Genomic DNA, 115,343 nt, shown 5'->3' with positions numbered 1-115,343 from the left:
AGATATCGACGTAGTCCATGCCCAGACGCGTGAGCGAACCGTCGATGCCGTCCATGATGTGCTTGCGCGAGTGGCCGCCTGCGTTCTGGTACGTGCCCATGTCGTAGCCGACCTTGGTCGTCACGACGATTTCTTCGCGGCGCGCGAGGCGCTTCAGGATGCGGCCGACCACTTCTTCGCCGACGCCCGTCGAATAGAAGTCGGCGAGGTCGATGAAGTTGACGCCGGCTTCGAGCGCGTGACGCACGATCGGCTCGCTTTGCGCTTCATCGAAAATCCACGGCTTCCATTGCGGCGTGCCCATGTTCATCGTGCCGAGGCACAGACGCGAAACTTTCAGGCCCGACTGGCCGAGGCGGATGTATTCCATGATGTGTTTCCCCAGATGCTTTCGGGCTGGTTAGCGCTGCTTCGGCGTATAGAACGGGTTCGACACTTCGCGTGCCGCGGCGAACACTTCTTCCTTGTGCGGCAGGCCCTTCATTGCCGCGAGAATCGCGTTCTTGCACGCGCGGTAGTTGTTCTCGAAGACGGCGTCGAGATCGTCGGTCTTCGGGTTGACCCAGTTCGCCGACACGACGACCCAGTCGTTTTCCGCTTCGGGCGGCAACGTGCCGTTTTCCAGCGACTCGGCCACCGCCTTCGCGATGCCCGCCTGCGATGCGCCCCACGTCGCGTTGCCGTGGAAGTCGCCTTCGATCTGCGCCTTGTTCACATACAGCGTCAGCGGCTTGGTCGGCACGCCCGGACGCGCGATCACGACGAACGGCGCGTGACCGGCGGAAGGCGTCGACAGCGCGGTCGCGAATGCCTGGCCGGCGGGACCGTTGCGCGGACCGACCAGCACGTTGATGTGCGCGAGGTTGACGCCCGGGCCTTCGAATCCTTCGCCGATATACAGTTGCTTTTCAGTGGTGCTCATCTTGTTCAGTTCCATCAGGTTGAGTGGGATGCGCTGATTGTGCTGGCCGAAAAGCAGGACGATGAAGCGATGTTTTTTGATCCGGGGTATGAGGCGCACTCAACTCCGGGTTTCCACTGAGTCATGACTCCGGGCGAGTCAAGCGTTGAGGTGAGGGTTTTCGGGATTCAGTGAGAAAGCCGCGAACGGCCGCTTATGGAGGCACGCAACGTTCGCAAGGCACGGTTAGCCCATGCGGCGACGAGAACGCGTGAAACCGCGGCGCGGCGCTGCACGCTGGTCCGCAAACCCTTGCTGGACAAGGCTTTCACGCAGAACGATGGAAGCAGTAACAGACACACGATGCCGAGCCGTCACGTCACGTACCGGCGAACAGAGACGCCCCCGGTGCACCGCATGGACCGGTCAACGTGCTAAAAAACGTGGAAAGGTGAGCGTTTTCGGGACTCTCGCAACGGTGCGCTTATCCGATGCTTCCGTACTCACTGTACGGTTCACAGCCGGCGGCCGGCACCACTGCGGGACGAAAAGGACTTATGAAGAAAGCGCAAACGCACCCATCGTTGCGATGAGCGCGTGCCGCAAATTTCATTCGGCAATCAGAAACTTGTCGCGATTCTTACCCGCTAGCCAGCCAGGCGCACGACCGCGGCCGCTCCAGGTTTCGCCTGTCTTCGGGTTGCGGTACTTGGCCGGCAGCGCAGCTTTGCGTGCCACGCGCACCTTGCTCGAGAACCCCAGCTCCTCGGCAGTGATGCCGTAGTCAGCGATCTTCTGTTTGATGTCATCGATCGCCTGCGTCACTTCCTGTTCCCGTGCCTGTTCCATCTCCTTCTGAAGCTTTTCGAGCTGGGCGGTCAACTGTCTGTATGTGGCCATCTGGCGAAGTCTCCTTGTAAAGCTGTACGGCAACTGAGACCGTATCAGACCTAAAAAGTGCCGGGTAGCAGTGTAGTGCTGTCGAAGCACCGCGAACACTGCGAAGCGTCAAAAAGCGTGAAGGTCAAGCGTCGATTGCGTCGTAAAGACGCCGCTCGAAGTCCAGCACCATGTCGAACGGTTCGACCGAACGCCGCTGGATCAGCATCTGTCCGATCAGATTTTCGACGGGATCGGCGAACCAGCTCGTGCCGAAGGCGCCTGGCCATCCGAACGATCCTACCGATCGGTAACCGAGCGGCAACTGCTGCGCGGGATCGTCGACGATCGACAGGCCGAGGCCGAAGCCCTGTCCCGACCACTGCACGTGTCCGATGGAAGGCATGCGCCGCTGGTCGCCCGCGAGGAAGTTGGTGCGCATCAGATCGACGGAACGATGCGAGAGCAGACGCACGTCATCGACGCGGCCGCGCTCAAGCAGCAAGCGCGCGAACTGCAGGTAATCTTGCGCCGTCGATACGAGACCGCCACCGCCGCTCTGAAAGCGCTGCGGATTGGCCCAGCGGCTAGCGGGAGGACGGTCTTCGACGACGCGCCGCCGTGAGTCGGGATCGATCGCATACGCGGTGGCGAGGCGCGGGAGTTGCGCGTCCGGCACCACGAAGGCCGTGTCGCGCATGCCGAGCGGCTCGAAGATGCGCGTGCGAAAGAACTCGCCGAGCGTGAGCCCGCTGATACGCCCGATCAGCACGCCGAGGACATCGGTGGCGATGCCGTAGTGCCAGCGCGAACCAGGATGGAACATCAGCGGCAATGTAGCGATGCGCGCAAGCCAGGCGTCAGGCTTGTGGGCCGATTCCAGGCCGTTGAACACCGACGCATAGGCATCGGCAAGCTGCCCCGTCGACGTGAAGTGATAGGCGAAGCCGGCGCGATGCGTCAGCAGATCGAGCACCGTGACCGGCGTGCGCGCGGGTTCCGTGTGATCGAGCGGGCCGGTGGGATCGCAAAGCACACGCGGCGCGGCAAGCTCGGGCAGCCACTGCGCGACGGGCGCGTCGAGTGCGAGGCGGTCTTCTTCGATCAGCATCATGACCGCGGCGCTCGTCACCGGCTTGGTCATCGACGCGATCCGGAACAGCGTGTCGCGCTGCATCGGCAGTTGCCCGGCTTCGTCGCGCCAGCCGCGCGCATCGAACAGTGCGGTCTCGCCGTTGCGCCACGCGTGCGTGACGACGCCCGACACTTCGCCGCGATCGACGTAGCCCTGCATTGCATCCGTCAAGCGCGCGAGACGCGCGGCCGAGAATCCTGCTCTGAGCATAGACAGTCCCCGTGGACAAGGCCGGGCGCGCGCAACGCAGCGGCGCTCAACGCTTGTAACGAACTTCGAGTGCGTGCAGCGTATCGCTGAGCTTCTGGACGCGCCTGATCTGCGACGGCACGAGCGCGGCAAGCGACACCGAATTGATGCGGCTGCGCCAGTATGACAGCGGAATCCCGTCGGCAGCAGAGATGCGCGAGATGACGTGTTCCAGGTGCTCGATGTCCTTTTCGATCTGTTCGTGATTCATTGCCTTCCCCGTCGTCCCTCGCCAAGGCGAAATCGGTTAGCACGAAGTGTGCCGCGGGAAATCGACTGCCGCTCTCTCAATGTCGTGGTTTGACTGCTGCCTGCACACGCTTCCCGGAATCGGATGGACGGCGTTTGTTCATCGCCTGGCCGTCGCATTCGCTATTGGAAAATCTATACGATGAGATCGACGTTTTCCGTTGGGCGCCGCACGGAAGCGCCGTGCGCGATGCGCCAGCGCAACGTTCGGGCGACCTGCAAAGCGTCGCTGGCGAGCCGTTATTCAACTCGGGCGAGAAATCGGCGCATGCATGCACCGATCTGCGCGGAGGCTGCAATGAAGCCGAGGCCGTTCAGGTCGATGCGCGTGCATCGACCACGATATGCCGGGCGCGATATATCGGAGCGAATTGCCTGAGGTGGGAAACCGGGCGTGTGGTTTGCCCGGCCAGCGGAGACGACGGGCCGCTTACTTTCCGCGGCACGCGTAAAGCAGACTGCGCGTGCCGTTGTCGGTGGTCGAGCGCATCGTGTCGAACGCGCCGCCGCACATCGCTTGCGCCTGCTGCTCGCAGTTGTCCGAGCCGGCGGGGCATTGAACCTGCGTGGTGGGCCGGCCGTCCGACGAGAAGAGCGGAGGCGCGCTGCTGCACGCGGCGAGCGCACCCGACATCGCGAGCACGGCGGGAAGCGCCGCGCTGCGAACCCAATGCATGACGCGCGCCGTGGATGTTTGACTGCGTTTCATGGAATACCCCGTTGGCCACTTGTTTTTCGACGAACGCGATTGTGCCATGGCCGCCTTGCGTTGCGTTTATCGCGTCATTGCGGCGATCTGTCGGGTTCCGCAAGCGTCTTGTAGGGCATCGGTCCATGCGAGTTCGCGCCGAGGCGCATGAACACCTGCTCGACGTCGGGAATCGCTTCCAGTTGCTGCTGCAATGCGTGTCGATCGAACGATGCGGGCGCGCAGCCTTCCGCGTAAACGAAGCGGCGCTGCACCGTGATCCATACGCTCGTACCGTCGAATGCCTGCGGATTCGTGAAGCGCGCGTGGATCGCACTGGCGATGTCGGCGTCGTACATGTACGAGTTCGGCTTCGTGCACTTGTGCGCGAGCCAGCAGGTCGTGCCGCGCTCCACGCGATAGTGCGCGTCGTCCTCCATCTGCGCGTGCGTCATCATCGGACCGAGCGGCATGGGGCAATCGGCGATCGCATGCGAGAGCGTGAAGAACGGATCGTTGTACCAGTTGCGCCGCTCACCCGGCGCAGCCGCCGACGCTGCCTGCTGCGCGTGCAGCACATTGAACGGCACACTCGCGATGAACAACACGATCCAGGCGATCCAGCGTGTCATGGCTGTGTCTCCTCCGGGTTGCGTGGTGGCTGGCGTCATCACGATCGTACTGCGCGCCGGCGGTTGCGACCAGGCTCACACCTCGATGCCGTACGCAGCGATCTTCTTGTACAGCGTCGCGCGCCCCATGCCGATACGCGCCGCCGCTTCCGTGACGCGTCCATCGCACGCGCGCAGCGCTTCATCGATAAAACGCTTTTCGAATGCGGCCATCGCGTCGGCCCACTGTTGCGGCTGCGCTTCGTCCGAGAGGTTGGCGGTTGCAGGTTGAGCCGGTATTGATGCATCGAACGCGATCTGTCCGCGCACCGGACCGATGAACGGCGCAAGCGCGCGCGCGTCGATGCGTTCGCTGTCCGACAGCATCACCGCGCGCTCCAGCGTGTTGCGCAGCTCGCGCACGTTGCCCGGCCAGTTGTACGCACACAGCAGCCGCAATGCGTCGTCCTGCAATTCGAAGTGGCCGCCGCGCACCTGCGTCGACAGGTCTTCGAGAATCGTATAGGCCAGCGCTTCGATATCCGTTTGGCGTTCGCGCAGCGGCGGTGCGTGGATGGTCAGCACGTTCAGGCGATAGAACAGGTCCGGGCGGAAGCGTCCTGCGGCGACGAGCGCGGGGAGATCGGCCGAGGTCGCCGCGATGATCCGCACGTCGGCGCGCACGATACGGTTCGAGCCGAGCGGCTCGAACTCGCGATCCTGCAGCACGCGCAACAGCTTGCCTTGCAGCGGCAAAGGCATATCGCCGATCTCGTCGAGAAACAGCGTGCCGCCATCGGCCAGCTCGAATTTGCCGACGCGGCCTTTGCGGTCCGCGCCCGTATAAGCGCCCGCCGCGGCGCCGAAGAACTCGACTTCGAGCAGCGCATCGGGAATCGCGGCGACGTTGACGGTAACGAGCGGTTTGGTCGAGCGCGACGACGCGCCATGGATCGCGTGCGCGAGCAGTTCCTTGCCCGTACCTGTTTCGCCGAGCAGCAGCACGGGCGAGTCGACCTGCGCTGCGCGGCGCGCCTGGCGCTTCACCTCGAGGCTCGCGGCGCCCGTGCCGACGAAGCTCGCGAACGTGTACTTCGCCCGGCGCGCCTGTGCAAGCGACTGGCGCGTCGCGATCAGTTCCTGTTGCACACGCGAGTAGTGCGAGAAGAGCGGCGTGAGCGCCTTCATCTCGTCGAACAGCGCGAAGCCGACGGCGCCGACCGTCTTGCCCGCGTCGTCCTTCAGCGGCAGACGCGTGACGACGAGCGGCTCGCGGTCGGTTTCGAGAATGTCGAGCAGGATCGGCTTGCCCGTCATCACGACTTCGCGCATCAGGCTGTTCGGGATCACGGCTTCGCAGTCGCGGCCGATCGCCTGCTGCGGATCGGCAAAACCGAAACGTGCCGCGTAGCGTTTGTTGATCCATACGACGCGCGCATCCGCGTCGACGATGAACGTGCCTTCGCTGAAGTTTTCGAATGTGCGGAAGAGCGAGTCCATTGCCCTGCGCAGGACGTCGCTGTAGGTCGCGGGCAGGCCCGACCAGTCGTTCATCATGTTGTCGCTGTCTCCTGTCGATCATGGTTAGCGCTTCAGCGCTTACCAGGATCCCATGCAAAGCAATAGTCTGCTTATGCTTTTTGTCTCTATTCGTGGACGGAGTATCTCACGTACGAGACCTGCAACAACCCCGTTAAATCGGTTATGCTTCGCCGAATCGAATTCGACAGACAGCAATTCGTCTCCATTTGGAGACAATTCTGTACAATCGTTCGAATCGCCGGACGGCCAGATCGCCGTCTGCGCCGGAAAAAGCCCGCCTGACGGGCATGGCACGGAACCTGCTCAAAAGGGCACCGGCCGCCGCGCCTCGCTGCGCGTGTCCACGTAGAACAACCAAGCATTGGAGACTCAATTGGCATTTGTCATCGTCCTCGCCGCCCTGGCGTTCCTGATGTTCGCCGCCTATCGCGGCTACAGCGTGATTCTCGTCGCGCCGATCGCCGCGCTCGGCGCGGTGCTGCTGGTCGATCCCGCCGCCGTCGCGCCCGTGTTCTCGGGCATCTTCATGGAGAAGATGGTCGTCTTCGTGAAGCTGTACTTCCCTGTGTTCCTGCTCGGTGCCGTGTTCGGGAAGGTGATCGAACTGTCGGGTTTCGCCGCCTCGATCGTGCATTCGGCGATCCGCTATATCGGCCGTTCGCGGGCGAATGCGGTGATCGTCGCGGTGTGCGCGCTGCTGACGTATGGCGGCGTGTCGCTGTTCGTGGTCGTGTTCGCGGTGTATCCGTTTGCCGCCGAGCTGTATCGCCAGAGCAATATTCCGAAGCGCCTGATGCCGGGCGCAATCGCGCTGGGCGCATTCTCGTTCACGATGGATTCGCTGCCGGGCACGCCGCAGATCCAGAACATCATCCCGACGACGTTCTTCAAGACCACCGCCTGGGCTGCGCCTGGCCTTGGTATCGCCGGTTCGCTGTTCATCATCGTGGTGGGTCTGTCGTTCCTCGAATGGCGCCGCCGCGCGGCGATGGCGAAGGGCGAAGGCTACGGCACGTCGCTGCTGAACGAGCCGGAACAGGTCGCAACCGACTCGCTGCCGCATCCGCTGCTGGCGATTGCGCCGCTGATCCTCGTCGGCGTTGCGAACTTCGTGCTCACGCGCATGATTCCCGACTGGTACGGCGCGAGCTACACGGTTTCGCCCGATGTGCTGCCGGGCAACCACGGCGGGCCCGTGACGACGGCTGTCAAGTCGGTGGTCGCGATCTGGTCGGTGGAAGGTGCGTTGCTGCTGGGCATTCTGCTCGTCGTGATCACGGCGTTTAGCCGCGTGAAGGAACGCTTTGCTTCGGGCACGAAGGCGGCTGTCGGTGGCGCGTTGCTGGCTTCGCTCAATACCGCTTCCGAGTATGGTTTCGGTGGCGTGATCGCTGCGCTGCCGGGCTTCATCGTGGTGAGCGATGCACTGAAGAGCATTCCGAATCCGCTCGTGAACGCGGCCGTGTCGGTCAGTTCGCTGGCGGGTATCACGGGTTCCGCGTCGGGCGGCATGAGCATCGCGCTCGCGGCGATGTCGGATCTGTTCATCAAGGGCGCAGAAGCCGCGCATATTCCGATGGAAGTGCTGCATCGCGTGGTCGCGATGGCAAGCGGCGGCATGGACACGCTGCCGCACAACGGCGCGGTGATCACGCTGCTGGCCGTGACGGGTCTCACGCACCGCGAGTCGTATCGCGACATCTTCGCCGTGACGATCATCAAGACGCTGGCGGTGTTCTTCGTGATCGGACTTTACTACGCTACCGGGCTGGTTTAAGCCTCGGGCGGGTTGAAAAAAAGGGGCGCACTGCGCCCCTTTTTTATTGCATTCCGCTCACGCATCGCCCGTCGATTCGACACACGTGAGCGGGGTCATTCACACTTAGCTGGACACGTACGCGACATACGGTCCCGAGCCGGCCGAAGAAGCCGGCTGCCCCGAAATGCCGTAGTACATGTGTCGGCCATAAAAGAACGGCATGCCGATATCGATCGAGTTGAACAGCGCGACACCCAGGTTGTTGAACGCGTAGTTGCCGGAATTCAGCAGCGTGACGCCATTGCTGACGTTGAACTTCACAGTGGCCGTTGCAGCATTCGCGGCCGTGAAAACAGCCGTCATGCCCGTCGGCGCCGCCGGCGTGTACAGCCCGTTCGTTGCCTTGCTCAGCGTCGTGCTCTGGAAGTACACGCCGCTCGAACCGGAATCGAAGAACGCCGTCTTGCTGTAGGTGCGTCCTTCGAACAGCGCGTCGACGTCTCCCCAGATATTGGTCTGCAGGATGGTCGCGTTGGTGCCGCTCAACGTATTGTTCGATTGCGTGTCGATGCCGAAGACAAGCGTTCCTGTCGCCGTTGCGGCACCCGTATCGGACACTTGCGCCATCTCGACGATCACGCCGTTGTTGTCGGTCGTGAACTTCGTGACGGGGTTGGCCACCTGGTTGGCGACGGGTTCGAGCGTCGGCACACAGGACGAGCCACCCGTACAGAGATAATAGGCACCGACGATCGGCGTGCTACCCGCGCAAGCCGAGCCGCAATCGTTCGGCGACGTGCCGATACCGAGAATGCCGTTTGCGCCGAGCGACGTGGGCGTCGTCATGTTGGTGCCCGCCAGACAGCCGTTCAGACCCGTGGGAATGGTCGCGCTCAGCGACGGATCAGCGATCACCTGGATCGGCAGGTTCTGCGCGACTTCGCTCGACAAGGCCACGTCCGCGGTGCGCACCGTGCCCCACGTGTTGCCCGAGCCGAACGACGCGCATTCAGCGACGGGCTGACCGGTTTGCGTCTGCTGGGACAACAGGCTCAACGTCGTTGACGGAATAACGGACGCGAACAGGCGCAAGCCGAACGATTCCGTATCGACGAGCACGTTGTCGATCGTCGAGCAGGTGACGCCGGTACCGCCGCTGCCCGGTGCGCAAACCTTCACGCTCACCATTGGGAAGTTCCGCACGTTGCTGAACGACGAGACGAGAATCGGCACCGTATTCGGCGAACCCGACGAAACGGGCGTCGCCGTCGGATCCGCAAACGCGGTACTCACCGAGACGGGCGTATTGGTCACGGGCGTCGATGTGGTCGACGCGCTGCTCGCCGTGCCCGACGAGCCACCGCCTCCGCCGCATCCAGCAAGAGCCACACACATGCCGCTAACGGCAAGAATCCATTTCATTGCACGCATTTACAGTCCCCTCGCCTTATTGGATATCGTCGCTGCTCACACCGGCGGGAAGACCCGACGGCAACCACGCACGGCCGACGTACGAGCCCATATGGCCACCCGTCTGGACGACGACATCCGAACGCTGCACCGTTGCGGGACCGAACGCGCTGCCCTGCTGCGCGTGCTGTTGATTGACGGTGTCGAGATAGCCCGCGAAGTAGCTGCCCAGCAGCGAGCTGAGATCCGGCATGTGCGCGCCACGCCATGACACGGCGAACACCGTTCCCGATTGACCGACGTATTCGCGAACCAGCGTGCCGTCGGCGAGCGTTGCTTCATTGACGGTATAAGGCACCGCCGTCGCGCTCATGCGCATGACTGCCTGAGTCGAGCTTGCGGTCGTTGTTGCGGTGTAGGTGGGAGACGAGCCAAGCGCCGCGTGGGCGGAAAGGCAGTTGGCAAATGCGGCTGCTGCCAACAGGCATTGCAAACGTAACTTCATTAAAGTCCTCGGTTTATTTTTTTGATTGAAGCCAATCCCCGTTCGCTCTCGAAATAGCAAGCGATGTGTTGTTGTGCTTCTTTCGTATCTTTAAAGACACTGCTACCGCCTTGATCTTCATTCGTGTTTTTGTTATGTCCGGCATTAACAAAAATACGGCGACGATCAAACTTCGTTTACGGTACGAGCGTGCTGAACTGAAGGAGAGAACCGCGAAAAGACTGGCTGTGCGCGCAATTTATGCGGTACAGATCAAATAGTGCTTTAATCTGACAGCAAAATGAAATGATAAGAAAGATTAATTTAATCTTTAGACGAGGGATTATCGGCATGCGCGCCGCTTCTTTTAAAGGCACTTTAAGCGCTGGATGAGCGCAATGTAATAAAGGCGCACAAACAACAACGGCGCGCTGCCCAAAGGCAAGCGCGCCGTTTCTTTTATTCGTTATTGTTAGAGAGCCTGAACCGACGGACCATCATGTGTCGTTGATTCGACGACGATGTTTCCCCGATCATGTTCGACCATCGCATTGCGATTCAGGTCGGCGCCAGCATCGCGCGCGCCTGAAGATGCCGATACAGATTCCGTCATGGTGTCCAGGGAAGGCGTGAGATAAATAACGACAGATCGCACAGAAACTCCGTTAGGCACCAAGCTTTTATTTTAACGCATGCGAGACGGCTACCCGCGCTGCGATCGGCAGAAAAGCAAAAAGGCGACACTGCAAACAGTGCCGCCTTGATGCATAAACAGAAATGCGCTAGCTAGTGGCGCATCGACTCCGGCAACGACAGCAGCAACGCGGTCACGTCCATGTCCTCGTCGAGTTCCGGCCAGATCAGCTGCTGCTTGTCGATCGAAATGGCGAAGTGCTCGCGCTCTGCGTCGGTCGCCGCGGCGAGCGTGGGAAACCAGTTAAGTGGAAATTCGACGGCGCGGCCGTCGGACAGATCGAGAAACAGGTGTGCACTATCGAAATGCACATCGACGGCATCGGCTCGCATGATCGTCTCCGGCGGGGGTCCACTCAAACGATAGTCGTGCCAGCGCGACGCTTCAAGCGCATTGCACGGGGCCAAAACAGAAAATTCGCGGGGACAAATCGCCTACAGTTCGGGCCGTGCGAGGTCGTGTTCGACGATATGCTCGCCGTACACCTGCGCGGCAGCGAGCGCTTCTTCTTTGGTTGGATACGGCCCGAGATCGGGCGCGCCGTCGAACGGAAAGAGCAGGCGCCCGTCCGTCTTGCGCACCACGCGCAACACGCCGAAAAAGCGCCTGTAGCCCGCGAGCTTCGAGCCCGCGCTGACTTCGAAATCGCCCTCGCTCTTGCCGGGCACACTGGGAATGAAACGGCTCATGATGAACTTCTTGAATGCATAAACTGGCGCACGAAAAACGCTATTTTCGCACGCCCTGTGTGAGCGGTTCATGTCAGAGCCGCACGCGCGTTCAACGTTGTGTCGATGCGTCGCCGGGCCGCTCGTTGATGTAGGGCGCGACGTCGCGCTGCTCGAGCGCATCGCCGAGTTTCATGCGCAGGAAACTGCTCGTCGTGTAACGCGTCACGCTCGAATAGAACTGGTTGACGACCTTCGTGATGGTCGCCGAATAGCTTTCGATCAACTCCGGGTTGATCGAAAAATTATCGTAATTGACGATTGCCTGCGGCTTGAATCGCACGCCCTTTAGCAACGATTCGACATGCTGCCAGATTGCGTCGATCTGATCCTGCGTCGTCACCTGCAAGCCCTCGAAGTTCACGAAGAACATGTTCTTCTCGGCGTCGTAATTGAAGCGCTCATCGAGCGGCAGACACAGCAGCAGCGTACGCAAGCCCATCGGCGCGGGGCGAAAAATGCGTTCGTCCATCATGCGCGGCGGACGCTCGATGATCGGCCTAAAACCCATGCGCGCGACGATATCGTTCTGTACGTCGACACCCGGCGCCACTTCCGTCAGTTCGAGTCCGCGCGGCGTCAGCGTGAACACGCAACGCTCGGTGATGTACAGCACGTGCTGTCCGCGCTTTGCCGCATATTCGCCGCTGAACGTACGGTGCTCGACTTCATCGATGAACTTCTGGTTAACGCCTTCGCGCCTGATCTTCAGCCGCGCATCTTCGATCTCGACTTCGAGATTGCCCGCGTTGAACGTGCCGACGAACACCACACGCTTCGCGCTCTGGCTGATGTTGATGAAGCCACCCGCGCCCGCGAGCTTCGGCCCGAACTTGCTGACGTTGAGATTGCCCTGGCGATCCGCCTGCGCAAGTCCGAGAAACGCGACATCTAGACCGCCGCCATCGTAGAAGTCGAACTGATACGGCTGATCGATGATGGCCTGCGTATTGGTCGCCGCGCCGAAGTTCAGCCCACCGGCCGGAATGCCGCCTATCACGCCCGGCTCCGTCGTCATCGTGAACAGATCGATCACGCCTTCTTCATTCGCGACGCTCGCGATGCCCTCCGGCATGCCGATACCGAGATTCACGACGCTATTGGCCATCAGTTCCATCGCCGCGCGGCGCGCGATCACCTTGCGCTCGGTCAGCTCCATCGCCGCCACGGAACTGGCCGGCACGCGCAATTCGCCTGCAAATGCGGCCGAATAGGGCTCTGCGAAAGTCTGCCAATGATGCTCGGGCCGCGCGACCACCACGCAATCGACCATGATGCCGGGGATCTTCACATCGCGCGGATTGAGCGTATTCGTATCGGCGAGGCGCTCGACCTGCACGATCACGACGCCGCCCGAATTGCGCGCCGCCATCGCGATCGCCAGCGCCTCGAGCGTGAGCGCCTCGCGTTCCATCGTGATGTTGCCGCTCGCATCGGCCGTGGTGCCGCGAATGATCGCGACGTCGATTGGAAAGGTCTTGTAGAACAGATACTCGCTGCCGTCGATCTCCATCAGCTTGACGAGATCGTCCGACGTGCGGCTGTTCAGCTTGCCGCCGCCGTGGCGCGGATCGACGAAGGTGCCGAGGCCGATCGTCGACAGATGGCCGGGCTTGCCGGCGGCGATGTCGCGAAACAGATGGGAAATCACGCCTTGCGGCAGGTTATAGGCCTCGATGCGGCCGTCGATGGCAAGCTGCTGCAACTTCGGCACCAGCCCCCAATGCCCGCCGATCACACGCCGCACCAGCCCTTCGTGCGCGAGATGATTCAGCCCTTTCGACTTGCCGTCGCCCTGCCCGGCCGCGTACACGAGCGTCAGGTCGAGATGCGCACTCGATGCGTCGGGCGTGCCCAGCGCGCCCGGTCCGCCCGAGGTCGCCGCGTTGGCATCGAAGAAGCGCTCCTCGAGCGCGATCGCGACCTCTTCGGCGAAACCCACGCCGACGAAACCGCCTGTCGCGAGCGTATCGCCCGGGCGAATCAGCTCGACTGCAGCGCGCGCGCTGACGACCTTGTTGCGCCCGACCTTGCGCTCGGTGACGGGAAACGGGTACTGGAATACGGCGCGCATAGGGTCTCCATTTCGTTGACCGGATGCCGGCGCACGAGGGTTGCTACGGGTTCGTACGACGATTTCGCGGGTTGCGACCCGCGTGGTGCAACCGCCCGGCCAAGGCAGCTTTTTGCAGTGCCTGACCATGCAATTTAGCAAGCCTCAACGGGATCGTCAGCATTTATCGGCGGCAGTGGTCACGTGCTGGATACGTCGAATCCGGCGGATGTTTAAAAGCAACGTGCGCGTTTTTCACCGCGTTTTCTGACGGAACAGGAAAGCTTAGGTAAGCAAAGCTTTTCGATCGCACTGCGTTTTTCTTGTTAAAACCATGCGTCGTGCATTCGTATAAATCAGCCAGCATATTCGTTGTGGCACGGCCAACGACACATGGTTTGACCCTTTGAAAACATGCACAATTGTTCACGCTAAACAAAACCACCGGCGCGCCGTAAACGTAAGTAGCAGCGCCGTCCGCAAGCGCAGCAACAATTACCGCCAAAGCGGCTGGCCACCATGAAAGGCAATACATTTCCCCATCCGACCAACGCACGATGCGCAGCGCGCGTGAATCCGTTCACGCCGGCCGCGCACGCCGGGGTCATCGCGAAGCGCGCGCATTGAGGCGAGTCCAGACATGACGACGAGCCTCCCCTTGAAACGGCGCCGCGCGTTGCGCCGGCACGCCACGAACCGGTCGCGCCAGGACCAGCACTTCCTTTCGCTGCTGCTCGACGCGTGGTCGAGCCGTCGCCCGATCGGCGCAGTCGGCTTCACGGTGAGCGTCGCCGCTGGAATCGGTGTGGGCACGGCAACCATCGCCCTGCAAATGGCGTTACGCGGCACGGCGAGCGCGCCGTTCAGCGTGCAGGTCGCCATCGGCGCGACGGCCGGCGCCATCGCGATGATCGCAACGCGCCAGCGTTTCGCCGCGCAAAAAACGCGGCAGGCAGCGGCCATGGCGCTCGCCAGTTCATTCCTCGATGCAAGCCGCGATTGCGTCAAGCTGCTCGATCTGCAAGGGCACATGCTGCGCATCAACGACTACGGCGCGACGCTGATGGAAGCGACATCGCCCGTGCAGCTCGCGGGCGCGGACTGGCTCGGCTTCTGGCAAGGCGACGACCACGACGCCGCGATGGCCGCCTTCAGAAGCGCGCTGAACGGCACGCCCGCGACGTTTCGCGGCAGTTGCGCGACGACGACCGGCCAGCCGAAATGGTGGGACTCGCAGCTGATCCCCGTGAAGGATCATGCGGGCAACGTGCTTGCCGTGGTCTGCGCATCGCTCGACATCACGAACCAGACGCAGTTGCTCCAGCAACTGCGCGCTAAAAGCGAACTGATGTCGGAGATGGAAGCGCACGTGAAGCTCGTGTTCTTCTCGTACAGCGCGAACTTCGAGTATTTCCACTACATCACGGCGGGTTCATCGAACGTGTTCGGCATCGAGCCGGAGGAGTTCATGCGCAACCCGAACAGCTGGCGCGAACTGGTCGTGCCGGAAGATCGCGCCGCCTTGCAGTCGGAGATGGCGCGCATCATGGCCGAATCGACGGAAGGACGCGCGCAGTACCGGATCAGGAAAGCCGACGGCTCGCTGCGCTGGCTGCGCAGCACGGGCTATCCGGTGTTCGACGATAAAGGCAATGTGCTGCGCATCGTCGGCATCACGGAAGACGTGACGGTCGAACAGGAACGCATCGCCGAGCTGGACCGGCTCGCGTATACCGATTCGCTCACGGGTCTCGCGAATCGCGCGGCGCTGCTGCGCGAAATCGAAAGCCGCTGCGCGACGGGCAAACCGTTCGGCCTGATGTTCGTCGATCTCGACCGCTTCAAGGTGCTCAACGACACGCTCGGCCATCTCGCCGCCGATCACCTTCTGCGCAACGTGGCCGACATCATTCGCCGCTCGCTTTCCGACGACGCGTACGTCGCGCGTCTGGGCGGCGACGAGTTCGCGGTGCTGATCGGCAGCGTGGTCGACAAGGTCGGGCTCGAGACGCAGGCGAAGTCGCTGCTGCGCGGGTTGTCGGAGAACCGGTTGCAGGACAGCGCGGGCGCGTTCATCACCGCGTCGATCGGCATTTCGATCTTTCCGGAGCACGGCAGCGGCCACGATGCGCTGCTGTCGAGCGCCGACGTCGCGATGTACGCGGCGAAGAAAACCGGCCGCAACGGCTATCAGTTCGCGGGCGAAGAAGCGACGCGCACCATTGGCGATTTCGAACTGGAACGCGACGTGCCCGTCGCGCTCGCGACCAACCAGTTCTTCCTGCACTTCCAGACCATTCACGAGCCGCACACGCTCGCAATACATGGCGCGGAAGCGCTGATCCGCTGGCAGCACCCGGTGCGCGGCCGGATTCCACCGTGCGACTTCATCCCGCTGCTCGAAGAAACGGGTTTTGTCGAAGACGTCGGCGTGTGGGTGCTCGATAACGCGCTGCGTCAGCTTGCCGTGTGGCGAGCAGCAGGCGCGACGAATCTCGGTGTGTCCGTGAACGTGTCGGCACGGCAACTGGGCAGCGAACAGATCGTGCGCGAAGTGGACCGCGCGCTCAAGCAGTACGGAATTCCGCCCGGCAAGCTCGAAATCGAGCTGACGGAAACCGCGCTGATGAAGAACCCGAAGCAGGCGCAAAAGTCGATCGTCGAGCTGAAGCGGCTTGGCGTGCGCATCGCCATCGACGATTTCGGCACCGGCTATTCGAGTCTCATGTATCTCGCCGATTTCGAGCCGCACACGCTGAAGATCGACCGGCATTTCACGTCGAAGATCGATCACGATCCGACGACGCAAACTATCGTCGAGGGTGTGATCGGACTTGCGCGCAAGCTCGGGATCAAGGTGATCGCGGAAGGCGTCGAGGAAGCGGCGCAACTGGAAATTCTGCGCCAGGTGAACTGCGACTACGTGCAGGGCTATCTGCTCAGCAAGCCGCAGGCGCCCGAAGGACTGATCACATCCGCGTGACGCGTTGCGTGCGTCAGAACCGGTGGCGCAGGCCCGCGCCGATCAGCACCTGATTGTGGCCCGACGACGGATCTGTCGTATTGATGACGGCCGGCGCGCCCGACGACGAGCGCTGATAGATCGCTTCCAGATAGGTGTCGGTGCGCTTCGAGAACTGGTAGTCGGCCTGCACGCCGCCGTTGTGCCAGTGCGTGCCCGATCCCTGCGTGTACGTGTATGAGCCCGCCAGCGCGACGGTCGGCGTCAGCTGGTAGACGCCGTTGACCTCGTAGTTGGAAAAGCCGACCGATGGCGCCACGCCGCCCGTGTCGAGGACGGTGACGCCCGTAAACGTGGAGCGCGACCACGCGGCCGCCATCGTGAAGTCACCGATCGCGTAGCTGATGCCGACGCCGTACGTGTTCTGCGTCTGCACGGAAGCTTCGAAGACATCGGTGGCGCTCGGCAGCACGACGGCGTCATATGCACCCGTCGACGAATTGCCGCGCCCGTTCGCGTGCAGATACGCGGCGCCCGCATTCAGCGCGCCCGCCTGATAGCTCATGCCGAAGCTGTACGCACGGTTGTTCGCAAACTGCCCGGCCGCATTCGAAAACGCGTACATGCCGCCGAAGGTCAAGCCGCCGAACGACGGACTCGCATACTTGACGGAATTCGCCGCGAGATAGGTGTTGTTCGCGTTGTCGTTGTCGAACGGATGGGCGAATGCCGTGCCGCCCGTTCCGCCTGTCAGCGTGAACGGCGCGAGGTAATCGTGCACCAGATCGTATTGATGGCCGAGCGTCAGCGTGCCCGCCTGCTCGTTGCCGAGGCCGACGTAGTACGGGTGATCGTTGAACATTTCGCCCGACGTGACCGAAAAGCCGCGTTCGAGCCTGAAGATCGCGCGATACCCGCCGCCCAGATCCTCGATGCCCTGCAAGCCCCAATAGCTGCCGTCGACGAGACCCGACGTGGCCTTCCATTGCGAATGCCCGCCGGCGTTGCTGATATACGCGAGGCCCGTATCGAGCTCGCCGTACATCGTGACGCTGCTCTGCGCGTGCGCGCCCGTGCCGAGTGAGAGAAGTGCGGCACATGACGCGGCCGCGGCGGCTGTCTTATTGATCTTGTTCGCGGACATGCTCGGCTTCCCTGAGTTGAGTCGGTTCGGCTTCGAAAGGCGACTTTTTATAGGAACAACAGCCACACGCACAAGTAGAGCGCGCCAAATACCCTGCGCGAGCGCTCCGTAAGCTAGATTACAAACTGCAAACGAATCCCATTATTGGATTCGCGCGAAACAGAAGTAAAGCGAAAACAATGGGTTGCGCCGACGGTCCGCGAACAGAACACACCCGATGCCCGGCAGGACGACGTCTGCTCAAAAGCGTACGCCCAATATCCCGCGCCCGGCGTTGTTTTCATGCGACGTCGGGCGCGCGTCTGGACGGATCCGAGGCGTGCCGAACTCTGTGTTATCGGCGCGGGCGCGCTTTACCTGAGTCAAATACCAGGAAACCCTCAAGCATCTGGGGTCTCTGCCGTTAAGCCTTACAGATCCATTCGGATGCGCAGGCATCCGGCAGTCGAAGGAACGTGATGCGCAACAACCAGCCTGTTACCCAGAACGAGTACGACTATCCGTCCTCGCAGATGCTCGTGTCGGCAACCGACCTCAAGGGCAATATCCAGTACTGCAACCCGGCCTTCATCGCCGTCTCCGGCTACTCGCGCGACGAGCTGATCGGCCAGCCGCACAACCTGATCCGCCATCCCGACATGCCGGCGGAAGCCTTCGCCGACATGTGGACGACGATCCGCGCCGGCCGCCCGTGGTCGGCGTACGTCAAGAACCGCCGCAAGAACGGCGACCACTACTGGGTGCGTGCGAGCGTGACGCCCGTTGTCGAGAACGGCACGCCTGTCGGCTATCTGAGCGTGCGCGTGAAGCCGTCGCGCGAAGAGGTGCGCCAGGCAGAAGCGCTCTACGCGAAGATGCGCGCGGGCGCACTGCGCGGCGTGCGGCTGCATCAGGGCGTGGTGGTGCGCACGGGCGTCGTCGGCAGGCTGCACGCGATGATGCGTCTGCCCGTCGCGATGCGCGCGACGATTGGCTATCTCGTGGCGCCTGTCGCACTGCTCGCAGCCGGCCTCGCTGCGTGGGGCGGCACGCCGCCGATGCCGTTCTGGATCGCGTTCGGCGTGACGGCCGCGACGAGCGTCGCCGCCGCGCAACTGCTGTCGCGCCATCTCGGGCAGCCGGTCGATGCGATGGCGTCGTTTGCCACGCGCATGGCAGCGGGCGACCTGACGGCGGATCTCGCCATCGCCCGCCATGACGATCTCGGCGACGTGCTGCAGGCGCTCAACCAGTTGAAGGCGAATCTCGCGGCGATCGTGTTCGACGTGCGCGCGCAGATCGGCGGAATGCTCGATGCCGCGCATGAGATTTCGACGGGCAATCTGGATCTCGCGCGCCGCACGGAAATGCAGGCGGCATCGCTGGAAGAGACGGCGGCGACGATGGAGCAACTGACGACCACGGTGCAGGCGAACGCCGACGCCACCGTGCGCGCGCTCGATCTCGCCAAGGATGCGCAAGCCGCGGCGGCCACAGGCGGCAAGATCGCGCAACAGGTCGAGCAGACGATGGCGGGCATCACCGAGGCGTCGAAACGGATCGCCGATATCACGGGTGTGATCGACGGCATTGCGTTCCAGACCAACATCCTCGCGCTCAATGCCGCCGTCGAAGCGGCACGCGCGGGTGAGGCGGGCCGCTCGTTCGCCGTGGTCGCGGGCGAAGTGCGCATGCTGGCGCAGCGCTGCGCGGCGTCGGCGAAGGAAATCAAGCAGGTGGTCGATGCAACGGTGAACGAGGTGTCGCAAGGGACCGAACTGGTCGCGCGCACGACGGCCCAGATGGCGACGATCGATCAGGCGGTGGCACGCGTGTCGTCGCTGATCGTCGATGTGGCGAACGCGAGCAGCGAACAGGCCGACGGCATCAGCCAGGTGAATCAGGCGGTGTCGCATCTGGACAGCGCGACGCAGCAGAACGCCGCGATGGTCGAGCAGGCTGCGGCGACGGCGCAACGTCTTGCCGAACAGGCTGACGTGCTGGACGAAGCCGTGCGGCTGTTCACGGTTTCTGGCAGCGAGGCTGCTGCCCGGCCGCTGAAGGCGCTGCGCAATCCTGCGGCGCCCGCTCACGCCGCTCGCGTAGCCGTCGATGAAGATGCATTGGTCTGATGGATCATCGTTACTACCATCTCGACAACGCGCAATTGGCACATAAATATACGAGCGTCAGCGCCCAGGATTGTGTGCGGGCCGGCTGACCCGAGTAACAACGGCGTTTATGTGGCCCGTTCGTTTTGGACGGGCTATTTTTTTGGTGCTGCGCAGGTGTGGGTCTTGCGACGCTGGTTTGGTTTTTCTGGCTTCGCGCTGGCATCCGCGTTTGGTTATCGGTGCCTCAGGCGTTGCCCCTGTGCGGGGCGGCACTTACTTTCTTTGCCGCCGCAAAGAAAGTAAGCAAAGAAAGCGGGCTAACACCGCCAGCCCTTGTTCTTGCCTGAGGGCCCCCAACGGTTCCTCTCCTTCACATGGCAACTTCTCAGTCACCGCCCGTTGCCAACGCTCTAATCGAGCGCCTCACCCACTTCAATCACCCGTAGCGCAGCAACCGGCAGCGACTGGTTACGGCCGCCCAGGTGGCAAACTCTGTGTAGGTCGTAGTGCTTCACACCTCAGCGCCCCTACGACACCGATCGTGTTTTTCAGTCCGGAGTGAAGCGCGTACGGCGCGAAAGCCGACACACAGTTTGCCGCTATAGAACGGGAGCGATTTGATCGCGTATGTGGTGACGCGGGAGTGTGAAGCGGGTGAGGCGCTCAATAAGAGCGTTGGCAACGGGCAGTGAAAAGCAGGTTGTCGTTTGAAGCGGAGGACCCGTTGGGGGCCCTCAGGCGGTGGTCAAGAAGTAGCGGTGTTCAGCGGCTTTCTTTTGCCTACTTTTCTTTGCCGCGGCAAAGAAAAGTAGGTGCCGCCCCGCACAGGGGCGACGCGTGAAGCGGGCAAGTCATATCGCGGATGCCAGCGAAAACCGAAACCAAACCAACCAACACATTTATCCAAACGCCAGCAAATCCATCTGATAAGGCATCTTGGAAGCAGGCCGCTCAAGCGCCAGCAGAGCCTCCTTCCGATGCAACCCACCGGCATAGCCGGTCAAATCTCCAGCACTGGAAATCACCCGATGACACGGCACGACAATCGAAACGGGATTCCGCCCGTTGGCCGCGCCAACCGCCCGCGACGCCGACAGCGGCAACCCGAGCCGCTGCGCAATGCCGCCATAGCTCGCCGTCTCGCCATAGGGAATCCGCACAAGCTGATCCCACACATCGCGCTGAAACGCGCTACCCATCATGCGCAACCGCAGCGTGAACTCATGCCGCTCGCCCGCGAAATATTCATCGAGCTGCTCGCGCGCCTGATTCAGCACGCGTGACACGCTCTCGCCCGCCAGCGCGCCGTCGGCAGCCGGAAAATATTTCTGCCCGACAAAGTACACGCCCGTGATCGCGTCGTCTTCGGCGCGCACCAGAATGTCGCCGAGCGGACTCGGCATCGACATGCATTGCTTCATCAGATCCTCCTGCATGGTCGCGAAAGCCGCTGCCAATCTCGTGCCCGGCCTTCTGAATGCGCCCACTTTATCGTACGGACACGCCGCACCGCCTCCCGGATCTTGCTCTGAACAATCCGAGCACAGGCAAACGTCACCGCCGTGACAACAAACAAATGCATGCGCCGGACATGCCTGGAATGCCCATCCGGTGCATCAGCAGCGCACATTGCATGCGCTCCGGTCGCCTCGGACACCACCGCCTCACCCCACTGAAAGCCGCGCCAGCGTTAAGTCTCAACGCAATTTCGCGTCCCTTCGATGCAGCGCGCACGGCTCGCCCGCATAATCGGCAGAGTGTGAGCGCCACGCGACAGACGGCGCGCGGTACTGCCCTTACAATGCCTGTTCGGCAACGTTGTTCAATCACGCAAGAGGGAATTTTCGATGCGCACCACCGGGTCTTCCGGGGCAATGGCCCTGCTCACCGAGCACGACGACGCAACGGGGCGCGAACTGCGCTCGCTGCGCCTCGAATCGACAGAAGACGGTAAAGGCATACTTCTGATCGAAGTCGATGAACGCAAGCCGGGCATCCACCGCGAAGTGCGTTATGAAATCACGCCTGCTGAACTGATCGCAGCCATCCGTGCGCATGGCGCCGAACTGCCGGGCGAGCAGCATAACCACCGTCAATAATTCACAGCAGTCATCAATCGCATCACGAAGAGCGCGCGGCACAGGTTCAATCCGACGCCGCGCCTCTTGTTTTTCCCGCAGTCGCCACCATCTCCAACGCCTCGTCGGGCGTCACATGACGTTCACGGATGCACCAGCCTTCCCGCCGAAGACCGAGGCGGCAGGCGCTTTTCCCGCATTTCGGCAATATCCGGACGCAAGACACACCTCTCTTGCACGCGTTGAAAATGCGTCCATAATCTTCTAGTCAATTCCAGTCGTCTTCGCGGCCGAAACGCTCGCGAAAGTAAGCCGATGCTACATGATCTCGTCGAGCAGTACGGGCCTGCCATCGTATTCGTCAATGTGCTCGCCGCATCCATCGGGCTGCCCGTGCCCGCGATGCCTTGCCTCGTGCTGTTCGGCGCGATGGCCGCGATGCATCCCGGTTCAGTCGGCGGGCAGGTGCTGCCCGTGCTCGTGCTCGCGGTGTTCGCCACGCTGATCGGCGACAGCGCGTGGTTCGCTGCCGGCCGCATCTACGGCGGCAACACGCTGAAAACACTGTGCAAGCTGTCGCTGTCGCGCGATACCTGCGTGAAGAAGACGGAACGCTTCTTCGGACGCTGGGGCGTGCGCGTGCTGGCCGTGGCGAAGTTCGTGCCTGGCCTGTCGATCGTCTCCATCCCGATGGCGGGCGCGATGGGCACGCCGTACCGCACCTTCCTCGCGTACGACAGCATCGGCGCGACGCTCTGGTCGGGCCTCGGGCTCGTGCTCGGCGTGGTGTTCTCGCAGCAGATCGACATGCTGTTCGCGGGCGCGAGCCGGCTCGGCAAGCTGACGGCCGTGATAGTCGTCGCGCTGCTGGCTGTCTATTGCGCGTACCGCTGGTATCGCCGGCGCCAGCTCATCAAGAAACTGGCCACGGCGCGCATGGATGTCGACGAGCTGTACGACCTGATGCTCGACAAGCGTTCGCCCGTGCTGTTCGACATCCGCTCCGAGGAAAAGCGCGCGCTCGATCCGTTCGTGATTCCCGGCTCGGTGTTCGCGGACGAGCGCCAGCTCGACGAAATCGTCGCGAAGTATCCGCATGACCAGAAGCTCGTGATCTATTGCTCGTGCCCGAACGAGGTGTCGGCGGCGTGGATGGCGAAGCAGTTGACGGAAGCCGGCTTCCGGGACGTGATTCCGCTGCGCGGCGGCCTCGATGCGTGGCGCGACGCGGGGCGCCAGCTCGAGCCGCTCGCCGAAGAGGCCGAGCCGCCGATGGATCTCGACATCACGCCAAAGCCAGTCTGAACCGACATTGGCCGCGTGCCGGAGCCGGCGCGTGGCAAAGCAAGGAGCAAATCTGATGGGTGTAACGCGAGAAGGAGAAGAGGCGCAACGCGCTGCCGTCAATGAGGCGCCGTTCTCGACGCTTTCGACGCGGCGTCACCAGATGTTTCCCATTCTTCAGCCTGAAGAGATCAAGCGGCTGTGCAGGTTCGGCGAACGGCGCGACTTCGAGGCGGGCGAGATGCTGTTCGTCACGGGCAGCACCGGGCCGGGCATGTTCGTGCTGCTGACGGGCTCGGTGAAGGTCTATCAGCGCGACGGACTCGGACGCGAACTGCTGGTCAACGAACACCATCAAGGCTCCTTTCTCGCCGAAGTCGGCCAGTTGTCGGGCAAGCCGGCACTCGTCGACGGAATGGCGCTGGAACATGTCGAAGCGCTGCTGATTTCGCCGGAACGGCTGCGCGCGCTGATCGTCGCGGAAGCCGAACTCGGCGAGCGCATCATGCGCGCGCTGATTTTGCGTCGCGTCGGGCTGATCGAGCGCGGCGCGGGTGGGCCGATTATCGTCGGCAAGAGCAATGACCGGCGGCTGGTGTCGCTGCAAGGCTTCCTCGCGCGCAACGGCCATCCGCATACGGTGCTCAACGAGAGCGATGAGGACGGACTGCGCGTCGTCGAGCAGTTCGCGGCGGGCCCGGAAGACATGCCGCTCGTGATCTGTCCGGACGGCTCGGTGCTGCGCCATCCGAGCGACCCCGAACTGGCGACCTGCCTCGGCCTGATTCCCGATCTCGACTCGGAACACGTGTACGACGTGGCGATCGTCGGCGCCGGTCCCGCCGGGCTGGCGACGGCTGTGTACGCGGCCTCGGAAGGGTTGTCGGTGATCGTGCTGGACAGCCGCGCGCCGGGCGGTCAGGCAGGCGCGAGTTCGCGCATCGAAAACTATCTCGGCTTTCCGACGGGCATTTCCGGTCAGGCGCTCGCGGGCCGCGCATTCGTGCAGGCGCAAAAGTTCGGCGCGCACGTCGCGATTCCCGTGAAGGTCAAGCATCTGCATTGCGAGGAACGTCCGTACCGGCTCGAACTGCAATGCCAGGGCAGCATCCGCGCGCAGACCATCGTGATCGCGAGCGGCGCGGTGTATCGGCGGCCGGAGATCGACGGGCTCGACCGTTTCGACGGCCGCGGCATCTACTACTGGGCGTCGCCCGTCGAGGCGAAGCTGTGCAAGCGCGAAGAAATCGTGCTGGTCGGCGGAGGGAATTCGGCGGGTCAGGGCATCGTGTATCTCGCGTCGCACGCGAAGCACATTCACGTGCTGATCCGCCGCAGCGGCTTCGAGGCGACCATGTCGCGCTATCTGATCGACCGGATCGCGTCGCTGCCGAACGTCACCCTGTATCCGGAAACGGAAATCGGTTGGCTCGAGGGCGATGAAGGCGGACTCACGCAGATCGGCCTGAAAAACCCCTGCGCGGACGGACGCGATTGTTTCGATTCACGGCATCTTTTCCTGTTCACGGGCGCCGATCCGAATACGGACTGGCTGCGCAGTTGCGGCGTCGAACTGGACAAGAAAGGCTTCGTGATTACGGGCACGAACTCGGCTTGTGATCTCACGACGTCCGTCGAAGGCGTCTACGCAATCGGCGACGCGCGCGCGGGATCGACGAAACGCGTGGCGGCCGCCGTCGGCGAAGGCGCACAGGTCGTTGCGCAAATCCATCAGATGCTCGCGCAGCTCGCGGGCGAAACGACCGTCGCGCTCGGCGCGTAATTCCACCTCTTGGCACCGGCCGCGCGCGAGCCATCGCGCGCGGCCGGTCGCGTCTGATTTCTCCCCATCATCAGCCTGCTTACCGGTTGTTACACAAGCGACCGTCTGCTTGCACCTGTGAATCTTTCCATTTCGTAAGATCAAGTCAGGATTCAGTTAGAAACTGACTTGGGAAGGCAGGAGAACAGCATGATCAAACGTGCGATGGCATTTGCGGCTGCCGGTTTTGCCGCTGCGGTTGTATCGACGGCTGCGTCCGCGCATGTCGGCGTCGGTGTCTATCTGGGCGCACCCGTCTACGTGGCGCCGCCGCCCGTCGTCTACGCACCGCCTCCGCCCGTGGTCTACGCGCCGCCGCCTCCCGTCTACTATGGTGGTTACGGTGGCTATGGTGGATACCGCCGCGGTTATTGGGGCGGCGGTCCGCGCTGGCACGATCACGGCCGCCATCGCGGCTGGGAAGGGCGTCACGGCCACGGCCGCTGGTAACAGGCAACGCACCGCGATGGCCAATGCCATCTGACGGTGCGTTTTCATCGATCACGCTACAGTAGCGAACATCCCGGCATGGCAGGACGCCATGCCGCCCGAATCGCTACAAGCCGATCGCGTGATCACACTGCCCCTTTCCGCCGCCCGCACCCTGCATCTGGCCGCTCAAGGCCTGCTCACGCCGCCGCGCCGCAAGGCGACCAAAGCCGATGTGCTCGATGCCATCCGGCAGATGGCGCAACTGCAGATCGACACGATTCATGTCGTCGCGCGCAGTCCCTATCTCGTTCTGTTCAGCCGGCTTGGCGGGTACCAGCCGCAATGGCTCGACGAACATCTCGCCGAAGGCAAGCTGTTCGAATACTGGTCGCACGAAGCCTGTTTTCTTCCCATCGAGGATTACGGCCTGATGCGTCACCGGATGCTCGACCCAAGCGACATGGGCTGGAAATATGCGGGCGAGTGGCACACGCGATATCGGAAGGAAATCGACGCGCTGCTTGCGCACATTCGCAAAACGGGCGCGGTGCGCTCGGCGGATTTCGCGCGGGAAACCGGCAAGGGCAACGGCTGGTGGGACTGGAAGCCGGAGAAGCGGCATCTGGAAGTGCTGTTCGCGATCGGCGAGCTGATGGTCGCGGAGCGGCGCAATTTTCAGCGCGTCTACGATGTGACCGCGCGCGTGTTGCCGCACTGGAACGACGCACGCGATCTGCAGCCCGTCGATGCCGTCGCGAAAGAACTGCTGCGGCGCAGTTGTCGCGCGCTGGGCGTCGTGCGCTCGGATTGGGTCGCCGATTACTACCGGATGCCGCGCCGCCCATACGCCGATGCACTCCATCAACTCGCGGACGAAGGCGAGCTGACGCCTGTGCATGTCGAAGGCTGGAAGCAGCCGACTTTCGTGCATCGCGACTTCGCGCCGATGATCGACGATGCGTCGAACGGCATCGTCACGTCGACAGTGACCACCGTGCTATCGCCATTCGATCCCGTCGTGTGGGACCGCAAGCGCGCCGCGGCGCTGTTCGACTTCGATTATGTGATCGAGTGCTATGTGCCCGCGCCGAAGCGCAAATACGGTTACTACGTGCTCCCCATTCTGAACCGCGGCAAGCTGATCGGGCGCGTCGATGCAAAGGCGCATCGCGCGACTGGCGTGTTCGAACTGAAGTCACTGCATCTGGAGCCGGGCGTGCGCGTGAGCGGCCGGCTGACATCGGATCTGCGTCGCGCGCTGCAGCGTTGTGCCGACTGGCACGGTACGCCGCAATTGCAGATCACCTCCGCGCCCGATGGTCTGGCAGACGCGCTCATCGGCGAGAGCGAATGAACGCTGCCGTCTAAACGCTCAATGCAACGCGGCCCACGCGAGCGACAACGAAAACATCCCGAGCACGATCGACGCCCCGCGCTGCATCTTCACCGGGTCGAGCCACTTGAGCTTGCCGCTGCCGAGCGTCGCGCCGAACGAGATCCACGCGAAGGCAATCGGCGCGAGCAGGCAAGCGAACAGCGACATCGCACATCCATAGGCCGAGAGGTTCTCGAATGCGATCGACGGAAAGATCGTGCCCGCGAACAGCAAGGCCTTTGGATTGAGCAGCGTCGCGACGAACAGCGCGCGCGGCCCGTTCGCGGGTTGCGCCGAGTCGGGCAATGCGACGGCTGCGCGCCACATATCGACGGCGAGATACGCGATGTAAAGCCCGCTCGCGATGCGCAGCACCGACGGCAACCACGGCAGCGTATGCGCGGCGTGCGCAAGAAAGCGGCCCCACGCGGAAATCGACACGAAATAGCCGGCCAGTTCCGCGCCGATCAGCGGCAGCGAGCGGCGCGTGCCCTGGCGCAAGCCCGCCGCAGCCAGCAGCGTGTTGGTCGGTCCAGGCGTGATCAGCACGACGATGATGCCGAGCGCGAGCAGCGCGGTATCGGAAGTGGAAAGCATCGGGAGAAAACGGGCGAATCAGAACGAGCGCCCTTTGTATCACAGTCGCGCGACAGTGCCGAATACTGTCAAGAAAACGCCCGCATGCGGCCCGCGTGAAACCGTCACCGCATGCGGATGCAGCGCGCGAAGCTCAGCGATCGAGCTTGACGCGCAGCTCGCGCGCCGTTTCGAGCAGACCTTCGTAGCCTGAACGCGCATGCTCCGGCAGGTCCGGATCGCCGACCAGCGTGCCGAGCGTTTCGATCAGGCTGTAGAGAATGCCGCGCGCCGCGCTCGCGGCAATGTTGCCCGACGACACCATCTCGTTCACATGCGAAACGGCTGCGTCGAGGTGTTCGAGGTCCGGCTGATCGCCAGGTTGCTGCTTGTCCTGATCGTCGCGGGTCATGATGAGTCGTCGCTCCTGTGATGGCTCGTCAACAAAGGGGTGTGTCGCTATATATATACCCATCGTGTGTGGCCGTCCATTCGCACAGACGGTACTCCACGTTCGACTGACGACGATCAACACGAGTTCACGCAGCGCTCAAGGCTTCCACCGATACATCAGGATTTTCGCGCGCGCATCGTCTTCGAGCAGCACGACGTATTCGCCGTTATTGCGCTGCACCGCGCTGATGCCGAGATACACGTCGACCCATCCGGTCGTGTTGCCGACTGTGGCGCCCGGCGTCATATAGCCGACCATTTGCCCCGAGCGTGCGTCGTACACATCGACCTTCGGCGTGTACAACTCCGCGACGAAGATATAGTTGCCCGCGACAGCCACGCCAACGGGCGTCACCTGCGGATTGCTGCTCGCATTCCACGGCAGCGCGATCGTATAGACGGGCGTCGGCGAGCCCGAGCTCCAGTTGTCGTAGCGCACGAGAATGCGGCCCGCCTCTTTCCAGTGCGTCGCATCCCACGGCAGGCTGCTGGTGTAGCCGGACACGTACATCGTGTCGGTTTCCGCGCTGTAGACGATGCGCGCGATCCGGTTGAACGGCGCGGGCATCGGGAACATCTTCGAACTCGCGTACGTGCAGATCGGATTGCCGACGCTGTCGAAACCCTGCAAAGGCATTTCGCGGATGCCGCTCGCGGGCGTCGCGAGCCATACGTTGCCCGGCGTATCGACCCACCAGAAGCCGTTGCCGACCGTGCTGCCCGTCGACGGATTGCCGGTGATTTCACTTGTGTCGACGTGGCCGTCGCCGTTCGTATCGCGCCACATCCATTCGCCGTAGGTCGGCTGACCGGCCGGCCAGGTGCCAGGCAGCGGATTCTGCGCGAAGAGGCCGGATGGAATCGCGACTTCGTCATGCGCGGCGTCGAAGCGATAGACGTTCAGGTAATGTGCGCCGGGGTCCAGCGTGTACAGATACGGCTTGCCGTTGATCCGCCGCACCATCGGCTCACCGCGTACGCCGCGCGGCTGGTGAAACGTCGGGTCGTCGGGGAAATCGAAACGGTTGAGCGTGAAGCCCGTGTACTTCCATTCGCTGCCGGGCTGCTGCGAGTAGTCCATCGTGAAGCGCTTCGAGCCGGTGTAGACGATGTTCGGCGTGGCGGGATCGAAGGCCGCGCTGTCGACGAAGGTCAGCCCTTGCAGCCGCCAGTTAAAGCCGCGCGTCGCGTATCGGTAGCTTTCCAGCACAGCGCCCTGCCCGACGCTCGCCGATGCAAGCGGGCGCGGACCTTCGCCGTTCTGCGCGACGTAGAGGTTGCCCGTCTGATCGAAGCCAATGCCCGTCACGCCGTTGAAGCGCCAGTTGCCGGGCGTGCCCTTCGGTTCGTGGAAAATGCCGTACAGCGTGCCGAGCGCGCCTGTCATGCGAGTCGCGCCGCTTGCCGTTTTATCGAAGACGAGAATCTGCTGCTTCGCGCCGTTATCGGCGATGAGAATCTGGCCTGATGACGAAATGGCGATATCGGTCGGCAAGGTGCCGGCTGGCAAGGCGAGCGTGCCAGCCAATGGCGCGCCCGTCGACGAATAGTGCAGCACGTTCATGCTGCCCGTGCCGAAGCCGCTCATCACCCAGATGGACGAATCGGTGTCGATGGCCATGCGTCCCGGCGCCGTGACACTCCACGAGCGCAGACGCCGCATCGTGTTCGCGTCGAACACGACGATCTGGTTGCCATAGGTATCGGACGCGTACAGCTCGGTGTCCGTTGCAGCGAGGCCGCGAATGCCCGCGTCGTTGCCTGTCGCCACGGCGTTCACGCGCAGGAAGCTGTTCTTCGTCGCGTTCGCGCTGTTGCCAATGCCGCTGTCGAACGGCGCGCCGACGGCGATGTTCGCGAGCGTGCGCCGCGTGATGCCGAACCACGTCTGCCCGCCTGGCGGATAATCCGCGCCGACCAGCCCGTTGTTCTCATTGCCGATCGACATCGCCGCGTACACGTACGTGTGATTCGACGCGATTGCGTCGCCGCCCGCCGCGCCCCAGCCGTGCGTGGCGCCGGCAACGGCTATTTTGTCGCCATTCTTATAGGCAGCTATTTCGCTTCCGCTTTCATCCCATGGCGAATTGGTGAATACCGTTCCATCCGGTGCAACGTTAATTGCCTGAATGTCCTGCTGCATCCATTTGCCATCGCCGAATCCGAAACTATTGCCTATCCACGACGTGGTATAGGTCAATTGCGATTGCGCAGCAGCGCCGAAAGAGATCACACTGCCGAGCGTGAACAGCGCGGCAGCGAGGCGGGTTGAGGGTTTCACGGTCGTGTCCTTGCGAGAAGCAAAACGTTAGCAAATGCCGATAAACACTTTTTGCATTGCGCTTATCGATCGGCATTTGCCATTCCTTGCGAATTTATATCCAATTCGCATGGAATAGATTTATTGTGCCTCTTATCTTCTCAAATCAGAACGCGACCGTTTCTCCTTAAATAATTCGATTAGCGATTTTTTATGCTTTTATTTGAATCGGATTAGCATTAGCTTGAAGCTTCAGGCCGCGCGCGCACGCCGCACGAACAGCCGCTGCGTGAGGCCGAACGCGACGAGATTGCCCGCCACCACCAACACGAGTCCGACGACGGCAAGCGCCGACCATCGATAGCCTTCGAACACCGTCGAAACCGCCAGCGCGACAAACGGGAACAGCACCGTGCAATACGCCGCGCGCTCAGGCCCGATCCGGCCAACGAGCATCAGATAAGCAGTAAAGCCGATCACCGAGCCGGGCACGGCGAGATAGACGAGCGCGCCGAGATAGCGCGCATCGGGCTCCAGCGTGAACGGCAACCCGGCGGCGAGGCTGCCGATTGTCAGCACGCTCGCGCCGATCAGCATCGCCCAGCTATTGGTGACGATGGGATGCAGACCCATCGATTGCATGCGGCTCGACAGCAGATTGCCTGCGGAAAAACACATCGTTCCCGCGAACGCGACGGCGAGGCCGAGCCACGCGGCGTGATCGCCGAGATGTCCGGCCATCTGCTGCAGCGAGAGACACAGAATGCCCGCCAGCCCGAGCACCGCGCCGACGATGGCTGTCGGCTGCAACGGACGGCCCATGAAAAGCCGCCCGTTGAGCGAATTCAGCAGCGGCGCAGTCGAGAACACGACGGCGACAAGACCGCTCGGCACCACGCCTTCCGCGTAGTAGAAGCACAGGAAGTTCACGCAAAAGAGCGCTAGCCCTTGCGCAGCGAGAAAACGCCATGCCGCGCGCGGCGGCCACACAGGACGGCGCATGATTTTTAGCAGCGCAAACAGCACGATGGCGGCGAGCCCGAAACGGCACGCAATCGAAACAGGCGCCGGCACGACGCCGAGCTGCCACTTGATCGCGATCCAGGTCGTACCCCAGATCAGCACGGTCACAACATAAAGGAACAGATTCATTGCTCTCAGGCCACACAATACAGGTCGGCCCGACTATGCCCTCGCGCACGTCCGTTCGATTGTCCAGAATTGCGCACTTTTGGCATGCCGCAGGAAGGCCGACACGCGCTCGCCGTATACTTGGAGCTAGCGCATCACCGATTCATTTCGCCGTATTCACCGTGAACACACCGTCCAACTCGAAAACCGATCTCGCTGAACCACCGTTCGGCATGCATTCGGTATGCAAAACGCTGAGCGACTCCAATGCGTCGCTCGACCGTTTCGCATGGTTGGGCGACCAGCTCGCCGTCGCGATCTGGACGCGCGAAACGAAGGAAGCCGAGACCGTCTATGACCAGCCCGGCCATCACACGCTGTCGTGCTATCTGGATGGCGGCTATCGCACGGAGCGTCAGAAACTGCCGGGGCGCTATGGCGCGCCAAGCCGCCTGTGCGCGCTGCCCGGCGATCACGAATCGCGCTGGTGGGTGCGCGGCCACATGCATTTCATGCATCTGTATTTCCTGCCCGAGCATTTCACGCAGCGCGCGATCCGCGAACTGGACCGCGAACCGCGCGAACTGACGCTCGCCGATCGCACGTATTTCGAGGACGAACGCATCGCGGCCCTCTGCCAGTCGCTCGCGAACGATCTATGGGACGACGCCGACGGCCGTCTGCGTGCGAACGAAACCTCGCATGAAATCCTCAGTCTGCTGCTGCGTTCGCAGGGCGTGAATCGTACGGACGCTGCGCTCAAAGGCGGACTTGCCGTCGCGACGCGCCGCCGGCTGCGCGACTACATCGACCAGAATCTGACGCAGCCGCTGACGCTCGGCGAACTGGCTGCCGTGGCGAATCTTTCCGAATTCCATCTCGCGCGGATGTTCCGCGCGTCGTTCGGCCTGCCGCCGCATGCGTGGATTGCGCAGCAAAGGCTCGAACGCGCCCGCACGCTGCTGCGCACGACCGCGCTGCCGCTCATCGATATCGCGACGCAATGCGGTTACGCGAACGCGAGCCACTTCAGCCACCGCTTCCGCCAAGGTGTCGGCGTGTCGCCGGCCGTCTATCGCAAGGCGCTGCACGGCGGCTGATTTCGCGCCCGCGCGATGCCCGGTTCGGGCGTACCCTGTTCCTCCGCTTTTCGTTTTCTGCATTTCGCGGGAGGCATCTTCGCGTGCGCGCGCGTTCGTGGTCGGCTCGCCGTTTGTTCGTTGACGGAAATGCACGTAGATCGAATTTGTCTATTTGAGACAAACAGTCTACACTCGACAGCAATCAACCTGCGCCGCAAATGTCTGATCAGACGCGCCCTTTGCCACTGCTTTCACCGAGGACAGAACTCATGCAAATCAGGGAATTCGGAGTCGAACGCTGGATGGATCTTTACGAGAACCGTTGCGAGTTGAATCTTGCGGAGACGTGCGTCGAATCGCTGACGGTTGGCGAACTGCTGAGGATTGCGGGCAAAGAACACGCGCTGCTCGACGAGATTCTGCCGATGAAACTGACGTATGGCGCGATCGACGGCACTGAGCGACTGCGCAGCAACGTTGCGTCGCTGTATGAGAAACAGGGCGTGCCGAATGTGTTGATCACGCATGGCGCGATCAGTGCAAACGCGCTGGTGTACGAGACGCTCGTCGAACCCGGCGATCATGTGATTTCGGTGCTGCCTACGTATCAGCAGCATTATTCGATTCCCGAGAGTTACGGCGCGAAAGTGGACATTCTGCGTTTGCGCGAGGAGAACGGCTTTCTGCCCGATCTGGATGAACTGAAGCGGATGGTCACGCCGACAACGCGCGTCATCGCGATCAACAATCCGAACAACCCGACTGGCTCGTTGATGGATCGCGCGTTTCTGGAGCAGATTGCTGAGATTGCGCGTTCGTGTGGCGCTTATGTGCTGAACGATGAGGTGTATCGCGGTACGGATCAGGAAGGTACTGGTTTTACGGCGTCGATTGCCGATCTGTATGAGAAGGGTATCAGCACTGGCAGTATGTCGAAGACGTGGTCGCTGGCAGGTTTGCGGGTGGGCTGGATTGTTGCGCCTGTTGAGTTGCTGGAGCGTGTGCGCACGCATCGGGACTACAACACGATCAGTGTTGGTATGTTGAACGATTTGCTGGCTTCTATCGCGCTGGAAAATCGCAAGGCGATTCTGGAGCGGAATCATGGGATTCTGCGGGGGAATCTTGCTGTGCTGGATGGCTGGATCGCCAAAGAGCCTTTGCTTTCTTATGTGAAGCCGAAGTCTGGGACTACTGCGCTCGTGCGGGTTAATGTCGATATGTCTTCTCGCGATTTTTGTATTGCCTTGATTGAGAAGACTGGTGTGATGTTTACGCCTGGTAGTGCGCTTGATGTCGAAGGTTATGTCCGGATCGGGTACACGAATAATCGTGATGTGCTCGTGGCTGGGCTTGATCGGGTGAATGGGTTTTTGCGGAATCTGGCGCGCTGAGCGTTTGTTTGCCCCTTTTGCGGGGCGGCATTTGCTTTTGGTTTTGTCTCGCGACGCTTGGGTGGTTTGCTTTTGTTTGCGCTGGCATCCGCGATTTGCTTTCGTGCTTCATGCGTCGCCCCTGTGCGGGGCGGCACCTACTTTTCTTTGCCGCGGCAAAGAAAAGTAGGCAAAAGAAAGCCGCTAACACCGCCAGCCCTCGTTCCCGCCTGAGGGCCCCCAACGGGTCCTCTCCTTCACGCGGCGTCGCTCTTCTCGACGCCCGCTGCCAACGCCTGGAATGGGCGCCTCACCCGCTTCACACTCCCGCATCGCCACATGCGCGATCAAATCGCCCACGTTCTATAGCGGCAAACTGTGTGTCGGCTGTCGCGGCGCATGCGCTCCACTCCGGACTGAAAACCAAGGTCGCGGCTCGAAAGCAGGATCGGTGTCGTAAGAGCGCCGACGTGTGAAGCGCTACAACCTACACACAGTTTGCCACCTGGGCGGCCGCAACCATTCGCTGCCGCTGGCTGTGCTACGGGTGATTGACGCGGGTGAGGCGCTCATTCAAGGCGCTGGCAACGGGCAGTGAATGGCAGAGCGCCGTGTGAAGTGGAGGAACTGTTGGGGGCCCTCAGGCGGAGGTCAAGAACGGGCGGTGTTAGCCCGCTTTCTTTGCTTACTTTCTTTGCGGCGGCAAAGAAAGTAAGTGCCGCCCCGCACAGGGGCAACGCTTGAAGTACCAGTAACAAAACGCGGATGCCAGCACAAAAGCTCAAAAAACCAAAAAACCCATCCACGCGCTACGCGCAAAAAAACCCTTACTTCAAAGCCCGCACCAACACCCTGGCCACATGCACCGCATCAACCCCAGCCCCATCATGAATCTGATGCCTGCAACTAGTCCCATCCGCGACCATCACAGTTTCGGCATCGATCCCCCGCGCCGCAGGCAACAACGAAAGCTCAGCCATTGCCATTGACGCTTCGTAATGCTCGGCCTCATACCCAAAGCTGCCGGCCATCCCGCAACAAGACGACTCGACCGTCGACACCTTCAACTCAGGAATCCACTTGAGCACCGTCTGCACAGGCGAAAACGCATCGAATGCTTTCTGATGACAATGCCCATGCACCAGAGCCTGTTTCGCATCGTCAAGCGGCTTCAAATCAAGCTTCAGGCGGCCAGCCTTATGCTCACGCACAAGAAACTCTTCGAACAGCATGGCGAGTTTCGACAAACGCTCAGCCTCTTCGCCAAACCCATACTGCAAAAACTCATCACGCAACGACAGCAAACACGAAGGCTCCAGCCCAACCACCGCTACACCACGCTCGACGAAAGGCCGGAACGCATCGAGCATCCGCCGCGCCTCACGCTTCGCCTCATCCACAAGGCCCGCTGCAAGAAAAGTTCTCCCGCAGCAAAGCGGACGCTCGCCCGCAAGCGTATTGAAGTGCACCTTATAACCCGCGGCTTCGAGAACCTGCTGCGCTGCACGCGCATTCTCCGGCTCGATACTGTTGTTGAACGTATCGACGAATAACAGCACTTCCTTCTGCGCATCCTTCACATCAACCGATGCAGCCTTCACGCCATTCAAAAACGGCTTCACAAAACGAGGCAATGACCGCTGCGGCGCAAACCCCAACGCGCGCTTGACCCACGGCATCTCCGCCGCGTATGCGAAAACACCTGGCATGCTCGCCGCCATCGCCGCATATCGCGGCATGAATGCAATCATCTTCTCGCGCAAACGCAAGCCATGCTTCTTTGCCCACGCGGACCGCGCTTCGATCTTGAACTTCGCCATGTCGATGCCCGTCGGGCAATCGCGCTTGCAGCCCTTGCACGACACGCACAAATCAAGCGTGTCCTTCACGTCCTGACTCGCAAGGCCTTCATCACCAATCTGCCCCGACAGCGCAAGCCGCAACGTATTCGCGCGTCCGCGCGTCACGTGCTGTTCGTCCTTCGTCACGCGATAACTCGGGCACATCGTGCCGGCGTCGAACTTGCGGCAATGGCCGTTGTTGTTGCACATCTCGACGGCTCTCGCGAGTCCGCCTGCCAGGTCGCTGCCCGTGCCCGGCGCAGTCTCGATACCCGTCATCGGATCGCGCTCGACATTCCACGTCGACCAGTCGAGCGCAGGCGTCAACGCTTGAACCTTGTAGCCCGGTGCGAAGCGGAAGTTGCCCGTGTCGTCCATCTTTGGCGGACGCACGATCTTGTCCGGATTCATCCGGTTGTTCGGATCGAACAGGGATTTGATCTCGCTGAACGCGCGGTTGATGCGCGGACCGTATTGCCACGCAACCCATTCGCCACGGCAAAGCCCGTCGCCATGCTCGCCCGAATACGCGCCCTTGTATTCGCGCACCAGCGCCGCCGCTTCTTCCGCGATGGCGCGCATCTTCTGCGCGCCGTCGCGGCGCATGTCGAGAATTGGCCGCACGTGCAGCGTGCCGACGCTCGCGTGCGCATACCACGTCCCTTCCGTGCCGTTGCGATGAAACACTTCGGTCAGCCGGCTCGTGTATTCAGCAAGATGTTCTAAAGGCACGGCGCAATCTTCGATGAACGACACGGGCTTGCCGTCGCCCTTCATGCTCATCATGATGTTCAGACCGGCCTTGCGCACTTCCCACAGCGCCTTTTGTTCTCCTGCATCCGGCATCTGCACAACCGAGTCCGGCAAGCCAAGATCGGCCATCAATTCCGTCAGTTGCTTCAGCGATGCGAGTTGTTCGTCGCGGTTCTCGCCCGCGAACTCGACCAGCAAAATCGCTTCGGGCCTGCCCACCAGTGCCTTTTCGATCACGGGCCTGAACGCGGGATTGCCCATCGCGAGATCGATCATCGTGCGATCGACGAGTTCGACCGCCACAGGCTTCAGCTTGACGATGTGCTGCGTGAGATCCATCGACTGCCAGAACGTCGGAAAATTCACGACGCCCAGCATCTTGTGCGCAGGCAACGGCACGAGCTTCAGCGTCAGTTGCCGGCTGAATGCGAGCGTGCCTTCAGAGCCGACCAGCAGATGCGCGAGATTCGCAAAACCATCGTCGGTATAGGCACGCGGGTTCTGGCATTCGAACAGATCGATGTTGTAGCCCGCGACGCGGCGCAATACTTTCGGCACTTGCGCGATGATCTCATCGCGCTCGCGCAACGCAATTGCCTTCACGTCTTCGACGATCTGTTGCAGACACGCGCCCTGCGGCGCCTCACGCAGCGAAGCGAAATGCGCTTGCGTACCGTCCGCAAGAATCGCGTCGATCGCTTCGACGTTGTGCACCATGTTGCCGTATTCGATCGAACGCGAGCCGCACGAATTGTTGCCCGCCATCCCGCCGATCGTGCATTGCGCGGCCGTCGATACATCGACTGGGAACCACAAGCCATGCGGCTTCAGCCACGCATTCAGATGATCGAGCACGATGCCCGGCTCGACCGTCACCGTGCGCTTGTCCTTGTCGAATGCGATGACCTGATTGAGCCATTTGCTCGTATCGATCACCAGTGCTTCGCCAACCGTCTGTCCGCACTGGCTCGAACCCGCACCGCGCGCGAGCAACGGCACGCGTTCGCTGCGCGCGACATCCAGCGCGACGAGCAGATCGTCCTGATCGCGCGGCACGACGACGCCGATCGGCATGATCTGATAGATCGATGCATCGGTCGAATAGCGTCCGCGGCTCGCAGCATCGAATAACACGTCGCCGCGCAACTCTTTGCGCAGACGGTTGGCCAACGGCGTACTCAGACGCGCCGACGACGGCACGAGATGAATCGGTTTGACCAGCAGGGAATCGGCGTTCGACATATGCTTCGGCCTATAAAATCGAGGCGTGGAATGCGAATCTACTCGAGCGTGACGCTGACGGGCGCGAGCCCTTCGATCAGCCCACGCGCAGTGCCCGCATGCTGCGGAAAGAACATGCCCGTATAAGAGCCCGTCGTCAGAATCATGTCGGGCGTGACCGCAATCCGATGATGCTGCGTGCAGTGATTGACGAGCCACGTCAGCAACCGGCGCGGATCGCCACACGGATTCGACGGCGTCGCTTTCACCACGTCCTGTCCTTCATACGTGAAGCCAAGCGCCGGCGCAACGAACGGAAAATCGCGCCGATACTTCGAGAACTCACCGACAATCAACGCGCCGTGATTCTGTAGATCCGCGAGTTGCGCGAGCTTGTCGACGTTGGGCCACTGCGCGTAGCGGCTCGCGACGATTTCGATAGTTGGTGCCATCGAATCGATTGCATCGAGTACTTCGACTTCGTGATACGCGTTGGTCGAAGGCTCGAATTGCCGCCCGAAACGAAATGCAATTTCCAGTTCGAGTCCAAGCGGCTTGTAGTGCGCGCGCGGTAGCCGCGCACCATCCGCATGCAAATCTGAAGAAGGCAACGGTGCGCCCTGAATCGCACCTTCGGCAGATTTAGCGCCTATTTTCCAGCCTCCAATACGCGCGCCACGCTTCGCCAGCAACTCGTGCTGGATCGCGTAGGCCGCGCTCATGTCTGCGGGAACGAGTTCGGGGGAAAGCGACGCGAGCGTCGTGAAGTCGGCGCGCGCGTCGGCGAGTTGTTGGCTGAGCATGGTCGGTCAAACGTTAGCGAGAGTCAGGCATTCAAATGTGTGGCAGGCTGTGCGGTCGGTTCACTGCCGACTGCGAAGCGGCTTTCGGGTTGCATGCGGAACGCGAGCACGACGCCGATTGCCATCAGCAGCATGCTGCCCGCGAACGGCAATTCCCAGCTGCCGAACGTGTCGATCAGATAACCCGACAGCACCGGCGAAATGATGGCGGCGAGTGCAGAACCCGTGTTCATCATGCCGCTTGCGGTACCCGAATATTCCGGTGCGATGTCCATCGGGATTGCCCACATCGGTCCGATCGTCATTTCGGCGAAGAAGAATCCCGCCGACAGACACACCATCGATACATACAGGTTGTGCGTGAGCAACAGCGGTACGAGCGACGCGAGCGTGAGCAGCATGCAGATCGACACCATCCAGCTGCGTGCGCGGCGAAGGTTGCCCGTGCGCTCGAAGACCTTGTCGGTGACGATGCCGCCCAGCGTATCGCCAATCACGCCTGCAAAGAACACAGCCGAAGCAAACACCGCCGACTTCTTCAGATCGAGGTGATAGCTATGCAGAAAGTACTGCGGAATCCAGCTAAGAAACAGCCACAACGTCCAGCCATAGCAGAAGTACACAATGGTCACGGGCGTCATGCGCTTGAAGAGCGCTTTCCACGGCAGATTCGCGGTCTTCGCTTTCGGCGGCGGCAAGATATCGAGTTCAGCCTGCGTGATGCGGCGATGCTCTTTCGGATACTCGGTGAACGTCATCGCCCACACGACGACCCACAGCAGACTGAACGCACCGCAGATATAGAACGATTCGCGCCAGCCCCAGGTCGTCATCACAAGCACGATCACGCCGGGCGCAACCGCATTGCCGATACGTGCCGCCGCGTGCGTGATGCCTTGCGCAAAGCCGCGCTTTTCTTTAGCGACCCAACGCGACATCGCCGCCGTCGCAGCCGGGAACGTCGCGCCTTCGCCAAAGCCGAGCAGCACGCGTGCGAAGAGCAGCGACACGAGGCCGCCGGCGAAACCCGTCAGCAACGTTGCCAGCGCCCAGATCGCGCCGCACGCAATCAGCGTGCGCTTCGCGCCGAAGCGATCGCTCACCCACCCGCCGATAATCTGAAACACGAGATACGGATACGCAAAGGCCGAGAAAACAAGGCCGATTTCCGTATGCGAAAGATGAAACTCCTTGCCGAAGCCCGCAGCCGCCGTGCTGACGTTGACGCGGTCAAGGTAGGTGATGAAGTACATGATGCATAGCATCAGTAGAACGATACTGGTCGCACTGGTCACACGAAACCGCTTCATCGTCTGTCTCCGTTTCTGGCGGATGGGCATTCACACGGCGTGTTCGGCCTTCATGCCGCGCGAGCCGCCATCCGCAGGGTCTGCCGTTGGCGTTGGTCGCGTTTGTGGTTCGCTTGCGTCTTTGTCTTTCTGTTCGCTGCTGTGTGTCGCGCTGGCCGGGCGCGTGGGTACTGCGTGCGTCTTGTGCGATGAAGGAAGCAACGTGTCGCCGTTTTGCGCTTCCTTCTTCGTCTGGATACCGTCTGGATACCCTCTGGTTATCGGCTGCTTATGCGGCGGCTTTGAGTTTCGGTGCGTTCGGCTGCGACATCAGGAATTCCATCGCAGCAGGCAGACCGCTTGCCGCCACGGGCACGCCCGCAATCTGCAAGCCCATTTCGACACCGGCAAGCGTGGCCATCAGCGTGAGGTCGTTGCAGTCGCCAAGATGACCGATGCGGAACATGCGCCCTTTCATCTTGCCGAGGCCCGTGCCGAGCGACATGTCGAAGCGCTCGTAGATAACTTTGCGCACGGCGTCGGCATCGATGCCTTCGGGCATCATCACGCCTGTCAGCACCGGGCTATACACGGACGGATCGGCGCACTGAATCTCGAGACCCCATGCGCGCACTGCGCGGCGGCATGCTTCGGCGAGACGGTCGTGACGCGCGAACACGTTGTCGAGCCCTTCGCCGAGAATCATCTCGAGCGCTTCATACAGCCCGTACAGCAGGTTCGTGTTCGGCGTGTACGGCCAATAGCCGCTCTTGTTCATTTCGATGATTTCGGTCCAGTCCCAGAACGCGCGCGGCAGCTTCGCCTGCTTGCCCGCTTCGATCGCTTTCTGCGACACCGCATTGAAGCTGATGCCCGGCGGCAGCATCAGACCCTTCTGCGATCCCGAAACCGTGACGTCCACACCCCATTCGTCATGACGATAATCGGCGCATGCAAGGCCCGAAATCGTATCGACGAGCAGCAGCGCCGGATGGCCCGCTGCATCGATGGCACGACGCACAGCGGCGATGTCCGACGTGACGCCCGTCGACGTTTCGTTATGTACGACGCACACGGCCTTGATCGAATGCTGCGTGTCTTCGCGCAGACGCGCTTCGATCATTTGCGGCTGCACGCCGCGCCGCCATCCTTCGATGCCCGGCAAACCCAGAAACTCCGGTTTCAGACCGAGGTTCTCGGCCATCTTCTTCCAGAGCGTCGCGAAGTGGCCCGTTTCGAACATCAGCACGTGGTCGCCGGGGCTCAGCGTGTTCGACAGCGCCGCTTCCCATGCGCCCGTCCCCGATGCCGGGTAGATGACGACGGGCTGCTGCGTCTTGAAGATCTTCTTGATGCCGTCCAGCACTTTCAGGCCCAGCGCGCCGAATTCCGGGCCGCGATGGTCGATGGTCGGATAGCTCATCGCCCGCAAGATGCGGTCGGGCACCGGGCTCGGACCCGGAATCTGCAAAAAGTGGCGGCCTGCGGGATGAAAGTCGAGCTTCAGCATCGGTCGATCTCCTCAATTGAATTTTGCATGCAAAAAACTATAACAGCCGATCCGTGACAATCCCAAGGCGGTGTTTACCCTCGCACCCACTTACTGGGCACCATGCCTTAAAATCGGTGTAAATCGTGCTTGAGGATTTTTGTATGCAAAATTCGGACATTGAAGCAGGCCTGACGCCGCCTCCGCTGATGCCGAAGGTCGAACGCCAGCGTTTGCACGACACGGTGGTCGAACATATCCGGCGCTTTATCGTGGAAGGCGTGCTGGAACCCGGTAAGAAACTGAACGAACGCGAACTGTGCGAAACGCTCGGCATTTCGCGCACGCCGCTGCGCGAGGCGCTGAAAGTGCTCGCGGCGGAAGGCTTGATCGATATCGAGCCGAATCGTGGTGCGTCGGTGTCCAAGATGGATGAAGCGGAATTGCGCGAGACCTTCGAACTGATGAGCGGGCTCGAAGCGTTTTCGGGCGAACTGGCGGCGGAACGGATGACGGCGGTCGAGCTGGCGGAGATCAAGGCGCTGCACTACGCGATGCTCGCGTGCCGCGCGCAGAACGATCTCGCCGGTTATTACAGCCGCAATCAGGCGATTCACGACAAGATCAATGAAGCTGCACGCAATTCGGCGCTGCGTCAGACGTATATCGCAGTGAACCGTCGTTTGCAGGCGCTGCGTTTCCGCTCGAACTTCCAGATTCCGAAGTGGGACAGCGCGATTCACGATCACGATGAGATGCTTCAGGCGCTGGAAGCGCGCGATGGCAAACGCCTGAGTGCGATCTTGCGGCAGCATTTGCTCGATAAGCGCGATGCGGTGTTGCAAGTGCAGTCGCGCGAGGATGCGGCGGCTGCGAAATTGAAGGCTTGAGAGGGTTTGAAAGAAGAACGCACGGCATCGAGCCGTGCGTTTTTTATTGACTCACCGAAGCATCACGCGCCAGCGCGCCCTGTGTGATCCTTCTGACGCAGCGATTGCGGCAGACCGTACAGAATGATCAGCGCGCAAACCAGGCTCAGTCCACCGATCACATAAAGCGCCGGCGTCGTGCTACCCGTCACGTCGCGCACGCGCCCCACCATCACCGGGCTGACGATACCGCCCAACTGACCCAGCGTATTGATCAGCGCGATACCACCCGCAGCGCCCGCACCCGACACGAGCTTCGGCGGCAATGCCCAGAACGCGGGAATCGACGCAATCACGCCAGCACCGAGCACGGCGAGCGCAACGACAAGCATCGTCGTCTGCTTGTCGAAGTAACCTGCGGCGAAGAACCCGACCGCAGCCATCACGAGCAGCGCGCTAACGAACTTGCGACGCTCACCCGATGCATCCGACAGACGCCCCACCACCACCATGCAGATCGCGCCGCAGATATAGGGCACTGCCGTGAGCAGACCAATAATCGTCGGGTTTTGCGTACCTGCGCTCCGAATCAGATGCGGCGCCCAGAAGTTCAGACCGTACGAAGCAATCTGAATCAGGAAGTAAATCAACCCGAGCGTCAGAAAACCAGGCGTGCGGATCGCGCCCAGCAGCGAATGACCATGCGTAGTCGGTTGCGCCTGTTGTGCGATCTGGCTCGACAGATATGTCTTCTCAGCAGGCGACAGCCAGCCCGCATCCTCGATACGATCCTTCAGCACTTTCAGCACGAGAATGCCGAGCACGATACAAGGCAGACCACCGAGCATGAAGAGCCAGTGCCAGCCGCGAATACCGAACACGCCATCCATCTGACCGAGCACCAGACCCGACAGCGGCGCGCCGACCAGACCCGAGAATGCCGACGCGAGAAACAGCAGCGACGTCACACGGCCGCGATAGCTCGCCGGAAACCAAAGCGTCAGATAGTAGAGCACGCCCGGCGCGAAGCCCGCTTCCATCGCGCCGATCACGAAGCGCAGACCGTAGAACTGCCATTCGTTCTGCACGAACACCATTGCGGCCGTCGCGAGACCCCATGAAATCATGATCCGCGCGATCCACTTACGTGCGCCGACCTTGTACAGCAGCATATTGCTGGGCACTTCGAACAGCACGTAGCCGATCACGAAGAGACTCGCGCCGAGGCCATACGCGGTGTCGGAAAAGCCGAGATCGCTTTGCAGCTGGAACTTCGCGAAGCTGATGTTGATACGGTCGAAGAACGCAAACAGATAGCAGATCATGATGAGCGGCATCAGCCGCCACGTGACCTTTTTGATGATATCGGCGGTTGCCGTTAGCTTGTCGTCGCGGCCGCCTGCCGCCACTGCGCCTGGTGTGCTCATGCTTGTCTCCTTGTTGGCCGGATTCGTCGTCCGGTCGTCAGTGTTGTTCGGTGAATGAAGTTCAGATAGCGCGCACGTAATCCGGTACGGGGTGCACATCGCAATTGCGGCCTGCTTTCATCAACTGGCCCGGCACGTCATGGCCGAGCAGAGCGGGCAACGTGCGCGACAGCGCAATCAGCGTTTGCAGATCGATGCCTGTCGGAATGCCGATCTCGTCGCACATGTTCACGAGGTCTTCGGTGCAGATGTTGCCCGATGCGCCTGGCGCGAACGGACATCCGCCGAGTCCGCCGAGCGCTGAATCGAAGCGGCGCGCACCCACTTCATACGCGGCCAGCACGTTCGCAAGACCAAGCCCGCGCGTGTTGTGGAAGTGCAGCGTGAGCGCTTCGGCAGGCACGCGTTGCAAAACGCGCTTCACGAGTCGCGCGACCTGGCGCGGATTCGCCATGCCCGTCGTGTCAGCGAGCGTGATGCCGTTGATGCCCATTTCACGGTACGTATCGACGATCGACACCACGCGGTCTTCGTCGATCTTGCCTTCGAACGGGCAGCCGAATGCGGTCGCCACCGTCGCATTCAATGAAACGGGGAAATGCTTCGCGAGCCGCACGATATCCGTGAACGCATCGAGCGACGCTTCACAGCTCATGCGCATATTCGCGCGGTTGTGCGTCTGGCTCGCGGACATCACGAGGTTCAACTCATCGGCGCGTGCGTTCAGCGCGCGTTCCGCGCCTTTCACGTTCGGCACCAGCGCGACGAAAATCACGCCTTCGCGGCGCTGGATCTGCGTGAACACCGCTTCGCCGTCGCGCAGCGCGGGAATCGCTTTCGGCGACACGAACGAACCGGCCTCGATGCGCGTAAAGCCCGCCGTCGACAGTTGATCGATCAGCGCGATCTTGTCCGCTGTTTCGACCCACGTCGGTTCGATTTGCAAGCCGTCGCGCGGGGCGACTTCCTGCACGATCAGCTTGTCGAAAGACTCATGTTCGAAGTTCATTGCACGGCTCCTTCGCGGCGCAGCCGCTCGATTTCGCTTTGGGCATAACCCAGGTCGGCCAGCACGCTCGACGTATGCTCGCCGAGCGCCGGACCTTGCCAGCGCACTTCGCCCGGCGTTTCCGACAGCTTCGGCACGATGCCCGGCATCTTCACCGACGCGCCGCCCGGCAAGTCGGCCTTCAGCAACATCTCGCGTGCCTGGTAATGCGGATCGGCGACGATATCGGCGACCGAATAGATGCGGCCCGACGGCACTTCGGCGCTTTCGAGCGCAGCCAGCACATCGTCGATCGAATGATGCGAGGTCCACGCGGTGATCGCGGCATCGAGCATCGCGTTCTGCGCGACGCGGCCATCGTTGCGGGCGAGCGCGGGATCATCCGCGAGATCGGGGCGGCCGATCACCTGCATCAGGCGCTTGAAGATCGGATCGCTATTTCCCGCAATCACCACAAAGCCGCCGTCTTCCGTGCGATACGTGTTCGATGGCGCGATGCCCGGCAGCGCACCGCCGCTGCGCTCGCGCACATGGCCGAGCAGATCGTATTCGGGCACGAGGCTTTCCATCAGGTTGAACACGCTTTCGACGAGCGACACGTCGACGATCTGTCCATCGCCCTGACAGGTCTTCACGCGCAACACCGACATCAACGCGCCGATCACGCCATGCAGCGAAGCAAGCGAATCGCCGAGACTCACGCCGACGCGCGCCGGCGCGCCTTCGACATCGCCCGTCGTATAGCGGATGCCGCCCATCGCTTCGCCGATCGCGCCAAAGCCCGGACGATCGCGATACGGGCCCGTCTGGCCGTAGCCGGAAATGCGGACCATCGTGAGCTTGGGGTTGATGGCGTGCAGCACGTCCCAGCCGAGACCGAGCTTTTCGAGCGCGCCAGGACGCAGGTTTTCGATGACGATGTCGGCATCGGCGGCGAGACGTTTGACGACGTCCGCGCCTTCCGGCGACTTGAGATTCACGCAGATGGACTTCTTGTTGCGTGATTGCAGATACCACCAGAGCGAGGTGCCTTCATGCAGCTTGCGCCATTTGCGCAGCGGATCGCCCGTTTCGGGCGCTTCGATCTTGATGACTTCGGCTCCGAACTCGGCGAGCAGGCGGGCGGCGAATGGCGCGGCGATCAGCGTGCCGATTTCGACGACGCGAATGCCCTGCAACGGACCACTCATGATGCTGTCTCCAATCTTGTTTCAGGTTGGAGACAAATGTAGAAGCGAGGCGGCGGGAGCGTCCAACCGCAATTCGCCAACGACCGTTCGCGGTTCGCGAACGCTCCGTGCTAAGCCTTGCCGGACAAGGCTTCCACGGTGCGCAGATGGTCGAACAGCAGCTTCGCGACGGGCGACAGACGCGCTGCATCGCGCGTGACGATGATCAGATTGCGCTCGGCCCATTCGTCTTCGAGCGCGACGGAAACGAGGCCGAGCGGCCGCCCCATGATCCGATAGACGTTGATCGGCAAAATGCCGACGCCCATGCCCGCCTGCACCATCCGGCACACGGCGTCGAAGCCCGGCACGTGGATGCGCAGCTTCAGCGCCTTGCCCGCCTGACGCGCCGCCATATGCGTGCGCGCGTTGATCGAACTGGCCGAATGCAGGCCGACGTGATCGCTGTCGAGCGTCTCGTCGAATGCGACGCTCTCGCGGCCCGCAAGCGGATGATCGTCGCGCATCACGACGCACAGCGTGTCGTGCCGGTAGTGCGTCACTTCGAGTCCACGCGCGTCCGCTTCGCCGGAACAGATGCCGAGGTCCGCGAGACTGTCCGCCACTGCTTCGACCACGCCGCCGCTCGGCCGCTCTTCGAGATCGATCTTCACCTGCTCGTTGACGCCGAGAAACGCGCGCAGGTCTTCAGGCAGGAACTCGACGATCGCCGAGAGGTTCGCCATCATCCGCACGTAGCCGCGTATGCCGCTCGCGTGGCCCGCCAGTTCGATGCCGATGTTCTCGATACCACGCATCACCCGGCGCGCGTGATGCAGCAGCGTTTCGCCCGCGGGCGTGAGCGTCATGCCGCGCGCGTTGCGCTGAAAGAGCGTCGCGCCGACGGCCTGCTCCAGTTCGAGCAGCCGCTTGCTCGCAGCGGATACGGCGATAGCCTCGCGTTCCGCCGCGCGCGTCAGCGTGCCTTCCTCATAGACGGCGATGAACAGTTGCAGGGTCGTGAGGTCGAGCCGGCGAAGCAGATTCTTCAGGACCATGGCGGACAATCGATGCATTGAATTGCGTCATATTGTGCCGCGAGCTTGCCGCAAATGCTCGCGCTCAGTCGAAACGCATCGGCGCGATCGGGTCGCTGGCGGGGAAAGTGTCCATCAACGCTTCGTCCATCAGGCGTTCGTTGTGGGCGTCGCGGACCTTGGCATCGGCCTGGTAGGCAAATTTGCTATCCTGTTCCATCCTGGGTTCCTCCGGTGCTTCGTGGTTGTCGATGGCTTCAGTATTGGTTTTGCGGCTGCTGCGTTCAACCTGTTCCCAACGGCGAAACCTGCCAACCACACGTCGTCTGCTGCCGTTTTCCACCACGCGTTGTCTACGAGGTCAATGAATGCCGCGCGTTGCCATCGCGATCTTTCCGGGCGTCCAGGCGCTGGATGTCGCCGGTCCTCTCGATGTATTCGCGGAGGCGAATCTGTTTATCGACGGCACGGACCGCTATGACGTGGCGCTGCTTGCCGCCGACAGCGAGCCGCTGCGCGCGTCGAACGGTATCCGTTTCGTCGCCGATGAAACCTTCGGCGAGCGGCACAGCAGGTTCGATCTTGCGCTGATGGCGGGCGGTCCCGCGTTGCCGGAAATCACGCCGGACCCGCGCCTCACGCACTGGCTCGCGAACGTCGCATCGCAATGCGAGCGCTACGGCTCGATCTGCACGGGCGCGTTCGCGTTGGGTCACGCGGGGCTGATCGACGATCGTCATGTCACGACGCACTGGCAGCACGCACAGCAACTCGCCACGCAGTTCCCGAAAGCGCGCGTCGACTTCGACCGGATCTATCTGCGCGACGAGCGGCTGGTGACGTCGGCGGGTGTGACGGCGGGCATCGATCTCGCGCTGGCGCTCGTCACCGAAGATCACGGCCCGCAGGTCGCGTTGAAAGTGGCGAAGCGGCTCGTGGTGTTCTCGCAGCGTCAGGGCGGCCAGTCGCAGTTCAGTCCGTACCTCACCGCACCCGCCGACGAAACCTCGCCCGTCGCCAGGGTCCAGACGCATGTGATGGCGAATATCCGCGAGAACTTCACGGTGCGGCAACTCTCCGATGTCGCGGGTATGAGCGCGCGAAACTTTGCGCGTATCTTCGTGCAGGAGACGGGCGTGACGCCGCATGAGTTCGTCGAGCGGGCGCGCATGGATGCTGCCCGCAAGCTGCTCGAAAGCAGCGGCGCGGCGCTGAAAACGATTGCTTACGATTGCGGCTTCGGCACGGCCGACCGTATGCGCATCGTGTTCACGAAGCGTATCGGCGCGACGCCGAAGCAGTATCGTGAGCGCTTTCGACACGAGTGATTCAGGCGTCTGCGCATGCTGGGCGTGCGTGAGAAAATGACCGGACGATTAACGGGTTATTGCACATCGATATGAACGCTACTACTTCCGTCCGCGCTATCGTCACGGGTCATACGAAAGGGCTCGGCGCCGCGCTTGCACAGCGGCTGCTTGCGCATGGCATCGCCGTGCTCGGCATTTCGCGTTCGCGCAATGAGGCGCTTGCGAATCAGGCGGGCTTCGAACAGATCGAGGTCGATCTGTCGGATGCCGGAAGCCTGACGCAATTCCTCGCGGGCGACACGCTGCGCAACTTTCTGAAGGGCGCGCAAACCGCATTGCTGTTCAACAATGCCGGCATGGTGCAGCCGATCGGTCCTGTCGAAGGGCAAGATGTTACGGCGATTGCGCAAGCGGTCACGCTGAATGTGTCGGCGCCGTTGATGCTGGCAAGCGCGTTCGCATCGGCGAGCCCTGACGCTGGCGACCGGCGCATCGTCCACATTTCCAGTGGCGCGGCGCGTCATCCTTATGCGGGCTGGAGTATCTACTGCGCGACGAAAGCTGCGCTCGATCATCACGCGCGCTCCGTCGCGCTGGATCAGAATCGCGCGCTGCGAATTTGCAGCGTAGCGCCGGGTGTCGTCGATACGAACATGCAGGCAGAGATTCGCTCGTCCGAACTCGACAAATTCCCGATGCGCGAGAAGTTCGAAGAGCTGAAGCGCGACGGGAAGCTGGCAACGCCGGAGGAATCGGCGGGCAAGCTGGTGGATTACGTGCTGAGCGAGACGTTTGGCGCCGTGGCGACGGCGGATGTGCGGGAGTTGCCGCAGGGGTGAGACCGAATCACGCGTCCCGAAAACGCTCACCTTTGAATCCGGGGAACGTCGTGCGAGGCTTCGGTTGCCGGCAAGATGCGACCCGTCAAATCACGAAATTAGCTTGAATTCAGGCGTTTTCGCGTGATCCTGGTTTCCGTGATACGGCTTAAGGTGCGCTCAAACCACACCCAATCCCTCACTCCCGAAAACCCTCACCTGAAAACAACCTGGGCCACGACACGCACACCGCGCACCGTGGCCCAACATTCAAAGCATCACGGAAAACTCAGGCTTCCAGCTGCTCCAGCACCTTCCCCTTGGTCTCGATCCCGAGAAACCTCACAACCAGCGCCGCGAGAAACGGCACCACGGCCAGCAGATAAAACGCCACATCGAGATTCCCGCCGATCATCGTCTTCGACACCAGCGTCGGCGCGAAGATCGCCGCGAGCTTCAGCCATGCGCCGCCGACACCGCAGCCGAACGCACGAATACTCGTCGGATACAGCTCCGGCGTATACACATACGCCGTGATAAACCCGCACGCCAGCCAGCCCAGCGCAAACGCACAGCACGTCGCGACCACATAAACAGAAGCGTTATGAAACACGCCCGCCAGCGCCAATGACAACGCACACAGCATGAACGACCAGTTGATGATCGGCTTGCGGCCCACCTTGTCGACCAGCATCGCGCACAGCAGCGAACCCAGAACGCCAAGCACGGAAGCCGCGACGGCCAGATTCAGCGCAAGTTGCAACGGCGCGTGATACACCGTGCGATAAATCGTCGGCAGCCACGTCGACAGACCGTACTGGATCACTCCGCACGTCATCCACAGCATCGCGACTGCCGCCGAGCGCTTCCAGTAAGCCTTGCCGAACAGATCGCTCATCTTGCGCTTCGGGTGACGCGCCGCCATCGCTTCGAAGCCGGCGGGGTCGGCCATCGGCGGCAGCGCGGTCTTTGCGGTGCGTTCAAAGGCTTGCACGGCATCGGCGGCTTCGTTCATGCGGCCGCGTTCAGCGAGCCAGCGCGGCGACTCCGGCACGAGCTTGCGCAACACGAAGAACAGAATCAACGGCATGCCGCCGATAAAGTACATCGCTTCCCAACCGAAGCGCGGCACGATCCACGCACCCAGCGCATTCGACGCCAGCAAACCAACCGGGAACACGATCTCGTACAGCAGCACGAAACGCCCACGTCCATGCGCACGGCAGATTTCGTTGATGTACGTCGCGGCCACCGGCAACTCGCCGCCCAGCCCGATGCCCTGCACGATGCGCAACGCGACGAACACTGCAAACGTCGGCGCAAAACCGCACGCAATACTCGTAATGCCGATCAGCCCCGAACTCAGCGCAATTGCCTTCACGCGACCCTGCCGTTCCGCGTACCACGGAAACAGAAACGCACCGACCAGCTGACCGACCGAACCCGCGCCGATCAGCAGGCCCACGTCCCACGGCGTCAGATGCCATTTGCCGATCAGGATCGGCAGCGTCGCGGCGATCGCGATCACGTCGAAGCCGTCGAAGAACGTCGCGAGGCCGATCAGAATGCGCGCGCGCACCAGCATCGCGTTCGCGGGCAATCGCTCGAGCCGCGCAATGATCGATCCGCGCGTCGCGGGTTGGGAGACACCGGCGCTGCTGTGTGCCTCAAACGTGTTGTCGATAGTGCTCATGCGTCGTTTCTCCGCCGCGTACTGGGGTTATGCGAGTGCCTTGTCGGCGTCGGCCAGAGCCGCGACATCGACCGTGCGTCCCTGGGTCATCCATTTGCGCGCGAGCTTCAGGTCGCGCGGCGTATTGATCGCGATCACGCCGCGCACGCCGCCGTCTGCGACATGAAACAGCGTCGCGCGCCGTGCGCCGACATCGCCGCGCACGACGAGTTGTGCATCGGCGGGAATGTCGCCGAGAATCTGCAGGTTCACGTCGTACTGATCCGACCAGAACCACGGAATCTCCGCATACGGCTCGAACTGGCCGAGCGCGGCCTTCGCGACGACGATCGCCTGGTTCTGCGCATTCGCCCATGACTCCAGCCGCACGCGGCGCTTCAGCCACGCGCTCGGATGATTGGCAACGTCGCCACATGCGAAGACGCACGGGTCGTTCGTCATGCCGTGCTCGTCGACGACGATGCCGTCGTTCACCGGCAAACCTGCCGCTTCGGCAAGCGACGTGTGCGGCGTGAGACCGATTCCCGCGACTGCGAAATCAGCGTCGATGACCGTGCCATCTCCGAGCGTTGCGCGAACCTTGCTGTCGTCTTCGGGATGCGTATCGAGCGAGGTCAACGCAGCGGACAAACGCACATCGACGCCATTCGATCGATGCAGATCCAGCAGGAAGTCCGACACCGAAGGCGGCAGCGAACGCGCGCACAAACGCGGCGCGCCTTCCACCACAGTTGCCGCAACGCCAAGCTTGCGCGCCGTCGCAGCCACTTCCAGACCGATCCATCCACCGCCGATCACGAGCACATGCTGGCTCTTGCGCAAACGCTCGCCGAGCGCGGACGCTTCATCCAGCGTGCGCAGATAGGCGATGTGATCCGTCTTCACGAGCGACGCCGGCAGCTTGCGCGCCGCGCCGCCCGTTGCGATCACGAGCCGGTCGTACTGCACTTCGCGACCCGTCTGCGTGCGCACAATGCGTTGCTCGCGATCGATCTGCGTCGCCACATCCGGCTGCCATGCTTCGACATTCAGCGAAGCGAAATCATCGGTTGCGAAGAGACGCACGGTGTTGATATCGGCATCACCGGACAGCACGGCTTTTGAAAGCGGCGGCCGTTCATACGGCAGATGAATTTCATCTGCGATCATCACCAGACGGCCTTCGAAGCCGGTCTTGCGCAATGTCTTCACGACCCAGCCCGCAGCCTGCCCGCCGCCGATCACGACGATGGTTTGCGGCGCGTCCGCATTGCTCGCGACATGTGTGTTGGCAGCGTCAGTCATGTTTGCGCTCCGTCATGAACTTGCCTTCCGGCGCCTTCGCATTCTTCTGACGGCGCGTATTGCCGTCGATACCGCCATCGATTGCCCATTCGGCAAACACGGTCGGGCCCGGTTCGAATTCGCGCGGCTGCCATTCGGGCGTCAACTGGTCTTCGTCCGCGTAGTACTCGATCAGACCGCCCGCCGGATTCTGGAAGTACCAGAAGTAAGCCGACGAAACGGGGTGACGTCCCGGACCAAGCTGCGTATCCCAACCGCAACGGCTGATATGCATGCCGCCACCGAACACTTCATGAATGTCGCGCACGGTGAACGCGACGTGATTCAGGCCGCGCTTGCCTGTCGGCAGTTGCAGCAGGAACAGATCGTGATGGCCGCCGTGCGGCGCGCAGCGCATGAATGCGCCACGGTCCGGATAACGGTCCGACGTCTCGAAGCCGAGCCGCTCGTGATAGAACTTCTCCTGCTCTGCGAGACAGTTCGTGAAGAACACGACGTGGCCCACTTCGACGGGTTCCGCGCGCTCATAGATCGTGCTGGGCGTATCGACGCGCAACGTCTGGCCCCACACGTTCGACAGCGAGCCATGCACGTCGACATCGCGCTTGCGCGTCACTTCAATGCGGATCGCCATGCCGTTCGGATCGATGCAACCGACCGCATCGTCGTTCGAGTAATAGCCCTGCGCGCCTTTGAGGCTCGCACGGTACTTGTCGAGATCAGCGGGCGTGGCCACGCCCCACGTCACTTCGCGCAGCGTCGGACCTTCTTCGAAAGCAGGAGGCAGCGAAGGATCGTCGGCCAGGACGGCGAGCACCGTGCAGCCGTTCAGCGTTTCGAAACGCGCGCGCGTTTCGTTATGCCCGGTTTCCTTCATGCCCCAATCGGCGAAAAAGCGCCGACAGGTCTCCAGATCCGTCACACCGTACGTAATCTGTTCAATGCCGAGAATGCTCATGTTGCGTGCCTCTTCAGTTCGCCCACGCGAGCGGGGCGTCGTTCAAGCCCCAGTAGAGGCTCTTTTGCTGCATGTACTCACGAATGCCCAGGCGGCCTTTCTCGCGGCCCATGCCGCTTTCTTTCCAGCCTGAGAACGGTGTCGAGATCGAAAACAGCTTGTATGTGTTGATCCAGATCGTGCCTGCTTCAAGGGCGCGCGCGACGCGCCATGCGCGCTTGTAGTCGCGCGTCCAGATGCCGGCGGCGAGACCGAATACGCTGTCGTTCGCTTCCTTGATCAACGACGCTTCGTCGTCGAAAGGCATGGCGACCAGCACCGGTCCGAAGATTTCTTCCTGGCAGATGCGTGCGCTGTTCGTCAGGCCTTCGAGAATTGTCGGCTGATAGAAGTAGCCCTGTTCGCGGTTGTTGCCCACAGGCCGCTCGCCGCCGCACAACAGACGTCCGCCTTCTTGGAGACCCAGCGCGACGTAACGCTCAACCGATTCGCGATGCTTCGCCGTAATCAGCGGACCCATCTGCGTGTTCTCGCTCGCTGGATCGCCGACGCGCAACTGACGCGCCTTTTCCGTGAGCCGCTTCATGAACTCCGGATAGATCGAGCGTTGCACGAACAGACGCGAACCCGCGATGCACGCCTCGCCCGACGAACTGAAAATGCCGTACAGCACGCCGTTCACCGCATGATCGAGATCGGCGTCTTCGAAGACCATCGTCGGCGACTTGCCGCCGAGTTCGAGCGACACGGGCATCAGCTTGTCGGCCGCGATGCGCGCGATACCGCGTCCCACTTCCGTGCCGCCCGTGAACGACACTTTTTTCACGAGCGGATGGCGCACCATCACATCGCCGATCACCGAGCCCTTGCCAGGCAATACGCTCAACACGCCCTTCGGCACGCCAGCTTCCTCGCAGATGCGCGCGAGCGCCAGCGATACGAGCGGCGTCACTTCGGCCGGCTTCAGCACGACGGCATTGCCTGCCGCCAGCGCGGGCGCGAGCTTTTGCGCATCGGACGCGATCGGCGAATTCCAAGGCGTAATCGCCGCGATCACGCCGATCGGCTCATGCACGCTCATCGTCAGATAGTCGCCGCGCGAAGGCGTGACTTCTTCGTCGAGCGTTTCGAGGCAGGCGGCGAAGTAGCGGAACGTGTTCGCCGCGCTCGCGACCAGCACGCGCGTCTCGCTGATCGGCTTGCCGTTGTCGCGGCGCTGCAGTTGTGCGAGCGCTTCGTGCTTCGCCATGATCAGGTCGGCGATGCGATACAGGATCAACGCGCGCTGATGCGGCTTCAGACCGGACCAGTTCGGCTTGCGCCAGGCGATGTCGGCGGCTTCGATCGCTTCGCGTGCATCGTCGGCGTCGGCCGTCGTGATCTCGGCATTCACCGAGCCGTCTGCCGGATAAACGCTCGCGTACAGCGCGCCGCGGCCGCGCTTCCACTCGCCGCCGATCAGAATATCGGCGCTGGGTACGAGGCTCGAAATGATGTCCGTGTGGGGCATGTCGTACTTCCTTTAGCTATCGGATCTATCGGATCTTCAGATCACGCAGCGAGCCGCGCGATTGCGCAGCGCACGGATCGCGCTATATGCAGTCAACGCAGAGGTCTTTGGGTTGTCGGGTAGCGGCTTGCCGCTCATTTCCAGCGACATCTCGCCGAACGCGCCGCGCGCGACGATACGGTGCACGTTGCGCGTCACGGATGGATCGGCGATCAGGCGCACTGTCGTCTGATCGAGGCCGAGGCCTGCCAGCGCAATAGTCGCGGCAACGTTGGCATTCTTCGGATACAGACGCGCCGCTTCACGCGCGCTGCCTTCGAAGATCACACGCGCTTCCGTCAGCGTGTGCAGATCGCAGACCTGTTCGGCGGGCGAGCCGAGCCAGCCCGTCGGCGGCTTGCGGCCGATGTACTGCACTTCGTCGAGGCCACCGAGCTTCGCAGCAGCGAGCGCGTCAATACCGCCAATTGCGCCCGACAACAGCGTCACCGTCGCGTGACCTTCATCGGCGGCGGCGTTCAACGCGTCGAGCAACGCGAGGTCCGACAGCGCACCGATCGATGCAACCGCGCAATCCGTGCCCGCTTTCAGCAGCGGCACGACGTGGTTGACCAGCGCGCCGTGCCCTGCGCATTCGAGCGCGAATTGCGGACGCGACTTCAACGCATCGACGGACCACACGACATCCACATCCGGCCCGACCTGCTCGCGCACGGCATCGGCCTGATGCTCGGGCACGATCACATGCGACACGTGCACTTGCGGATCGGCGGCAACCGCGTGATACACGGTCTGGCCGATTGCACCGAAACCGATCATCGCGATGTCGATAGGCATGTTGTTCATGGCGGCACCGTTGGCAGCGTTAGCAGCGTGAATGGCTTCAGGCATGTTCCGGCTCCTGCTTGCGCACAGGAGGACCTGCAAATGCCGTCGTGAACGAGCCGATCGACAGCATGTCGACTTCGACCATCACGGGACCTGCCTTCGCCATGCCTTCGCGAACGATCGCTTCGGCCTGATCGAGCGACGAGATCCGGTAGTGCGTGAGGCCGAAGCTCGCGCAGAACTGCGCGAAATCCGGTTGATGCAGTTGCACGTAGCAGCGGCGACCGCCGTAGTGCGCGTCCTGAATGTTGCGGATCACGCCGTAGCATTGATCGTTCATCAGCACGATCATCACGTTCGCGTTTTCCTGCACGGCCGTGACCAGTTCGCCGACGTTGACCATCAGGCCGCCGTCACCGACGAGGCACACCGTCTTCGATGCCGCATTCGCCAGCGCCGCGCCAATCGCCATCTGTATGCCCTGGCCGATACCGCCGCCGAGTGCGTGCACGCCCGCGCGCGGCTGGAAGATCTTCAGCATGCGGTTGCCCCACGTGCTGTTCGAGATCGTCACGTCGCGCACCCAGTTGTAGTCGCGGCCCACCGCGTGTTGCAGCACGTCGACGAGGCGCTTGTACGGCCCGAGCCCCTTGCCCGTTTCAGCGACAGCGACTTCACGCGTGGCAGCGAGATCGCCTGCGAACGCCGGGTCGATCTTCATGCGCCCTTCGAGCAGAGTGGCCAGTTGATCGAGCACTTCGGCCGCGTCGCCGTGCACGAACAGTTCGTTGCGATAGCCGCGGTTGTCAGCAAGCGCATCGGCGTCGACACGGAACAGCGGCTGCGGCAGCGCAAGCTTGTACTTCAGCGTTTCGTTGCCGCGCAGACGCGAGCCGACCACGAGCATGGCGTCGCATGTTCTGTAGAAATTCTCGACGGTCGGCTGCACGTTGAATGCGCCAAGCGTCGCGGGATGATCTTCCGGCAGCACGCCGCGGCCTTGAACGCTCGTCACCACACCAAAGCCGAGCTTCACGAGACGCTCGACCTGCGCACGCGCATGACGCGTGCCGCCGCCGAGCCACAGCAACGGGCGCTTCGCTTTCGCGAGTTCATCGGCGAGTTGCTCGACGCGCTTCGTGTCATGCGTCAGCGTGGTGATGTGCGGCGCAGTCATATCGGCGGGCCATTCGATTTCAGCTGCCTGGATGTCGATCGGAATCTCGACGCTGACGGGGCCGCTCGGCGCCGTATGCGCGACACGCACCGCTTCGCGCACGGTCGCCAGTGCCGTATCGACGGAGCGCACGCGGTACGCTGCTTTCGAAATCGACGAGAGCATCGTCAGTTGATCGGGCGCTTCGTGGATGTACGCGAGGTCCTGATCCAGATACGTCGTTTCGATCTGACCGGTGATGTGCACGAGTGCCGTGCCTGCCGTCAGCGCTTCGACCATCGCGCCCGCTGCGTTGCCCGCAGCCGTGCCCGTGCTCGTGAACGCGACGCCGAGGCCGCCCGATACACGCGCGAGGCCGTCGGCCATGTTCAGCGCGCCCGCTTCGCCGCGCGCGCCGACATAGCGGATGTTGCCGCGTGTGTTGATCGCGTCGAGGATCGGCATGTTGTGAATGGAGATCACGCCGAAAGCAGTCTTGACGCCGCACTGCTCGAGGAAAGCGGCGATCAGCTCGCCGACGGTGGTTTTGTTAGACATGACGTGCAACGCCTCCGGAAACATCGATATGGCTTCCCGTCGTGTACGACGACAGGGGTGTAGCGAGATAAAAGAGAGCTTGGGCGGCCTCTTCGGGAAGGCCTAAACGGCCGAGCGGAATGTTCTTCTTGCGCGCGAGTTCGCGGGTCCAGTCTTCCCAGCTTTGGCCCGGCTGCGCCTGCGTCTGGTAGCGGCGTCGCCACTGACCCGACTCGACCAGGCCGATCAGAATCGAATTCACGCGAATGCCTTGAGGCGCGAATTCGACGGCCAGCGACTTGATCAGGTTCTGCACACCTGCACGCGCCGAAGAAGTCGCGACCATGTGCGGCTCGGGCTGCAGTGCGAGCAGCGAATTCACGCAGACGATCGAACCGTTGCCTTGCTGCGCGGCTTGCGTGAGCATCGGCAGAAAGGCGCGCGTCGGACGGATCACGCTGAAGTACTTGAGGTCGAGTTCTTCGCGCCATGCTTCGTCGCTCGTATCGGCGAAGGTCGACACGCGGCCCTGGCCTGCGTTGTTCACGAGCATGTCGGTGCGGCCAAAGCGTTGCTGCACGTCATTTGCGAACTGCGTGACTTCGTCCGCATCGAGCACGTTGCAGCGCGCGGCGAGCAATTGCGCTTGCGGAAATTGCTTGCGCAGCGCAGCTTCGGCGCTCGCGAGACGATCGGTATCGCGTCCGCAGATCGCCACCGATGCGCCCGCGCGCAGAAAGAGTTCAGCCGTTGCGAGACCGATGCCGGACGAACCGCCCGTCACCACTGCAACCTGTCCTGTCAGATCGATTTGAATCATCACAGTCCCAATGCCTTCATGTATCGGCTTTCCGCTGTCGGCCGGTAGTTCAGCCGCAGCGACAGTTGTTCCGCTGCGGTGCGCACCTTGTCGATCAGTCCGCCGTCGAGCAGCGCCGCATCGATCTGCGGACGCGGAATCGTCGTCGTGATGACGGCGGCGATGCGACCCGTGTCGTTGCGTACCGGCGCGGAAATCACGGAAATGCCGTTTTCAAAGGACGATTCGCTGATCGCGAAGCCGCGCACGGCGTCGTCCTTCACGCGTTCATACAGTTCTTCAACGGTCGCCGGCGTGTGCTTTGTGAAGCGCTCGAGCGTCTTCTCCGGGTACAGCACGCGCAGTTCGGCGAGCGACAGATCGCCCATCAGCACATGGCCGTGCGTCGTTGCATGCGCGGGAAGACGGGTGCCGACGTTCACCTTCACCGAGCTGAACACGGGCGCGTGGCTTTGCGCCTTCGCGACGAACACCACGTCGCGGCCATCGCGGATCACGATGTGCGTCGTCAGACCCGTTGAGTCGCGCAGCCCTTCGATTAGCGGCAAACCGAGATCAGTGAGTTCGAGCGAGCTCAGATATTCGAAGCCGAGGCGCAGCACCGCGACGCCAAGGCGATAGTTGCGGTCGCGATCCGCGCGCTCCAGAAAGCCGAGCGATTCGAGCGTCTGCAACAGACGGAACACCGTCGTGCGCGGAATGCCGAGGCGCTTCGACAACTCGGGCGCGCCGAGCACCGGCTCGCGCGGCGAAAATTCAGTGAGAATGCGCAGGCCGCGTTCCAGACCGGGCACGCGATAGTTCGCGTCGCTGCGGTCTTCTTCTGCGTCGGGCGCATTGCCCGTCAATTCGGGGGTCATGCTTTACTCCATTGGCCGTCGCTCGCGCGGCAGAATGCGTCGATGAGCGCGGTGTATGCTTCGCTTGCTTCGATGTAGCCCGCGTGACCCGCGCGCGGGATGATCTGCAAGCGTGTGTGTGCCGCGAGTGCGATGCGCTCGCACGACGACGGCGGTGTGATCGCGTCTTCCGCGCCGACCGCGACGGCGATACGGCCCGTGTACTTCGCGACATCGCTGGCGAGGTCCGCGTTGGCGAGCAGATGCGTCGCCTGCGCGTAGCCGTGCGGCATGATGCGCGACATGTTCCAGCGCACCCAGTCGCGCGATGCAGGATCGGCGTGCGCCGACAGCATGTTGGCGCTGCGTGTGTCGGCGAGTCCTTGCGGGCCGAGTTCGGCGAGCATCGCGAGACGGCTGTCGCGCTTCGATGCACGCACTTCTTCGGACGCCGCGCCATAACCCGCTGCGGGTGAAATCAGCAGCAAGCCCGCCACGCGTTCCGCGTGCTGTGCCGCGTACGAACCCGCGATGATCGCGCCGAGCGAATGACCGACCAGCACGCATCGTTCGATGCCGAGCGCGTCGAGCCATTGTTCGAGTGCGTTGGCGTATTCACACGCTTGAGGCGAAGCGGATTCAACCGGCGTCGACTCGCCGTAACCCGGCGCGTCCCACGCGATCACGCGGCGCGCCGTGCCGAGTACTTCAAGCTGCTGCACCCACGAAGCCGCGCCCGAGCCAATCCCGTGCAGCAGCACGAGCGGCAACGCACCGGCATGCGCCGCGCCCGCTTCGCGATAGCCGATCGCGCGTTGCGGCGCAATCTCGATCCGCTGTGCCGGGAAGTGCGAGAGGCGCGTTTCCAGCGTGACGGTTCGATCAACGGTGACGGGCAGTGTTGCGGACATGGGCTTCGTTTCGTTTTCGCTTAGTGAGTGAGGTGCCTTGCTTTACTTCGCGAGGTCGCGCTTGATCTTCGCGAGCGGCGAATCGGGCGGATACGTCGGCGTGATCGGCTTCGACGAACCAAGCATCACGCACATCAGCGCGTCTTCTTCACCGATATTGATTTCCGTGCGATACACGCCCGGCGGCACCGAGATCAGATCGCGTTCGCCGAGCACGGCTTCCCACGTTTGCCCATCACGCTCGCAGATCACTTTCATCTTGCCGCGCAGCACGAAGAAGATTTCTTCGACATCGGTATGAATGTGGCTCGGGCCGATGTTGCCGGCGGGAATCACCATCGTCGAAAACGTGAAGCCGCCTGCGGGCACGGTGTTCACGTCTTTAGCGACACCCGTGCCGCCTGTGCCGACATAACGCATTTGCGCGCGGCGATACTTCGGGTCGTAGTCGGCCTGGAACTTCAGGGCGTCCCAGTCGTAGCGGCGCGTTTCGAAGCGCGCAACACGCGAATCCAGCCATTGTTCGAAACTCGCGTCGGCGGGTTGATCCCACGATTTGCGTTCGAGATCGGCGTCGGCCATTGTTTTCTCCATGTGGTTCGCTCGTTCGAGCAAGGTCAATTCATTACGAAGCCGCCGTTCACGGGCAGCAACTGGCCCGTCACGAAGCGCGCGGCATCCGTCAGCAGGAACAGCACGGGACCCGTGACGTCATCGGGCACCTGCGCGCGCGTCAATGCGCGGCCTTTCAGGTAGTACTCGTGGCGCTCGGCAGGGACGTATGCAGTGGCTTCGACTTCCGTCAGGCCCGGTGCAATCGCGTTCACCGTGATGCCGTGCGCGCCGAATTCGCGTGCGAGCGAGCGTGTCATCGAAATCACTGCGCCTTTACTGGCGACATAAGCGAGCAGCTTCGGCGCGCCCCACATCGCCGTATCGGATGCGATGTTGACGATCGCGCCGCGCTTCGAATCGCGCAGATGCGGCAGCGCCGCCGTGCACATCAGCCACGTGCCGCGCACGTTGACGTTCATCACCGCGTCCCACGTTTGCGTGCTCAGCTCTTCGGCGAAGCGGCCGCCCGAGTTGGTGATCGCAGCGTTGTTGATCAGCGCGTCGATGCCGCCCATCTTCTGCGCGGCCTGTGCGACGAATGCAGCGATGCTGTCGGGGTTCGCGAGATCGAGCGCGATGAAGTGCACGTTTGCGCCGAGTTTCTCCGCAAGCGCACGGCCTTCCGCTTCGAGCACGTCGCCGAATACGATTTGCGCGTCTGCTTTAGCAAGCGCTTCGATGAACGCCGCGCCGAGTCCGCGCGCACCGCCCGTTACGACGACACGCCGTCCGCTCATGCTGGGGAGCGTCATGTCAGGCATGTGCGTGCCCCGTCGACGCCTGTGCGCCCGCTTCCGCCTGCTTCGCCTTGAATGCGTCGAGATCGGCGAAATGCTGTTGCGCGCGTTGACGCAGCATGCGGCGCACGCGCGTCATGCCGACATCGTGCTGATAGAGGAATTCGTGCTCGCGCGCGTTCGGCGCGAGGCTTTCGAGCACATAGCGGTCTTGCTCCAGCACCGCCCAATGCAGACCTTCCAGGCGATTGCGATACAGGAAACGCCATGCGTCGCGCTGCCAGCCGCTCACCTTGCGCGTGCGCCAGAAATAGACCTGGCAGTTGTCGTTATCGACAGGCACGGCAAAACCGATAATGCCGAAGCTGCCGCCAGGGCCGAACTTCTTCTTGTACGGAATCGCGAGGCGCATCCACAGGCCGCCCGTTTCGCCGAGTTCCACCCAGTCGAAGTTCACGTCGCGCTGGCCGACCTTTTCGAACATGAGGCCAGTCTCGGTTTTGCGCACACGCATGTCGGCCTGCTTGTCGCCTTCGGCCATCGAGTGCGACGTCGCGTGCAGATACGCGCCGTGCATCGGGTCCATCACGTTGTCAATCGCGTACTGATAGTTGCACTTCCAGTTCGACACGCACAGGAACTGCGAGTACTCCGCGCCGACCAGTTCTTCAGGCAGCGACAGCGGCGTCGGCTCTTTGTGTGCATCGTCGCCGAACCACAGGAAGATCGCGCCCGCATGTTCTTCGACGGGATACGACTTCACACACTTCTGGCCTTCGAGCGGACACGCCGATACGGCAGGCACTGACTGAACCGTGCCGGAGCCATCCACTTCGATGCCGTGATACCAGCACGCAACGCGATTGCCGAGATTCCAGCCCAGCGACAGACGCGCGCCGCGGTGCGGGCAGCGGTCTTCGAGCGCATGGACTTTGCCTTCCTGATCGCGCCACAGCACGATCTGTTCGCTCAGGCGCGTGAGGCCGATCGGCGCGTTGCCGACTTGCCAGCTCGGCGCAACGGGATACCAGTAGTTCTTGATGCCGCGGTCGAGATACGCCTGAATCGGATCGGCTGCGGGGTTCGTTGTATTGAGGGACGTCATGGGGAAACTCCGTGTTCGCTTGGGGTGGACGTGAAGCGCTTATTCCGCGAGCAGCCGCAGTTCTGCGGCCAGACGCTCTTCGCTCCACTGCGCGCCTTCCGGCGTGCGGAACCCGACCCTGTTCAGGCCGGCCACCACTTCATGCAACTCCGTTGCACCTGCTTCGAACACCTGCTCCAGCGCGTCGCCGAAGTCGTTTTCGTACTGCGTCGGCTCCGCCTTGCGCGTCTGCCAGATCATGTTGCCGGTCTCGCCCGGCTTCTCGATCACGCCCTTGCCGGCGACGTTGTTCGGCTGCGGCGCGAGCCACGGCTTCAGGAAGGGATTGAAGTTCACGACGGCTTCTTTCATGTCATTCCACCTTGATCTGGATTTCTTCACCCGCGAGGCGCACGGCGTACGTCTTCAGGTCGCGGCCGCCCGGCTCTTTCAGACACTTGCCGGTCGGGATATGGAAAACAGCTTCGTGCAGCGGACATTCGACCGTGTCGCCGTCGATGAAGCCTTGCGTCAGCAGCGCATACGCATGCGGGCAGACGTTCTCGAGGGCGTAGAGCTCATCGCCCACCTTGTAGATGCCGATTTCCTTGCCGTCGCCGAGCTTGAACTCGACGGGCGCGTCTTCGGAAAGCGCGCCGGCGTGTCCGGCGCAAAGCCACTGTTCACTCATTTCTCACCTTCTCCGACCAACCGGTTCCGTCCGTTTGACGTTCCACCTAAGGAACATCAGTTTATGTATGGTCAATTATAGGATCGTGTTCGTACGGACAAAATAAAAATTCTGCGCTTCCAGGGAAAACACCGACAGCGGCTTTTTCGCAACGTAAGAACACCGTAAAGCGGGCCAAATCAAGGACTTGCTGCGCATAAAGTGCGCGCGCGTACGGCATCGAAGGTCATCTGATGAATGAGGGTTTTCACCGTCGCAAAAACTTTTTTGTTCGCTCAATTGACTCTCTATACTTTCCATAGGCGATACATATGCCCATAGGTGGAACAAAGAGCGGATAGCCGACAGAGCAGGTGACCAGAAGGCCATCCACAGAGATGACAGGCAAGGGAAGAGAAACCGGCACGGCCGGATATCGACCACACGATCAGGAGTACCAAGGGTGAAACGCATCATCGCTGCCGGCGTGGCAGGACTTGTGGTGACATCGACGGCGTGGGCGCAAAGCAGCGTCACGCTGTACGGCAGTCTCGATGCTGGCATTGCTTACGTGAGCAACGTCGGCGGCCATACGAAGTGGATGGAAGAACAGGGCAATATGCAGCCGGACCGTTGGGGCCTGCGCGGCGTCGAAGATCTGGGTGGCGGTCTGCACACGATCTTCCAGCTGGAAAACGGCTTCTATACGAACACCGGCAACTTTGCGAAGGCGGGCACGCTGTTCAACCGCCAGGCGTATGTCGGTATCAGCTCGGATCAGTACGGGCAGATCACGCTCGGCCACCAGACGCCATTCAACTTCGACATGCTCGGCCCGCTCAGCACCGGCTATCTCGCGGCGAGCTGGTATGCGTTCCACCCCGGCAACATCGACGAACTGGCGGACACGGGCGTCGTGCCGTTCGACAACTCGGTGAAGTTCAAGTCAGTCAGCTACGCGGGCTTCACGGTCGGTGCGATGATGGGCCTTGGCAACACGACGAACTTCTCGACGGGCAAGACGATGAGCTTCGGCGTGAACTACGTGAACGGCCCGTTCAAGGCCGCCGCGGTGTACTCGAACGAGCACAACCGCACGCCTTCGATCGTCACGACAGGCATCACCACGTTTCAAGGTGCAGCCGCCGCGAGCTATTCCGCCGACAAGGTCGAGAACATGGGCGCGGGCCTGTCGTATCAATTGGGCAAGCTGCTCGTGCACGCGCTCTATACGCGTGTGAAGCTGCAATCGAATGGATTCTCTGACACGTATCAGAGCTGGGACGCGGGTGCGAACTACCAGTTCACGCCCGCCAACACGCTCGCTGGCGGCGCTGCGACGACGACGCTGTCGGGCCGTCGCTGGACGCAATTCGAAATCGGCGATATCTATGCGCTGTCCAAGCGCACGCAGGTCTACGTGAACGTGCTGTACGAGCACGCGAACGAGAATGCGAACGCCGCGTTCTTCACGGCGGGCGTGTCGGGTGGCCGCAATCAGGCGATCGTGCTGACGGGTATTCACCACTCGTTCTGAACGATGACCTGATAAAGCGTTCTCAGGCATGAAATAAAACAGGCGGCTCGCGAGCCGCCTGTTTTTATTTCCGCACGCCTGTTATCGACGCGTTTGCACGAGCGTCGGATCGTCAGCCGGCGCGCGATAGTTCAGGCGCGCCGACAGATCGAGCGCTGCGCCGCACACCTTCGCGACGAGCGGCACACGTTCGTCGTCGCCGATATCCGAACGCGGCACGGTCACTGTCATGGCCGCGACGATCTTGCCCGTCTGGTCACGCACGGGCGCGCTGACCACGGAAATGCCGCGCTCGAACGATGCCTCGCTGAGCGCGTAGCCCTGCGCCGCCGTTTCGCGGATGCGTTCGTACAGTTCGTCGACGGTTGCGGGCGTGCGATCGGTAAAGCGTTCAAGCTGCTGTTCAGGGTAAAGCTGGCGCAACTGCATCAGCGAGAGATCGCCCATCAACACCTGGCCGTGCACGGTTGCATGCGCGGGCAGCCGCGTGCCGACATGCACCTTCACCGAACTGAACATCGGATCATGCGTTTGTGCCTTCGCGACGAACACCACGTCGCGTTCATCGCGAATCAGCAGATGCGTGCTCAAGCCCGTCTGATCGCGCAGGCGTTCGAGAATCGGGGTACCGAAGTCGGTCAGTTCCAGCGAACTCAGATATTCGAAGCCGAGGCGCAGCACCGCGACGCCGAGGCGGAAATGCCGGTCGCCCGTCGCGCGTTCGAGAAAACCGAGTGCTTCGAGTGTTTGCAGCAGACGGAATGTCGTCGTGCGCGGAATGCCAATGCGCTTCGACAGTTCAGGTGCGCCGAGCACGGGTTCACGCGCGGAGAACTCGGAAAGGATGCGCAAGCCGCGTTCGAGGCCAGGAACGAGATATGTCGAGCCGCCGCCGCTTTCCTCGTCGGCGGACTCTGCGCCTTCCGCGCTGCGCGCGGCGTCCTCGTCGGCCGATGCGTCGCGCGCCGCCTGCTGCCCGGCGCTCCTGCGTCCCACTCCTGTCGTGTTGTCTCTTGCCATATCCGGCTGATGTCGTTGAACCGTGGAAGACTGAGATGATAGCGCGAAGGGGTGGGCGCGGCGTCGTTCGAATCAGTAGCGGTCGATGTCCCGGTTCAACATCTTCAGCACGGTGCGGCCGTCCGGAGCGAAGTGCGTGCCGAAACGCACCAGGCCTTGCCTGCGTAGATGGCACGACATCGTGAAGCTCAACAGCATGTCGGGATCGGTCTCTTCGATACTGATATCGATGCTGGATAGGCGCGGTTCGTATTTGAGCAGCGTCACCTCGATCTCGCGCCGCAACTTGTGCGCCGATGCAGGCAAATGCCGGTAAATCTCGGACAGATCGTCAAGACCATAGTCCGGCAGATGCGCGAGACCGTTGCGGCGGCTATTCAGGATGCGATGGATATTGTCCTGAACGGACAGGAACGTTTGCGTTTGCGCGTCGAATTCGTCGACGGCCACGCCGTTAGCAAAGTGCCCGGTCACCATTTCGAACAGTCCGGGGGCGCCGCCGCTCATAGCGCGAACTCCGCGTGAGGCGAGACCTCTTCGAAATCGATGACCACGCATTCCGTTTTGTTCGACGACAACCGTATCGTCGCCGGCAGTTTTCCGTGCGCTGAACGCAGTAGTAGTTCGCGTGAGAGCACGGGCAGAATCTGCCGATCGAGCAGGCTATCGATATTCCGTGCGCCCGAGTCCGGTGTTCGGCAGGCCTCGACAATCTCATCGATCAGCGTGACGTCGCAGATCAGTTCCGCATCGAAGCGTTTCGCGATCCGCTGCGCGACCTTGTCGAGCTTCATGCGCACGATGCTCGCGAGTGCAGCAATAGAAAGCGGCCGATAGATCACCGTTTGAAAACGTGCGAGCAACGCGGGCTGAAAGTGTTGCAGCAACGTGGGACGGATGAGCTCTATCAACGTCGCGTCACTGACTGGCGCGTTGCCGGAAAGCGTCGTATCGTCAGCTTCATCTGGCGTGCGGCCCGTGAGATCGGCAGCCGAGACAATCTGCTCGCTGGCGAGATTCGACGTCATCAGAATGACTGTGTTGCGAAAGTCGATGATGCGGCCTTCGCCATCACGCATGAAGCCGCGATCGAATACCTGATAGAACAGATTCAGCACGTCACGGTGCGCTTTTTCGACCTCGTCCAGCAGGACCACGCTGTATGGCCGCTGGCGCACGGCTTCCGTCAGCACGCCGCCCTGGCCGTAGCCCACATAGCCCGGCGGCGATCCTTTGAGTTGGGAAACGGTATGCGCTTCCTGATATCAATTGCTGCTCGAGTACTTCACGTTTCCCGAGAAGTTCATGTTTGTCGATCTGCTCGGTCTCGACATTCAGGCCATCCCCGCTGCCGCCACGCACGTCGACGTCGAGATCGTCATGGCTCAGCCGTATCCCGACGACATGCGCTTCAACGCGCAAAACGTTCGCCTCTTCTGCACGCCCATCATCAATCTGTTTGCCCTCGAAGCTGCGCCCGTCACCGTCACGCAGTTCGAGACCGAATACCGCGTCAACGCGCGCGAGCAATATGGCGCGAGCGTCGAGGTCTATTCGGTCGATACCGTTCAGGGTTTCGATGCGGGCACAGGTCAGCGCTTCGAATATGTGCCGTTTGCGGCGTTTCGCCATCGCGGCGGCATGCTGCGCCATGAAATGCCCGAGCGTTATTTTCATACCCGCGTGCGTCGCGGGCCAGCGGGTCGGCTCGACACGTGGCTGGTGCTCGGCGGGCATGCATGGGAGCGTGCGGAGGCGCTGCCAAAGGAAACGCTATCGCTATCGGTGACGGGCACCAATGGCATGCTGCCGCGCAAGGCACTGCGCGAAGCAGGCATCACGCGCATGCGCGGCGGTTTTACGAACATTGGTGCCGTGCGTAACCTTTGCGCACCAACCTTGCCCGTCTACCCGCCGACTGGCGACCGCTTCCAGTGGCGCGTGCTATCGCATCTCGCGCCGAATTATCTGTCGCTGCTCAACGCCGAGATCCTGCGCGGCAGTCTCGCGCTATATGACTGGACGGACGGCGAACTGAACCGGCGGCGCATCGACGCGATCACCGATGTTCAACACCACCTGCTGCAGAAACTGGTGCGCGGCGGCCTGCAACGCGGCGTCGAAATCGTCGTGACCATCGATAGCAGCCGCTTCGCCGGCAATGGCGATCTCGAACTGTTCGGCGGCATGTTGAACCGCTTTCTCGGTCTCTATGCGTCGCTCAACCTCTACACCAGGCTCGTGATCGTGTCGCAACCGACCGGCCGGCGCATCGAATGGCCGGACACCAAGGGCGAAGGAGCACCGTTTTGAACGGCCGGCAAGCCACGCCGCCCCAAGCGGCCGATCGCCCACTGTTGTCCGCGCTGCTCGATCACGCGTCGCAGATGAATTTCTTCCGCTTCTGCCAGCTCATCGAACTGGCAGCGCCCAATCAGCCGCCGCTCGGCACGACGGATTCGCCGGCGGACGAGCCTGTTCGTTTCCGCTCGCACGGCCGCTTCGGATTCCCGCGCCGTGAAATCGACGCGACGGAAATCGACCCAGACGATCCGTCGAAACCACCTTCCGTCATCACCACGTTTCTCGGCCTCTATGGCGTCGATGCGCGCATGCCGTCGTACTTCGCCGACGAGATCGCGCAAAACCGCGAAGGCGCCGAGCCGCTCGCCGGCTTTCTCGATCTGTTCCATCACCGCGTCGTCACGCAGTACTACCGCGTGTGGCGCAAGTATCGCTATCCGGCCGGTTTCAGACCGGATGGCGTTGATGAAATTTCGCAGTATCTGCTCAGCTACGCGGGACTCGGCATTGGCACGCCTGACATCGCGCGCACGGTCGGCCCGCGCAAACTCCTGTCGATGCTCGGTCTCGCCGGTCAGAAGACACGCACGGCCGAAGGTCTGGCGGGCATTCTGCGTCACGCCGTAGCCGATGCGCATGTGGAAGTCGATGAGTTTCATCCCGTCTGGATCGCGGTGCGCGGTGATCAGCAGATGGCGCTCGGCGAAGCCTGTCTACTGGGCCGTGGCTTTCACGACAGAAGCAACAGCGTGCGCATCACGCTCACGCCGCAAACACGCGAGTCCGTGCTTGCACTGCTTCCCGGACATCACGCGCATCGCGAAGTGATGACGCTGTTGCGGTTCTACCTTGGTTACGAAGCGCAGGCGCATCTTGAGATGCAGGTCGCGCCCGGTCTGATGCCGGAACAGAAGCTCAATGCGAACGACGTGCGACTCGGCTTTACGACGCGTCTGGCGGGCACCGGCGCGCTGAACCGTAACAGCGGACACGTACGCGTGCAACTGGGCATCTGGACGGGCAACAGCAACGATGGCACGTCGATGCCGCGATCCGCAGAACACAACGAACAGAGCCGAAAAACATGAATAGCAAGATGAACGCGCTCGGCATGAGCGCACTGGCGTTGACTGCAATCACACTGGCCGGCTGCGGAATGACGCAGGCAGTGTCCGACAGCACCGTCGATGCCGCCAAATGGGTCTTCACGACACAGGTAAAAACGATGAGCGTCGATCTTGTCAGCCGTGCTTCGTTGAACGAAAACGCTGCGGGGCAATCGCTATCGACGGTCGTGCGGTTGTATCAGTTGAAGGATGCGCATAGCTTCCAGCAACTGGAGTACGCGCAACTGCAAACCGACGATCTCAACGCGCTGAAAGCCGATCTGCTCGCAACGCGTGACGTCGTATTGCGTCCCGAGGCGAGTGCGAGCATCAACGAGCCTATGAAGGAAGATGCGCAGTACGTAGGCGTCGTGGCGTTCTTCCGCAATCCCGACCGCGACTCGACGTGGAAGCTATTGGTGCCCAGGAAGCAGTGGAAAAAAACCGATCCCGTGAAGATCGTCGTGCGCGGCAACGTAATGGAACTGGTGGATGCCAAACCCCAGCCGGTCAGCCACGACGCGCCCCAGCAGAGTGGGCCCGCGACGACGCCGCCAAAAGCGAAAGCGGATTCGTCGGCGACGCCCGGCTAAAGGCTTCCCGCGACAAGCCACCGTTACACCAGCACGCTTACAGTCAATCGATACACCAACCGGCACCGCCTGCGAGCGATGGCCGCTTTCCATACGGTGATCGAGCTGCCCTCCTTTTGTCCCAGTGCTCCACACGCGGCACTGCGCGATCCCCAAATCTGATCTGAATCATCGCGCCGGCTCGGGGTCGGCGCTAAGAAGTCGCTGAGCCCCCTTCCCCCGTACAAACCCCCATCCGAACGAAAATTTATTTTCACAAGATAAATTTCATGTAAATTCACTTTCATTCGAGATCCAACCTGACGGAATCGCTCCGACAACCATGCCGCGCCCCAACCCGCCCGCTGCCGCCGAGCCCGCCATCGCCGCCCGCATCACGGCGGCCATGCCGATCCTCACGCCCGTTCACCGGCGCATGGGCGAGTTCGTGCTGGCCAACCAGTTTCGCGCCGCCACCATGCGCATCGACGAGCTGGCGACGGCGGTCGGCGCGTCGGTCGCCACGGCGAACCGCTTTGCCCGTGCGCTTGGCTTCGACGGTTTTCCGGCGTTTCGTGAAGCGCTCGTGCGCGGCTTCGAAGCGACACTCGCGCCCGTCGAGCGTCTGCGTTCAGCGCAGGAATCGCAGACCAACGGCGACGAACTGTTCAGCGCGTCGCTAGAACAGGCCGCCACCAACCTCGGCACGACCCGCGGCGCGATCGACAACACCGCAGCCGAGGCCGCTGTCGAAGCCATCATCGCGGCGCGTCGCGTATTCATCATCGGCTCGGGTGCGAGCGCGTTTCTCGCGAGCCTGATGGAGCACAACCTGCTGCCGTATCACGACAACGTGCAGTCGCTCGCGCTGATCGGCGGGCCGACGCATGCTGCGCGTCGGCTCTTCAATGCGGGCAAGGGCGATCTGGTGATCGCGATCGCCTTCCCGCGCTACGTCGACGACACGATTGAACTCGCGCGCCGCGCCGCCGGTCTCGGCGCGGAAGTGCTCGCGTTGACAGACGGCCCGACCTCGCCGCTCGCGACGCTCGCCACGCGCTCGCTTTTTATCCGCGCTGAACGGCGTCTTGCCGCGACATCGGAAGCGACCGTGCTCGCGGTGATCGAAGCGCTGTGCGATGCCGTTGCGTTCCGCAAGAAGCGCTCCGCGCAGGCCGCCGCCAACATGACCGAGTTCGTGTTGCCGTGGCTCACCGACACATCAACGCTGACGTCTCATTCGAAATCCGCCACGCGGCCCACTCTCAACAAGGCAAAGAAGAAGCAATGACTTCCAACGCGGTAATCGCGATTCACGGAGGCGCGGGCACGATCGTGCGCGCGTCGATGGCCCCCGATGCGGAAGCCCGCTATCACGCCGAACTGCGCGCCGTGCTGGTCGCCGCGCAGCGCGTGCTCGCCGACGGCGGCAGCGCGCTCGACGCCGTCACGCAAGCCGTGCGTCTGCTCGAAGACTGTCCGCTGTTCAACGCCGGGCATGGCGCGGTTTTCACGTCGGCGGGCACGCACGAACTCGATGCGTCGATCATGGACGGCCGCACGCTCGAAGCCGGTGCCGTGTCTTGCGTGAAGCGCGTACGCAATCCCATCGTCGCCGCGCGCCACGTGCTCGAATACAGCGAGCACGTGATGTTCACAGCCGAAGGTGCGGAAGCGTTCGCACAGACACAAGGCCTCGAATTCGTCGATCCGTCGTACTTCCATACGGATGCGCGTTATCGCCAGTGGCAGCTCGCGCGAGAGCAGGACCGGGCGATGCTCGACCACGACGGCGCGTCGCTTGCCGCCGAAGCCGGGCGCTCCGCGGAGAAAGACTCCTTGCCTCACGAACCGATCGATCCGAACAAGAAATTCGGCACGGTCGGCGCGGTCGCCGTCGATCTGTACGGCCACGTCGCGGCTGCGACATCGACGGGCGGCATCACCAACAAGCAGTTGGGCCGCGTCGGCGACGCACCGCTGATCGGCGCGGGCTGCTATGCCGACGACGCAACCTGCGCCGTCTCGACGACCGGTTCCGGTGAAATGTTCATGCGCATGGTCGCCGCCTACGACGTCGCCGCGCAGATGGCCTATCGCGGCGCGTCGCTCGAAGATGCGGCGAACGACGTCGTGATGAACCGCCTGCCCCGCATCGACGGTCGCGGCGGCCTGATCGCCGTCGATTCGCACGGCAACGTCGTGCTGCCCTTCAACACCGAGGGCATGTATCGCGGCTATGCGCGCGTCGGCGAAGCGCCCGTCACGGCGATCTACCGCTAGCCGCCGTCACGCTCACGCAATCCATCTGCTTCTGAAGCCCGGAGAAATCATCGTGCCGAACACGCCGAACCAGCCACGCGCGCTCGACAATCTGCCGTCACAACGCGTCGTCGATATCGACCGGCTCACGGTCGCTTTCCGTCGCGGCGAGACCACGTTCAATGCCGTGCGCGACCTGTCGCTGACCGTCGATCGCGGTGAGACGCTCGCGATCGTCGGCGAGTCGGGGTCGGGTAAATCGGTGACGTCGCTCGCACTGATGCGTCTCGTCGAACATGGCGGCGGGCGCATCGCAAACGGCTCGATTGCGTTTCGTCGGCGCAACGGCAGCGTGCTCGATATCGCACAAGCTTCGCAAGGCACGATGCGTTCGATCCGCGGCGCCGACATTGCGATGATTTTTCAGGAACCGATGACGTCGCTCAATCCGGTCTTCACGGTCGGCGACCAGATCGGCGAAGCGATCGCGCTGCATCAGAACAAGAGCCGCAGCGAAGCACATGCGGAAACGCTGCGTCTGCTCGATCTCGTGCGCATTCCGGAAGCACGCCGTGTGGCCGCGCGCTATCCGCATCAACTGTCGGGCGGCATGCGGCAGCGCGTGATGATCGCGATGGCGCTGTCATGCAAGCCGTCGTTGCTGATTGCCGACGAGCCGACCACCGCGCTCGACGTGACGATCCAGGCGCAGATCCTGCAACTGATACGCGGCTTGCAGGACGAAATGAACATGGGCGTGATCTTCATCACGCACGACATGGGCGTCGTCGCGGAAGTCGCGGACCGCGTGCTCGTGATGTATCGCGGCGACAAGGTGGAAGAAGGCGAGTCGGCGAAACTGTTCGCAGCGCCCGCGCATGCTTATACGAAAGCGTTGCTCGCGGCTGTGCCAAAGCTCGGTTCGATGCAGGGCACGGATACGCCTGCGAAGTTTTCATTGCTTTCGCTGGATGGCGAACACGCGCAGCAGGTACCTGTTGGAGGCAACTCGGCGCAGGACACATCTGACACGCAAGCACAACCGATTCTCCGCGTACGCGATCTCGTCACGCGTTTCCCCGTTCGCACCGGCCTGTTCGGCAAGCTCACCGGCCGCGTGCATGCCGTCGAGCGTGTCAGCTTCGATCTGCGCGCTGGTGAAACGCTCGCGCTGGTCGGCGAATCCGGTTGCGGCAAATCGACCACGGGGCGCTCGCTGCTGCGTCTCGTCGAAAGCCAGAGCGGCAGCATCGAGTTCAATGGCAAGGACATCAGCGCATTGAGCGGTCCCTCGCTGCAAGCCTTGCGACGCGATATCCAGTTCATCTTTCAGGATCCGTTCGCGTCGCTCAATCCGCGTCTGACGGTCGGTTTCTCGATCATGGAGCCGCTGCTCGTGCACAACGTCGCGAGCGGCAAGGCAGCGCAAGAACGTGTCGCGTGGCTGCTCGACAAGGTCGGACTGCCCGCCGATGCCGCGCGCCGCTATCCGCATGAGTTCTCCGGCGGCCAGCGTCAACGCATCGCGATTGCGCGCGCGCTGGCGCTCAATCCGAAGGTCGTGATCGCCGACGAATCCGTGTCGGCGCTCGATGTTTCCGTGCAGGCGCAGATCGTCAATCTGATGCTGGATTTGCAGCGCGAATTGGGCGTCGCGTATCTGTTCATCTCGCACGACATGGCCGTGGTCGAGCGCATCAGTCATCGCGTCGCGGTGATGTATCTCGGGCAGATCGTCGAGATCGGGCCGCGCCGCGCGGTGTTCGAATCGCCGCAGCATCCGTACACGAAAAAGCTGATGGGCGCCGTGCCTGTCGCCGATCCCGCGCGCCGCCACGCCAAACGCATGCTCGCCGTCGACGAATTACCGAGCCCGATCCGCTCGCTCGACAACGAGCCCGTCGTCGCGCCGCTCGTGGCCGTCGGGCCGGATCACTTCGTGGCCGCGCATCGTATCGGCGGCGCTTATTAGTCACAGGTTCATCGCAGCAATCCGGAAGCCGCGCAGACCAGCGGCATAACAACAGGCAGCACCCTCGCTCAGTGGAGTTTTGAAACGATGACAACGCTTCTCCTTTCCAAACCGTTGCGCCTGCGCTCGCTCGTGACGAGCGGCGCGCTGGTCTTTGCGATGCTCGCGTCGGGCGCCGCGCATGCGGCCACGACAGCCGTGATGGCCGTCGACTCGACCTTCACGACGCTAGATCCGTACGACGCCAACGACACGCTCTCGCAAGCCGTATCGAAGTCGTTCTATCAAGGTCTGTTCGGCTTCGACAAGGACATGAAGCTGGTCAACGTGCTCGCGACGAGCTACGAGGCGAGCCCCGATGCGCGCGTCTACACGTTCAAGCTGCGCCAGGGCGTGAAGTTCCAGGACGGCACCGACTTCAACGCAGCGGCCGTGAAGGCAACGTTCGACCGCGTGACGGATCCGGCGAACAAGCTCAAGCGCTACAACATGTTCAGCCGCATCGAGAAGACGGAAGTGGTCGATCCGTACACGGTGAAGGTCACGTTGAAGGCGCCGTTCTCGGCATTCGTCAACGTGCTCGCGCATCCGTCGGCGGTGATGATCTCGCCGGCTGCGATCAAGAAGTACGGTAGCAAGGACCTCGCATTCCATCCGGTCGGCACAGGTCCGTTCGAACTCGTGAAATGGGATCCGGCAGGTGACCTGACCGTGAAGAAGTTCGACGGTTACTGGAAGAAGGGTTATCCGAAGGTCGATGAGATCGACTGGAAGCCGGTGGTCGACAACAACACGCGCGCCGCGCTGATGCGCACGGGTGAGGCCGATTTCGCGTTCCGCATTCCGTTCGAACAGGCTGCCGCGCTGCAATCGGATGCGAAGGTCGACATCATCGCGACGCCGTCGATCATCAACCGCTACGTCAGCCTGAACACGACCAAGAAACCGTTCGATAACCCGAAGGTGCGTGAAGCGTTGAACTACGCGATCAACAAGGAAGCGCTCGCGAAGGTCGCGTTCTCGGGTTACGCGGTGCCCGCCGACGGTGTTTTGCCTGAAGGCGTCGACTACGCAACGAAGCTTGGTCCCTGGCCGTATGACCCGGCGAAGGCGCGTGAACTGCTGAAGGAAGCGGGCTATCCCAACGGCTTCGAGACGACGCTCTGGTCGGCGTACAACAACTCCACTGCACAAAAGACGATCCAGTTCGTGCAGCAGCAGCTTGCGCAAGTGGGCGTGAAGGCGAGCGTCGAAGCGCTCGAGGCGGGACAGCGCGTCGCGAAGGTCGAAAGCGCGCAAGACCCGGCAACAGCGCCGGTGCGCATGTATTACATCGGCTGGTCGTCGTCGACGGGTGAAGCGGATTGGGGCATCACGCCGCTGCTCGCGTCGTCGTCGTATCCGCCGAAGCTCGTGAATACCGCGTACTACAAGAACGACACCGTCGACAGCGATCTGACGAAGGCGCTCGAAACCACCGACCGCACGCAGAAGGCCGCGCTCTACGGCGACGCGCAAAAGCGCATCTGGGCCGACGCGCCGTGGATCTTCCTCGTCAAGGAGAAGGTCGTGTACGCGCGCAGCAAGCGGCTCTCGGGTGCGTATGTCGCGCCGGACGGCTCGTTCAACTTCGATGAAATCGCGGTGAAGTAAACCGTCCGCGCAGCGCTGGCCGCGACGTTCGTGCTTTCATGCGCACAGGCCAGCGCATTTCGCTTCATGCCGCACATGCTTTCGAATAGCGGATTGCTCTCATGCTGAATTTTCTCGTCAAACGTCTGCTGGGCCTGCTGCCGACGCTCGTGATCGTCGCCGGCCTCGTGTTCCTGTTCGTGCACATGCTGCCGGGCGACCCTGCGCGGCTCGCCGCCGGCCCCGAAGCCGACGAAGCGACCGTCGCACTGGTGCGCGCCGATCTCGGCCTCGACAAGTCGATGCCGCAGCAGTTCGTGAACTTCTTCGTGCGCGTCGCGCATGGCGACTTCGGTATCTCGACGCGCAGCAAGCGGCCCGTGTCAGCGGAGATCGGCGAGCGCTTCATGCCGACGCTGCTGCTCACGCTCGTCAGCATGGTGTGGGCGGTCATCTTTGGGATGACGATCGGGATCGTGTCGGCCGTGTGGCGCAACAAATGGCCCGACCGGCTCGGCATGACGCTCGCCGTGTCGGGTATTTCGTTTCCCGCGTTCGCGTTCGGCATGTTGCTGATGGAAATATTCTCGGTGAAGCTCGGCTGGCTGCCTATCGTCGGCGATGGTTCGTGGCGCAGCTATGTGCTGCCGTCGATCACGCTCGGCGCGGCCGTCGCGGCTGTGATGGCGCGCTTCACGCGGGCATCGTTCGTCGAAGTGCTGAACGAAGACTTCGTGCGCACCGCTCGCGCGAAAGGCGTCGCCGAACAATGGGTCGTCATCAAGCACTGCCTGCGCAACGCAATGATTCCCGTCGTCACGATGATGGGCTTGCAGTTCGGCTTTCTGCTCGGCGGCTCGATCGTCGTCGAAGTGGTGTTCAACTGGCCGGGCATGGGACGCCTGCTGGTCGATGCCGTCGCAATGCGCGATTACCCCGTGATTCAGGCGGAAGTGCTGTTGTTCTCGCTGGAATTCATCGTCATCAATCTGGTCGTCGACGTGCTGTATGCCGTCATCAATCCGACCATCCGCTTCAAGTGAGGGCCGCATGAGCACGACCGCCGACAACACCCGCGCCGTCCCGGCCACTCACGAGGAACGCGCGATCCGCACGCCATGGAGCGAGTTCTGGCGCAAGTTCCGCAAGCAGCATGTCGCCCTCGCGGCGGGCCTGTTTGTGCTGCTGCTGATCGTCGTGTCGATTGCGGGTCCGCATCTCGTTCCGTACGACCCCGAGAACTATTTCGACTATGACGCGTTGAATGCAGGGCCATCGGTGGCGCACTGGTTCGGCGTCGATTCACTGGGCCGCGATATTTTCAGCCGTATCGTTGCGGGCACGCGCATTTCGCTTGCGGCGGGCTTTTTTTCAGTGGCGATTGGCGCGATCATCGGCACGTTTTTCGGCTTGCTCGCCGGCTATTACGAAGGATGGTGGGACCGCGTCACGATGCGCGTCGCCGACGTGCTGTTCGCGTTCCCCGGCATTCTGCTTGCCATCGGTATCGTCGCGATTCTCGGCAACGGCATGATCAATGTGATTGCGGCCGTCGCCGTATTCAGCATTCCGGCATTCGCGCGGCTCGTGCGCGGCAACACGCTGATGCTCAAGCAACTGACGTATATCGAAGCGGCGCGCAGCATCGGCGCGTCGGACTGGACCATCATCATGCGGCACATTCTGCCGGGCACGATTTCGTCGGTGGTCGTGTATCTGACGATGCGTATCGGCACGTCGATTATCACTGCGGCAAGCCTGTCGTTCCTCGGTCTCGGCGCACAGCCGCCGACGCCCGAGTGGGGCGCGATGCTCAACGAAGCGCGTGCGGATATGGTAACGGCGCCGCATATCGCGCTGTTTCCGAGCCTCGCGATCTTTCTGACCGTGCTTGCGTTCAACCTGCTCGGCGATGGCTTGCGCGATGCGCTTGATCCGAAGCTGGACCGGCCATGAACAGGCTTTCGATGCCGCATGTCGGTGTGTTGCCCTCAGGTCCGCGCGGCACGATTGCGGATGTGTCGGGTGTGACGGTTGGACATTGCACGCTCGATGCCGGTCCGATACAGACGGGCGTGACGGTGATTCGTCCGCATGGTGATGATCCGTTTCGTCACAAGGTGCCTGCTGCTGCGAGTGTGATCAATGGCTTTGGCAAGAGCATCGGACTGGTTCAGGTCGAAGAACTCGGCGTGCTTGAAACACCGATTGCGTTGACCAACACGTTCGGTGTCGCTGCTGTTGCACAGGCGCAGATTCGCGCTGCGTTTGCGGCCAATCCGCAGATCGGACGCGAATGGTCGACTGTCAATCCGCTCGTGTTCGAGTGCAACGATGGCTACCTGAACGATATTCAGGCCTTGGTCATTGAGAGCACACACTACGATCAGGCGCTGGATGCTGCAGCGTCAGAGTTCGAGCGCGGATCAGTCGGCGCCGGACGCGGAATGTCGAGTTTCGATCTGAAAGGTGGAATCGGTTCGGCTTCACGTGCAATTAACGTAGCAGGCACGACGTTCGCTGTCGGCGCGCTCGTGCTTGCGAACTTCGGGCGTCTGCCGATGCTGACCATCGACGGCGAGCCACTCGGACGCGAACTGTCGGCACGTAGGCACTCAACGTCATCGAAGCCCGAACAAGGCTCAATCATCATGATCGTCGCCACCGATGCGCCGCTCGATGCACGCCAGCTCAAGCGACTCTCGTTACGCGCCGCCGCCGGTCTCGCGCGAACGGGTTCGGTTTATGGACATGGCAGCGGCGATATCGCGCTAGCGTTCTCAACTGCGCACACCGTTCCGCACGAAGGCGACTTCATCACCACACCGCCGCTGCTCAACGATTCGCGTCTCGATCCGCTATTTCAGGCATGCGCGGACAGCGTTGAGCAGGCGATCATCGACGCACTGTGGTCGGCCGCCTCCGTCGCAGGCCGCGACGGTCACACACGTCTCTCGCTGCACGAAGCAGCACCCGATCTCGAACAACTGTTGAAACGGCGCACAGCATGAAAGTACTGATTTCCGTCGATATCGAAGGCGTCGCAGGCGTCGTCAATTCCGAGCAGGTGCGCGCGGGCAATGGCGAATACGAACGCGCGCGCCGCTGGATGACGCTCGAAGCGAACGCGGCGATCGAAGGCGCATTCGCGGGCGGCGCAACCGATGTTTGGGTCAACGACTCGCACGGCGGTTTTCGCAATCTGCTGCCCGACATGCTTGATGCGCGCGCCAACGTGATACTCGGCAAGCCGCGCACGCTCGGCATGATGGCGGGCCTCGAATATGGCCCACAGCTCGTGTTCATGATCGGCTATCACGCGATGGCGCAAAGCCGCGGCATTCTCGCGCATACGATCAACAGCACTGCCTTTACTCGCGTGACGATGAACGGGCGCGATGTCGGTGAAGCGGGAATTTATGGGGCGCTGGCGCGCGAGTATGGCGCGAATGTCGTGCTGCTCTCGGGCGACGATGTATTCGCTGAAGAAACCCGTTCGACGTTTCCCGAAGCGACGTTTGTCGTGACGAAGAACGCGATGGGTTTTGGAAGCGGTTCGACGCAGACGCCGGAGCGCGCGTGTGCTGCGATCAGGGAAGCGGCGCGAAACGTCGTTGGAAAGTCGGAGATATTGGGCGGCGTACAACGCAAGCAACCCCAACCCGTCGAGATCGAATTGCGCGTGCAAACTACTGCGCTTGCCGATCTGTTCGCGCAGATGCCGTCGCTCGAACGCGTGGACGGCGTGACATTGCGCTTCTCGACACCGTCCGTCGAACATGCTGTCCGCACGCTCAACTGTTTGTCTGCCATGTCGTTCATGTTGCGCTGACCTTAGCCAGCGCAACATCGTCAGGCAAGCGGCTGGATCAAACCCGCCGCTTGCTACGCCGAAACTGATCGAACAGCACGGCCAGCAGCAGAATCCCACCGCGAATCAGATACTGATAAAACGTCGGCACATTCAACAGGCTCATCGCATCCTGCACCGAGCCCATAATCAACACACCAACCAGCACGCCCGAAATCGTCGCAACGCCACCCGTCAGCGACACGCCACCCAGCACGCAAGCTGAAATCACGCCCAGTTCAAGGCCCACAGAAGTCTTCGGATCGCCGAGACTCATCCGTGACGCGAGCATCACGCCCGCAAACCCCGTCACCAGTCCTTGCAGCACGAACACGGTGATCTTGATACGCGTAACAGGCAACCCCGCCAGCAGCGCCGCTTCACTGTTCCCACCAACAGCCAGCACGTTCTTGCCAAACACCGTCTTGCGCAGCAGGAAACCAAACAGCACGAAACCGACGATATTGCTCCAGATCGGATACGAGATGCCAAGGAACGAGCCGCCGCCGAGATCGAAGAAGCTTTCTTCCGAGATCATCACCGCATCGCCGTTCGACGTAATGAACGCAAGACCGCGCACCACTTCCATCATCGCGAGGGTGACGATCAGCGAATTGATCTTGTAGCGCGCGATCAGCACGCCGTTCACGAGTCCAACCGCGCCGCCCGCGAGCACGCCCGCCGCCACACCGAGCAACACACTATGCGTCGCCGTAATCAGCGTCGACGCCACGACGCCCGAAAACGCGACGATCGACGCCACCGAAAGATCCACCTCGCCGAGCGCCAGCACGAACATCATCGTCACGGAGATCGAGCCGATCAGCGTGACGGAAAGCAACAGGCCCTGCATGTTGCGTGTCGTCAGAAAGTCGGGCACCGCGAACGACAGCACCGCGAACAGAATGACGAACACCATCACGATGCCCGACTTGTTGATCAGGTCCCACGTACGCGCCGCGTGCGCGGCCGCGCCGGGCGATGCGGCGTGAGTGGCTGCCGGCTCGGTCGCCGGACGTGTGCTCGGTGTTTGCATGGTCTTCCAGTTCCGTGGTCTACGTAGTGCGCTGTTGCACGCGCTGCTTACTGCGGCAAAGCAAGTTTGATCAGTTGATCGGGCGTGGCCTGCGCCTTCGGCAGATCGCCGACGATGCGCCCTTCCTTCATCACCAGCACGCGGTCCGCAATGCCGATCACTTCCGCCAGATCGCTCGATACGACGATCACCGTGCGTCCCGCTTCCGCGAGGTCGTACAGCAGTTCGTAAATTTCCGCGCGCGCGCCGACGTCGATGCCGCGCGTGGGTTCATCGAGCAGAAACACGTCGATGCGCTCGGCCAGCCAGCGCGAGAGAATCACCTTCTGCTGGTTGCCGCCGGATAACGTGCCGATCACGGTTTCGGTGTTGCGCGTCTTGATCGACAGCTTGTCGATGTATTCGCGCGTCAGGTCGCGTTCGCGCTTGCCGTTCAGCAGAAAGCTCAATGGGCTGAAATGCCGCCGCGCGCTGATGTTCAGGTTGTCCGCCACAGAAGCAATCGCAACGATGCCTTCCTGCTTGCGATCTTCCGGGCACAGCGCGATACCCGCGCGCACCGCGTCACGCGGCGTCGAGAACGACACGCGCTTACCGTTCAGTTCGACATGGCCTTCCGTGGGCTGCGTCGCGCCGTAGAGCAGCTTCATCAGCTCGGAACGCCCCGCGCCCACCAGCCCGAAGAAGCCGACAATCTCGCCCTTGCGCGCAGTGAAGGAGACCGGAGCGGACAGCCCCGGCCCCATCAACTGCTTCGCTTCAAGCTGCACGTCGCCCGCTTCGCGCGGACGATATCCATACACATCGCGGATCGAGCGGCCCACCATGCAACTGATGAGGCGATCGCGATCCAGATCCGCCACCGAATCGAACGTCTCGATGCGGCGGCCGTCACGAAACACCGTGACGCGGTCGCACAGTTCGTAGACCTCGTCCATCCGGTGCGTGACGTAAATCACCGCGCGCCCCTGAGCGCGCAGTGCATTGATGATCTTGAAGAGCCGTTCCGTTTCGCGTGCGGACAAAGAACTGGTCGGTTCGTCGAAGGCGATCACGCGCGCGTCGCGCATCAACGCCTTGCCGATTTCGATCATCTGGCGCTGACCGATCGACAGGTTTTTTACCTGCATGTGCGGATCGATCGATTCGCCGAGACGCTCCAGTTCCGTCATCGCGCGCTTGACGAGCGACTTCTCGTCGAGCACGCCGAAACGGTTCGGCAACTGCCCGAGCATCAGGTTTTCTGCCACCGTCAGCTCAGGCACCAGATGCAGTTCCTGATAGATGATCGCGATGCCCGCCTCGATCGCGGCCTTGGTCGTCGTGAACTTGTGTTCGACGCCGGCAAGGCGCAATGCGCCCGCCTGCGTCTGGTTCACACCCGACAACACTTTCAGCAGCGTCGATTTGCCTGCGCCGTTCTCGCCCATCAGGCCGTGCACTTCGCCGCCGCGCACTTCGAACGACACGTTGTCGAGCGCCACCACGCCCGGGAACGCGACGGTGATGCCGTCGAGTTCGAGATGCGTGGCGGAGGCCGTCAGCGGCTGGCCCGAAGGTGCGACGTAAGTAGCATTAGTGGCGCTGGCGGCGTCATTCGCGTTCATCGTGTTTTGCATCCGTTCTGCTACGTCAGATTCCGAGTTCCGTACGCACGTCCTTCCAGTTTTCGCGCGTCATCAGCTTGCCCGTGGTCTGCGTGTCAGCAGGCGGCTGCTTGCCCGACTTGATCCAGTCGACGAGGTTCTGCGTGCTCTGCTTGCCGTGGTTCGTCGAGCTGACGGCGATCGTGCCGTAGAAGCCCGTCGGTTCCTTCTTCTGGAACTCGGCGAACGCTTCGCCCGCGCCGTTGATGCCGACGCCGATCACGTCCGAACCGGGAATGTGCAGTTGCTCGGTGGCGCGCACGCCGCCCAGCACGGTCTCTTCGTTCAGCGCGAAGATCACCCACTTCTTGATGTTCGGATGCTTCGACAGCACGGGCGATGCTGCGTTGAAGCCGCCTTCGTCGTCGGTGGTCTTTTGCGGTGCGTCGAAGATGTTGTCCTTCTTGAAGCCGTTCGCGATCAGCGATTCCGTCGCGCCGTCGGTGCGCAGCTTGGCCGTCGGCAGTTCGTAGTCGGTGATGCGGATCGCGCCCACTTCTTCCGGCTTCCAGCCGCGCTTCTTCATTTCGTCGGTGATCGCCGTGCCGACCTGATTGCCGATCTTGAACGCCGACATGCCAAGGTGCGGCACGCCCGCGAGCGGCTTGCCCGTCGAGTCGACGAGCTGATCGTCGACGGTGACGAACTTCATGTTGTAGCGCTTGGCACGCGCCTGGATTGCCGGTCCGAGACGCACGTCCGGCGGGCAGATCACGAAGCCTTGCGCACCTTGTGCGCCCAGGTTGTCGATGGCTGCCAGCACTTTCTCGCCATCAGGCGCGCCGATGTTCACGACCGAGAAGCCTTCCTTCTGGCCCAAAGCCGTCGCCGCCTTCTGCTCGTTGATGAACCATGCCTGTTCGGGCATCTTCACGAGCACGCCGATTTTCAGCGGCGCGTCCGCGTGCGCGGTCATCTGCATGGCGAACGGCGCGGCGAGCAGCGCGGCGGCCATCGCGGACAAAGTGAGGCGTCGAAGCTTACGGGTCATGCTTGTCTCCTTGGATCAGGTCGTTGCTTGTGGTTGTTCGAATCAGCGCAATACAGGTCAAAAGGGACGACCAGGCCCGCGCATCTCTCAGGCGCTAGTCGTGAAACGGCTCGACCTCGTGACGACGGCCAAGCAGGAAAGCATCGGCCACCAGCCGCAGCGGGCGCACGTCCACGTCGTGCTCGCCATGCGTGATCAGCCAGTGAAACCGTTCATACAGCGACGGATATTCGCGCTCGGGTCCGATCTCGACCGGCTTGCCGGCGATTGCCAGCTTCTTGCCGCCTTCGCTCAGATGCAGCTCGCCGTCGGTCGTCTTCACGACGATTTCCCATTGCTCGACGGGACCATGACGCCAGTCGAATTCGGCGCGCACGGGCACGCCCGCTTCGTCGATGAAATCGAGGTCGGCGGCAATCGGCGTCTGCACGTTGGCAGGCACGGACAGCGTCGCTTCGCGCAGGATCACTTCGCGCGGCAGCATGTGCGTGATGATCGACAGCGCGTTGATACCCGGATCGAACACACCGAGTCCGCCCGGCGTCCAGATCCACGCCTGACCCGGATGCCAGCGGCGCACGTCTTCTTTCCAGCGCACCTGCACTTCCTGCAGCGTGCGCGACGCGAGCCATTCACGCGCCGTCTCGACAGCAGGCGCATAGCGCGAATGCCATGTCGCGAACAGCGTGCGGCCCGCGCTTTTCGCCATCGAACGCAACACGTCCACTTCATGCACGCTCGCGCCAGGCGGCTTTTCGAGCATCACGTGCTTGCCTGCCTCGAGCGCAACGCGCGCCTGATCGAAGCGCACTTGCGGCGTCGCACACAGCGAGATCGCATCGAGTTGCGGTTCGGCCGCAAGCATCTCTTCGATGGTCTTGTAGTTGCGCACACCGTCGACGCTCGCATTGCGGCTTGCGCACGCGACAAGCTCGAAGCCGTCGAGCGCGGCGATAGCGGGAAGATGCTGGTCGCGCGCAATCTTGCCGACGCCGACGATGCCGATAGAGAGTCTGTTGTTCATATAGTGAGCTTCGAGGAGCTAACGGATTGTTAGCGGCCTCAGCGTAACGCAAGCGCATTCAACGCGCGCACGTGTTCGCATGAATCGATGCAAGCGGCGTTCGACACGGAATCGATCTGCTCAGTATGTGAAGCGAAGTCACGTTTGCCCGACGTTGCCACTATTTGAGACTCCTCACTTTCACCACGTTGCCAACCGCTCTTTCGATTCCGCCGCCGACGAATTAGCCAAACTATATGCGTGACGACGACCGGTTGTGATTAGTACTTTCCCCCATGCACACGGCCTAAAAGTCATTCTATTTATGTGCATCGGCTGTGTGTTCGCAGTATTACAGCGTACAACGTACCCGCTATTTAAGACATTCGACGGAAGATGGACTTTGTAAAAGTTTGCCTGTAAACCCCATTGGACATCGGTGCAAGTCACGCATATAGTCTTACTATATTTAAACAAAACTGAACGAGACATCATGAGCGACCAACCCCGCAAACTGCGCTCCGCCGCCTGGTTCGGCACCGCCGACAAGAACGGCTTCATGTACCGCAGCTGGATGAAGAATCAGGGCATCCCTGACCACGAATTCGACGGCAAGCCGATCATCGGCATCTGCAATACGTGGTCCGAACTCACGCCTTGCAATGCGCACTTCCGCAAGCTCGCCGAACATGTAAAGCGCGGCGTCTATGAAGCGGGTGGCTTTCCCGTCGAATTCCCGGTGTTCTCGAATGGCGAATCGAACCTGCGGCCGACTGCGATGTTCACGCGCAATCTCGCGAGCATGGACGTCGAAGAGTCGATTCGCGGCAATCCCATCGATGCCGTCGTGCTGCTCGCCGGCTGCGACAAGACCACGCCCGCGCTGCTGATGGGCGCCGCGAGTTGCGACGTGCCCGCGATCGTCGTGAGCGGCGGGCCGATGCTCAACGGCAAGCATGAAGGGCGCGACATCGGCTCGGGTACGGTCGTGTGGCAACTCAGCGAACAGGTGAAGGCGGGCAAGATCTCGATTCACGAGTTCATGTCGGCGGAAGCGGGCATGTCGCGCTCGGCGGGCACCTGCAACACGATGGGCACGGCATCGACGATGGCGTGCATGGCCGAAGCGCTCGGCGTCACGCTGCCGCACAACGCGGCAATTCCCGCTGTCGATGCGCGCCGCTATGTGCTCGCGCATCTGTCCGGCATGCGCATCGTCGAGATGGCGTTGCAGGATGTGCGGCTTTCGAAGCTGCTCACGCGCGAAGCGTTCGAAAACGCAATTCGTGCGAATGCGGCAATCGGCGGATCGACCAATGCGGCGATTCACCTGAAGGCGATTGCGGGGCGTATCGGCGTGAATCTGGAACTGGACGACTGGACGCGCATCGGACGCGGCACGCCGACGCTCGTCGATCTGCAGCCTTCAGGGCGTTTCCTGATGGAAGAGTTTTACTACGCGGGCGGCTTGCCCGCCGTGCTGCGCAGACTCGGCGAAGCGGGTTTGCTGCCGCATCCCGATGCGCTCACCGCGAACGGCAAGTCGCTGTGGGAGAACTGCATCGAAGCGCCGATCTACAACGACGAAGTGATCCGTCCGCTGGACAATCCGTTGCGCGAAGATGGCGGCCTGTGCGTGCTGCGCGGCAATCTCGCGCCGAATGGCGCGGTGCTCAAGCCGTCGGCGGCGACGCCTGCATTGCTGAAGCATCGCGGGCGCGCGGTGGTGTTCGAGAACTTCGACGACTACAAAAAGCGTATCGCCGATCCCGAACTCGACGTCACGGCTGATTCGGTGCTCGTGATGAAGAACTGCGGGCCGAAGGGTTATCCCGGCATGGCCGAAGTCGGCAACATGGGCCTGCCGCCGAAGCTGCTCGCGCAGGGCGTGACGGACATGGTGCGTGTGTCGGATGCTCGCATGAGCGGCACGGCCTATGGCACGGTGGTGCTGCACGTCGCGCCCGAAGCGCGCGCCGGTGGTCCGCTTGCTGTCGTGCGCAACGGCGACTGGATCGAACTGGATTGCGACGCAGGCCGACTGCATGTCGATATCGACGAGAAGGAAATGACTGCGCGTCTCGCCGAATGGAAAGAGTCGCAGCAACCCAATCCCGCCGATGCGAGCGGCTATCGCAACCTCTATATCGACCACGTGATGCAGGCCGATCAGGGCTGCGATTTCGACTTTCTGGTGGGTTGTCGCGGGGCGGAAGTGCCTGCGCATTCACACTGAAGCACTGAACCAGCAAAAACGCACTGAATGCGCCGCCACGCGGCGCATGGCGAATCAGCTCAGGCTGTGCGCAGCGATGCCGAGAATCGTATCGGCGTCGGCGCGTGCATTTTCGAGCTGCACGAGACTTGCCTGACGCGCGGCCAGCGCATCGCGGTTCTGGATAGCGGTGAGGATCGCCTTGTGGCGCGGCAGCGATAGTGCGTGCGTATCCGGGTGGCGGCTCGTCAGCTTGATCGACTCCGACAGCGCCAGCGACATCATGTTGCCGATATACGCGAGCATGTCGTTGTGCGTCGCAGCCATGATCGCGCGGTGAAACTCCAGATCCGGCTCGAGCAGATCGCCGGCGCTTTGCGCATGCTCCATGCGGTCGTACGCGGAGCCGATGCGTTCGAGGTCTTCGTCGGTGGCTGCCGTTGCCGCGAGCGCGGCCGCAGCCGGTTCGATGATGCGGCGCACCGTCATCAGCGACAGGAAGAACTCGCCTTCAGGGATGCTATTCAGCGTCCAGTACAGCACATCAGGATCGAGCATGTGCCACTCTTCGCGCGGCCGCACGACGCTGCCCACGCGCGGCTTCGAAACGACCAGCCCTTTGGCGACCAGCACGCGCGTCGCTTCGCGCAGCACCGGACGGCTCACGCCGTAGCTTTCACAGAGGGTTGCTTCGGCGGGCAGGCGCTCGCCTGGCTTCAGCCGGCCACTGACGATTTCGATACCGAGTTCCTGCACGATCCGCGCATGCAGGCTTTTGCGTTTCTGAAGATGCCGGTAGTCCATGATGTATTTGTTGTGGCCGTGCCAATGCGGATAGCTGTACCGTTCCCGTTGCGGGCTGTGCAAGCATAGCATGGGGCGCACGCGCCGCCTTCCGCTTTGGCGAAGCACCACACATGGCCATTATCGCGCTTGCGTGATGACGCGATGCGTGCGCTGCGCCGCGTTGGGTTCGTTTTTTGCTTGAACGTCAGTGGACGGGCTGCTTTACTCCAATGTGCCCGAAAGCAGTCCGGCAAACCCGCGCATTCACCTCGACATGGACCACGGCTATGAAGCTCAAACCGCTACTTCTGCTTGTCGGATGCATGGCGGCGGCGAACGTCGGAACGGCCGCCACGCGCGATGAACAGACCAAGGCCTGCAAGCACGACGCGATCAAGTTTTGCGCGATCCATATCCCCAACAAGGAGAAGATCGAAGCGTGCATGAAGCAACACTACGACAAGCTGTCGCCGAAATGTCAGGCGATGTTCGACCCGCCCGATAACAACAGCGACGGCGACAGCCAGTCGTCGAGCTAAGCGCGCTCAACCCGCTTTGACAAGCGGCAGCGCCACTTCGACGCGGCCCGTGTGAAGGCCTGCCGTATTGCGCATGGTTCGCAAACGGAAACCATCGAGCGCGCGATGCGCTGCTTCATCGCCGATATCCAGCTTCGCCAGCAGTTCAGCGACGATCGCGTAGAGGATCGTCGAGTTGCCGTCTTCCACTTTCACCGCGATGCCCAGCGCCCCCTTCGCGCCGAGCTTCGCCGTTTGCGCCGATGCACGCACGCCGATCGCATAGCTCGCGTCGGCGCCGACCTTGGCCACCAGCGCGCCTTTAAACGCGTCCATCAGCGTGGTGCAGAAGCGCCCTTCACCCGCGACCAGTTCCGGATAAGAGGTCATCGCGCGATAGATATGCGCGAGCGCCGCGTCGCGCCTGTTGTCCGTCGATACATGTCCGTCGGCAGCGCGCGCGAGCTTCATGTACAGACGCGCGAGACGGTCGAGCGGAAAAGCGGGCGTCGGCAGATTGCAGCCGTCGATAGCCCATTGCACCTGCTCTTCAGACAGATCGCACGCTTCGGCGACAGTGCGCTTCACGAGCACTTGCAACGGATGCCCGGGCAAATGGTAATCGGCGAGCGCCACGCCGAGCGCACGTGCACCGGCCAGCATGCCCGCGTGTTTTCCCGAGCAGTTGCTGCACACGGCGCCCGGAATGAAGTCGCGTTTGATCCATTCGCGATCGACGGCATCGGAAATGGGCGGATGCCCGCCGCAACGCAAATCGTCTTCCGTGGCCTGCGATTTCGCGAGCATGCTGCGCGCGCGTTCGATGTGCCGCGCTTCGCTGCTATGCGACGCGCACATCAATGCGAGGTCGGCGTCGTCGAAACCGAAGCGCTCCAGCGCGCCCGTTTCGACCACGGCAAGCGCCTGAGCCGGCTTCGCCGCCGATCTCACCAGCGTGAAGCGCGACGGGTCGCCGCACGAATACAGCAGCGCGCCATCCGTATCGACGACGGCCACATGCGCGATATGCGTGTTCTCGACGATATCGCCGCGATAGACGGTTGCAGCAACGGACATCTATGCCTCCTTTCTCGTATCGGTTTATGTCTGTGCAAACGCGGACAGGCCGCGCGATTCTACAACCCTGCCAGGCGCGAGTTGTGCGTGTCGAGTACATTGGATTGACCGGCCCATGCGCATGCATGAGCCGGGTTCGTCCCCAGCCGCGCGAGCGGAATCGAACGCATAACCTTTACGACGGGAGAACAGCCATGCCTATCACCAGAAAACTGATCATCCTCTTCGCCTCGGCTGCACTGGGCATCGGCGCGGTTGCGCCTGCATTCGCGCAAAACGACGCGTCGACAGGCACGGATGCCGCGGGCGCCGCCGCATCCGCCGCCAAGCCGACCAAGGCGCAGCGCAAGCAGGCGCGCAAGGAAGCGCGCGCGAAGAAGAACGCCGAGCTGAAGAAACTCGAAGATGCGGGCTATCAGCCTGGCCGCGCGAATGACCAGAATTACCCGCAGGATTTGCAGGACGCGCAGAAGAAAGCGGGCATTGGGCAAGGTGCCAGCCAGTAGGCGTACTTTGTAGGCATCCTTCGTAGGCGTCTTTCGAATCCGGCCGCGCGCAGTCGTTCACGCGCGCGGTCGCGTCATACGTTTTGCGCGCTTTTCTCTCCGCTTCACACACCCCTTCTATAAGCGCTCACTTTCCTCCAGCGCACTGCCGCCTCAGCGTCCAATTACACGAACGCCTGGCACTATGTGATACTGCCAACGCTTGTCCATACAACGAATTGCGACACGGCAATCGGGGCATCGCCGTGCAGTCGCACATTCCGGCTACAACTACAGACGCCAACGTTTTCTTCAGTCAAAAATGCCGAATCCATCACACGAGCCAGGCGGCAGCGCAGCAAAAATGACCGCTATTGCCGCTGTCGATCAGATCAGTTTTCGTCGCATCATTCGCCGCAATATTGCGCTGCCGCTCGCGCTCGGCGTCATCACGATGGCGCTGTTCGTCGCGCTGATCGCGTACCTCGTCAATACGATGAGCTGGGTCGAGCATTCGGAGCGCGTGATCGGCAACGCGAACGAAATGCTACGCCTTGCCGTCGATCGCGAGTCTGCGTTGCGCGGCTTCCTGATTACGGGCGACGAGACTTTCCTCGCGCCGTATCAGCTTGGCCAGCCGCGTTTCGAAACCGAGATCAACACGCTGACGCAACTGACCTCCGACAATCCGTCGCAAGTCGAGCAGTTGAAGCGCATTCGCGGCGTGCAGCAACGCTGGGACCAGTTCGCGCAGGAGATGATCGATCTGCGCCGCCGCAACATGGATTACACGGAACAGGTGAAAAGCGGGCGCGGCAAGATCGAATTCGACGAAACACGGCGACTGTTCGGGCAATTTCTCTCGGTCGAAGAAGCGCTGCGTCAACAGCGTTCCAGCGACGCGCGCAGCGTCACGTTCGTGCTCGTCGGTGTGTTTCTGATCATCAGCCTGTCGGTCAGCGGCTTTATCGCGTATCGCGGGCGGCGCGATCTGATGAATCTGTCCGGGTCGTATGACGGCGTGCTCGCTCGCCAGGCTGAACACACGGATGTATTGCAGCAGCAGGTCTGGCTGCGCTCCGGGCAGCGCCTGCTGGCGGAGAAAGTTGTCGGCCAGTCGAGCCCGCCTCTGGTCGGCCGCGCAATACTCGATTTCCTCGCCGAGTACCTCGAAGTCGTGGTCGCAGCGATGTACGTGCGCGACCGCGCAACCAGCAGCCTCAAGCGCATTGCGACGTATGGCTTCAGCCAGGAAAGCGAACAGGCGACGCGCACGTTCCGTGAAGCCGAAAGCCTGATCGGCCAGGCGGCCGCGTCGCGCCGCACGCTTGTTTTGCACGACGTCCCGGACGATTACGTGAAAGTCGTCTCCGGCACGGGCATGAGTTCGCCGCGCAATCTCGTCGTGCTGCCCATCGAAAACGACGGCATCGTGAACGGCGTGGTCGAACTCGGCTTCATGCACAACGTCGGCCCGCGCGATCACGAGTTCCTGAATCTGATCGCGAACAGCATGGGCGATTTCATCGAAGCCGCGCTGTACCGCGAACGTCTGCAGGATGCGCTTGCCGAAACGCAGCAGTTGAATGAAGAGCTTCAGGTGCAGCAGGAAGAGTTGCGCGTATCGAATGAAGGTCTCGAAGAACGCGGCCGCGCGCTGGTCGAATCGCAATCGCGGCTCGAGGCGCAACAGGCGGAACTCGAACAGACCAACGTTCAGCTCGAAGACTACGCGAAGCGCCTCGAGCGTCAGAAGGCCGATCTGCTCGAAGCGCAGGACGAACTCGCAGCAAACGCTGCGCGGCTGGAACAGTCGAGCCGCTACAAGTCCGAGTTCCTTGCGAACATGTCGCACGAATTGCGCACGCCGCTGAACAGCTCGCTGATTCTCGCGCGTCTGTTGCAGGAGAACCGCACGGGCAATCTGACGGAAGAACAGGTGCGCTACGCGGAAACGATTCATGCGTCGAACAGCGACCTGCTGGTGCTGATCAACGACATCCTCGATCTGTCGAAAGTGGAAGCCGGGCAGATCACGATCGACAGCGAAACGGTGCCGGTCGATTCGATGCTGCTGGCACTGCGCGAACTGTTCGAGCCGATGGCGGCTGCGAAGCATTTGCAGTTCACGGTGGAACGCACGCCCGGCGTACCCGACACGATCACCACCGACGGCCAGCGTGTCGCGCAGATTCTGCGCAACCTGCTGTCGAATGCCTTGAAGTTCACCGAGCACGGCGAAGTTGCATTGACGGTCGCGGCCGGCGACGCGAACACGCTGCGCTTCGATGTGCGCGATACGGGCATCGGCATCGCCGCCGAGAAGCTCGAACTGATCTTTGAAGCGTTCCAGCAGGCGGACGGCTCGACCAGCCGCCACTACGGCGGCAGTGGCCTCGGCCTGTCGATCTCGCGCGAATTCGCGCGGCTGCTGGGCGGCCGCGTAAGCGTTGCGAGCGAGCCGGGCAAAGGCAGCGTCTTCACGCTTTGGCTGCCGCTGCAAGGGCCGGCCAATACGCAGGCGCGCACGGCGCAAACCGCCGAGCCGCTGACGCTGCCTGTGCGCAGTGCGCCCGCTGCACCGCCCGTCGTCGAACCGGTAGCCGCGTCTGCGTCGACGTCGATCGGCGATGACCGCGACAATCGCCGCCACGAGAACCGCCTGATCCTCGCTATCGAAGACGACCGCGTTTTTGCCGAGATTCTGCGCGACCTGACGCACGAACTCGACTTCGATTTCGTCCATGCCGCCGACGGGACCACGGGCCTCACGCTCGTGCGCGACATGCAACCGACTGCCGTGCTGCTCGACGTCGGTCTGCCTGACCGTTCGGGGCTGACGGTGCTCGAATGGCTGAAGAACGATCCTGCGACGCGTCACATTCCGATTCATATCGTGTCGGCAACCGATCACGCGGAGAAGGCGCTGCATCTGGGCGCCGTCGGCTACACGCTGAAGCCCACGGCGCGCACCACGCTCGAAGCCGCGATTCGTCGACTGGAAAGCCGCCTGCAGCAACGTATGAAACGCGTGCTGGTGATCGAAGACGACGCGGCGATGCGCGAGAGCATCCGCGCGCTGCTGCAAGGCGAGACAACGGAAATCGTCGCCGTCGCGACGCTGGCGGGCGCGCTGGAGCAACTGTCGACGACGCTCTTCGACTGCGTCGTGACCGATCTCGCGCTGCCCGACGGCACCGGCTACGATCTGCTCGAACAACTCGCCGCCGACGTCACGCACCAGGCGATGCCCGTGATCGTCTACACGGGCCGCATGCTGTCGGGCGATGAAGAGCACCGGCTGCGCCGCTACTCGAAATCGATCATCATCAAGGGCGCGAAATCGCCGGAACGTCTGCTCGATGAAGTGACGCTGTTCCTGCATAGCGTCGAGTCGTCGCTCGCGCCGGAACAGCAACGCATGCTGCGCACCGTGCGCCAGCGCGACAACCAGTTCGAAGGTCGCACCATCCTGCTCGCGGAAGATGACGTGCGCAATATCTTCGCGTTGTCGCACGTGATCGAGCCGCTCGGCGCGAAGCTCGAAATTGCGCGCAACGGCCGCGAAGCACTTGAAGCGCTGAACAGCGGGCGCGAAGTCGATCTCGTGCTGATGGACATCATGATGCCGGAGATGGACGGCCTGACCGCGATCGGACACATTCGCCGCGACGCGCGCTTCGCGCATCTGCCCATCATCGCGCTGACGGCGAAGGCGATGGCGCAAGACCGCATGCGCTGCCTCGAAGCAGGCGCGGACGACTACATCTCGAAGCCGATCGACGTCGACAAGCTGATCTCGCTGTGCCGCGTGTGGCTGCGGCAGCGCTAGCCGCGAGGAACCGTCTGCCATGAGCCGTATCTCGTACGATGATTCGCCGCAACGCATGCACGATTTCGACATCGAGCTGAAGCTGCTGCTGGAAGCGATCTACCTGAAGTACCAGCACGACTTCCGCCATTACTCGATGTCGTCGCTGCGGCGGCGTCTCGTGCAGGCGCTCGAGGAATTCGGCGTGACGACACTGTCGCAGCTGCAGGACAGGATCATGCGCAGCGAAGCGGATTTCGTACGGCTTTTTCACTACCTGACGGTGCAGGTCAGCGACATGTTTCGCGACCCTGCGTACTTCCTCGCGCTGCGCAATCACGTGCTGCCCGTGTTGCAAACGTATCCGTCGATCAAGGTCTGGGTGGCCGGCTGCAGCACAGGCGAAGAACTCTGGTCGCTGAAAATCCTGTTCGACGAAGCGGGCCTCACCGAGCGCACGCTCTTCTACGCCACCGATATCAACCCCGACGCACTCGCGCGCGCCGAGGCGGGCATTTACGCGCTCGACCGCATCGCGGGCTTCACGCGCAACTATCTGGCGGCAGGCGGCAAGCGCTCGCTCGCCGACTACTATCATGCGGCTTATAGTGGCGCGCGCTTTTCGGGGCCGCTGAAAGAGCGCGTCGTGTTCGCCGATCACAGCCTGTCGACCGACGAGGTCTTTCTGGAAGCGCATCTCGTGTCGTGCCGCAATGTCCTGATCTATTTCGATCGCGGCCTGCAGGACCGCGCGCTGGGACTCTTCAAGGACACGCTGGTGCGGCGCGGCTTTCTCGGACTCGGCAGTAAAGAGAGCCTGCGTTTTTCGACGCAGTACGATGCATTCGAAGAATTCCGCGAACGCGAGCGCATTTACCAGAAGCGCTAGACTGCGCAGGCTTTAACCATCGAACGATCGATCGACGCGTATGAACACACCTCGCCGACCTTCCTCACCGGGCGCTGCCGCGCCGGGAGACGCGCGCGCGTTTGAGGCGGTGGCGATCGGCGCGTCGGCGGGCGGAATCGATGCATTGAACGTGCTGTTGCCCGCGCTGCCCGCTTCGTTCCAGGTCGCGGTGCTGATCGTCTCCCACCTGCCCGCCGATTCGCCGAGCCGGCTGGCCGAAACGCTCGGCTATCGCTGCGCGATTCCCGTCGTCGAGCCGGACGCGGGCGAGCCGGTGCTGCCGGGCCGCGTGCATCTCGCGCCGCCTGGCTATCACATGTTGATCGACGACGACCGCACCGTCGCGCTGTCGATCGATTCGACGGTGCGCTACTCGCGTCCGTCCATCGACGTGCTGTTCGAATCCGCTGCGCACGTGTATCGCGAGCGGCTGGTGGGCATATTGCTGTCTGGCGCCAACGACGACGGCGCACACGGCCTCGAAGTGATCCGCGCGATGGGCGGCGTCGCGTGGGTGCAGGATCCGCAAACGGCTGTGTCGGCGACGATGCCGCGCGCGGCCATCGAGCGCGGCGCCGCCGACGAAGTGCTTTCTCCAACCCAGATGGCCCGGCGTCTTGCCGGTTTGCCGCCTCACACTAGAACAATGACATGAGGAATTCATCCGTCAACATTCTGATCGTCGACGACATCGCCCATAACATCACGGCGCTGGAGGCGCTGCTGGCGCGGCCGGGCATCGAGCTGCTGGTCGCGAATTCCGGCACGGCCGCGCTCGACCTGCTGCTCAAGCACGAAGCCGCGCTCGCGATTCTCGACGTCAACATGCCCGGCATGAACGGCTTCGAGCTGGCGTCGCTGATGCGCGGCAGCCCGCGCACGTCGCACGTGCCGATCATCTTTCTGACGGCCACGGCGGAAGACGTGTCGCGGACCTTCCGCGGCTACGAAGCGGGTGCCGTCGACTTCCTGCACAAGCCGTTCGATCCGCGCATTTTGCAATCGAAAGTCGACGTGTTCGTGCAACTGGAGCAGCACAAGCGCCAGCTCGCCGACCAGTTGCTCGCCACGCAGCAACTGCTCGAAGCAAATGAAATGCTGATGGCCGTGCTCGGCCACGATCTGCGCACGCCGCTCGGCACGGTGCTGGCGTCGGCGGAATATCTGGTGCGCTCGGCGCCCGATGAGCAGTCCGCGACCGTCGCTGGACGCATTCGCAACAGTTCGCAGCGCATGTCTCGGATGGTGCATCAACTGCTGAATCTCGCGCGCCTGCAAGGCGGCCGCATGCAGTTGCAACCGCGCGCGAGCGAACTTGCGACATTGTGTCGCGGCGTGATCGAAGAATTCGCGACGCACGAACGCGCGGGCCAGATCGCGTTTACGTCGCGCGGCAATACGACGGGCACGTGGGACACCGATCTGCTGTGGCAGGCCATTTCGAATCTGATCAGCAACGCGTTGCACCACGGCGAGCAGAACAGCCCGATTACCGTCGATATCGACGCCGACGACTCGAAATGGCTCCGCCTGACGGTCAGCAATCGCGGCGCGATTCCCGCTGGCGTGCTGCCGCATCTGTTCGAAGCGTTCGGCCCCGGCGAACGCACGCGCGAAGGGCTGGGCCTCGGGCTGCATATCGTGCACAAGATCGTGCACATGCATGGCGGCAAAGTGACGGGCAAATCGGACGACATTATCGGCACCATCTTTACGGTCGAGCTGCCGCGCACGGCGCAAAGCTGGGTGAGCTGACATGGCCAGACTTCGAAATACTTCGTAAGAGATACGGCGACGGCGCTCGTGCCTTGCACGACATGGGCGAGCGTCCGCGCCCTGTTTCGGGCGTCGCGTCGGCGCATCGGGCTGTCAGCCGATGTAATAACGGCTTGCCATCAAACCGCACTACAATGCATGCCGTCCGATGCCCGTTGTCTGCTTCTTCATCATGTTCAGCCGCCCGTCCCGTCTCGCTCTCGCATTGTCCCTGCCCGTGCTTGCCGCGCTCGGCGCGTGCTCGACGCCGCCCAAGGCAAAGCTGCAGGAGGATTTCTTCAGCAGCGGCACGAGCCCTTACACGCGCACGTTTCAGGTCACGAGCACGGAAGCCTGTGAAGGCGCGCGCCGCGCGCTGCTGAGCCAGGGCTACATGACGACGCTGGTGCGCCCCGATACCGTCGACGCCAGCAAGAATTTCCAGCCCGCCAGCGACTCGCACTTCACCGTCGAATTCCACATCGTCTGCACGGCGGGCGATGATGCGACCAACAGCAGCATCGTCTACGTGAACGCGGTGCAAAGCGGCTACGCGCTGAAGAAGAGCGATACGTCGGCGAGCGTCGGGCTGAGCGTGCTCGGCTCGCTGTCGCTGCCGATCCGCCAGAACAGCGACGCCATGGTGAAGATTTCCAGCGAGACGATCCAGTCGGGCAAGTTCTACGACGGCTTCTTCAATCTGATCAGCCACTATCTGGCGAATGTGGTGCGCAGCGTGCCGGTACCGGGCAATTCGGTCGAGGCCACGCCGCTGCCTATGCCCGCTCCCGCGCCGTCGCTGGTTGTCGCGCCGATGTCGACGACGCCGGGCGGCAGTGCGGCGCCTGTGATCATGCCGGCGCCTTCGACGCTGCAGCCGCATGCTGTTACGGCGGCTACGCCTGTTGCCTCGGCGGCGCCTGTGTCCGCGGCAACCACCGCGCACGATGAGGCGGCGGCGGCAGCAGCGGCCGCTGCGATGTTCGACGATACGCCGGCTGTTGCAGCTTCGCCCGCTTCGGATGCGACGGCTGCGCCGCAGTGAGATCACGCGCGTTCGACGAGCAAGTCGATTTGCTTCGTGTTGAAGATTGCCGGCAGTCCGCGTAACAGCGGCAAATCAGGGCGTTTCGACCTCGCCCGTGTCCGCCGGCCCCCAGCCCGCGATGTTCAGGTAGTACCGTGTCGAGCGACCGGCGCCCACCCTGCTCAGTAGCCCCATATCCTCGAGTTCGATAAGTTCACGCGACGCCGTGGCCCGCGACGTCTCACCTACGCTCTCGTACTTTCGCGTGCTCATGCCCCCTTCGAAACCGTTAGGACCGGCATCGAGCAGAAGGTTGACGACCTTGCGCTGCCGAAGCGTGAGTGCCTTGTCCTTATGGTTCATCCAGAACATGGCTTTTTCGAGCGACGCGTCCACGACCCGGGACGCTTCTTCGCACGACACCCGCACCTGCTCCACGAACCACAGAACCCATTCAGTCACGTCCAGTCCGCCGTGCTGGGCACGCTCCAACTGCTCGTAGTAGTCGCGTCGCTTGTCCAGCAGGCGCTGCGAGGTGCGAATCAGACGGCTGACCTCACCGCTGTCGCGCGCCAGCAAAAGGTCGATAAGGACCCGGCCGACGCGGCCGTTGCCGTCCTCAAAGGGATGGATCGTCTCAAACCACAAATGAGCGAGTGCGGCTTTGACCAGATTGTCGTGTTCCGTCGCTGCGTTGAACCAGTCCAGAAACTTCTGCATTTCGGCCGGCACTTGCGCTGACGCGGGCGTCTCATAGTGAACCTTCTCGCGTCCGACCCTACCGCTGACGATTTGCATCGGCTCGGCATGCTCGCGGTACGCCCCGACCAGAATTTTCGTCATGCCGGAGTAGCCGGTAGGAAAGAGAGCAGCCTGCCATGCACACAAGCGATCGTGCGTGAGCGGCGCCTCACGCTGCAGTACCGCATCGTCCATGATGTCCAGCAGGCCTTCGACGCTCCGGGGCGCGTTCGGTCCACCCTGATCCCCAACACCGAGTCGCCGCGCCACGGACGAGCGCACGGCGGTGAGGTCGATACGTTCGCCCTCGATGGCTGCCGTCGCCACTGCGTCCTGGCTCCAGGCCTCGGCAGCGAGTTCGAGGCGCTGTTCGAAGCCCAGACCCGCCAGCTTGCCCTCCACGATCCCCTGTGCCCGGTGCGCGCGTGCCAGTTCACCGCCGACGCGAACTGCGTCGTAGCGCATGCCGGGCCATAAAGGGGCTTTCCAGATGAGCGATGAAGTTGGTGGCATGGCGGCGGATCAACGTTGAGGCGTTTGCGGGCTTCAATCGACTCATGTTCTGAGTCGATTGTCAGTATATCCGACTCAGAGTCGATTAGGCCGCTAATCGCCTCGTGATTTGAGTCGATTAGCGGCCTAATCGACTCACTCGTGAGCTGCCGAAGGTGCGGACATTTTCGAAACCGGAGTTTGCGTGTGACGACTTTCTCTGAATGGCGCGGCGGTTTATTCCGCGCTTTTATTTTTCCCACGCACTAAAGATCCCACGCATGTTGCCGACCGCGAGCCGATTATCGGTTTTAAATCAGCGATCGGTAAGAACGATGCCAGTAAAAACGACCGACGCATCGATATAAATCAAATCGTCGAAAATATTTTCCCCATTCGGCTTTGCCCGCACTTCAGCGAAACGCCTATCCAGCCGTTACCACCTTCACGGAATTAACAAAACGGTACGCATTTTTGATGCAGTAAAACCTGCCGGGTCACGCGTACCGCAGGTGCTCAAAATTGGAGAGGGTCCATGTTTGTCGCTATTGGTTGGGTGCTGGTTCTCGGCTCTGTGATCGGGAGCTTTCTGGGCGTGGGCGGCCATCTGCCCGCGCTGGTGCAGCCGTTCGAGCTGCTGTGCATTTTCGGCGCGGCGATGGGTGCGTTCGTTGTCAGCAATCCCGTTTCGGTGTTGAAGAAAACCATTAAGGCTTTGCCCGGATGCTTCAAGGGCGGCAGTTATTCGAAAGAGGTTTATCTCGAACTGATTGCGCTGCTTTACGAGCTGCTTCAAAAAGCCCGTAAGGAAGGCATGATGGCGCTCGAAGCCGATGTGAATGCACCGGAAGAAAGCGCGCTTTTCCAGAAGTATTCGCATGTTTTGAAAGACCATCATCTGCTCGATTTCATCGTCGATTATCTGCGGATGATGGCGACGGGCAATGTCAACGTGCTCGAAATGCAGGATCTGATGGATGAAGAACTGGAAACGCACCACGCCGAATCGTCGGTGCCCGCAAACGCGATCCAGAAGATGGCCGATGGTCTGCCGGCATTCGGCATCGTCGCGGCCGTGATGGGCGTCGTGCACACGATGGGCTCGGTCGGCGCGCCGCCCGCGGTGCTCGGCGAAATGATCGCGGGCGCGCTGGTCGGCACGTTCCTCGGCATCCTGCTCGCGTACGGTTTCATCGGCCCCGTTGCCGATCTGCTCAACGCGAAGGGCCGCGCGGAAGCGAAGCCGTTTCAGTGCGTAAAGGCCGTGCTGCTCGCGTCGCTGTCGGGCTACGCGCCGCCCGTCGCGATCGAATTCGGCCGCAAGGTGCTGTTCACGGCAGACCGTCCGAGCTTCCAGGAGCTCGACGACGCCGTGCGCGCCACCAAGATGCCGAAGTCGGCCTGACGCTCGCGTAAAGGGAGAACGGCATGGCCGAAAGACGACCTCGCGGCGAAGAGGCGAGCGAGAAAGCCGCGCCCGTGATCGTGCGCCGCTCGAAGAAGGGCGATGGACACGGCGGGCATCACGGCGGCGCATGGAAAATCGCCTACGCGGACTTCGTGACCGCGATGATGGCCTTCTTCCTGCTGATGTGGCTGCTCGGTTCGACCTCGAAGTTCGAGAAGCAGGGCATCGAGGATTACTTCAATACGCCGCTGTCGAGCCTGCTCGGCGGCAACGAAGGGACGGCTGCGGCGCGTCCGAACGTGATTCAGGGCGGCGGGCGCGACATGTCCGACACGCGCCCCGGCGACGGCAGGAAGGCTCAGCAGGAGCCCGCGAAACCGACGCTCACGCAGGCAGCGATGGTGCCGAACGATACCGCGCGTCTCGAACAGTTGAAGTCGAAGCTTTCCGCGCTGATCGAGCAAACGCCTGCGTTGAAGGCGTTCAAGGATCAAATCCGCATTTCGATTACGAACGAAGGCTTGCGTATCGAGATCGTCGATTCGTTGAAGCGCCCGATGTTCGCGACGGGCAGCTCGAAGCTGCAGGACTACGCGGCGACGATCCTCACGCAGATCGGCGCGGCGCTGAATGACGTCGACAATCGCATTTCGATTGCGGGTCACACGGATGCTGCTACTTACGCGAATGGGCCGGCGGGGTACTCGAACTGGGAGCTGTCGTCGGAACGCGCGAACGCGGCGCGGCGCGCGCTGGTCGCGGGCGGCATGCGCGAAGACAAGCTGTTGCAGGTGCGAGGTCTCGCGGATGTTTTGCCTCTTAATGCGAATGTTGCTGATGAGCCGACTAATCGGCGGATCAGTGTGCTCGTGTTGAATAAGGCTGCAGAGCAGGCGTTTTTCCGCGATGGCGGGAGGACGTCGATTGATGAGGCCGTGCCGGCTAGTGAGGCGTTGCCTGGGGTTGTTTCGAAGGTTAGCGTTCGTAGCGTGGGGTGATTGTTGGCGACGCCCGGTTAGGTTTGCTTGGGGTTTCGCTGGCATCCGCGTTTCGTTGCTGGTGCTTCACGCGTTGCCCCTGTGCGGGGCGGCACCTACTTTTCTTTGCCGCGGCAAAGAAAAGTAGGCAAAAGAAAGCCGCTGAACACCGCAAGCTCTTGTCTTTGCCTGAGGGCCCCCACAGGTTCTTATCCTTCACGCGGCATCGTTCTTCTTGATGCCCGCTGCCAACGCTCCGAATTGGCTCATCACCCGCTCCACACTCCCGCGTCGCCACATGCGCGATCGCATCGCGCACGTTCTATAGCTGCAAACTGTGTGTAGGCTTTCGCGACGTATGCGCTTCACTCCGGACTGAAAAACACGATCGGTGTCGTAAGAGCGCTGAGGCGTGGAGTACTACGAGCTACACACAGTTTGCCACCTGGGCGGCTGCAACCATTCGCTGCCGTTCGCTGCGCTACGGGTGATTGAAGCGGGTGAGGCGTCCGTTCGGAGCGCTGGCAACGGGCAGTGAATGGCAGAACGCCGTGTGAAGTGGAGGAACTGTTGGGGGCCCTCAGGCAGCGGTCAAGAACGGGCGGTGTTAGCCCGCTTTCTTTGCTTACTTTCTTTGCGGCGGCAAAGAAAGTAAGTGCCGCCCCGCACAGGGGCAACGCTTGAAGCACCAGTAACAAAACGCGGATGCCAGCGAAAGCGAAAACCAAAACCAAAACCAAAACCAAAACAAACCCATAAACAATCACACCTACCATTTCACACAGCAACACACTCTCATCCCCCAAATGCACCACAAAACAATTTGCGCACCACAACTCGTTTCTGATATTGGTGGAGAAAGCGTCGCTGTTGCGCTTGCGCGGGTCCACGCGTGCAAACGTGCATTTCACCTTCCATGCTTCACAGACGGAGAACGACAATGCAAAGAAGACACTTCGTGACAGCAAGTGTTGCTGCACTCGCATACGGCGGTCTGCTGATATCAGGCTGCACCACCACCAAGAGCAGCGGCGAGTCGGCCGCAACCGACATGTCGAAGCGGCAATCAATCGATTCCAGCGTCGACGGCACGCTCTCGAAGCTCTACACCACCGTGCAGGGCTCGCGCGAACTGATCGCCAAAGCGCGTGGCGTGCTCGTGTTTCCTTCTGTGCTTCAGGTCGGCTTCGTGGTGGGCGGGCAATATGGCGAAGGCGCGCTGCGCGTAGGCGGCAGCACAGCCGGTTACTACAGCACGATTTCCGGCTCGTTTGGCCTGCAGCTGGGCGCCCAGTCGAAGGCGATCATCTTCCTCTTCATGACGCAGGACGCGCTCGACAAATTCCAGAATTCCAAAGGCTGGTCGGCGGGCGCCGATGCATCGGTCGCGCTGTTGAAGGTGGGCGCAAACGGCGCGCTCGATACGACAACGGCAACCGCGCCCGTCGAAGCGATCGTGATGACGAACTCCGGCCTGATGGCCGACGTGTCGCTCGCGGGCACCAAAGTGTCGAAGCTGAATATCTGAGTCTGGCTGAGCCCGCGCCAGACGACGCGCAACGTGGCGGGCTCGCCGCCGCCAGTTGCGTTCGCGTGCAAAGAAAAACGGCTCGCCATCATCGATGGCGAGCCGTTGCATTTTGTGCGCCGCGCGGCGATCAGAAGCGGTACGTCACACCGACCTTGACGATCGGGTACCAGCGCCATTTGTCTGCCTTGTCCTGAAGGTCCTGGCGTTCCTGATCGACGTTCGCCTGGCCGGCTTCCGCGACGATGTCCGCGGGGACGTCGAGCGTCACGTGCGGACGTCCATAGGTCACGCCAGCGTCGAAAAACGCGGAGAAGCCCTTCTGCGCGACAGGCGTATGGCCAAAGCCAATGCCGATATAGGGACGCACCGTCGGATACTTCGCCTTCGCGTGCACGGTCTCGCCGTTCGTCGCGTAGTTGGTGCCGTTGATGTTGACCGTGCCGCTCGGGCTGGTCGCATCGCCCGACACATTGTCGCCGCCGATGATCATGCCCGCGGTGATGCGGAACGGCACCGTCGCGGGCGCCGGGAAGAAGTCGAGATACAGGCCGCCGTGATAGATCTTGGCCCTGCCGTCGTAGTTCAGTCCGCCCGCGCTGAAATCGTGCGAGAGCGCAAAGCCGTTGAATTCGGCGCGGATGTTGTCGCGCGTGCCGAGGGGTTCGGAGAAGCCGATACCGAGGCCTTCCGTGCCGACCTGACCATAGATTTCGTGAGCGTGTGCAACGGGCGCAGACAGCGCGACGCCCGCAGCAAGCGTGACCAACAGCCTTTTCATCTGTGAGATTTCCTTCGGGGTTCTGGAGGGCGCCTGACCATGACGCCGCGTGTATCGGGAATATTTGCCCGTCACACGCGAGGTGCTTGCGTTGCGGCGGCGTCCCAGACCCGTCTTATTACGGACCACTCACAGAAAATCTTTAATGAATATTTAAAACGTTATTGGCACGCTGGCTGAAGCCCTTTAAAGAGCGTTCTATCAGGCGCATAGCGGTAAATTACACACGCTTACCAAAGCGTTAAATCGCGTCATTCGATGCCGCGCGCCATGCGCTGGATCGCCTGAGGCGGCTGGCCAAATGCACGCAGAAACGCTCGCCGCATGCGCTCGGGATCGCCGAAGCCGACATCGCGCGCGACCACGTCGACGCCATGCCGTCCCGTTTCGAGCATCAGGCGCGCTGCTTCGACGCGCAAACGTTCAACTGCCTTCGCGGGTGTCTGTCCCGTCTCTTCTCTGAATGCGCGCGTGAATTGCCGTGGGCTCAGATGCGCGGCATCGGCGAGCTGTTCGACCGAAAGCGGCGTGCTCAGATTGCGCCTCGCGTACGAGAGCGCCGTCTGGATCCGATCGGATTTCGGCGCGAGTTCGAGCAACGCTGAGAACTGCGATTGACCGCCCGCGCGCCGGTGATACACGACGAGCTTGCGCGCGACATGTCTCGCGAGTTCCACGCCCGCATCTTTCTCGACGAATGCCAGCGCGAGATCGATACACGCCGTCATGCCCGCCGAGGTCCACACGTCGTTATCGATGATAAAGATGCGGTCCTCTTCCACTTTCACGGCCGGATAACGTTTGCGCATGTCGGCGGCGTAGTACCAGTGCGTGGTCGCACGTTTTTCGTCGAGCAGGCCAGCTTCGGCCAGATGAAACGCGCCCGTGCAGGCAGCGGCAACCCGTCGCGCCTGTGGCGCCGCGCGCTTCAAAAATTCGATCAGCGATGGCCGCGACGGCTGCAGATCGTTGTCGCCGACGACGAGAATCGTGTCGAAGCGGCTGTCGTCGAACGGCTGCGTCGACACCTCGAAACCGGACGAGCATGCCACGGGGCCGCCTTGCTCGGAGAGCAGCACGAAGTCGTACAGCGGCTCGCTCATTTCGCGGTTAGCGAATTCCAGCACGCTCGTCATGCCGAGATTCATCACCTGAAAACCGGGATACAGAACGATTCCGACGCGCAGCATAGCTTGGCTCCAGCGATGTCCGAAAAAGTGGGATCTATGACGTTGAGGTCATGTGAGTATGCACCTAATCTGGCGTACATGCAGACGACGCGGCGTCGCCTGTGCCCTCTAAATACCTGGAGCATTGAACATGTCGAACTCTTCCAACATCGCAGCGAATCTCGGCACGGCCGTCGTGACGGGCGCATCGTCGGGCATCGGCGCAATCTATGCGGACCGTCTCGCGCGACGCGGCTACGATCTGATCCTCGTCGCCCGCAACCGTGCGCGCCTCGAACAACTGGCAACACGTATTTCGAACGAAACGGGCCGCTCGGTGGAAATCGTCGCCGCCGATCTGAATGACGACGCCGATGTCCGCCGCGTCGAGAACGTATTGCGCACCGACGCTAGCATCACGATGCTGGTGAACAACGCGGGCGTTGGCGCTGCCTCGCCGCTGGTGGAGTCGGACGTCAACAAGATGGAATCGATGATCAAGCTGAACGTGGTCGCGCTGACGCGTCTCACGTATGCGATCGTGCCCGGTTTCGTCGCGCGCGGCGCCGGCAATATCATCAACATCGCGTCGATCGTGGCGATCGCGCCGGAAATCCTGAACGGTGTCTACGGCGGCACGAAGGCTTTCGTGCTCGCGTTCACCCAATCGCTGCATCACGAACTGGCGAGCAAGGGCATCAAGGTGCAAGCCGTGTTGCCGGGCGCAACGCGCACCGAGTTCTGGGACGTTGCGGGCGTGCCGATCGCGATGGTCGAAGAACGCGGCATCGTGATGTCGGCGGAGCAGATGGTGGATGCGTCGCTGGTCGGGTTCGATCAGGGCGAGCTCGCGACGATTCCGTCGCTGCCCGATTACGCCGACTGGCAGACGTTCGAATCCGCGCGTGCGGCGCTTGGACCGAATCTGTCGCACACGAAGCCGGCTGCGCGGTTCAACGTGGCTTGATGAAGTGATGTAAGAGCGGCGCAATCATCGGATCGCGCCGCATTGCGCCGTAGGAAGGCACGGCAGTCGGGCGAGTTGATGCGCATAAACTCGCGCCGGCGGCCGTTGTCGAGACGTGTCGATGCGCGCCGCCCAGGCCCAAAGTTTATGCGCCTAAACTCTCGGCCTGCCCCATCTCCAACTCACGGCGCGTCACGCGCCGAGCAACACGCCGGTACGGAACGCCTTGGTTCCCGTCACTCGCCCAAGCGGTGCACCCGCCGTCACGAAGCGAATTGCGCGCCGCATGTAGAGCACGCCTTCCGTATTGCTCGTGATGGTCGTAGTTTCGTCCGTCAGCGGATCGACGATATCGAACAACGCGTCGCCAGCACGAATCCAGTCGCCGATCTTCACTCGATGCACGAGGATGCCGCTAACCGGCGCATAGAACTGCTCGCTGCCCGCGAGCGGCGTAGCAGGCGTCGGCAGTTCCGGCAGCGGCTTGGCCTTCCCTTCGATTGCCTTGCGATGCGTCAGATAGTCGACGAGCGCATCGGCGTCCTGCTGCGCGACTACGTACGAAACGTCGCGCTGTCCACGGCATTCGATCGTCACAGCGACAGTGCCAGTGGCCACCGGCTTGCCCGCAGGCATCTGTTGCTGCAAATGCCACCACAACAGGCTGTGCGCTTCGTCGAACGCCTGACCGCCCGAGTCCGTCGCGAGCAACGACGCTTCCGAGCGCAGATAGCGCGCGAGCGGCTCGATCTCCGGCCAACCCGCTTCGCTCGTGTAGACGTGCATCACGGCTTCGAGCGAGCAATGCAGGTCGATCACGACGTCGGCGTCATAAGACAGCTTCAGCAACGCGAGTTGCAGCGACTCGTATTCGGTCAGCGGCTTTTGCGCATCCAGCTGCTCGCGCACCAGTTCGCGAATCAGGTTGCGGTTCTGCTGCGCGTCGGGGCCAAGCCGGTCTTTCGCGCGATCCAGCAAGGTCGTGAACTGCATGAAATGCCGGTTGAAGTTCTTGCCACTGCCCGTCTCAAAGCGGCCGATGAACTGGCCGAGCACATGCTGGCCAAGACCAACAGGATTCGCGACCGGCACGAGCACGATTTCGGCCTTCAGCAAGCCTTGCGCTTCAAGTTCGACGAGGCGGCGCTTGAGCAGCACCGTCGTCAGCATCGCGGGCGTTTCGTCGGCGTGCAGCGAAGACTGGATGTAGATCTTTTGCCCGCTGTTTTTCGGGCCGAAATGGAACGCGACGACCTCGCGTGACGTGCCGACGGCGGGCGAGAGAAGCGGAATCGATTGCCTGTTCATGTGACTTTTCTGAATGTCGGTCGAAATAAAACTCGATCAGTTGCCGTACGGATCGAAGTCGAAATATTTGTGCGCGATCTGCGCGTAAGTGCCGTCTTTGCGCATCGACGCGATTGCCGTGTTGATCGACGTCTGCAACGCCGTTTCGTCCTTGCGCAGGCCGATGCCAACACCGCGATCGCCCATATCGAGCGGCTCGCCGACAAACGCAAAGCCCTTGCCTTGCGGCGTGCGAAGGAAGCCATAGTCGGCTTCGACGGTGCCGAGCAGCGCGCCGTCCAGGCGCCCGTTGATCAGATCGCTGAAGACTTCGTCCTGACCCTTGTAGGCGACCACGTGCACGCCCGCGGGCGCCCAGTGCGACTGCGCGAACGACTCGAACTGTGTGCCCGTCTGCACGCCAATCTGCTTGCCGGCAAGCGTCGCGGGCGCGCTGCCGTTCAGCGCCGTGCCCTGCTTCGCGACCAGCCGCGACTTGAACTGGAACAGCTTCGACGAGAAAAGAATCTGCTGTTCGCGCTTCGCGGTAATTGCCATCGACGACATGATCGCGTCGATCTTGCGTGCCTGCAGCGCCGGGATCATGCCGGAGAACTCCAGCTCGACCCATTCGCAACGGGCGTGAATGCGCTTGCAGATTTCGTTGCCGAGATCGACATCGAAGCCTTTGAGACTGCCGTCGGGCGCTTTCGCATCCATCGGCGGATAGGTCGGGTCGATGCCGAGACGAACCGTGTCGTTATCGCGTGCGAACGCGCTTTGGCCCGCTAAACCCAGTGCGGCAAGGAGAAGTATCAACGAAATCTTCATGGCGAACGGCCTGTAGTCGGCTGTGATGGGGTGGTTTCCGAGCCGATCCTACGACGCCGCAGTGACACAAAAAAGTGCAAATCTGTCTATCATGATCACTTTTGATGATCGCCAGTTCGCACGCTGCCGCCGATGGCCCTGACCATTTCCCAACTTCGTGTTTTCACGGCTGTCGCCGAGCACGGCAGCATCCGCGCGGCGTCGCGCGCGCTCGGCATCGCGCAGAGCGGCATCACGCAGCAGTTGCAGAATCTCGAATCGATGCTCGGCGCAACGCTTTTTACTCGCACTAATCGCGGCATCGCGCTGACGGCGATCGGCCAGCGCATGCTGCAACGCTCGGCGACGATCCTCGGTGAATGCGCGCGCGCCGAACACGAAGCGCAGCAACTGCGCGGCGAATACACGGGACAGGTCACGTTCGGCCTGACAACCGAGCCGCTGATCGACGCCGGCGCACCCGTGCTAACCGAGTTTCGCGAGCGCTTTCCGCGCGTGGCCGCGCATATGCGTACCGGCACGTCGCGGATGATGATTCAGTGGATACGCGAAGGCACACTCGATTTCGCCGTCGCGCTCGTCTCGAAGCACACGGATACGACCGATCTGTCCGTCACGAAGCTGTATCCGTCGGATCCTGTCGTCGTGTGCAGGCGCGGCCATCCGATGGCGCATGCGAAGTCGCTGGCCGAGCTCGCCGACTGTTCGTGGATCGCGACCCGCTCGCCGAATCTCACCGACGATCCGCAAGCGCATCGGCTCAATGATCTGTTCGCGCACTACGGTCTCGAGCCGCCGCGCATCGTGTCGACGGTCGAAGGGCTGTTCGAGTCGCTGCATCTGGTGAGTGAGACGGATTGCCTGTCGCTGGAAGCAGCCGTCGTGACGAAGCGCGGGCCGTTCGCGCGCGTGCTGACGACAATCGACGTGCGCGAACGCGTCGCCCCGCAAGACGTCTGCGTGCTGCAACGCGCCGCCGCGCCGCTCACACCCGCCGCGCAAGAACTCGCGACGATGATCGCCTCGTACACGCGAACGGTGCGCGCGCGCAACCGCACCTGATAGTTGAACCGGCAACGATCGTCCGCTCTAAAGCTCCCGAAAACCCTCACCTCGAGCACGTCCCACCGACGTTGGCAGAAAACCGCGCCCGGTTGGCAGGATCGCGTGTATCAATGCTTTTGCCCCGCAGAAGGGCTCTCCCTACACTTTGATCACACGCCGATCGCTCAATTCGACACAGCGAACGGCCACTACCGATCACGTTCTGGAGAACCGAAATGAGCGAAATCATTGCAGGCATCAAGATCCCCGACAGCAAGATGGCACGCGAAGCGACGCAACTCGTGCGCGACACCGAAACCGATCTGCTCTATCACCACTCGCGTCGCGTGTTCCTGTTCGGCGCGCTGACGGGACAACGCAAGCAGTTGAAGTACGACCCGGAATTGCTGTACATCGGCGCGATGTTCCATGACATGGGCCTGATGGAAAAGTACAGCAGCGCGCATGATCGCTTCGAAGTCGACGGCGCGAATGCTGCGCGCGATTTTCTGCTTGGTTATGGGATCGGTGAGAACGACATCGAAATGGTGTGGGATTCGATCGCGCTGCATACGACGCCGGGCATTCCGCAATACAAGAAGCCCGTGGTCGCGCTGGTCACGGCCGGCGTCGAAATGGACGTGCTGGGTCTCGCTTACAACGAGTTCTCGACGGAAGACCGCAAGCTGGTCGTTGCAGCGCATCCGCGCGGCGAGAACTTCAAGGAAAACATCATCGATGCGTTCGCGAACGGCACGAAACACAAGCCGCTGACGACGTTCGGCAACGTGAAGGCCGACGTGCTCGCGCTGAAAGACCCGGAATACAAGCGCCTGAACTTCTGCAGCATCATCCTCGGTTCGGCTTGGAACGACTCGAACGTACAGGCCAGCGTGTGCCGCAATCCCGCGCACAACCACGGTTAAGCGCAGTGAGCCGATCTCTCCTCGTCAAAGTCTGTTGACGATCAAGCCGCTTGTAGTCTCCGCTCAAGCGTGCCTTTGAATCCGCGTTCTTGCGAGCGCGGATTCTTTTTTGCATTAACGGATTGAAGTTCGAAACGACGCTCGACGCTTAACGCGCCAAGACGACACGCGCCGACCTGCGCGCCGTGTGCGAAGGCAGCTCGCCGAACTGCGCCTTGTACGCATTGGCGAAATGCCCGAGATGCACGAAGCCCCATTGCGCGGCGGCATCGCTGACGGAGAGATCCGCCTGTCGCGTATCGAGCAGCAGACGCCGCACTTGCGCGAGCCGCAACGAACGCACATACGCAAGCGGATTGGTCTGCACGACCGCCTGAAAACTGTTCTGCACCGTGCGACGGCTGACGCGCAGCTGCTTGCAGAGGCTTTCGATATCGATAGGCTCTTCGGGATGGTTGACGACGAAGTCGTGAATGCGTCGCACGATATCGGCCTGACATGCATAGGTCAGCCGGTTCGACGATGCAGGCACGTGATACGCGAGCAGATCGACGAGTGCCTCGCTGACCTGATTGCGCACCGCGCGTTGCGCGTGCACGTCGTCGAAGGCATCGGGCTGCGCCATCACGCGTTCGATCAGCGTCGCGAGCTGCAGGCCCGCGCGCGTACAAGCCGCGTTCGGAATATCGAGCACAGTGCGCCGGAACAGGTTGTCGTCGAGATCGACGCCCGCGCAATCGGCGATGCATTGCAGCATGTCCGAATCGACGACGACACCGATCAGCGCCATCTCGTCGGGCGAGTGAAACTCGAACGGCATGCCGCCTTGCGCCATCACGAAGCCGCCGCGATCGATACGCACGCCGCCGAACGAAAATGCGCCGGCGCCCGCGAGCGGAATGCCAAACGTCATATGATTGTCCGGCAACTGCCCGCGCTGCACGACGCGCAGATTCGCCGATTCATGGAACACCTGCACACCATCCAGCTCGACCTGTTTCACCGCGCTGCGAAACGCGCCCGAGCCGATCTGGTCGTACCGCTGATCCCAGCCCCGCAGCGCGGCCGCGTGGTCATCGGCATCGTTGAAGAACTGGTGATGGACGTACACAGTGCCCTCAAAAAATCTGCTGAGTTGCGTAGAATAAACCGACCAAGCGGTCGGGGAAATACGTCCGAGGGTTTGTCCTGGGCGTTTTCGTCGGTTGCGCGCGACAGTTCGCGGTTTTTCGCGGTTGGCGCGCTGCTTTCTCCAATTTTAGCCAGCGTCAAAAATCCGTCGAAGCCTTCGAAAATACCAGGTGACCTAAAGAAAAGCCGTAGTGCGCGACTGTCGCGGACGTCGATTTACTTATATCCTAGCGAATCGTATTTTCCTGCTGGATACCATGGCGACGACCCGAACCCGCACTGCCACGCCGCTCGCGATGCATCGCAATCTGCCGATGCTGCTGCTGCGAGCGCGCGAACTCATGATGGCGCGTTTCCGCCCGCTGCTCACCGCGCGGGGGCTGACCGAGCAGCAATGGCGCATCATCCGCGCGCTGCACGAAAACGGGCCGCTGGAACCGCGCCAGATCTGCGCGCTGTGCACGATTTCGAGTCCGAGCCTCGCTGGCGTGCTCGCGCGCATGGAAGATCTCGGACACGTGACGAAGGAACGCTTCGAGGACGATCAGCGGCGGGTGCGCGTGTCGCTGACCGCGCAGAGCGCCGAGATCGTGGAGAAGATGGCGCCGATGCTGGAAGCGGAGTATCGCGCGCTGGAAGATCAGGTTGGAGCGAAGGTTGTCGATGATCTTTATGTCGCGGTTGACGCCTTGATCCGTGAACTAGACGAGGACGTGGACAAGGCATCGGAGAGCGTTGACAAAGATTGACAGCGTTGACGCGCGCCTTCGATTAGATTCGGCGGATTTCGCATTCTCTGCAATCCGCAATAATGAAAAAATCGCTTTCGGTGCACGTGATCGCCTTGTTGACGCTGGGCACATTGACAGGTTGTGACGCACGTTTGCCAACATTGTCCGTTCCAGCGGAAATCAAGCCCGCCGTCGACACATATCATCTGTCGGGCGTCGCCGGATCGGATCTGAAAAAGCCGGAAATCTATCGCTCACTCATCCAGTTGAGCGCAGAAGTTTGCAACCGCGACGCGATGGGCGTGCTCAGCGGCAATCTCGACGCGTTGGGTTATCACGCGGACGTCAGCCGGACTCTCCTGCAGTTCGTCGATCACTGCGGCAAAGCCGATGGCTTCCTGAGTGCCGCAGCGGACAACCTGCTTGCCACCGGCAATTTTGCGGAAGCCGTCTCGGTGCTGGACAGACTGGTGGCCGCCAATCCGCTCGATCCGCAGTACTACTTCGACCGCGGGCGCGCAAATGAAGACGCAGAACGCTACGATGCTGCGTTGAGCGACTATATGCAGGTCATCAATCTGGAAGCGGACCACGCGATCATTACCAGCAACCTGTTCATCCGCGCCGCCGATATTCACGCCCGAAAAGGCCGATATTGCGACGCGATCGGCATGATCCGCATGTGGATGTCCGCGAGCCCGGATCGCGCGGACAACGCACAAGCGAAATCGATGATCGAGCGATACGCGTCGAAGCAAAGTTGCCCGTCGAGCTATGCATCAGGACACGCGACATTCCCGCGTCGCACCGGCGATACGATTCAGGTTCGCGCCAGGATCAATGGAACGGAAGGCACCTTCATCGTGGACACCGGCGCGTCGTATGTGTCCTTGACTTCCACCTTCGCGCAACGCGCCCACGTCGCCTTCGATCACGCTCAGACCATTCATGTTCAAACGGCAAACGGCGCGAGAGACGTCAGGCTCACGCAGGCAGATAACGTCAGCCTGACAGGCGTCGCGGCATCGAATGTGCCTGTGACCGTTGATGACAAAGGTGCACGCAGCTTCGGGGCTGGTATCGACGGCCTGCTTGGACAATCGTTCCTGTCGCGGTTCGAGACGCGGTTCGCTGCGCATGAGTGGTCGATCGCGCAGCGGTAGAGAACCTCAACTCTTATCTACTCCATCACTAGCCGCATCGATCAGCTTCGACGACACATCGGCATCACCAATTTTCTCGATCGCCAGCAGCGCAAAGCGCGCCAGAAACATCGGCGCGTTTGCCTCGCCGACTTGCGTCATCGTCTTGCACAGGCGCGTGTAGACGGTATCGAGTTCTGCATCAGTCATTGCGTTCTCCATTCGTTCGATCGGTTCATCAGGCAAGCGCACGTGTGATCGCAGCTTCGACATCGGCTGCACGCGCATCGCGCCAGCGCCCGAGCACATGGCCATCCGGACGCACGAGATACAGCGTACCGGGCTGCGCGTCGTAACGCTCGAAGATGCGCCCCGTGTGATCCCACGCGTGCACGCCCTGCGCTCGCGGGTTCAACCGCGCGCTCAGCGGCACGACCTTGAACGGTACGCCACGCTCACGCAGCGTCTGCGCAAGCGCGGTGAATTCAGCGGGCACATCGCCCTCTTCGCTAAAACACAGCGCAGTAAAGCGAGCACCGACGAGATCGGTGAGATGCGCTTCGCGCGCATGGCCGCCTTCGGCGATCGTCAACGGATACTCGGCGAGCACAGCGCCCGGCACCGGCCCCGCATTAAACGCATCGCCGTCGGCAACGTTAAGCGGCGATTGCGTATAAGTAATCGCCGATGTCTGCCGCGGATTGATCAGCGAGCGCACACCCGGATGCTTCACAGCAAGACTCAACACAGCCTTGCGCATCAGATCGAATGCAAACGAAGGCGGCGCCATGAACTCGGTGCTCTTCGTGCCGTAGCTCAGGTTCTCGTGCGTCGCAGCGACACGCTCATCCGAATAGCTGTCGAGCAGCGAAGCCGATGCCAGCCCCTTCGCCACAAATGCCAGCTTCCACGCGATATTGTCCGCATCGTCGATACCCGAATTTGCGCCGCGCACGCCGAAGATCGGCACAAGGTGCGCGGCATCGCCAGCAAACATCACACGCTGATGACGATACCGTTCGAGCGTCAACGCATTGGCCTTGTAGATCGTGATCCAGATCGGCGACCATTCGCCCTTTTCGCCCATCATGTCGAGCAGGCTTTGCACGCGCGGCATCACGTTTTCAGGCTTCACCGCCTGCTCGGCATCTTCGCCATCACGCAGTTGATAGTCGATACGCCACACGTTGTCCGGCTGCTTGTGCACGAGCACCGTCGAACCCGGATTCGACGAAGGATCGAAATACGCAAGCCGTTCAGTCGGACGATCGCTTTGCAGTTCGATATCGACGATCACATAGCGCCCTTCATAACTCGTGCCCTGCAACTGCAGGCCAAGCGCTTCGCGGATCGTGCTGCGCCCTCCATCGGCGGCGACGACCCAATCGGTTTCGAGCGCATAGTCGCCATCGGATGTGGTCAATTGCAGCGTCGCGCCGTCGTCGCGTGAATCGATCGACTTCACGCGCGTCTGCCAGCGGATATCGATCAGATCGGCACGCTTCTCCGCGGCATCGAGCAGAAACTGTTCGATGTGATATTGCGCGAGGTTCACCATCGGCGGCAGCTTCTGGTTTTCGTCCTGCGGCATCGTGAAGTGCAGCACTTCCGTCTCGCGGTAGAAGCTGCGCCCGCCCGTCCACGGCAAGCCCGTTTTCAGAAAACCATCGACAGCGCCGAGCCGTTCGATGATTTCCAGGCTCCGTCGCGAGATACAGATTGCGCGGCTGCCGTAACAGACGGAATCGTCCGCTTCGATCAGCACGCTGCGCACGCCGTGATTCGCGAGACCGAGCGCGACGGCGAGACCAACGGGACCGCCGCCGACGATCGTCACCGCATGGCGCTGCGCGTCCACGCCAGCCTTAAGTTGCGGCACGCGTGCTGCGTATTTTTTCGCAGTGAACGGATACGGTTTGAATTGCTTGTTCATCCAATGCTCCTTCGATTGCTTCAGGCAAGCCGCGTGTTCGGCGTCTCGCGTTTTTCGATCGGCAGCAACGTCACGATGATGACGCCCACCACCAGCAGCACCGCCGAATACACCAGTCCCGCCGAGAAACTATGGGTCGCGTCCTTCAGCCAGCCGACGATCAGCGGATTCAACGCCGAACTGATATTGCCCGTCGCGTTGATCACCGCAATGCCGATAGCGCGTGCGCGGAAGCTCAGTGCGTGATCGGGCGTGGTCCAGAAGATCGACATCGCCGTGTACGAACCGGCCGACGCGAGGCACACGCCGAGCATGCGCAACGCCGGATTCGCCGAATACGCAGTGCACAGCCAGCCGGCGGCAGAGAACAGCATTGGCAGCATCAGATGCCATCTGCGTTCCTGTTTGCGGTCCGAGCGGCGTCCCCACCAGATCATCGCGATGATCGTGCAAATCTGCGGAATCGCGGCGAGCAGGCCGATCGTGCGGTTGCTCGCATCGGCGCTGAAGCTCTTCACGATCAGCGGTGTCCAGACGGCGACCATCGCCAGCGTATTCACGAGGCAAAAGTATGCAATGGCGAACTTCACGACAGTCGGCGACAACAGTTCGCTGACGATGCTTTTCGAAGCGCCCGTCTGCACGCGTTCCTTATGCTCCGCGGCAAGCGTCGCCGCAAGCGCACGCTTTTCTTCGTCATCGAGCCAGCGCGCGTGCTTCGGACTGTCGTCGAGATACCCATACACGACGAGACCGAGAATCGCCGACGGCAAGCCTTCGAGCAGAAACAGCCATTGCCAGCCCTTCAAACCAAGCGTGCCGTCGAGTCCAAGAATAAAACCCGACAGCGCCGAGCCAACCGCCGCTGTCACAGGCATCGCGATCATGAACAGCGCATTTGCGCGCGCCCGATACGCGCCCGGAAACCAGTACGTCAGATACAGCAGAATGCCCGGCAAAAAGCCTGCTTCCGTCACGCCGACCAGAATGCGCAATACGTACAGCGTGCCGGGACTGGTTGCAAACATCGTCGCCGTCGACGCGAGTCCCCACGCAATCATGATCGTGCCGATCCACCTGCGCGCACCGATGCGCGCCAGCACGACGTTGCCCGGAATGCCGAACGCGATGTAAGCGACGTAGAAAAGCGTGGTCGCAAGACCGAACTGCGTGCTCGAAAGGCCGAGGTCTTTCATCATCGTCAGGCCGGCGAAGCCGATGTTGATGCGGTCGAGGAACGAGAAGAAGAACAGCACGAACAGGAACCACAGCAGATGCCGCGATACCTTGGCGATCACAGGCTGTTCGTGCGCGTGCAGTGCGGTGGTGTCGGGCGCCGCATGCAGCGCACCGGCTCGCGAGGAGGTGTCCATACCGTTGTCTCCGATGTTGTCGCTTTCTGATGCGTCGGAGTATGGAGCGCGGCCGCGCGCCGCCTGTCCTCATTTTGGGTACAAACCGAAGCCCTCACAGGCCTGGGGAAAACGCGGATCGCTCAGAGGAAACGGTGAAGCGTCAGACCTTGCCCGGCCCGATGCACAGCGCAAACAGTTGCCGCTGGCTCGAAATGCCGAGCCGCCGGAACGCGCGCTTCTGATACGTGACGACGCTCGTCGCCTTGATGCCCATCGTGTCGCCGATTTCCTGCGCGCTGCGCCCTTCGAGCACGCCCGTCAGCACGTCGAGTTCGCGCTTCGACAGTTCGGGACAGAGACCGCGCACGCGCGCGAGCATCAAATGCGAAATGGCCAGATCGCGCTGGCCGCAGATCGCGTAGTGATGTTTCGCCGCGTGCGCGATCAGCGGCGCCATCGCTTCGATCAACGCGATCTCGCGTGGATGGTAGTTGCCGAAGCGCTGGTCGCGATACAGGTTCACGGAGAGCCAGATATCGGCTGTCGGCTGCACGAGCAGCGACACGCGGTCCGATACGTTCGGCTGCTGATAGCACGCGGCGCGATACGCTTCGTTGAGGATGTCATCGCTGGTCTGCTGATGCAGCACGAGCGTCGAGCCGGGCTTGTCGTTGCGCGCCGAAGAAACGATCTTCTGGTTGCCGTCGAGCGCATAGAAATGGCGCGCATACGTGTCGGCGACGTCGCGCAGAAAACGCCCGCCGCGATGATCCGCCACCGATACCGTGCGCGGCCGGTTGCCGAACTCATACGCGAAGATCGTGCACTGCGAAATCGCGGCGATGTCGCCGAGCAGCTTCAGCACTTCGGCGGCAAGCGCATTCGAATCGTCGCTGCCGATCGACGAGACGAGCCCCGTCGCGCGGCTGAGATCCAGCTGCCCTTGCGAGACGGGACGGTCGAGACGCCATGAACGCATGATCGGAGTGTGGCTTTGCGGGTTTGAAGCGCGGCAGATAACGAGGAATCGCCTCATTCTAATCTGCGTAGCGATTACGCATATCTGCCGACGCTACGACGTCCAGACCGATGCGATCACATCGTTCGCGCGAACAGTCCCGCAAGCCGCCGCGAAATTGCCTACAGTGAAAAGCTCCAACGTTCGCGCCGTTTTTATCCATGGCGCGAGCGACCCGCGTGCCGCATCGCAACATCCTCCGGAGAGTGAGATATGGCGACCTGGAAACCCGATCCGACCTTC

Annotated in this window: 101 protein-coding genes and 2 pseudogenes (2 of these 103 cut by a window edge); 42 read left to right on the top strand and 61 right to left on the bottom strand. The window is 62.0% G+C overall.

Annotated features, from left to right (window positions below):
- The 8 genes from G3O01_RS26130 to G3O01_RS26095 all read right to left on the bottom strand — a co-directional run.
- On the bottom strand, nt 1-370 hold the beginning of the coding sequence (locus G3O01_RS26130; RefSeq protein ID WP_205809520.1) for an aldo/keto reductase. 689 nt of this gene lie to the left of the window's left edge; the window shows 370 of its 1,059 coding nt (coding positions 1-370); its start codon is at nt 368-370; its stop codon lies off the left edge, out of view.
- Nucleotides 371-400: 30 nt separating this feature from the next.
- Nucleotides 401-922, bottom strand: a complete 522-nt coding sequence (fae, locus tag G3O01_RS26125) for a formaldehyde-activating enzyme (RefSeq protein ID WP_007747950.1) — start codon at nt 920-922, stop codon at nt 401-403.
- A 588-nt stretch (nt 923-1,510) separates the two neighbouring features.
- A complete protein-coding gene (locus tag G3O01_RS26120) occupies nt 1,511-1,801 on the bottom strand; it encodes an H-NS histone family protein (RefSeq protein WP_205809519.1) in 291 nt (96 codons plus the stop codon).
- A gap of 124 nt (nt 1,802-1,925) precedes the next feature.
- Nucleotides 1,926-3,125: a serine hydrolase domain-containing protein gene (locus G3O01_RS26115; protein WP_205809518.1), complete on the bottom strand. Its 1,200-nt coding sequence runs from the start codon at nt 3,123-3,125 to the stop codon at nt 1,926-1,928.
- Nucleotides 3,126-3,171: 46 nt separating this feature from the next.
- Nucleotides 3,172-3,375, bottom strand: coding sequence for a hypothetical protein (locus G3O01_RS26110; protein WP_205809517.1), 204 nt, complete (start codon nt 3,373-3,375; stop codon nt 3,172-3,174).
- 468 nt (nt 3,376-3,843) lie between these two features.
- Nucleotides 3,844-4,122, bottom strand: coding sequence for a hypothetical protein (locus G3O01_RS26105; protein WP_205809516.1), 279 nt, complete (start codon nt 4,120-4,122; stop codon nt 3,844-3,846).
- 74 nt (nt 4,123-4,196) lie between these two features.
- The gene (locus tag G3O01_RS26100) at nt 4,197-4,733 is read right to left on the bottom strand and encodes a BON domain-containing protein (RefSeq protein ID WP_205809515.1); all 537 of its coding nucleotides are present in this window, start codon (nt 4,731-4,733) and stop codon (nt 4,197-4,199) included.
- A 75-nt stretch (nt 4,734-4,808) separates the two neighbouring features.
- The gene (locus tag G3O01_RS26095; protein WP_205809514.1) at nt 4,809-6,269 is read right to left on the bottom strand and encodes a sigma 54-interacting transcriptional regulator; all 1,461 of its coding nucleotides are present in this window, start codon (nt 6,267-6,269) and stop codon (nt 4,809-4,811) included.
- Nucleotides 6,270-6,627: 358 nt separating this feature from the next.
- Here G3O01_RS26095 and G3O01_RS26090 point away from each other — a divergent pair, with 358 nt between their 5' ends.
- Nucleotides 6,628-8,031, top strand: a complete 1,404-nt coding sequence (locus tag G3O01_RS26090; protein WP_205809513.1) for a GntP family permease — start codon at nt 6,628-6,630, stop codon at nt 8,029-8,031.
- Between the two features lie 105 nt (nt 8,032-8,136).
- On the opposite strand, the gene G3O01_RS26085 is transcribed toward G3O01_RS26090, so the two are convergent.
- The 5 genes from G3O01_RS26085 to G3O01_RS26065 form a co-directional block, all read right to left on the bottom strand.
- Nucleotides 8,137-9,444 carry a DUF3443 family protein gene (locus G3O01_RS26085; RefSeq protein WP_205809512.1) on the bottom strand — a complete coding sequence of 436 codons (1,308 nt, stop codon included), beginning with the start codon at nt 9,442-9,444 and terminating at the stop codon, nt 8,137-8,139.
- A 16-nt stretch (nt 9,445-9,460) separates the two neighbouring features.
- Nucleotides 9,461-9,928 carry a DUF2844 domain-containing protein gene (locus tag G3O01_RS26080; protein ID WP_205809511.1) on the bottom strand — a complete coding sequence of 156 codons (468 nt, stop codon included), beginning with the start codon at nt 9,926-9,928 and terminating at the stop codon, nt 9,461-9,463.
- A 765-nt stretch (nt 9,929-10,693) separates the two neighbouring features.
- On the bottom strand, nt 10,694-10,933 hold the full coding sequence (locus G3O01_RS26075; protein ID WP_180723156.1) for a DUF2442 domain-containing protein: 240 nt from the start codon (nt 10,931-10,933) through the stop codon (nt 10,694-10,696).
- Between the two features lie 102 nt (nt 10,934-11,035).
- On the bottom strand, nt 11,036-11,290 hold the full coding sequence (locus tag G3O01_RS26070) for a DUF6723 family protein (protein ID WP_205809510.1): 255 nt from the start codon (nt 11,288-11,290) through the stop codon (nt 11,036-11,038).
- A 91-nt stretch (nt 11,291-11,381) separates the two neighbouring features.
- Complete coding sequence (locus tag G3O01_RS26065) at nt 11,382-13,403, bottom strand: acyl CoA:acetate/3-ketoacid CoA transferase (RefSeq protein ID WP_205809509.1); 2,022 nt, start codon at nt 13,401-13,403, stop codon at nt 11,382-11,384.
- 619 nt (nt 13,404-14,022) lie between these two features.
- On the opposite strand from G3O01_RS26065, the gene G3O01_RS26060 reads away from it, so the two are divergent.
- Nucleotides 14,023-16,365 carry an EAL domain-containing protein gene (locus tag G3O01_RS26060; RefSeq protein ID WP_205809508.1) on the top strand — a complete coding sequence of 781 codons (2,343 nt, stop codon included), beginning with the start codon at nt 14,023-14,025 and terminating at the stop codon, nt 16,363-16,365.
- A 13-nt stretch (nt 16,366-16,378) separates the two neighbouring features.
- Here the strand turns inward: G3O01_RS26060 and G3O01_RS26055 are convergent, their stop codons facing one another.
- Entirely contained in the window at nt 16,379-17,488 is a 1,110-nt protein-coding gene (locus G3O01_RS26055; RefSeq protein WP_205809507.1) for a porin, read from the bottom strand.
- Between the two features lie 458 nt (nt 17,489-17,946).
- On the opposite strand from G3O01_RS26055, the gene G3O01_RS26050 reads away from it, so the two are divergent.
- Entirely contained in the window at nt 17,947-19,599 is a 1,653-nt protein-coding gene (locus G3O01_RS26050) for a PAS domain-containing methyl-accepting chemotaxis protein (protein ID WP_205809506.1), read from the top strand.
- Between the two features lie 881 nt (nt 19,600-20,480).
- Here the strand turns inward: G3O01_RS26050 and G3O01_RS26045 are convergent.
- Nucleotides 20,481-21,002: a methylated-DNA--[protein]-cysteine S-methyltransferase gene (locus tag G3O01_RS26045; RefSeq protein ID WP_205809505.1), complete on the bottom strand. Its 522-nt coding sequence runs from the start codon at nt 21,000-21,002 to the stop codon at nt 20,481-20,483.
- 426 nt (nt 21,003-21,428) lie between these two features.
- Here G3O01_RS26045 and G3O01_RS26040 point away from each other — a divergent pair, with 426 nt between their 5' ends.
- The 5 genes from G3O01_RS26040 to G3O01_RS26020 all read left to right on the top strand — a co-directional run bounded on the left by G3O01_RS26040 (nt 21,429) and on the right by G3O01_RS26020 (nt 26,551).
- Nucleotides 21,429-21,680: a hypothetical protein gene (locus tag G3O01_RS26040; RefSeq protein WP_012403560.1), complete on the top strand. Its 252-nt coding sequence runs from the start codon at nt 21,429-21,431 to the stop codon at nt 21,678-21,680.
- 294 nt (nt 21,681-21,974) lie between these two features.
- The gene (locus tag G3O01_RS26035) at nt 21,975-22,964 is read left to right on the top strand and encodes a DedA family protein/thiosulfate sulfurtransferase GlpE (protein ID WP_205809504.1); all 990 of its coding nucleotides are present in this window, start codon (nt 21,975-21,977) and stop codon (nt 22,962-22,964) included.
- A gap of 55 nt (nt 22,965-23,019) precedes the next feature.
- Entirely contained in the window at nt 23,020-24,726 is a 1,707-nt protein-coding gene (locus G3O01_RS26030; RefSeq protein WP_205809503.1) for an FAD-dependent oxidoreductase, read from the top strand.
- A 189-nt stretch (nt 24,727-24,915) separates the two neighbouring features.
- Nucleotides 24,916-25,215, top strand: coding sequence for a hypothetical protein (locus G3O01_RS26025; RefSeq protein ID WP_205809502.1), 300 nt, complete (start codon nt 24,916-24,918; stop codon nt 25,213-25,215).
- Nucleotides 25,216-25,336: 121 nt separating this feature from the next.
- Nucleotides 25,337-26,551, top strand: coding sequence for a winged helix-turn-helix domain-containing protein (locus G3O01_RS26020; RefSeq protein WP_205809538.1), 1,215 nt, complete (start codon nt 25,337-25,339; stop codon nt 26,549-26,551).
- 18 nt (nt 26,552-26,569) lie between these two features.
- On the opposite strand, the gene G3O01_RS26015 is transcribed toward G3O01_RS26020, so the two are convergent.
- The 4 genes from G3O01_RS26015 to G3O01_RS26000 form a co-directional block, all read right to left on the bottom strand.
- On the bottom strand, nt 26,570-27,169 hold the full coding sequence (locus G3O01_RS26015) for a LysE family translocator (protein WP_205809501.1): 600 nt from the start codon (nt 27,167-27,169) through the stop codon (nt 26,570-26,572).
- A 133-nt stretch (nt 27,170-27,302) separates the two neighbouring features.
- The gene (locus G3O01_RS26010) at nt 27,303-27,560 is read right to left on the bottom strand and encodes a hypothetical protein (RefSeq protein WP_205809500.1); all 258 of its coding nucleotides are present in this window, start codon (nt 27,558-27,560) and stop codon (nt 27,303-27,305) included.
- A gap of 138 nt (nt 27,561-27,698) precedes the next feature.
- Complete coding sequence (locus G3O01_RS26005; protein ID WP_205809499.1) at nt 27,699-29,882, bottom strand: hypothetical protein; 2,184 nt, start codon at nt 29,880-29,882, stop codon at nt 27,699-27,701.
- 231 nt (nt 29,883-30,113) lie between these two features.
- Nucleotides 30,114-31,013: an EamA family transporter gene (locus tag G3O01_RS26000; protein ID WP_205809498.1), complete on the bottom strand. Its 900-nt coding sequence runs from the start codon at nt 31,011-31,013 to the stop codon at nt 30,114-30,116.
- 212 nt (nt 31,014-31,225) lie between these two features.
- Here G3O01_RS26000 and G3O01_RS25995 point away from each other — a divergent pair, with 212 nt between their 5' ends.
- Nucleotides 31,226-32,092, top strand: a complete 867-nt coding sequence (locus tag G3O01_RS25995; RefSeq protein WP_241024277.1) for an AraC family transcriptional regulator — start codon at nt 31,226-31,228, stop codon at nt 32,090-32,092.
- 251 nt (nt 32,093-32,343) lie between these two features.
- Nucleotides 32,344-33,468 (top strand): aminotransferase, encoded by a 1,125-nt coding sequence (locus G3O01_RS25990; RefSeq protein ID WP_205809496.1) that lies wholly within the window; start codon nt 32,344-32,346, stop codon nt 33,466-33,468.
- Between the two features lie 806 nt (nt 33,469-34,274).
- Here G3O01_RS25990 and G3O01_RS25985 read toward each other — a convergent pair.
- From G3O01_RS25985 to G3O01_RS25970, 4 genes are all read right to left on the bottom strand, one after another.
- Nucleotides 34,275-37,283, bottom strand: coding sequence for an FAD-binding and (Fe-S)-binding domain-containing protein (locus G3O01_RS25985; protein WP_205809495.1), 3,009 nt, complete (start codon nt 37,281-37,283; stop codon nt 34,275-34,277).
- Between the two features lie 38 nt (nt 37,284-37,321).
- A complete protein-coding gene (locus G3O01_RS25980) occupies nt 37,322-38,065 on the bottom strand; it encodes a 2-keto-4-pentenoate hydratase (protein ID WP_205809494.1) in 744 nt (247 codons plus the stop codon).
- A gap of 23 nt (nt 38,066-38,088) precedes the next feature.
- On the bottom strand, nt 38,089-39,375 hold the full coding sequence (locus G3O01_RS25975; RefSeq protein WP_205809493.1) for an MFS transporter: 1,287 nt from the start codon (nt 39,373-39,375) through the stop codon (nt 38,089-38,091).
- A gap of 268 nt (nt 39,376-39,643) precedes the next feature.
- Nucleotides 39,644-40,864, bottom strand: a complete 1,221-nt coding sequence (locus tag G3O01_RS25970) for an aminotransferase class V-fold PLP-dependent enzyme (protein ID WP_205809492.1) — start codon at nt 40,862-40,864, stop codon at nt 39,644-39,646.
- A 143-nt stretch (nt 40,865-41,007) separates the two neighbouring features.
- Here G3O01_RS25970 and G3O01_RS25965 point away from each other — a divergent pair, with 143 nt between their 5' ends.
- Nucleotides 41,008-41,733 carry a GntR family transcriptional regulator gene (locus G3O01_RS25965; protein ID WP_205809491.1) on the top strand — a complete coding sequence of 242 codons (726 nt, stop codon included), beginning with the start codon at nt 41,008-41,010 and terminating at the stop codon, nt 41,731-41,733.
- A gap of 62 nt (nt 41,734-41,795) precedes the next feature.
- Here G3O01_RS25965 and G3O01_RS25960 read toward each other — a convergent pair whose 3' ends face one another.
- The 5 genes from G3O01_RS25960 to G3O01_RS25940 all read right to left on the bottom strand — a co-directional run bounded on the left by G3O01_RS25960 (nt 41,796) and on the right by G3O01_RS25940 (nt 46,697).
- Entirely contained in the window at nt 41,796-43,139 is a 1,344-nt protein-coding gene (locus G3O01_RS25960) for an MFS transporter (protein ID WP_205809490.1), read from the bottom strand.
- A 61-nt stretch (nt 43,140-43,200) separates the two neighbouring features.
- Nucleotides 43,201-44,148, bottom strand: coding sequence for a hydroxymethylglutaryl-CoA lyase (locus tag G3O01_RS25955; protein ID WP_205809489.1), 948 nt, complete (start codon nt 44,146-44,148; stop codon nt 43,201-43,203).
- On the bottom strand, nt 44,145-45,338 hold the full coding sequence (locus tag G3O01_RS25950) for a CaiB/BaiF CoA-transferase family protein (protein WP_205809488.1): 1,194 nt from the start codon (nt 45,336-45,338) through the stop codon (nt 44,145-44,147). The genes G3O01_RS25955 and G3O01_RS25950 overlap by 4 nt, the downstream gene beginning before the upstream one ends.
- Nucleotides 45,339-45,448: 110 nt before the next feature.
- Entirely contained in the window at nt 45,449-46,375 is a 927-nt protein-coding gene (locus G3O01_RS25945; RefSeq protein WP_205809487.1) for a LysR family transcriptional regulator, read from the bottom strand.
- A gap of 64 nt (nt 46,376-46,439) precedes the next feature.
- Nucleotides 46,440-46,697, bottom strand: a complete 258-nt coding sequence (locus tag G3O01_RS25940; RefSeq protein WP_205809486.1) for a hypothetical protein — start codon at nt 46,695-46,697, stop codon at nt 46,440-46,442.
- Nucleotides 46,698-46,722: 25 nt separating this feature from the next.
- On the opposite strand from G3O01_RS25940, the gene G3O01_RS25935 reads away from it, so the two are divergent.
- Nucleotides 46,723-47,682, top strand: coding sequence for a DJ-1/PfpI family protein (locus G3O01_RS25935; protein ID WP_205809485.1), 960 nt, complete (start codon nt 46,723-46,725; stop codon nt 47,680-47,682).
- Nucleotides 47,683-47,753: 71 nt separating this feature from the next.
- On the top strand, nt 47,754-48,503 hold the full coding sequence (locus G3O01_RS25930; protein WP_205809484.1) for an SDR family oxidoreductase: 750 nt from the start codon (nt 47,754-47,756) through the stop codon (nt 48,501-48,503).
- Nucleotides 48,504-48,771: 268 nt separating this feature from the next.
- Here G3O01_RS25930 and G3O01_RS25925 read toward each other — a convergent pair whose 3' ends face one another.
- The 14 genes from G3O01_RS25925 to G3O01_RS25860 are packed head-to-tail and all read right to left on the bottom strand — an operon-like array spanning nt 48,772 to nt 62,145.
- Nucleotides 48,772-50,175 (bottom strand): MFS transporter, encoded by a 1,404-nt coding sequence (locus G3O01_RS25925; RefSeq protein ID WP_205809483.1) that lies wholly within the window; start codon nt 50,173-50,175, stop codon nt 48,772-48,774.
- Between the two features lie 27 nt (nt 50,176-50,202).
- Nucleotides 50,203-51,459 (bottom strand): FAD-dependent oxidoreductase, encoded by a 1,257-nt coding sequence (locus G3O01_RS25920; RefSeq protein ID WP_205809481.1) that lies wholly within the window; start codon nt 51,457-51,459, stop codon nt 50,203-50,205.
- Complete coding sequence (locus tag G3O01_RS25915; protein WP_205809479.1) at nt 51,452-52,417, bottom strand: VOC family protein; 966 nt, start codon at nt 52,415-52,417, stop codon at nt 51,452-51,454. The genes G3O01_RS25920 and G3O01_RS25915 overlap by 8 nt, the downstream gene beginning before the upstream one ends.
- A 13-nt stretch (nt 52,418-52,430) precedes the next feature.
- Nucleotides 52,431-53,927 carry an aldehyde dehydrogenase gene (locus G3O01_RS25910; protein ID WP_205809470.1) on the bottom strand — a complete coding sequence of 499 codons (1,497 nt, stop codon included), beginning with the start codon at nt 53,925-53,927 and terminating at the stop codon, nt 52,431-52,433.
- Between the two features lie 36 nt (nt 53,928-53,963).
- Nucleotides 53,964-54,818: an aspartate dehydrogenase gene (locus tag G3O01_RS25905; RefSeq protein WP_241024265.1), complete on the bottom strand. Its 855-nt coding sequence runs from the start codon at nt 54,816-54,818 to the stop codon at nt 53,964-53,966.
- Nucleotides 54,811-56,469 carry a thiamine pyrophosphate-binding protein gene (locus tag G3O01_RS25900; protein ID WP_205809468.1) on the bottom strand — a complete coding sequence of 553 codons (1,659 nt, stop codon included), beginning with the start codon at nt 56,467-56,469 and terminating at the stop codon, nt 54,811-54,813. The genes G3O01_RS25905 and G3O01_RS25900 overlap by 8 nt, the downstream gene beginning before the upstream one ends.
- On the bottom strand, nt 56,462-57,268 hold the full coding sequence (locus G3O01_RS25895) for an SDR family oxidoreductase (RefSeq protein ID WP_205809467.1): 807 nt from the start codon (nt 57,266-57,268) through the stop codon (nt 56,462-56,464). Before G3O01_RS25895 ends, G3O01_RS25900 begins: the two co-directional genes overlap by 8 nt.
- Entirely contained in the window at nt 57,268-58,128 is an 861-nt protein-coding gene (locus G3O01_RS25890; protein WP_205809465.1) for an IclR family transcriptional regulator, read from the bottom strand. The genes G3O01_RS25895 and G3O01_RS25890 overlap by 1 nt, the downstream gene beginning before the upstream one ends.
- Complete coding sequence (locus G3O01_RS25885) at nt 58,125-59,018, bottom strand: alpha/beta fold hydrolase (protein WP_205809462.1); 894 nt, start codon at nt 59,016-59,018, stop codon at nt 58,125-58,127. Before G3O01_RS25885 ends, G3O01_RS25890 begins: the two co-directional genes overlap by 4 nt.
- A gap of 42 nt (nt 59,019-59,060) precedes the next feature.
- A complete protein-coding gene (locus G3O01_RS25880; RefSeq protein WP_205809536.1) occupies nt 59,061-59,600 on the bottom strand; it encodes a cupin domain-containing protein in 540 nt (179 codons plus the stop codon).
- 35 nt (nt 59,601-59,635) lie between these two features.
- The gene (locus tag G3O01_RS25875; RefSeq protein WP_205809454.1) at nt 59,636-60,385 is read right to left on the bottom strand and encodes an SDR family oxidoreductase; all 750 of its coding nucleotides are present in this window, start codon (nt 60,383-60,385) and stop codon (nt 59,636-59,638) included.
- Between the two features lies 1 nt (nt 60,386).
- Nucleotides 60,387-61,475: an aromatic ring-hydroxylating dioxygenase subunit alpha gene (locus tag G3O01_RS25870; protein WP_205809452.1), complete on the bottom strand. Its 1,089-nt coding sequence runs from the start codon at nt 61,473-61,475 to the stop codon at nt 60,387-60,389.
- Between the two features lie 39 nt (nt 61,476-61,514).
- Nucleotides 61,515-61,826 carry a recombinase-like helix-turn-helix domain-containing protein gene (locus tag G3O01_RS25865; protein ID WP_205809451.1) on the bottom strand — a complete coding sequence of 104 codons (312 nt, stop codon included), beginning with the start codon at nt 61,824-61,826 and terminating at the stop codon, nt 61,515-61,517.
- A 1-nt stretch (nt 61,827) separates the two neighbouring features.
- Nucleotides 61,828-62,145: a non-heme iron oxygenase ferredoxin subunit gene (locus tag G3O01_RS25860; protein WP_205809449.1), complete on the bottom strand. Its 318-nt coding sequence runs from the start codon at nt 62,143-62,145 to the stop codon at nt 61,828-61,830.
- 442 nt (nt 62,146-62,587) lie between these two features.
- On the opposite strand from G3O01_RS25860, the gene G3O01_RS25855 reads away from it, so the two are divergent.
- Nucleotides 62,588-63,661 (top strand): porin, encoded by a 1,074-nt coding sequence (locus tag G3O01_RS25855; RefSeq protein ID WP_205809447.1) that lies wholly within the window; start codon nt 62,588-62,590, stop codon nt 63,659-63,661.
- Nucleotides 63,662-63,742: 81 nt separating this feature from the next.
- Here G3O01_RS25855 and G3O01_RS25850 read toward each other — a convergent pair whose 3' ends face one another.
- From G3O01_RS25850 to G3O01_RS25840, 3 genes and pseudogenes are all read right to left on the bottom strand, one after another.
- Entirely contained in the window at nt 63,743-64,681 is a 939-nt protein-coding gene (locus G3O01_RS25850; protein ID WP_205809445.1) for an IclR family transcriptional regulator, read from the bottom strand.
- Nucleotides 64,682-64,753: 72 nt separating this feature from the next.
- Nucleotides 64,754-65,188 (bottom strand): type VI secretion system baseplate subunit TssE, encoded by a 435-nt coding sequence (gene tssE / locus G3O01_RS25845; RefSeq protein ID WP_205809436.1) that lies wholly within the window; start codon nt 65,186-65,188, stop codon nt 64,754-64,756.
- Nucleotides 65,185-65,946, bottom strand: a pseudogene (locus G3O01_RS25840) (AAA family ATPase); the annotation flags it as partial. The pseudogene G3O01_RS25840 and the gene tssE, both read right to left, overlap by 4 nt.
- Here G3O01_RS25840 and tssF point away from each other — a divergent pair.
- The 11 genes and pseudogenes from tssF to G3O01_RS25785 all read left to right on the top strand — a co-directional run.
- A pseudogene (tssF, locus tag G3O01_RS25835) lies at nt 65,945-66,994 on the top strand (type VI secretion system baseplate subunit TssF); the annotation flags it as partial. The pseudogenes G3O01_RS25840 and tssF sit on opposite strands and share 2 nt — an antisense overlap.
- Nucleotides 66,995-67,068: 74 nt before the next feature.
- Nucleotides 67,069-68,073 (top strand): type VI secretion system baseplate subunit TssG, encoded by a 1,005-nt coding sequence (gene tssG, locus G3O01_RS25830; RefSeq protein WP_205809535.1) that lies wholly within the window; start codon nt 67,069-67,071, stop codon nt 68,071-68,073.
- Nucleotides 68,070-68,684: a type VI secretion system lipoprotein TssJ gene (gene tssJ, locus G3O01_RS25825; RefSeq protein ID WP_205809426.1), complete on the top strand. Its 615-nt coding sequence runs from the start codon at nt 68,070-68,072 to the stop codon at nt 68,682-68,684. Before tssG ends, tssJ begins: the two co-directional genes overlap by 4 nt.
- A 322-nt stretch (nt 68,685-69,006) precedes the next feature.
- Nucleotides 69,007-69,954, top strand: a complete 948-nt coding sequence (locus G3O01_RS25820) for a MurR/RpiR family transcriptional regulator (protein ID WP_205809417.1) — start codon at nt 69,007-69,009, stop codon at nt 69,952-69,954.
- Nucleotides 69,951-70,946 carry an isoaspartyl peptidase/L-asparaginase gene (locus tag G3O01_RS25815; protein ID WP_205809415.1) on the top strand — a complete coding sequence of 332 codons (996 nt, stop codon included), beginning with the start codon at nt 69,951-69,953 and terminating at the stop codon, nt 70,944-70,946. The genes G3O01_RS25820 and G3O01_RS25815 overlap by 4 nt, the downstream gene beginning before the upstream one ends.
- Before the next feature lie 52 nt (nt 70,947-70,998).
- Nucleotides 70,999-72,897 carry a dipeptide ABC transporter ATP-binding protein gene (locus tag G3O01_RS25810; protein ID WP_205809413.1) on the top strand — a complete coding sequence of 633 codons (1,899 nt, stop codon included), beginning with the start codon at nt 70,999-71,001 and terminating at the stop codon, nt 72,895-72,897.
- An 87-nt stretch (nt 72,898-72,984) separates the two neighbouring features.
- On the top strand, nt 72,985-74,550 hold the full coding sequence (gsiB, locus tag G3O01_RS25805) for a glutathione ABC transporter substrate-binding protein GsiB (RefSeq protein ID WP_205809411.1): 1,566 nt from the start codon (nt 72,985-72,987) through the stop codon (nt 74,548-74,550).
- A gap of 101 nt (nt 74,551-74,651) precedes the next feature.
- On the top strand, nt 74,652-75,572 hold the full coding sequence (gene gsiC, locus G3O01_RS25800; protein WP_205809409.1) for a glutathione ABC transporter permease GsiC: 921 nt from the start codon (nt 74,652-74,654) through the stop codon (nt 75,570-75,572).
- Between the two features lie 7 nt (nt 75,573-75,579).
- The gene (gsiD, locus tag G3O01_RS25795) at nt 75,580-76,485 is read left to right on the top strand and encodes a glutathione ABC transporter permease GsiD (protein WP_205809407.1); all 906 of its coding nucleotides are present in this window, start codon (nt 75,580-75,582) and stop codon (nt 76,483-76,485) included.
- Nucleotides 76,482-77,540 (top strand): P1 family peptidase, encoded by a 1,059-nt coding sequence (locus G3O01_RS25790; protein ID WP_205809405.1) that lies wholly within the window; start codon nt 76,482-76,484, stop codon nt 77,538-77,540. Before gsiD ends, G3O01_RS25790 begins: the two co-directional genes overlap by 4 nt.
- Nucleotides 77,537-78,361, top strand: a complete 825-nt coding sequence (locus tag G3O01_RS25785; RefSeq protein WP_205809403.1) for a M55 family metallopeptidase — start codon at nt 77,537-77,539, stop codon at nt 78,359-78,361. The genes G3O01_RS25790 and G3O01_RS25785 overlap by 4 nt, the downstream gene beginning before the upstream one ends.
- A 37-nt stretch (nt 78,362-78,398) precedes the next feature.
- On the opposite strand, the gene araH is transcribed toward G3O01_RS25785, so the two are convergent.
- From araH to G3O01_RS25765, 4 genes are all read right to left on the bottom strand, one after another.
- The gene (gene araH / locus G3O01_RS25780) at nt 78,399-79,415 is read right to left on the bottom strand and encodes an L-arabinose ABC transporter permease AraH (protein WP_205809401.1); all 1,017 of its coding nucleotides are present in this window, start codon (nt 79,413-79,415) and stop codon (nt 78,399-78,401) included.
- A 47-nt stretch (nt 79,416-79,462) separates the two neighbouring features.
- Complete coding sequence (gene araG / locus G3O01_RS25775) at nt 79,463-81,034, bottom strand: L-arabinose ABC transporter ATP-binding protein AraG (RefSeq protein WP_241024263.1); 1,572 nt, start codon at nt 81,032-81,034, stop codon at nt 79,463-79,465.
- 13 nt (nt 81,035-81,047) lie between these two features.
- The gene (locus G3O01_RS25770) at nt 81,048-82,052 is read right to left on the bottom strand and encodes an arabinose ABC transporter substrate-binding protein (RefSeq protein ID WP_205809399.1); all 1,005 of its coding nucleotides are present in this window, start codon (nt 82,050-82,052) and stop codon (nt 81,048-81,050) included.
- A gap of 94 nt (nt 82,053-82,146) precedes the next feature.
- The gene (locus G3O01_RS25765) at nt 82,147-83,076 is read right to left on the bottom strand and encodes a Gfo/Idh/MocA family oxidoreductase (protein WP_205809397.1); all 930 of its coding nucleotides are present in this window, start codon (nt 83,074-83,076) and stop codon (nt 82,147-82,149) included.
- A 472-nt stretch (nt 83,077-83,548) separates the two neighbouring features.
- On the opposite strand from G3O01_RS25765, the gene G3O01_RS25760 reads away from it, so the two are divergent.
- Entirely contained in the window at nt 83,549-85,291 is a 1,743-nt protein-coding gene (locus G3O01_RS25760) for an IlvD/Edd family dehydratase (RefSeq protein WP_205809394.1), read from the top strand.
- A 54-nt stretch (nt 85,292-85,345) separates the two neighbouring features.
- Here G3O01_RS25760 and G3O01_RS25755 read toward each other — a convergent pair whose 3' ends face one another.
- Nucleotides 85,346-86,074, bottom strand: a complete 729-nt coding sequence (locus G3O01_RS25755; protein WP_205809533.1) for a FadR/GntR family transcriptional regulator — start codon at nt 86,072-86,074, stop codon at nt 85,346-85,348.
- A 269-nt stretch (nt 86,075-86,343) separates the two neighbouring features.
- Between G3O01_RS25755 and G3O01_RS25750 the strand changes: the two genes are divergently transcribed.
- Nucleotides 86,344-86,595, top strand: coding sequence for a hypothetical protein (locus G3O01_RS25750; RefSeq protein ID WP_205809392.1), 252 nt, complete (start codon nt 86,344-86,346; stop codon nt 86,593-86,595).
- A gap of 6 nt (nt 86,596-86,601) precedes the next feature.
- Here G3O01_RS25750 and G3O01_RS25745 read toward each other — a convergent pair whose 3' ends face one another.
- The gene (locus G3O01_RS25745; RefSeq protein ID WP_205809390.1) at nt 86,602-87,651 is read right to left on the bottom strand and encodes an asparaginase; all 1,050 of its coding nucleotides are present in this window, start codon (nt 87,649-87,651) and stop codon (nt 86,602-86,604) included.
- A 194-nt stretch (nt 87,652-87,845) separates the two neighbouring features.
- On the opposite strand from G3O01_RS25745, the gene G3O01_RS25740 reads away from it, so the two are divergent.
- The 6 genes from G3O01_RS25740 (at nt 87,846) to G3O01_RS25715 (ending at nt 95,657) form a co-directional block, all read left to right on the top strand.
- Entirely contained in the window at nt 87,846-88,157 is a 312-nt protein-coding gene (locus G3O01_RS25740) for a DUF4148 domain-containing protein (RefSeq protein WP_205809388.1), read from the top strand.
- 343 nt (nt 88,158-88,500) lie between these two features.
- Nucleotides 88,501-91,968, top strand: coding sequence for a response regulator (locus tag G3O01_RS25735; RefSeq protein WP_205809386.1), 3,468 nt, complete (start codon nt 88,501-88,503; stop codon nt 91,966-91,968).
- Nucleotides 91,969-91,987: 19 nt separating this feature from the next.
- Complete coding sequence (locus G3O01_RS25730) at nt 91,988-92,836, top strand: CheR family methyltransferase (protein ID WP_205809384.1); 849 nt, start codon at nt 91,988-91,990, stop codon at nt 92,834-92,836.
- 40 nt (nt 92,837-92,876) lie between these two features.
- A complete protein-coding gene (locus G3O01_RS25725; protein WP_205809382.1) occupies nt 92,877-93,512 on the top strand; it encodes a chemotaxis protein CheB in 636 nt (211 codons plus the stop codon).
- Entirely contained in the window at nt 93,509-94,612 is a 1,104-nt protein-coding gene (locus G3O01_RS25720; protein WP_205809380.1) for a hybrid sensor histidine kinase/response regulator, read from the top strand. Before G3O01_RS25725 ends, G3O01_RS25720 begins: the two co-directional genes overlap by 4 nt.
- A gap of 169 nt (nt 94,613-94,781) precedes the next feature.
- On the top strand, nt 94,782-95,657 hold the full coding sequence (locus G3O01_RS25715) for a DUF2242 domain-containing protein (RefSeq protein ID WP_205809378.1): 876 nt from the start codon (nt 94,782-94,784) through the stop codon (nt 95,655-95,657).
- A 75-nt stretch (nt 95,658-95,732) separates the two neighbouring features.
- Here the strand turns inward: G3O01_RS25715 and G3O01_RS25710 are convergent, their stop codons facing one another.
- Nucleotides 95,733-96,893: a Fic family protein gene (locus G3O01_RS25710; protein ID WP_205809376.1), complete on the bottom strand. Its 1,161-nt coding sequence runs from the start codon at nt 96,891-96,893 to the stop codon at nt 95,733-95,735.
- 514 nt (nt 96,894-97,407) lie between these two features.
- Between G3O01_RS25710 and motA the strand changes: the two genes are divergently transcribed.
- The 3 genes from motA (at nt 97,408) to G3O01_RS25695 (ending at nt 100,785) form a co-directional block, all read left to right on the top strand.
- Nucleotides 97,408-98,277 (top strand): flagellar motor stator protein MotA, encoded by an 870-nt coding sequence (motA, locus tag G3O01_RS25705; RefSeq protein WP_205809374.1) that lies wholly within the window; start codon nt 97,408-97,410, stop codon nt 98,275-98,277.
- Nucleotides 98,278-98,300: 23 nt separating this feature from the next.
- Entirely contained in the window at nt 98,301-99,278 is a 978-nt protein-coding gene (motB, locus tag G3O01_RS25700) for a flagellar motor protein MotB (RefSeq protein WP_205809373.1), read from the top strand.
- Nucleotides 99,279-100,197: 919 nt separating this feature from the next.
- The gene (locus G3O01_RS25695; RefSeq protein ID WP_205809371.1) at nt 100,198-100,785 is read left to right on the top strand and encodes a YSC84-related protein; all 588 of its coding nucleotides are present in this window, start codon (nt 100,198-100,200) and stop codon (nt 100,783-100,785) included.
- 130 nt (nt 100,786-100,915) lie between these two features.
- Here the strand turns inward: G3O01_RS25695 and G3O01_RS25690 are convergent, their stop codons facing one another.
- The gene (locus G3O01_RS25690; RefSeq protein ID WP_205809369.1) at nt 100,916-101,566 is read right to left on the bottom strand and encodes a hypothetical protein; all 651 of its coding nucleotides are present in this window, start codon (nt 101,564-101,566) and stop codon (nt 100,916-100,918) included.
- Nucleotides 101,567-101,817: 251 nt separating this feature from the next.
- Entirely contained in the window at nt 101,818-102,756 is a 939-nt protein-coding gene (locus G3O01_RS25685; RefSeq protein WP_205809367.1) for a GlxA family transcriptional regulator, read from the bottom strand.
- 130 nt (nt 102,757-102,886) lie between these two features.
- On the opposite strand from G3O01_RS25685, the gene G3O01_RS25680 reads away from it, so the two are divergent.
- Nucleotides 102,887-103,702, top strand: a complete 816-nt coding sequence (locus tag G3O01_RS25680; RefSeq protein ID WP_205809365.1) for an SDR family oxidoreductase — start codon at nt 102,887-102,889, stop codon at nt 103,700-103,702.
- Between the two features lie 192 nt (nt 103,703-103,894).
- On the opposite strand, the gene G3O01_RS25675 is transcribed toward G3O01_RS25680, so the two are convergent.
- Nucleotides 103,895-105,010 (bottom strand): succinylglutamate desuccinylase/aspartoacylase family protein, encoded by a 1,116-nt coding sequence (locus tag G3O01_RS25675; RefSeq protein WP_205809363.1) that lies wholly within the window; start codon nt 105,008-105,010, stop codon nt 103,895-103,897.
- 36 nt (nt 105,011-105,046) lie between these two features.
- Entirely contained in the window at nt 105,047-105,820 is a 774-nt protein-coding gene (locus G3O01_RS25670; protein WP_205809361.1) for a transporter substrate-binding domain-containing protein, read from the bottom strand.
- Nucleotides 105,821-105,952: 132 nt separating this feature from the next.
- On the opposite strand from G3O01_RS25670, the gene G3O01_RS25665 reads away from it, so the two are divergent.
- Together G3O01_RS25665 and G3O01_RS25660 are read left to right on the top strand one after the other, a co-directional pair.
- Nucleotides 105,953-106,882: a LysR substrate-binding domain-containing protein gene (locus tag G3O01_RS25665; protein WP_205809359.1), complete on the top strand. Its 930-nt coding sequence runs from the start codon at nt 105,953-105,955 to the stop codon at nt 106,880-106,882.
- Between the two features lie 218 nt (nt 106,883-107,100).
- The gene (locus G3O01_RS25660; RefSeq protein WP_205809357.1) at nt 107,101-107,790 is read left to right on the top strand and encodes an HD domain-containing protein; all 690 of its coding nucleotides are present in this window, start codon (nt 107,101-107,103) and stop codon (nt 107,788-107,790) included.
- Between the two features lie 148 nt (nt 107,791-107,938).
- Here G3O01_RS25660 and G3O01_RS25655 read toward each other — a convergent pair whose 3' ends face one another.
- Entirely contained in the window at nt 107,939-108,901 is a 963-nt protein-coding gene (locus tag G3O01_RS25655; protein ID WP_205809355.1) for a helix-turn-helix domain-containing protein, read from the bottom strand.
- A 277-nt stretch (nt 108,902-109,178) separates the two neighbouring features.
- Between G3O01_RS25655 and hpaR the strand changes: the two genes are divergently transcribed.
- Both hpaR and G3O01_RS25645 read left to right on the top strand, forming a co-directional pair.
- Nucleotides 109,179-109,670 (top strand): homoprotocatechuate degradation operon regulator HpaR, encoded by a 492-nt coding sequence (hpaR, locus tag G3O01_RS25650; protein ID WP_205809532.1) that lies wholly within the window; start codon nt 109,179-109,181, stop codon nt 109,668-109,670.
- A 62-nt stretch (nt 109,671-109,732) separates the two neighbouring features.
- Complete coding sequence (locus G3O01_RS25645) at nt 109,733-110,815, top strand: retroviral-like aspartic protease family protein (RefSeq protein WP_205809353.1); 1,083 nt, start codon at nt 109,733-109,735, stop codon at nt 110,813-110,815.
- A gap of 6 nt (nt 110,816-110,821) precedes the next feature.
- On the opposite strand, the gene G3O01_RS25640 is transcribed toward G3O01_RS25645, so the two are convergent.
- The 4 genes from G3O01_RS25640 to G3O01_RS25625 all read right to left on the bottom strand — a co-directional run bounded on the left by G3O01_RS25640 (nt 110,822) and on the right by G3O01_RS25625 (nt 115,061).
- Entirely contained in the window at nt 110,822-111,004 is a 183-nt protein-coding gene (locus tag G3O01_RS25640; RefSeq protein WP_205809351.1) for a hypothetical protein, read from the bottom strand.
- Between the two features lie 28 nt (nt 111,005-111,032).
- Complete coding sequence (locus G3O01_RS25635; protein WP_205809349.1) at nt 111,033-112,727, bottom strand: FAD-dependent oxidoreductase; 1,695 nt, start codon at nt 112,725-112,727, stop codon at nt 111,033-111,035.
- Between the two features lie 20 nt (nt 112,728-112,747).
- A complete protein-coding gene (locus G3O01_RS25630) occupies nt 112,748-114,100 on the bottom strand; it encodes an MFS transporter (protein WP_205809347.1) in 1,353 nt (450 codons plus the stop codon).
- Nucleotides 114,101-114,242: 142 nt separating this feature from the next.
- Complete coding sequence (locus tag G3O01_RS25625) at nt 114,243-115,061, bottom strand: helix-turn-helix transcriptional regulator (RefSeq protein WP_205809338.1); 819 nt, start codon at nt 115,059-115,061, stop codon at nt 114,243-114,245.
- Between the two features lie 252 nt (nt 115,062-115,313).
- Between G3O01_RS25625 and G3O01_RS25620 the strand changes: the two genes are divergently transcribed.
- A protein-coding gene (locus G3O01_RS25620) for a selenium-binding family protein (RefSeq protein WP_205809336.1) crosses the window boundary here: on the top strand, nt 115,314-115,343 show its start. It continues 1,365 nt past the right edge of the window; the window shows 30 of its 1,395 coding nt (coding positions 1-30); its start codon is at nt 115,314-115,316; its stop codon lies beyond the right edge, outside the window.

Source organism: Burkholderia sp. Ac-20365, assembly GCF_017104715.1.
Classification (GTDB): domain Bacteria; phylum Pseudomonadota; class Gammaproteobacteria; order Burkholderiales; family Burkholderiaceae; genus Paraburkholderia.
The sequence above is the reverse complement of the archived record's forward strand: the minus strand, read 5'-3'. Positions and strand labels throughout refer to the sequence as shown.

Coding starts and splice junctions, on each gene's coding strand:
- G3O01_RS26075 (WP_180723156.1), bottom strand. CDS start 10,933: ATGCGAGCCGATGCCGTCGATGTGCATTTCGATAGTGCACACCTGTTT.
- G3O01_RS25960 (WP_205809490.1), bottom strand. CDS start 43,139: ATGAGCACACCAGGCGCAGTGGCGGCAGGCGGCCGCGACGACAAGCTA.
- G3O01_RS25985 (WP_205809495.1), bottom strand. CDS start 37,283: ATGTCGAACGCCGATTCCCTGCTGGTCAAACCGATTCATCTCGTGCCG.
- hpaR (WP_205809532.1), top strand. CDS start 109,179: ATGGCGACGACCCGAACCCGCACTGCCACGCCGCTCGCGATGCATCGC.
- G3O01_RS25820 (WP_205809417.1), top strand. CDS start 69,007: ATGCCGCGCCCCAACCCGCCCGCTGCCGCCGAGCCCGCCATCGCCGCC.
- G3O01_RS26120 (WP_205809519.1), bottom strand. CDS start 1,801: ATGGCCACATACAGACAGTTGACCGCCCAGCTCGAAAAGCTTCAGAAG.
- G3O01_RS25925 (WP_205809483.1), bottom strand. CDS start 50,175: ATGAGCACTATCGACAACACGTTTGAGGCACACAGCAGCGCCGGTGTC.
- tssJ (WP_205809426.1), top strand. CDS start 68,070: ATGAATAGCAAGATGAACGCGCTCGGCATGAGCGCACTGGCGTTGACT.
- G3O01_RS26035 (WP_205809504.1), top strand. CDS start 21,975: ATGCTACATGATCTCGTCGAGCAGTACGGGCCTGCCATCGTATTCGTC.
- G3O01_RS25815 (WP_205809415.1), top strand. CDS start 69,951: ATGACTTCCAACGCGGTAATCGCGATTCACGGAGGCGCGGGCACGATC.
- G3O01_RS25720 (WP_205809380.1), top strand. CDS start 93,509: ATGAGGAATTCATCCGTCAACATTCTGATCGTCGACGACATCGCCCAT.
- gsiB (WP_205809411.1), top strand. CDS start 72,985: ATGACAACGCTTCTCCTTTCCAAACCGTTGCGCCTGCGCTCGCTCGTG.
- G3O01_RS25870 (WP_205809452.1), bottom strand. CDS start 61,475: ATGACGTCCCTCAATACAACGAACCCCGCAGCCGATCCGATTCAGGCG.
- G3O01_RS26085 (WP_205809512.1), bottom strand. CDS start 9,444: ATGCGTGCAATGAAATGGATTCTTGCCGTTAGCGGCATGTGTGTGGCT.
- G3O01_RS25630 (WP_205809347.1), bottom strand. CDS start 114,100: ATGGACACCTCCTCGCGAGCCGGTGCGCTGCATGCGGCGCCCGACACC.
- G3O01_RS25660 (WP_205809357.1), top strand. CDS start 107,101: ATGAGCGAAATCATTGCAGGCATCAAGATCCCCGACAGCAAGATGGCA.
- G3O01_RS25755 (WP_205809533.1), bottom strand. CDS start 86,074: ATGGACTACCGGCATCTTCAGAAACGCAAAAGCCTGCATGCGCGGATC.
- G3O01_RS26105 (WP_205809516.1), bottom strand. CDS start 4,122: ATGAAACGCAGTCAAACATCCACGGCGCGCGTCATGCATTGGGTTCGC.
- G3O01_RS25915 (WP_205809479.1), bottom strand. CDS start 52,417: ATGAGCATTCTCGGCATTGAACAGATTACGTACGGTGTGACGGATCTG.
- G3O01_RS25935 (WP_205809485.1), top strand. CDS start 46,723: ATGCCGCGCGTTGCCATCGCGATCTTTCCGGGCGTCCAGGCGCTGGAT.
- G3O01_RS25640 (WP_205809351.1), bottom strand. CDS start 111,004: ATGACTGATGCAGAACTCGATACCGTCTACACGCGCCTGTGCAAGACG.
- G3O01_RS25850 (WP_205809445.1), bottom strand. CDS start 64,681: ATGGCAAGAGACAACACGACAGGAGTGGGACGCAGGAGCGCCGGGCAG.
- G3O01_RS25710 (WP_205809376.1), bottom strand. CDS start 96,893: ATGCCACCAACTTCATCGCTCATCTGGAAAGCCCCTTTATGGCCCGGC.
- G3O01_RS26095 (WP_205809514.1), bottom strand. CDS start 6,269: ATGATGAACGACTGGTCGGGCCTGCCCGCGACCTACAGCGACGTCCTG.
- G3O01_RS25975 (WP_205809493.1), bottom strand. CDS start 39,375: ATGAAGCGGTTTCGTGTGACCAGTGCGACCAGTATCGTTCTACTGATG.
- motB (WP_205809373.1), top strand. CDS start 98,301: ATGGCCGAAAGACGACCTCGCGGCGAAGAGGCGAGCGAGAAAGCCGCG.
- G3O01_RS25730 (WP_205809384.1), top strand. CDS start 91,988: ATGAGCCGTATCTCGTACGATGATTCGCCGCAACGCATGCACGATTTC.
- G3O01_RS25745 (WP_205809390.1), bottom strand. CDS start 87,651: ATGTCCGTTGCTGCAACCGTCTATCGCGGCGATATCGTCGAGAACACG.
- araH (WP_205809401.1), bottom strand. CDS start 79,415: ATGCAAACACCGAGCACACGTCCGGCGACCGAGCCGGCAGCCACTCAC.
- G3O01_RS25740 (WP_205809388.1), top strand. CDS start 87,846: ATGCCTATCACCAGAAAACTGATCATCCTCTTCGCCTCGGCTGCACTG.
- G3O01_RS25865 (WP_205809451.1), bottom strand. CDS start 61,826: ATGAAAGAAGCCGTCGTGAACTTCAATCCCTTCCTGAAGCCGTGGCTC.
- G3O01_RS25685 (WP_205809367.1), bottom strand. CDS start 102,756: ATGCTGCGCGTCGGAATCGTTCTGTATCCCGGTTTTCAGGTGATGAAT.
- G3O01_RS25950 (WP_205809488.1), bottom strand. CDS start 45,338: ATGAGTGGTCCGTTGCAGGGCATTCGCGTCGTCGAAATCGGCACGCTG.
- gsiC (WP_205809409.1), top strand. CDS start 74,652: ATGCTGAATTTTCTCGTCAAACGTCTGCTGGGCCTGCTGCCGACGCTC.
- G3O01_RS25715 (WP_205809378.1), top strand. CDS start 94,782: ATGCCCGTTGTCTGCTTCTTCATCATGTTCAGCCGCCCGTCCCGTCTC.
- G3O01_RS25695 (WP_205809371.1), top strand. CDS start 100,198: ATGCAAAGAAGACACTTCGTGACAGCAAGTGTTGCTGCACTCGCATAC.
- G3O01_RS26060 (WP_205809508.1), top strand. CDS start 14,023: ATGACGACGAGCCTCCCCTTGAAACGGCGCCGCGCGTTGCGCCGGCAC.
- G3O01_RS26115 (WP_205809518.1), bottom strand. CDS start 3,125: ATGCTCAGAGCAGGATTCTCGGCCGCGCGTCTCGCGCGCTTGACGGAT.
- tssE (WP_205809436.1), bottom strand. CDS start 65,188: ATGAGCGGCGGCGCCCCCGGACTGTTCGAAATGGTGACCGGGCACTTT.
- tssG (WP_205809535.1), top strand. CDS start 67,069: ATGAATTTCTTCCGCTTCTGCCAGCTCATCGAACTGGCAGCGCCCAAT.
- G3O01_RS26050 (WP_205809506.1), top strand. CDS start 17,947: ATGCGCAACAACCAGCCTGTTACCCAGAACGAGTACGACTATCCGTCC.
- G3O01_RS25635 (WP_205809349.1), bottom strand. CDS start 112,727: ATGAACAAGCAATTCAAACCGTATCCGTTCACTGCGAAAAAATACGCA.
- G3O01_RS26055 (WP_205809507.1), bottom strand. CDS start 17,488: ATGTCCGCGAACAAGATCAATAAGACAGCCGCCGCGGCCGCGTCATGT.
- G3O01_RS26100 (WP_205809515.1), bottom strand. CDS start 4,733: ATGACACGCTGGATCGCCTGGATCGTGTTGTTCATCGCGAGTGTGCCG.
- G3O01_RS25890 (WP_205809465.1), bottom strand. CDS start 58,128: ATGACCCCCGAATTGACGGGCAATGCGCCCGACGCAGAAGAAGACCGC.
- G3O01_RS25885 (WP_205809462.1), bottom strand. CDS start 59,018: ATGTCCGCAACACTGCCCGTCACCGTTGATCGAACCGTCACGCTGGAA.
- G3O01_RS25790 (WP_205809405.1), top strand. CDS start 76,482: ATGAACAGGCTTTCGATGCCGCATGTCGGTGTGTTGCCCTCAGGTCCG.
- G3O01_RS25990 (WP_205809496.1), top strand. CDS start 32,344: ATGCAAATCAGGGAATTCGGAGTCGAACGCTGGATGGATCTTTACGAG.
- G3O01_RS26070 (WP_205809510.1), bottom strand. CDS start 11,290: ATGAGCCGTTTCATTCCCAGTGTGCCCGGCAAGAGCGAGGGCGATTTC.
- G3O01_RS25995 (WP_241024277.1), top strand. CDS start 31,226: ATGCATTCGGTATGCAAAACGCTGAGCGACTCCAATGCGTCGCTCGAC.
- G3O01_RS25920 (WP_205809481.1), bottom strand. CDS start 51,459: ATGACTGACGCTGCCAACACACATGTCGCGAGCAATGCGGACGCGCCG.
- G3O01_RS25910 (WP_205809470.1), bottom strand. CDS start 53,927: ATGCCCCACACGGACATCATTTCGAGCCTCGTACCCAGCGCCGATATT.
- G3O01_RS25625 (WP_205809338.1), bottom strand. CDS start 115,061: ATGCGTTCATGGCGTCTCGACCGTCCCGTCTCGCAAGGGCAGCTGGAT.
- G3O01_RS25750 (WP_205809392.1), top strand. CDS start 86,344: ATGAAGCTCAAACCGCTACTTCTGCTTGTCGGATGCATGGCGGCGGCG.
- gsiD (WP_205809407.1), top strand. CDS start 75,580: ATGAGCACGACCGCCGACAACACCCGCGCCGTCCCGGCCACTCACGAG.
- G3O01_RS25735 (WP_205809386.1), top strand. CDS start 88,501: ATGACCGCTATTGCCGCTGTCGATCAGATCAGTTTTCGTCGCATCATT.
- G3O01_RS25875 (WP_205809454.1), bottom strand. CDS start 60,385: ATGACGCTCCCCAGCATGAGCGGACGGCGTGTCGTCGTAACGGGCGGT.
- fae (WP_007747950.1), bottom strand. CDS start 922: ATGAGCACCACTGAAAAGCAACTGTATATCGGCGAAGGATTCGAAGGC.
- G3O01_RS25785 (WP_205809403.1), top strand. CDS start 77,537: ATGAAAGTACTGATTTCCGTCGATATCGAAGGCGTCGCAGGCGTCGTC.
- G3O01_RS26010 (WP_205809500.1), bottom strand. CDS start 27,560: ATGACCCGCGACGATCAGGACAAGCAGCAACCTGGCGATCAGCCGGAC.
- G3O01_RS26110 (WP_205809517.1), bottom strand. CDS start 3,375: ATGAATCACGAACAGATCGAAAAGGACATCGAGCACCTGGAACACGTC.
- motA (WP_205809374.1), top strand. CDS start 97,408: ATGTTTGTCGCTATTGGTTGGGTGCTGGTTCTCGGCTCTGTGATCGGG.
- G3O01_RS26030 (WP_205809503.1), top strand. CDS start 23,020: ATGGGTGTAACGCGAGAAGGAGAAGAGGCGCAACGCGCTGCCGTCAAT.
- G3O01_RS25900 (WP_205809468.1), bottom strand. CDS start 56,469: ATGTCTAACAAAACCACCGTCGGCGAGCTGATCGCCGCTTTCCTCGAG.
- G3O01_RS25955 (WP_205809489.1), bottom strand. CDS start 44,148: ATGAACTTCGAACATGAGTCTTTCGACAAGCTGATCGTGCAGGAAGTC.
- G3O01_RS25760 (WP_205809394.1), top strand. CDS start 83,549: ATGAGCGACCAACCCCGCAAACTGCGCTCCGCCGCCTGGTTCGGCACC.
- G3O01_RS25930 (WP_205809484.1), top strand. CDS start 47,754: ATGAACGCTACTACTTCCGTCCGCGCTATCGTCACGGGTCATACGAAA.
- G3O01_RS25770 (WP_205809399.1), bottom strand. CDS start 82,052: ATGACCCGTAAGCTTCGACGCCTCACTTTGTCCGCGATGGCCGCCGCG.
- G3O01_RS25945 (WP_205809487.1), bottom strand. CDS start 46,375: ATGGTCCTGAAGAATCTGCTTCGCCGGCTCGACCTCACGACCCTGCAA.
- G3O01_RS26015 (WP_205809501.1), bottom strand. CDS start 27,169: ATGCTTTCCACTTCCGATACCGCGCTGCTCGCGCTCGGCATCATCGTC.
- G3O01_RS25645 (WP_205809353.1), top strand. CDS start 109,733: ATGAAAAAATCGCTTTCGGTGCACGTGATCGCCTTGTTGACGCTGGGC.
- G3O01_RS25880 (WP_205809536.1), bottom strand. CDS start 59,600: ATGGCCGACGCCGATCTCGAACGCAAATCGTGGGATCAACCCGCCGAC.
- G3O01_RS25725 (WP_205809382.1), top strand. CDS start 92,877: ATGAACACACCTCGCCGACCTTCCTCACCGGGCGCTGCCGCGCCGGGA.
- G3O01_RS25670 (WP_205809361.1), bottom strand. CDS start 105,820: ATGAAGATTTCGTTGATACTTCTCCTTGCCGCACTGGGTTTAGCGGGC.
- G3O01_RS25970 (WP_205809492.1), bottom strand. CDS start 40,864: ATGCTGAAGCTCGACTTTCATCCCGCAGGCCGCCACTTTTTGCAGATT.
- G3O01_RS26025 (WP_205809502.1), top strand. CDS start 24,916: ATGATCAAACGTGCGATGGCATTTGCGGCTGCCGGTTTTGCCGCTGCG.
- G3O01_RS25980 (WP_205809494.1), bottom strand. CDS start 38,065: ATGCTCAGCCAACAACTCGCCGACGCGCGCGCCGACTTCACGACGCTC.
- G3O01_RS25965 (WP_205809491.1), top strand. CDS start 41,008: ATGCAAAATTCGGACATTGAAGCAGGCCTGACGCCGCCTCCGCTGATG.
- G3O01_RS26000 (WP_205809498.1), bottom strand. CDS start 31,013: ATGAATCTGTTCCTTTATGTTGTGACCGTGCTGATCTGGGGTACGACC.
- G3O01_RS25675 (WP_205809363.1), bottom strand. CDS start 105,010: ATGAACAGGCAATCGATTCCGCTTCTCTCGCCCGCCGTCGGCACGTCA.
- G3O01_RS25860 (WP_205809449.1), bottom strand. CDS start 62,145: ATGAGTGAACAGTGGCTTTGCGCCGGACACGCCGGCGCGCTTTCCGAA.
- G3O01_RS26065 (WP_205809509.1), bottom strand. CDS start 13,403: ATGCGCGCCGTATTCCAGTACCCGTTTCCCGTCACCGAGCGCAAGGTC.
- G3O01_RS25765 (WP_205809397.1), bottom strand. CDS start 83,076: ATGAACAACAGACTCTCTATCGGCATCGTCGGCGTCGGCAAGATTGCG.
- G3O01_RS25905 (WP_241024265.1), bottom strand. CDS start 54,818: ATGCCTGAAGCCATTCACGCTGCTAACGCTGCCAACGGTGCCGCCATG.
- G3O01_RS26045 (WP_205809505.1), bottom strand. CDS start 21,002: ATGAAGCAATGCATGTCGATGCCGAGTCCGCTCGGCGACATTCTGGTG.
- G3O01_RS26080 (WP_205809511.1), bottom strand. CDS start 9,928: ATGAAGTTACGTTTGCAATGCCTGTTGGCAGCAGCCGCATTTGCCAAC.
- araG (WP_241024263.1), bottom strand. CDS start 81,034: ATGCAAAACACGATGAACGCGAATGACGCCGCCAGCGCCACTAATGCT.
- G3O01_RS25665 (WP_205809359.1), top strand. CDS start 105,953: ATGGCCCTGACCATTTCCCAACTTCGTGTTTTCACGGCTGTCGCCGAG.
- G3O01_RS25690 (WP_205809369.1), bottom strand. CDS start 101,566: ATGAAAAGGCTGTTGGTCACGCTTGCTGCGGGCGTCGCGCTGTCTGCG.
- G3O01_RS25680 (WP_205809365.1), top strand. CDS start 102,887: ATGTCGAACTCTTCCAACATCGCAGCGAATCTCGGCACGGCCGTCGTG.
- G3O01_RS26040 (WP_012403560.1), top strand. CDS start 21,429: ATGCGCACCACCGGGTCTTCCGGGGCAATGGCCCTGCTCACCGAGCAC.
- G3O01_RS25895 (WP_205809467.1), bottom strand. CDS start 57,268: ATGATTCAAATCGATCTGACAGGACAGGTTGCAGTGGTGACGGGCGGT.